Annotated in this window: 98 protein-coding genes (1 of these 98 running past the window's edge); 41 read left to right on the forward strand and 57 right to left on the reverse strand. The window is 70.2% G+C overall.

The genetic code is table 11. The features are described 5' to 3' along the window. Window positions 1-307 precede the first annotated feature (307 nt). Both ACTJI8_RS04905 and metX read left to right on the forward strand, forming a co-directional pair. Complete coding sequence (locus tag ACTJI8_RS04905; RefSeq protein WP_440732269.1) at window positions 308-1,291, forward strand: hypothetical protein; 984 nt, start codon at window positions 308-310, stop codon at window positions 1,289-1,291. 240 nt (window positions 1,292-1,531) lie between these two features. Continuing rightward, window positions 1,532-2,740 (forward strand): homoserine O-acetyltransferase MetX, encoded by a 1,209-nt coding sequence (metX, locus tag ACTJI8_RS04910; RefSeq protein ID WP_440732270.1) that lies wholly within the window; start codon window positions 1,532-1,534, stop codon window positions 2,738-2,740. Window positions 2,741-2,849: 109 nt separating this feature from the next. Here metX and ACTJI8_RS04915 read toward each other — a convergent pair whose 3' ends face one another. From ACTJI8_RS04915 to ACTJI8_RS04935, 5 genes are read right to left on the reverse strand one after another with little or no spacing between them, the layout of a single operon-like run. Continuing rightward, the gene (locus ACTJI8_RS04915) at window positions 2,850-3,512 is read right to left on the reverse strand and encodes an NUDIX hydrolase (RefSeq protein WP_440732271.1); all 663 of its coding nucleotides are present in this window, start codon (window positions 3,510-3,512) and stop codon (window positions 2,850-2,852) included. Between the two features lie 60 nt (window positions 3,513-3,572). After that, window positions 3,573-4,814 (reverse strand): MFS transporter, encoded by a 1,242-nt coding sequence (locus tag ACTJI8_RS04920; RefSeq protein ID WP_440732272.1) that lies wholly within the window; start codon window positions 4,812-4,814, stop codon window positions 3,573-3,575. 9 nt (window positions 4,815-4,823) lie between these two features. Then, window positions 4,824-5,171, reverse strand: coding sequence for a thiamine-binding protein (locus ACTJI8_RS04925; protein WP_440732273.1), 348 nt, complete (start codon window positions 5,169-5,171; stop codon window positions 4,824-4,826). Beyond that, entirely contained in the window at window positions 5,171-6,529 is a 1,359-nt protein-coding gene (locus tag ACTJI8_RS04930) for a hypothetical protein (protein WP_440732274.1), read from the reverse strand. The genes ACTJI8_RS04925 and ACTJI8_RS04930 overlap by 1 nt, the downstream gene beginning before the upstream one ends. Then, window positions 6,526-7,464 carry an ADP-dependent NAD(P)H-hydrate dehydratase gene (locus tag ACTJI8_RS04935; RefSeq protein ID WP_440732275.1) on the reverse strand — a complete coding sequence of 313 codons (939 nt, stop codon included), beginning with the start codon at window positions 7,462-7,464 and terminating at the stop codon, window positions 6,526-6,528. The genes ACTJI8_RS04930 and ACTJI8_RS04935 overlap by 4 nt, the downstream gene beginning before the upstream one ends. Before the next feature lie 106 nt (window positions 7,465-7,570). Between ACTJI8_RS04935 and ACTJI8_RS04940 the strand changes: the two genes are divergently transcribed. Then, entirely contained in the window at window positions 7,571-8,638 is a 1,068-nt protein-coding gene (locus ACTJI8_RS04940; protein WP_440732276.1) for an NADH:flavin oxidoreductase/NADH oxidase, read from the forward strand. Between the two features lie 54 nt (window positions 8,639-8,692). Here ACTJI8_RS04940 and ACTJI8_RS04945 read toward each other — a convergent pair whose 3' ends face one another. From ACTJI8_RS04945 to ACTJI8_RS04955, 3 genes are all read right to left on the reverse strand, one after another. Then, on the reverse strand, window positions 8,693-9,754 hold the full coding sequence (locus ACTJI8_RS04945; protein ID WP_440732277.1) for a hemolysin family protein: 1,062 nt from the start codon (window positions 9,752-9,754) through the stop codon (window positions 8,693-8,695). Then, window positions 9,751-11,064: a hemolysin family protein gene (locus ACTJI8_RS04950; protein ID WP_440732448.1), complete on the reverse strand. Its 1,314-nt coding sequence runs from the start codon at window positions 11,062-11,064 to the stop codon at window positions 9,751-9,753. Before ACTJI8_RS04950 ends, ACTJI8_RS04945 begins: the two co-directional genes overlap by 4 nt. Before the next feature lie 152 nt (window positions 11,065-11,216). After that, window positions 11,217-12,680 (reverse strand): GuaB1 family IMP dehydrogenase-related protein, encoded by a 1,464-nt coding sequence (locus ACTJI8_RS04955; protein ID WP_440732278.1) that lies wholly within the window; start codon window positions 12,678-12,680, stop codon window positions 11,217-11,219. 228 nt (window positions 12,681-12,908) lie between these two features. Between ACTJI8_RS04955 and ACTJI8_RS04960 the strand changes: the two genes are divergently transcribed. After that, window positions 12,909-16,607: a multifunctional oxoglutarate decarboxylase/oxoglutarate dehydrogenase thiamine pyrophosphate-binding subunit/dihydrolipoyllysine-residue succinyltransferase subunit gene (locus ACTJI8_RS04960; protein WP_440732279.1), complete on the forward strand. Its 3,699-nt coding sequence runs from the start codon at window positions 12,909-12,911 to the stop codon at window positions 16,605-16,607. Between the two features lie 9 nt (window positions 16,608-16,616). Here ACTJI8_RS04960 and ACTJI8_RS04965 read toward each other — a convergent pair whose 3' ends face one another. Genes ACTJI8_RS04965 through ACTJI8_RS04980 form a run of 4 tightly spaced genes read right to left on the reverse strand, consistent with a single transcriptional unit; the run spans window position 16,617 to window position 20,269 of the window. Continuing rightward, entirely contained in the window at window positions 16,617-17,957 is a 1,341-nt protein-coding gene (locus tag ACTJI8_RS04965) for an APC family permease (RefSeq protein WP_440732280.1), read from the reverse strand. A 29-nt stretch (window positions 17,958-17,986) separates the two neighbouring features. Further along, window positions 17,987-19,294 carry a GNAT family N-acetyltransferase gene (locus ACTJI8_RS04970; RefSeq protein ID WP_440732281.1) on the reverse strand — a complete coding sequence of 436 codons (1,308 nt, stop codon included), beginning with the start codon at window positions 19,292-19,294 and terminating at the stop codon, window positions 17,987-17,989. Between the two features lie 58 nt (window positions 19,295-19,352). Beyond that, window positions 19,353-19,598 (reverse strand): mycothiol system anti-sigma-R factor, encoded by a 246-nt coding sequence (gene rsrA / locus ACTJI8_RS04975; protein ID WP_440722333.1) that lies wholly within the window; start codon window positions 19,596-19,598, stop codon window positions 19,353-19,355. Then, on the reverse strand, window positions 19,595-20,269 hold the full coding sequence (locus ACTJI8_RS04980; protein ID WP_440732282.1) for a sigma-70 family RNA polymerase sigma factor: 675 nt from the start codon (window positions 20,267-20,269) through the stop codon (window positions 19,595-19,597). Before ACTJI8_RS04980 ends, rsrA begins: the two co-directional genes overlap by 4 nt. Before the next feature lie 62 nt (window positions 20,270-20,331). Between ACTJI8_RS04980 and aroA the strand changes: the two genes are divergently transcribed. The 3 genes from aroA to bcp are packed head-to-tail and all read left to right on the forward strand — an operon-like array spanning window position 20,332 to window position 23,247. Further along, on the forward strand, window positions 20,332-21,669 hold the full coding sequence (gene aroA, locus ACTJI8_RS04985; RefSeq protein WP_440732283.1) for a 3-phosphoshikimate 1-carboxyvinyltransferase: 1,338 nt from the start codon (window positions 20,332-20,334) through the stop codon (window positions 21,667-21,669). After that, window positions 21,666-22,733, forward strand: a complete 1,068-nt coding sequence (rsgA, locus tag ACTJI8_RS04990; protein WP_440732284.1) for a ribosome small subunit-dependent GTPase A — start codon at window positions 21,666-21,668, stop codon at window positions 22,731-22,733. The genes aroA and rsgA overlap by 4 nt, the downstream gene beginning before the upstream one ends. Before the next feature lie 37 nt (window positions 22,734-22,770). Further along, window positions 22,771-23,247 carry a thioredoxin-dependent thiol peroxidase gene (gene bcp, locus ACTJI8_RS04995; protein ID WP_440732285.1) on the forward strand — a complete coding sequence of 159 codons (477 nt, stop codon included), beginning with the start codon at window positions 22,771-22,773 and terminating at the stop codon, window positions 23,245-23,247. Between the two features lie 4 nt (window positions 23,248-23,251). Here the strand turns inward: bcp and ACTJI8_RS05000 are convergent, their stop codons facing one another. Further along, window positions 23,252-23,662, reverse strand: coding sequence for a hypothetical protein (locus ACTJI8_RS05000; RefSeq protein ID WP_440732286.1), 411 nt, complete (start codon window positions 23,660-23,662; stop codon window positions 23,252-23,254). Window positions 23,663-23,912: 250 nt separating this feature from the next. Here ACTJI8_RS05000 and ACTJI8_RS05005 point away from each other — a divergent pair, with 250 nt between their 5' ends. Further along, a complete protein-coding gene (locus ACTJI8_RS05005; protein ID WP_045249333.1) occupies window positions 23,913-24,161 on the forward strand; it encodes a WhiB family transcriptional regulator in 249 nt (82 codons plus the stop codon). Window positions 24,162-24,220: 59 nt separating this feature from the next. Here ACTJI8_RS05005 and ACTJI8_RS05010 read toward each other — a convergent pair whose 3' ends face one another. Beyond that, window positions 24,221-25,711, reverse strand: coding sequence for a sensor histidine kinase (locus tag ACTJI8_RS05010; RefSeq protein WP_440732287.1), 1,491 nt, complete (start codon window positions 25,709-25,711; stop codon window positions 24,221-24,223). Between the two features lie 62 nt (window positions 25,712-25,773). Further along, the gene (locus ACTJI8_RS05015; RefSeq protein ID WP_374107815.1) at window positions 25,774-26,157 is read right to left on the reverse strand and encodes an Rv3235 family protein; all 384 of its coding nucleotides are present in this window, start codon (window positions 26,155-26,157) and stop codon (window positions 25,774-25,776) included. Between the two features lie 136 nt (window positions 26,158-26,293). On the opposite strand from ACTJI8_RS05015, the gene ACTJI8_RS05020 reads away from it, so the two are divergent. Further along, window positions 26,294-26,890 (forward strand): hypothetical protein, encoded by a 597-nt coding sequence (locus tag ACTJI8_RS05020; RefSeq protein WP_440732288.1) that lies wholly within the window; start codon window positions 26,294-26,296, stop codon window positions 26,888-26,890. A 57-nt stretch (window positions 26,891-26,947) separates the two neighbouring features. Here the strand turns inward: ACTJI8_RS05020 and ACTJI8_RS05025 are convergent, their stop codons facing one another. Continuing rightward, a complete protein-coding gene (locus ACTJI8_RS05025; RefSeq protein ID WP_440732289.1) occupies window positions 26,948-27,226 on the reverse strand; it encodes a helix-turn-helix domain-containing protein in 279 nt (92 codons plus the stop codon). Between the two features lie 97 nt (window positions 27,227-27,323). Between ACTJI8_RS05025 and ACTJI8_RS05030 the strand changes: the two genes are divergently transcribed. Continuing rightward, a complete protein-coding gene (locus ACTJI8_RS05030; RefSeq protein ID WP_440732290.1) occupies window positions 27,324-27,941 on the forward strand; it encodes an SAF domain-containing protein in 618 nt (205 codons plus the stop codon). Continuing rightward, window positions 27,938-29,194 (forward strand): AAA family ATPase, encoded by a 1,257-nt coding sequence (locus ACTJI8_RS05035; protein WP_440732291.1) that lies wholly within the window; start codon window positions 27,938-27,940, stop codon window positions 29,192-29,194. The genes ACTJI8_RS05030 and ACTJI8_RS05035 overlap by 4 nt, the downstream gene beginning before the upstream one ends. A 24-nt stretch (window positions 29,195-29,218) precedes the next feature. Here ACTJI8_RS05035 and ACTJI8_RS05040 read toward each other — a convergent pair whose 3' ends face one another. Genes ACTJI8_RS05040 through ACTJI8_RS05050 form a run of 3 tightly spaced genes read right to left on the reverse strand, consistent with a single transcriptional unit; the run spans window position 29,219 to window position 32,162 of the window. Further along, complete coding sequence (locus tag ACTJI8_RS05040; RefSeq protein WP_440732292.1) at window positions 29,219-30,442, reverse strand: pyridoxal phosphate-dependent aminotransferase; 1,224 nt, start codon at window positions 30,440-30,442, stop codon at window positions 29,219-29,221. 35 nt (window positions 30,443-30,477) lie between these two features. After that, window positions 30,478-31,164 (reverse strand): GntR family transcriptional regulator, encoded by a 687-nt coding sequence (locus ACTJI8_RS05045; protein ID WP_440732293.1) that lies wholly within the window; start codon window positions 31,162-31,164, stop codon window positions 30,478-30,480. Between the two features lie 53 nt (window positions 31,165-31,217). After that, a complete protein-coding gene (locus ACTJI8_RS05050) occupies window positions 31,218-32,162 on the reverse strand; it encodes a carbamate kinase (protein ID WP_440732294.1) in 945 nt (314 codons plus the stop codon). 151 nt (window positions 32,163-32,313) lie between these two features. Between ACTJI8_RS05050 and ACTJI8_RS05055 the strand changes: the two genes are divergently transcribed. Genes ACTJI8_RS05055 through ACTJI8_RS05075 form a run of 5 tightly spaced genes read left to right on the forward strand, consistent with a single transcriptional unit; the run spans window position 32,314 to window position 38,267 of the window. Further along, a complete protein-coding gene (locus ACTJI8_RS05055; protein WP_440732295.1) occupies window positions 32,314-33,312 on the forward strand; it encodes a DUF2877 domain-containing protein in 999 nt (332 codons plus the stop codon). Next, window positions 33,312-34,619: a purine-cytosine permease family protein gene (locus ACTJI8_RS05060; protein WP_440732296.1), complete on the forward strand. Its 1,308-nt coding sequence runs from the start codon at window positions 33,312-33,314 to the stop codon at window positions 34,617-34,619. Before ACTJI8_RS05055 ends, ACTJI8_RS05060 begins: the two co-directional genes overlap by 1 nt. Further along, the gene (locus tag ACTJI8_RS05065; protein WP_440732297.1) at window positions 34,616-35,278 is read left to right on the forward strand and encodes an ankyrin repeat domain-containing protein; all 663 of its coding nucleotides are present in this window, start codon (window positions 34,616-34,618) and stop codon (window positions 35,276-35,278) included. Before ACTJI8_RS05060 ends, ACTJI8_RS05065 begins: the two co-directional genes overlap by 4 nt. 20 nt (window positions 35,279-35,298) lie before the next feature. Further along, window positions 35,299-36,846, forward strand: coding sequence for an acyl-CoA synthetase FdrA (fdrA, locus tag ACTJI8_RS05070; RefSeq protein ID WP_440732298.1), 1,548 nt, complete (start codon window positions 35,299-35,301; stop codon window positions 36,844-36,846). Next, complete coding sequence (locus tag ACTJI8_RS05075) at window positions 36,846-38,267, forward strand: DUF1116 domain-containing protein (protein ID WP_440732299.1); 1,422 nt, start codon at window positions 36,846-36,848, stop codon at window positions 38,265-38,267. Before fdrA ends, ACTJI8_RS05075 begins: the two co-directional genes overlap by 1 nt. Window positions 38,268-38,391: 124 nt before the next feature. Here ACTJI8_RS05075 and secA read toward each other — a convergent pair whose 3' ends face one another. After that, entirely contained in the window at window positions 38,392-41,193 is a 2,802-nt protein-coding gene (gene secA / locus ACTJI8_RS05080) for a preprotein translocase subunit SecA (protein ID WP_440732300.1), read from the reverse strand. 464 nt (window positions 41,194-41,657) lie between these two features. On the opposite strand from secA, the gene ACTJI8_RS05085 reads away from it, so the two are divergent. Both ACTJI8_RS05085 and ACTJI8_RS05090 read left to right on the forward strand, forming a co-directional pair. Beyond that, the gene (locus ACTJI8_RS05085) at window positions 41,658-42,254 is read left to right on the forward strand and encodes a PadR family transcriptional regulator (protein WP_440732301.1); all 597 of its coding nucleotides are present in this window, start codon (window positions 41,658-41,660) and stop codon (window positions 42,252-42,254) included. 59 nt (window positions 42,255-42,313) lie between these two features. Next, window positions 42,314-43,636 carry a hypothetical protein gene (locus ACTJI8_RS05090; protein ID WP_440732302.1) on the forward strand — a complete coding sequence of 441 codons (1,323 nt, stop codon included), beginning with the start codon at window positions 42,314-42,316 and terminating at the stop codon, window positions 43,634-43,636. A gap of 134 nt (window positions 43,637-43,770) precedes the next feature. On the opposite strand, the gene hpf is transcribed toward ACTJI8_RS05090, so the two are convergent. The 5 genes from hpf to mtrA all read right to left on the reverse strand — a co-directional run bounded on the left by hpf (window position 43,771) and on the right by mtrA (window position 49,568). Then, the gene (hpf, locus tag ACTJI8_RS05095) at window positions 43,771-44,424 is read right to left on the reverse strand and encodes a ribosome hibernation-promoting factor, HPF/YfiA family (RefSeq protein WP_440732303.1); all 654 of its coding nucleotides are present in this window, start codon (window positions 44,422-44,424) and stop codon (window positions 43,771-43,773) included. Between the two features lie 188 nt (window positions 44,425-44,612). After that, entirely contained in the window at window positions 44,613-45,134 is a 522-nt protein-coding gene (locus ACTJI8_RS05100) for a ComF family protein (protein WP_440732304.1), read from the reverse strand. Window positions 45,135-45,435: 301 nt separating this feature from the next. Then, entirely contained in the window at window positions 45,436-47,148 is a 1,713-nt protein-coding gene (locus ACTJI8_RS05105; RefSeq protein WP_440732305.1) for an LpqB family beta-propeller domain-containing protein, read from the reverse strand. Then, the gene (mtrB, locus tag ACTJI8_RS05110) at window positions 47,145-48,818 is read right to left on the reverse strand and encodes an MtrAB system histidine kinase MtrB (RefSeq protein ID WP_440732306.1); all 1,674 of its coding nucleotides are present in this window, start codon (window positions 48,816-48,818) and stop codon (window positions 47,145-47,147) included. The genes ACTJI8_RS05105 and mtrB overlap by 4 nt, the downstream gene beginning before the upstream one ends. Window positions 48,819-48,887: 69 nt before the next feature. Continuing rightward, the gene (gene mtrA / locus ACTJI8_RS05115) at window positions 48,888-49,568 is read right to left on the reverse strand and encodes an MtrAB system response regulator MtrA (protein ID WP_440732307.1); all 681 of its coding nucleotides are present in this window, start codon (window positions 49,566-49,568) and stop codon (window positions 48,888-48,890) included. 200 nt (window positions 49,569-49,768) lie between these two features. Between mtrA and ACTJI8_RS05120 the strand changes: the two genes are divergently transcribed. The 8 genes from ACTJI8_RS05120 to ACTJI8_RS05155 all read left to right on the forward strand — a co-directional run bounded on the left by ACTJI8_RS05120 (window position 49,769) and on the right by ACTJI8_RS05155 (window position 59,355). Further along, the gene (locus ACTJI8_RS05120; RefSeq protein ID WP_440732308.1) at window positions 49,769-51,259 is read left to right on the forward strand and encodes a glycerophosphoryl diester phosphodiesterase membrane domain-containing protein; all 1,491 of its coding nucleotides are present in this window, start codon (window positions 49,769-49,771) and stop codon (window positions 51,257-51,259) included. After that, window positions 51,256-51,957, forward strand: coding sequence for a DUF4129 domain-containing protein (locus ACTJI8_RS05125; RefSeq protein ID WP_440732309.1), 702 nt, complete (start codon window positions 51,256-51,258; stop codon window positions 51,955-51,957). The genes ACTJI8_RS05120 and ACTJI8_RS05125 overlap by 4 nt, the downstream gene beginning before the upstream one ends. Further along, entirely contained in the window at window positions 51,954-53,222 is a 1,269-nt protein-coding gene (locus tag ACTJI8_RS05130; protein ID WP_440732310.1) for a DUF4350 domain-containing protein, read from the forward strand. Before ACTJI8_RS05125 ends, ACTJI8_RS05130 begins: the two co-directional genes overlap by 4 nt. 161 nt (window positions 53,223-53,383) lie before the next feature. Then, window positions 53,384-54,307 carry an AAA family ATPase gene (locus ACTJI8_RS05135; protein WP_440732449.1) on the forward strand — a complete coding sequence of 308 codons (924 nt, stop codon included), beginning with the start codon at window positions 53,384-53,386 and terminating at the stop codon, window positions 54,305-54,307. Between the two features lie 18 nt (window positions 54,308-54,325). Further along, window positions 54,326-55,636 carry a DUF58 domain-containing protein gene (locus tag ACTJI8_RS05140; protein WP_440732311.1) on the forward strand — a complete coding sequence of 437 codons (1,311 nt, stop codon included), beginning with the start codon at window positions 54,326-54,328 and terminating at the stop codon, window positions 55,634-55,636. Between the two features lie 72 nt (window positions 55,637-55,708). Continuing rightward, window positions 55,709-56,128, forward strand: a complete 420-nt coding sequence (locus tag ACTJI8_RS05145; RefSeq protein ID WP_440732312.1) for a Fur family transcriptional regulator — start codon at window positions 55,709-55,711, stop codon at window positions 56,126-56,128. A gap of 90 nt (window positions 56,129-56,218) precedes the next feature. Then, complete coding sequence (gene katG / locus ACTJI8_RS05150; protein WP_440732313.1) at window positions 56,219-58,435, forward strand: catalase/peroxidase HPI; 2,217 nt, start codon at window positions 56,219-56,221, stop codon at window positions 58,433-58,435. Between the two features lie 146 nt (window positions 58,436-58,581). Continuing rightward, window positions 58,582-59,355, forward strand: a complete 774-nt coding sequence (locus ACTJI8_RS05155; protein ID WP_440732314.1) for an aquaporin — start codon at window positions 58,582-58,584, stop codon at window positions 59,353-59,355. 60 nt (window positions 59,356-59,415) lie between these two features. Here the strand turns inward: ACTJI8_RS05155 and ACTJI8_RS05160 are convergent, their stop codons facing one another. Next, window positions 59,416-60,408 (reverse strand): stage II sporulation protein M, encoded by a 993-nt coding sequence (locus tag ACTJI8_RS05160; RefSeq protein WP_440732315.1) that lies wholly within the window; start codon window positions 60,406-60,408, stop codon window positions 59,416-59,418. A gap of 16 nt (window positions 60,409-60,424) precedes the next feature. Between ACTJI8_RS05160 and ACTJI8_RS05165 the strand changes: the two genes are divergently transcribed. Continuing rightward, window positions 60,425-61,273: an RDD family protein gene (locus ACTJI8_RS05165; RefSeq protein WP_440732316.1), complete on the forward strand. Its 849-nt coding sequence runs from the start codon at window positions 60,425-60,427 to the stop codon at window positions 61,271-61,273. 13 nt (window positions 61,274-61,286) lie between these two features. Here the strand turns inward: ACTJI8_RS05165 and ACTJI8_RS05170 are convergent, their stop codons facing one another. Then, window positions 61,287-61,493 (reverse strand): DUF3499 family protein, encoded by a 207-nt coding sequence (locus ACTJI8_RS05170; RefSeq protein ID WP_159576472.1) that lies wholly within the window; start codon window positions 61,491-61,493, stop codon window positions 61,287-61,289. Between the two features lie 144 nt (window positions 61,494-61,637). Here ACTJI8_RS05170 and ACTJI8_RS05175 point away from each other — a divergent pair, with 144 nt between their 5' ends. Further along, window positions 61,638-62,081, forward strand: coding sequence for a hypothetical protein (locus ACTJI8_RS05175; protein WP_440732317.1), 444 nt, complete (start codon window positions 61,638-61,640; stop codon window positions 62,079-62,081). 39 nt (window positions 62,082-62,120) lie between these two features. On the opposite strand, the gene ACTJI8_RS05180 is transcribed toward ACTJI8_RS05175, so the two are convergent. From ACTJI8_RS05180 to ACTJI8_RS05190, 3 genes are all read right to left on the reverse strand, one after another. Further along, entirely contained in the window at window positions 62,121-63,521 is a 1,401-nt protein-coding gene (locus ACTJI8_RS05180; protein WP_440732318.1) for a DUF5719 family protein, read from the reverse strand. Further along, a complete protein-coding gene (locus ACTJI8_RS05185) occupies window positions 63,518-66,670 on the reverse strand; it encodes a glycosyltransferase (protein ID WP_440732319.1) in 3,153 nt (1,050 codons plus the stop codon). Before ACTJI8_RS05185 ends, ACTJI8_RS05180 begins: the two co-directional genes overlap by 4 nt. Before the next feature lie 136 nt (window positions 66,671-66,806). After that, the gene (locus ACTJI8_RS05190; RefSeq protein ID WP_082076464.1) at window positions 66,807-67,124 is read right to left on the reverse strand and encodes a WhiB family transcriptional regulator; all 318 of its coding nucleotides are present in this window, start codon (window positions 67,122-67,124) and stop codon (window positions 66,807-66,809) included. A gap of 210 nt (window positions 67,125-67,334) precedes the next feature. Between ACTJI8_RS05190 and ACTJI8_RS05195 the strand changes: the two genes are divergently transcribed. The 4 genes from ACTJI8_RS05195 (at window position 67,335) to ACTJI8_RS05210 (ending at window position 71,714) form a co-directional block, all read left to right on the forward strand. Beyond that, window positions 67,335-68,741 (forward strand): O-antigen ligase family protein, encoded by a 1,407-nt coding sequence (locus ACTJI8_RS05195; protein ID WP_440732320.1) that lies wholly within the window; start codon window positions 67,335-67,337, stop codon window positions 68,739-68,741. Further along, window positions 68,738-70,033 carry an O-antigen ligase family protein gene (locus tag ACTJI8_RS05200; protein WP_440732321.1) on the forward strand — a complete coding sequence of 432 codons (1,296 nt, stop codon included), beginning with the start codon at window positions 68,738-68,740 and terminating at the stop codon, window positions 70,031-70,033. Before ACTJI8_RS05195 ends, ACTJI8_RS05200 begins: the two co-directional genes overlap by 4 nt. A 113-nt stretch (window positions 70,034-70,146) precedes the next feature. After that, window positions 70,147-71,121, forward strand: a complete 975-nt coding sequence (locus tag ACTJI8_RS05205; protein ID WP_440732322.1) for a glycosyltransferase family 2 protein — start codon at window positions 70,147-70,149, stop codon at window positions 71,119-71,121. After that, entirely contained in the window at window positions 71,121-71,714 is a 594-nt protein-coding gene (locus ACTJI8_RS05210) for a hypothetical protein (protein ID WP_440732323.1), read from the forward strand. The genes ACTJI8_RS05205 and ACTJI8_RS05210 overlap by 1 nt, the downstream gene beginning before the upstream one ends. Before the next feature lie 70 nt (window positions 71,715-71,784). On the opposite strand, the gene ACTJI8_RS05215 is transcribed toward ACTJI8_RS05210, so the two are convergent. From ACTJI8_RS05215 to glf, 4 genes are read right to left on the reverse strand one after another with little or no spacing between them, the layout of a single operon-like run. Next, window positions 71,785-72,525 carry an ABC transporter ATP-binding protein gene (locus tag ACTJI8_RS05215; protein ID WP_440732324.1) on the reverse strand — a complete coding sequence of 247 codons (741 nt, stop codon included), beginning with the start codon at window positions 72,523-72,525 and terminating at the stop codon, window positions 71,785-71,787. Beyond that, complete coding sequence (locus tag ACTJI8_RS05220; protein WP_440732325.1) at window positions 72,525-73,319, reverse strand: ABC transporter permease; 795 nt, start codon at window positions 73,317-73,319, stop codon at window positions 72,525-72,527. Before ACTJI8_RS05220 ends, ACTJI8_RS05215 begins: the two co-directional genes overlap by 1 nt. Before the next feature lie 38 nt (window positions 73,320-73,357). Then, the gene (locus ACTJI8_RS05225) at window positions 73,358-75,430 is read right to left on the reverse strand and encodes an acyltransferase family protein (RefSeq protein WP_440732326.1); all 2,073 of its coding nucleotides are present in this window, start codon (window positions 75,428-75,430) and stop codon (window positions 73,358-73,360) included. After that, window positions 75,427-76,563, reverse strand: coding sequence for a UDP-galactopyranose mutase (gene glf / locus ACTJI8_RS05230; protein ID WP_440732327.1), 1,137 nt, complete (start codon window positions 76,561-76,563; stop codon window positions 75,427-75,429). Before glf ends, ACTJI8_RS05225 begins: the two co-directional genes overlap by 4 nt. 177 nt (window positions 76,564-76,740) lie before the next feature. Between glf and ACTJI8_RS05235 the strand changes: the two genes are divergently transcribed. Beyond that, entirely contained in the window at window positions 76,741-77,622 is an 882-nt protein-coding gene (locus ACTJI8_RS05235) for a glycosyltransferase family 2 protein (RefSeq protein WP_440732328.1), read from the forward strand. A 9-nt stretch (window positions 77,623-77,631) separates the two neighbouring features. Here the strand turns inward: ACTJI8_RS05235 and ACTJI8_RS05240 are convergent, their stop codons facing one another. Genes ACTJI8_RS05240 through ACTJI8_RS05255 form a run of 4 tightly spaced genes read right to left on the reverse strand, consistent with a single transcriptional unit; the run spans window position 77,632 to window position 81,803 of the window. Continuing rightward, window positions 77,632-79,437 (reverse strand): hypothetical protein, encoded by a 1,806-nt coding sequence (locus ACTJI8_RS05240; protein WP_440732329.1) that lies wholly within the window; start codon window positions 79,435-79,437, stop codon window positions 77,632-77,634. Beyond that, complete coding sequence (locus ACTJI8_RS05245; protein ID WP_440732330.1) at window positions 79,434-80,717, reverse strand: hypothetical protein; 1,284 nt, start codon at window positions 80,715-80,717, stop codon at window positions 79,434-79,436. Before ACTJI8_RS05245 ends, ACTJI8_RS05240 begins: the two co-directional genes overlap by 4 nt. Further along, the gene (locus tag ACTJI8_RS05250; RefSeq protein WP_440732331.1) at window positions 80,701-81,084 is read right to left on the reverse strand and encodes a DUF2304 domain-containing protein; all 384 of its coding nucleotides are present in this window, start codon (window positions 81,082-81,084) and stop codon (window positions 80,701-80,703) included. The genes ACTJI8_RS05245 and ACTJI8_RS05250 overlap by 17 nt, the downstream gene beginning before the upstream one ends. After that, complete coding sequence (locus ACTJI8_RS05255) at window positions 81,081-81,803, reverse strand: glycosyltransferase family 2 protein (protein WP_440732332.1); 723 nt, start codon at window positions 81,801-81,803, stop codon at window positions 81,081-81,083. The genes ACTJI8_RS05250 and ACTJI8_RS05255 overlap by 4 nt, the downstream gene beginning before the upstream one ends. A gap of 114 nt (window positions 81,804-81,917) precedes the next feature. Between ACTJI8_RS05255 and ACTJI8_RS05260 the strand changes: the two genes are divergently transcribed. Beyond that, the gene (locus tag ACTJI8_RS05260; protein WP_440732333.1) at window positions 81,918-83,363 is read left to right on the forward strand and encodes a DUF2142 domain-containing protein; all 1,446 of its coding nucleotides are present in this window, start codon (window positions 81,918-81,920) and stop codon (window positions 83,361-83,363) included. On the opposite strand, the gene ACTJI8_RS05265 is transcribed toward ACTJI8_RS05260, so the two are convergent. Genes ACTJI8_RS05265 through ACTJI8_RS05275 form a run of 3 tightly spaced genes read right to left on the reverse strand, consistent with a single transcriptional unit; the run spans window position 83,352 to window position 87,204 of the window. Continuing rightward, the gene (locus ACTJI8_RS05265; RefSeq protein ID WP_440732334.1) at window positions 83,352-84,467 is read right to left on the reverse strand and encodes an acyltransferase family protein; all 1,116 of its coding nucleotides are present in this window, start codon (window positions 84,465-84,467) and stop codon (window positions 83,352-83,354) included. The genes ACTJI8_RS05260 and ACTJI8_RS05265 overlap by 12 nt on opposite strands. After that, the gene (locus ACTJI8_RS05270; protein ID WP_440732335.1) at window positions 84,464-86,284 is read right to left on the reverse strand and encodes a glycosyltransferase; all 1,821 of its coding nucleotides are present in this window, start codon (window positions 86,282-86,284) and stop codon (window positions 84,464-84,466) included. The genes ACTJI8_RS05265 and ACTJI8_RS05270 overlap by 4 nt, the downstream gene beginning before the upstream one ends. Then, window positions 86,281-87,204, reverse strand: a complete 924-nt coding sequence (locus tag ACTJI8_RS05275) for a glycosyltransferase family 2 protein (protein WP_440732336.1) — start codon at window positions 87,202-87,204, stop codon at window positions 86,281-86,283. Before ACTJI8_RS05275 ends, ACTJI8_RS05270 begins: the two co-directional genes overlap by 4 nt. A gap of 103 nt (window positions 87,205-87,307) precedes the next feature. Here ACTJI8_RS05275 and ACTJI8_RS05280 point away from each other — a divergent pair, with 103 nt between their 5' ends. Next, window positions 87,308-89,446 carry a glycosyltransferase family protein gene (locus tag ACTJI8_RS05280; protein ID WP_440732337.1) on the forward strand — a complete coding sequence of 713 codons (2,139 nt, stop codon included), beginning with the start codon at window positions 87,308-87,310 and terminating at the stop codon, window positions 89,444-89,446. Here the strand turns inward: ACTJI8_RS05280 and ACTJI8_RS05285 are convergent. The 5 genes from ACTJI8_RS05285 to rfbA all read right to left on the reverse strand — a co-directional run bounded on the left by ACTJI8_RS05285 (window position 89,443) and on the right by rfbA (window position 96,409). Further along, window positions 89,443-90,633 (reverse strand): ABC transporter ATP-binding protein, encoded by a 1,191-nt coding sequence (locus tag ACTJI8_RS05285; RefSeq protein WP_440732338.1) that lies wholly within the window; start codon window positions 90,631-90,633, stop codon window positions 89,443-89,445. The two genes, ACTJI8_RS05280 and ACTJI8_RS05285, sit on opposite strands and share 4 nt — an antisense overlap. Next, a complete protein-coding gene (locus tag ACTJI8_RS05290) occupies window positions 90,633-91,538 on the reverse strand; it encodes an ABC transporter permease (RefSeq protein ID WP_440732339.1) in 906 nt (301 codons plus the stop codon). Before ACTJI8_RS05290 ends, ACTJI8_RS05285 begins: the two co-directional genes overlap by 1 nt. A gap of 50 nt (window positions 91,539-91,588) precedes the next feature. Beyond that, window positions 91,589-93,400: a rhamnan synthesis F family protein gene (locus tag ACTJI8_RS05295; protein ID WP_440732340.1), complete on the reverse strand. Its 1,812-nt coding sequence runs from the start codon at window positions 93,398-93,400 to the stop codon at window positions 91,589-91,591. Between the two features lie 109 nt (window positions 93,401-93,509). Then, window positions 93,510-95,336 (reverse strand): rhamnan synthesis F family protein, encoded by a 1,827-nt coding sequence (locus ACTJI8_RS05300; protein WP_440732341.1) that lies wholly within the window; start codon window positions 95,334-95,336, stop codon window positions 93,510-93,512. A gap of 203 nt (window positions 95,337-95,539) precedes the next feature. Further along, window positions 95,540-96,409 carry a glucose-1-phosphate thymidylyltransferase RfbA gene (rfbA, locus tag ACTJI8_RS05305; RefSeq protein WP_440732342.1) on the reverse strand — a complete coding sequence of 290 codons (870 nt, stop codon included), beginning with the start codon at window positions 96,407-96,409 and terminating at the stop codon, window positions 95,540-95,542. A gap of 91 nt (window positions 96,410-96,500) precedes the next feature. Here rfbA and rfbB point away from each other — a divergent pair, with 91 nt between their 5' ends. After that, entirely contained in the window at window positions 96,501-97,499 is a 999-nt protein-coding gene (gene rfbB, locus ACTJI8_RS05310; RefSeq protein ID WP_440732343.1) for a dTDP-glucose 4,6-dehydratase, read from the forward strand. Window positions 97,500-97,516: 17 nt separating this feature from the next. Continuing rightward, the gene (gene rfbD, locus ACTJI8_RS05315; protein ID WP_440732450.1) at window positions 97,517-98,929 is read left to right on the forward strand and encodes a dTDP-4-dehydrorhamnose reductase; all 1,413 of its coding nucleotides are present in this window, start codon (window positions 97,517-97,519) and stop codon (window positions 98,927-98,929) included. Between the two features lie 72 nt (window positions 98,930-99,001). Here rfbD and ACTJI8_RS05320 read toward each other — a convergent pair whose 3' ends face one another. The 10 genes from ACTJI8_RS05320 to ACTJI8_RS05365 all read right to left on the reverse strand — a co-directional run bounded on the left by ACTJI8_RS05320 (window position 99,002) and on the right by ACTJI8_RS05365 (window position 109,932). After that, window positions 99,002-101,527 carry a hypothetical protein gene (locus ACTJI8_RS05320; RefSeq protein WP_440732344.1) on the reverse strand — a complete coding sequence of 842 codons (2,526 nt, stop codon included), beginning with the start codon at window positions 101,525-101,527 and terminating at the stop codon, window positions 99,002-99,004. Between the two features lie 98 nt (window positions 101,528-101,625). Beyond that, a complete protein-coding gene (locus ACTJI8_RS05325) occupies window positions 101,626-102,696 on the reverse strand; it encodes a glycosyltransferase (protein ID WP_440732345.1) in 1,071 nt (356 codons plus the stop codon). A 59-nt stretch (window positions 102,697-102,755) separates the two neighbouring features. Then, the gene (locus ACTJI8_RS05330) at window positions 102,756-104,204 is read right to left on the reverse strand and encodes an LCP family protein (protein WP_440732451.1); all 1,449 of its coding nucleotides are present in this window, start codon (window positions 104,202-104,204) and stop codon (window positions 102,756-102,758) included. Between the two features lie 5 nt (window positions 104,205-104,209). Further along, a complete protein-coding gene (purE, locus tag ACTJI8_RS05335; RefSeq protein WP_440732452.1) occupies window positions 104,210-104,677 on the reverse strand; it encodes a 5-(carboxyamino)imidazole ribonucleotide mutase in 468 nt (155 codons plus the stop codon). Between the two features lie 148 nt (window positions 104,678-104,825). Then, entirely contained in the window at window positions 104,826-105,950 is a 1,125-nt protein-coding gene (locus tag ACTJI8_RS05340; RefSeq protein WP_440732346.1) for a 5-(carboxyamino)imidazole ribonucleotide synthase, read from the reverse strand. Between the two features lie 90 nt (window positions 105,951-106,040). After that, window positions 106,041-106,571, reverse strand: a complete 531-nt coding sequence (locus tag ACTJI8_RS05345; protein ID WP_440732453.1) for a PH domain-containing protein — start codon at window positions 106,569-106,571, stop codon at window positions 106,041-106,043. Between the two features lie 133 nt (window positions 106,572-106,704). Continuing rightward, entirely contained in the window at window positions 106,705-107,373 is a 669-nt protein-coding gene (locus tag ACTJI8_RS05350) for an O-methyltransferase (RefSeq protein ID WP_440732347.1), read from the reverse strand. Between the two features lie 31 nt (window positions 107,374-107,404). Further along, window positions 107,405-108,487 carry a lysostaphin resistance A-like protein gene (locus tag ACTJI8_RS05355; RefSeq protein WP_440732348.1) on the reverse strand — a complete coding sequence of 361 codons (1,083 nt, stop codon included), beginning with the start codon at window positions 108,485-108,487 and terminating at the stop codon, window positions 107,405-107,407. Continuing rightward, on the reverse strand, window positions 108,484-109,572 hold the full coding sequence (locus ACTJI8_RS05360; protein ID WP_440732349.1) for a DUF1648 domain-containing protein: 1,089 nt from the start codon (window positions 109,570-109,572) through the stop codon (window positions 108,484-108,486). The genes ACTJI8_RS05355 and ACTJI8_RS05360 overlap by 4 nt, the downstream gene beginning before the upstream one ends. Before the next feature lie 12 nt (window positions 109,573-109,584). Beyond that, complete coding sequence (locus tag ACTJI8_RS05365; RefSeq protein WP_440732350.1) at window positions 109,585-109,932, reverse strand: GntR family transcriptional regulator; 348 nt, start codon at window positions 109,930-109,932, stop codon at window positions 109,585-109,587. A gap of 101 nt (window positions 109,933-110,033) precedes the next feature. On the opposite strand from ACTJI8_RS05365, the gene ACTJI8_RS05370 reads away from it, so the two are divergent. Then, entirely contained in the window at window positions 110,034-110,504 is a 471-nt protein-coding gene (locus ACTJI8_RS05370; protein WP_440732351.1) for a DUF4442 domain-containing protein, read from the forward strand. Here the strand turns inward: ACTJI8_RS05370 and ACTJI8_RS05375 are convergent. Continuing rightward, window positions 110,485-111,486, reverse strand: a complete 1,002-nt coding sequence (locus ACTJI8_RS05375; RefSeq protein WP_440732352.1) for a LacI family DNA-binding transcriptional regulator — start codon at window positions 111,484-111,486, stop codon at window positions 110,485-110,487. The two genes, ACTJI8_RS05370 and ACTJI8_RS05375, sit on opposite strands and share 20 nt — an antisense overlap. A 73-nt stretch (window positions 111,487-111,559) precedes the next feature. Between ACTJI8_RS05375 and ACTJI8_RS05380 the strand changes: the two genes are divergently transcribed. The 3 genes in view from ACTJI8_RS05380 to ACTJI8_RS05390 are tightly spaced (each overlapping or abutting the next) and all read left to right on the forward strand, a layout consistent with a single transcriptional unit that may run on beyond the window. Continuing rightward, window positions 111,560-112,561, forward strand: coding sequence for an alpha/beta hydrolase (locus ACTJI8_RS05380; RefSeq protein ID WP_440732353.1), 1,002 nt, complete (start codon window positions 111,560-111,562; stop codon window positions 112,559-112,561). Further along, window positions 112,558-113,574, forward strand: a complete 1,017-nt coding sequence (locus ACTJI8_RS05385) for an alpha/beta hydrolase (protein WP_440732354.1) — start codon at window positions 112,558-112,560, stop codon at window positions 113,572-113,574. Before ACTJI8_RS05380 ends, ACTJI8_RS05385 begins: the two co-directional genes overlap by 4 nt. Beyond that, on the forward strand, window positions 113,571-114,621 hold the 5' portion of the coding sequence (locus ACTJI8_RS05390) for an MFS transporter (protein WP_440732355.1). Its footprint extends 251 nt past the window's final position; the window shows 1,051 of its 1,302 coding nt (coding positions 1-1,051); the start codon lies at window positions 113,571-113,573; the stop codon falls past the right edge of the window. The genes ACTJI8_RS05385 and ACTJI8_RS05390 overlap by 4 nt, the downstream gene beginning before the upstream one ends.

Genomic DNA, 114,621 nt, shown 5'->3' on the forward strand with positions numbered 1-114,621 from the left:
CCCCCCAAGAAAGGGAACCTCCCCGACTCTCGGGGTCCGTTCCGCTCCCGTGTTCATTTCGTGCGTGGTTGCTTCCGCCCGTGATCTGCCGCCGACGCCCCCTCTGAGGATCCACGCCCCCACTGAAATACGTCTCTGCGAGGGGGCGCGGGCGCTGAGACGGGGCGCCGATGTCACGGCGCGTCACAGACACCACGGCAGCGGGAGGCGGAGGCATTCGGTCCGCACACGGCGACGTTCGCCCAGACTCTGCACCGATTCGGATCCGGCGCTCCACCACGCGCGTTGCCGTCGTCAGACTACGCAGATGAGAAAGGCCGTCACCCTCGCGCAGGCGCGCGATCTGATGCGGAGCCGGGAGGATCTCCTGAGCTCCGGCAACACCGAACGTCAGATCCGCTCACTGGTCACCGCCCAGCGCGTGATCCGGGTACGTCGTGACCGCTACATCGACGCGTCCGCGCACGATGAGCTGTGGAACGAGGGCCGCCATCTCGTCGCTGTGCTCGCGGCCCACCTCAATGCGGATCCTCCCGGCCCCGTGTTCTGGGGGCCGTCCGCCGCGGTCGTCCACGGTCTGCCCTTGTACCGCCTCGCCCCGACGAAGGTGCACACCGTCATCCTCGGCGAGCGTCACGGTCGCACCCGCGCAGGCATCGCACAGCACAGCGTCGGGCTCGATGATGCCGACATCGTCGAGGTCGACGGGCTCCGGTGCACTTCCATCGAGCGCACGGTGCTCGACCTCGCCTGCACGACGTCGCCCGAAACTGGACTGTCTGCTGCGGATGCCGCCCTACGACGCGTCGCTGTCTCGAGGCACCGGCAGGACCCCGAGCACGCTGCGGCATGGCACCAGGGCATGTCGCAGCGTGCCGCCGTCGTTCGCGCGCGGGGCATTCGTCAGGCGCGACGGATCCTCGATTTCGCGGACGGCAGAGCCCAGTTGCCGGGCGAGAGCGTCAGCCGACTGCAGCTCCACCGCATCGGATTCACCGGCCTCGAGCTTCAGCCGCACGTGCTCGGATCCGAGGGCGATGACTACTGGCTCGACTTCGGATTCCCGCACAATCGGGTCTTCGGTGAGTTCGACGGCCAAGGGAAGTACCTGGATCCGGATCTGCGGAGCGCGGGCACAGCCGAAGAATCGGTGCTCGCCGAAAAGCGTCGAGAAGACGACGTCCGCGGCGTCACCGGATGGCGCTTCGCCCGCTGGGAAGACCGACACATCCGCACAGCCGATACGCTCTCGGCCCGGCTGCAGGCCTTCGGCGTCCGCCCGCCTGCATGACACGATGGCTCGACGCCCCCTCTGAGCGTCCACGCCCCCTCGGATGGACGTTGCTGCGAGGGGGCGCGGATGCTGCAAGGGGGCGCGAACTTGACTCGCCCGGCTGGCGCCCAACACCGCGTCGCCCATCGCCCGGCCACCCGCACCCGACCGCCCGGCCGGCCGCGCCCAGACGCGCTCGCCCGCGCCGCGATCCGTAACCTTCCGCACCCACCCGGCCGCACCCGGGAGAATGGATCCATGGACTGGCAGACGACCTCGGAGGACACGGTGCCCTCGGCACGCGTGTCGGAGGCGGACGCCCGCCTGCTGCGCGCCCGCCCGCCGTCCACCGGCGCCTGGCGCGACGGCGATCCGGCGGGCGATCGCCGGTTCGAGGCCTTCGGGCCGTTCCGCACCGAGGGAGGCGCGGAGCTTCCGCTGATCCGCATCGCGTACGAGTCCTGGGGCACGCTGAACGAGGCGCGCGACAACGCGATCCTCATCCTGCACGCGCTCACCGGAGACAGCCACGTGGTCGGCGAAGCCGGCCGCGGGCACGCCACGAGCGGCTGGTGGGGCGAGATCGTCGGCCCGGGCTGTGCCATCGACACCGACGAGTGGTTCGTGATCGCCCCGAACATGCTCGGTGGGTGCCAGGGATCCACCGGTCCCGCCAGCATCGCCCCTGACGGCTACGAATGGGCCTCGCGCTTCCCGTACCTCACGATCCGCGATCAGGTCGCCGCCCAGGTGCTGCTCGCGGACGCGCTCGGCATCGAGCGCTGGGGCGCGGTGATCGGCGGATCCATGGGCGGCATGCACGCCCTGGAGTGGGCGGTGGGCCAGCCCGAGCGCGTCGAGCGCCTCGCGATCCTGTCCTCTCCCCCGGTGACGACCGCCGACCAGCTCGCGCTGAACTTCGTGCAGCTGGAGACGGTGCGGATGGATCCGCGTTTCGCGGGCGGCGAGTACTACGACGCGCCCGTCGGCGAGGGTCCGCACCGCGGCCTCGCCCTGGCGCGGCGGATGGCGCTGTTGAACTACCGGAGCCCGATCGAGCTGAACCAGCGGTTCCAGCGCTCCTGGCAGTCCGACGTGTCGCCGCTCGGCCAGGGCGGTCGCTACGCCGTGGAGAGCTACCTCGACTTCCACGGCAACAAGTTCACCCGGCGCTTCGACGCGAACAGCTACCTCACGCTCGTGGAGGCGATGAACTCGCACGACATCGGGCGCGACCGCGGGGGCGTCGAGGATGCCCTCAAGCGAGTGACGGCGAGGACGCTCGTGCTCGGCATCGACACCGACCGGCTGTTCCCGGTCGACGGTCAGCACCGCATCGCCCGGGGCATCCCGCACACGCTGGACGGCAACGAGGCCGTCGTGCTCACGAGCGACTTCGGCCATGACGGCTTCCTCATCGAGACCGACGGTGTCGGCCGACACCTGGAGCGGCTGCTCGGCTCCTGACGCCATGGCTCGGTCGGCCCTGCCGTGATGCGACGGTCCGTCCGCAATTCCGGGAGCCCGGGCCCCGCGCCCACGGCGAGGCGCGTCGTCGGCGAGGCGCCGCCATCGATCAGAGGCGCTCGAACCGCCAGACCGGATCCTCTGCGACCAGGCGCTCCCTGGCGCCCGTCGCCGCCCCGGCGAGCTCATCGCCGTCCCAGAAGAAGAGAGTGCCCGCCGCGGTCGCCTGCATCCGAGTGCGGAACACGGCCGGATCCTGAATGCGGGTCAGAGCCTCCTCCACGCCGGTCGCGCCGCACAGCGCGTCCAGGGTGCGCCAGGTCGGCGGCATCAGCGCGATCTCTCCGGCGTCCCGGGCGGCGAGCGCGGCCTCCGGTGTCAGCCACCGCGTCGTCACCACCTCGTGCACAGCCGGACGGATCACGCCGCCCGGATCCGCCGCGAGGAAGAACCAGGTCCGCACACGCTTCGGGATCCCTGCGGGCGGCACCCAGCACGACAGGGGCACCAGTCGTTCGAGCTCCAGCCCCACCTCCTCAGCCGTCTCGCGCACGGCGGCGCGGCAGGCGTCCTCGAGCTCGTCGGCTCCCGGGATCCGATCGCCCGGCTCGATCATGCCGCCGGGGAACACCCACGCGCCCGGGAACGAACCGCGGTCGGGCCGACGCAGCAGCAGCACCTCCATGCCCTCCGCTGCGTCGCGGAGGATCACCGCCGTGCCTGCGACGGGCAGGTCCTCGACGGCAGAATCACGATCGGGGGCGGTGCTCATCCGCCCATGCTAGGACGCGCCGGGGTTCGCTCCCCTGGCGGCTCGGCGATCGGAGCCCGCTCAGGCCAGGTCGCGCACGCGCACCGATCCGGTCTCGGTGTGGAAACGGCGCTGCACGGCGTAGGACGCGATCGCGATCCCGAGGCCGACGACGGCGAGGCCGGCACCCACCCAGGACGGAGCGGCGAAGCCCCAGCCCCACGCGATCACGAGTCCGCCGAGGAACGCGCCGAGGCTGTTGCCGATGTTCAGCGCGGAGTGGTTCAGTGCCGCTGCGATGGACTGGTTGTCGCCCGCGACCTCCATGAGGCGGGTCTGGATCGCCGGGCTCAGGATCGACGAGAGCAGCGCCATCACGAACGAGAGCGGCACGAGCAGCCAGATCGAGAAAGACAGGATCGCGAGCAGCACGAGCACCACGGCCATCGCGCCGAGCCCCACCAGCAGGGTAAGCCTGAGGTTGCGGTCGCCGAAGACGCCGCCGAGCAGGTTGCCGATGGTCATGCCGAGCCCGAACACGACCAGCGTGACCGGCACCATCCATTCCGGCGCGCCCGCCCGCTCCGTGACGACGGGAGCGATGTAGCTGTAGACCGCGAAGAACCCGCCGAAACCGATGGCGCCGGTCGCAAGTGCGAACCAGACCTGGGGGCGGCGGAACACGCGCAGTTCGGCGCGGAAGGTGCGTCCGGGATCACCCTCATGCTCCGGCACGAAGAGGGCGATGCAGACCGTGGCGAGCGCGAACACGATCGTGACGACGAGGAACGCGCTGCGCCATCCGACGTGCTGCCCGAGGTAGGTTCCCGCGGGCACGCCGACCACGTTCGCGATGGTGAGACCGGTCAGGATGAAGGCCACGCCCTTGGCGCGCTTGCCCGGGCCGAGCACATCGGAGGCGACGAGCGCGCCGATCCCGAAGTAGGCGCCATGCGGGAGGCCCGCGATGAAGCGGGCGAGCCCGACCGTCTCGAACGTCGGCAGCACGACGGCGAGGCCGTTGCCGAGAGTCAGCGCGATCGCAAGACCGATCATCACCTTGTGGCGGGGAAAGCGCGCGACGAGGCCGGCGATGGTGGGCGCGCCGAGCACGACGCCCAGCGCGTAGAGCGACACCAGGATGCCGGCGCGGCCGATGGCCTCATCCGGGTTCTGCGCCCAGAGCTCGGGCAGCAGGTCCTGCGCGATGTTGGGCAGCAGGCCCATCGCGACGAACTCGGTCATGCCGATGCCGAAGCTGCCGATGGCGAGGGAGAGGAGCGCCCGCTTCGCCGCACCCCTCGAGAGGCTCGAGGGTTTCATCCGTCCAGCTTAGAGGCTGCCGGACTCCTCGATGGCCTGCTCGAGGCGCGCGATCTTGCCGTCGATCTCGCCGGTGTAGCCGGGGCGGATGTCGGCCTTGAGCACGAGGGAGACACGCGAGCCGAACGGCATGACGGCCTCGGTGGCGCGCTTGACGACATCCATGACCGTGTCCCAGTCGGGGCCCTCGATCTCGGTGAACATGCTCGTGGTGCGGTGCGCGAGTCCGGAGGCGCGGACCACGGCCACGGCGGCGGCGACGGCGTCGTGCACCGAGGCGTCTGCGCTCTCGGGGCGATCAGGTGCGGATCCGCCCTGCGGCGAACCGGACGGGGCGACGGAGAAGGCGACGAGCATCAGGACCTCCGGGTTTCGGGGAGTTCGGCGACGAGGAACGCTCTGCGGCGCACCGGGGTGCGCACGATCGCGCGGATCGCGATCACGCAGATGACGACGACGAGGATGTTGCGGGCGCTCAGCAGCGCGATCGGCAGGGCCTGCGCCGCCAGCAGCTGGTCGTACACGACAGGGTAGACCGCCTGGGTGAGCGCGTAGTCGACGAGCACGAGGATCGCCGGGATCCGCACGCGAGGACCGTCGAGGAGGCACCACAGCACGAGCGGGGCGAGCATCCACACCTGGAACTGCGGCGAGCCGATCTTGTTGCACGCGATCAGGACGGCGACGAGGGCGAGCATGGTCGCGGGGAGCAGACGCCGGGCCGAGGCGCCGGCGCGCAGCTTCCACAGGGCGAGCGCGGCCACGGCGACCACGCCCGCCACCATGAGCGGGGTGAGCAGCGCGGCGACGACGTCCACGCCGGGGCCCGCGAGCTGGAACGTGAGGATCTGGCGGTCGTACTGGATGCGTGTGACCCCGACCTGAGTGAGCCACAACAGCGGCGTCGCACCGACCGCCTCGATCTGCAGCCCGCGACCGCTCATCTGGCTGAGGAAACCGAGGAGGTTCTTGGATCCGCCCAGCAGCACGAGCCCGAGCACGACCACGAACGTGACGATCGCCGCCGAGGCGAGCATGCGAATCCGGCCACGCAGCAGTGCAAGAGCCGCGACGAACAGGGCACCGGGCCAGATCTTGATCCAGGCTCCGATCGTGAACAGCGCGCTCGCAACCGCGGGGCGGGAGAACAGCCACAGACCGCCGATGATCGCGAGCGGCACGGTGATCGCGTCGATCCGGAACATCGCGATGGGGCCGAGCAGGACGAGCGCGACCATCCAGAGCAGGGCGGCGCCGCGACGGATCCGGCTGCGTCGCGCCCTGGTGCCGCGCAGCAGGAATGCGAATCCGACGGCGTCGAGCGCAGTCACCAGGATCGACCAGGCGACGACGTAGCTCGCGGATCCGACGGCGTAGGACCCGGGGAACAGCGGATGGATGAGCTGCGACAGCCCTTGGGCGATGAGCATGGGCACGAGGGCGAGCTGAGGGTAGACCCAGCTCTCCGTGATGCCGACGATCGCGCCGCCGCCGAGAGCGTTGCGCGCCCACGGCTCGTACACGAAGACGGTGTCGCCCATCGGCAGCGCGGGCATCCGCCACCCGATCATCGAGACGTACAGATGCGCGATGACGAATGCCAGCCACAGCACGGTGAGCGGCAGGCCCGCGCGACGCACTGCGGACGCCTTCGGCGAATCGTCGCGACGGCTCGGTTCGGCGCGGATCGCGCCCGTCGGCTCGGCACCGGTCACGAGCGGTCCTCCTGGGTCTCTTCGTCGTGTTCGTCGTCGACGCGCCCCCGCTCGTCGCCGTTGCGGACCAGCGCGATGGCCGCCGGCAGCCCTTCCGCTACCTGGAGTGCGACGATCGGGCGCCCGGGACCGCCCGATGCGGTGCCCGATGCGATCCGCCCGGCAAGCCCGTGCAGCCACGCCGCAGCGGCAGCCAGCTCGGCGAGCGCCGTGGTCCCGCCCGCCGCACGGTCGGCGGCGACGAGCGCGCCGATCACGCCGGCCAGCACGTCGCCGGTGCCGGCTGTGGCCAGCCACGGCGTCCCCGCATCGACGGCGAACACGCCGGTGGCGTCGGCGATCAACGTGGTCGCGCCCTTGAGCAGCACCGCGCCGCCCAGCGCCTCGGCGGTCTCGTTCACCGCGTTCGCGCGCGCTGACGGATCCCGCAGGGCATCAGGGACGAGCTCGCCGAGTCCCAGCTGCGCCCGCAGCCGCACGAACTCCTCCGCGTGCGGCGTGGCGATCACCGGGGCGTTCGCTGCAGGAAGCAGATCCAGCGCTCCCGCGTCGACGACGACGGGGGCCGCACCGTCCAGCAGCGCACGCAGCGCGGTCGTCTCCGACTCCGAGCGGGTCGCGGCATCGGTGCCGGAGCCGATGACCCAGGCCTCGGCCCGGATGGCGGCGGAGCCGGGCTCGGTCGCGACGGTCTCGGGGCGTCGCGCGAGCACGAGGTCCGCCGCCCGCCGCGGGCCGACGTAGCGCACGTAGCCGCAGCCGGCGCGCCACGCGCCCTCCACGCCGAGCACGGCCGCGCCCGGGTACGCGTCGGATCCGGTGCGCAGCGCGACGACGCCGCGGCTGCGCTTGTCGGAGTCGGCGCTCGGCGCGCGCAGCAGTGCGCGGGTGCGGTCGTCCGACCACGGGCGCACCGGACCGGCGAAGAAAGGCATGCGTCAACGGTACTGGGCCGCGGCTGTGCGCGCCGCCGAGGGATCCGGATGATGCGGATCCGCGGATCCGCCCCCCGACCTGTCCGGCGACCGGTAGCGTCGGACCGTGAGCCACCTGTTCTCCCCGCTGACCATCCGATCCGTCACCTTGAGCAACCGCCTGTGGGTCTCGCCCATGTGCATGTACAGCGCCGTCGACGGCGTGCCGCAGGAATGGCACCACGCCCATCTCGCGCAGTTCGCCTCCGGCGGTGCGGGCCTCATCGTGGCCGAAGCCACCGCTGTCGTGCCGGAGGGCCGGATCAGCCCGCGCGACACCGGTCTGTGGAACGACGCGCAGCGCGACGCCTGGGCGTCGATCGTCGACGCGGTGCACGCGCGCGGCGCCCGGATCGGGGTGCAGCTCGCACATGCCGGCCGCAAGGCCTCGACCTGGTGGCCGTGGGCCGAGGAGCGCGGATCCGTCCCCGCTGCCCAGGGCGGCTGGACCACGGTCGCACCCTCGGCGATCGCGTTCGAAGGCTTCGACGCGCCCGAGGCCCTCGACGCGTCGGGCATTGCCGGCGTCGTCGACGCGTTCGCGGTGGCCGCACGCCGCGCCCTCGACGCGGGCTTCGACGTGCTGGAGATCCACGGCGCGCATGGGTACCTGCTGCACCAGTTCCTCTCGCCGCTCAGCAACCACCGCGACGACGCGTATGGCGGCTCGCTCGAGAACCGCACCCGGCTCCTGCTCGAGGTCACCGACGCGGTGCGCCGGGTCGCGGGCGACGAGGTACCGGTGTTCATGCGGATCTCCGCCACCGACCACGCCCCGGGCGGCTTCACGCCGGACGAGGCCGCCGTGGTGGCGGAATGGGCGGTCGAGCACGGCGCGGATCTCATCGACGTCTCCAGCGGCGGGCTCGTCGCCCACCAGCGCATCGAAGTCCACCCGGGTTACCAGGTGCCGCTCGCCGCGGCCGTGCGCCAGGGCGGCAGGATCCCCTCCTCCGCCGTGGGGCTGCTGACGAGCGGCGCCCAAGCCGAGTCCGTGCTCGCCGAGGGTGCGGCGGACGCGATCTTCGCCGGACGGGAGTGGCTGCGCGATCCGCATTTCGGGCTGCGCGCCGCGCACGAACTCGGCGAAGAGGTCGCCTGGCCCGACCAGTATCTGCGCGCCCGCTGGCACTGAGCAGTGAGGGGTCGTCGAGCGCATCGCTCGCTCAACGCCCCCTTGAGGCGAGACTCAGCGCCCGAAGCCGCGACGGGTGATGTCGCGCACCTCGCCGACGAGCTCCTCGATGATGTCCTCCAGGAACAGGATCGCCGTCGTCTCGCCCGCCGCGTTGCGCACCTGCGCGAGGTGTCGCCCCGCGCGCCGCATGATCGCGAGCGCATCCTCGAGATCGGTGTCCTCCTGCATCGGCACCATCTGGTGGACGCGCTTCGCGGGGATCGGCGCAGCCGCGCGCACCGCTGCATCCGGCCCTTCAGCCGAGCGGATCACGTCCTTCAGGTGCACGTAGCCCACCGGTGCCCCTTCGGTGTCGACCATGACGTAGCGCGAGAAGCCGTGCTTGGCGACGGCCCGCTCCACGTCGTCCGGGGTCGCGCCGAGCGGCAGCGTGACGAGGCCGGCGAGCGGCACGGCGACGTCGCGTGCGTCCTTGTCCGTGAACTCGACGACCGCGCTCACGGTGCCCGCGGAGTCGGTCAGCATGCCCTCACGACGGGACTGATCCACGATCGTGGCGACCTCGTCGAGCGTGAACGTCGATGCGGCTTCGTCCTTCGGCTCCACACCGAAAAGCCGCACGACGCCATTGGCGGTGGCGTTCAGCGCGCGGATCACCGGATAGAACACCTTGGAGATCCACACCAGCGGCGCCGCGAGGATCAGCACCGCCCGGTCCGGCACCGAGAACGCGAGGTTCTTCGGCACCATCTCGCCGAACACCACGTGCAGGAACGACACGATGACCAGGGTGATGATGAACGCGATGGCGTCCACCGCCCCCTCGGCCAGCCCGAGTGCGCCCAGGGGCGCGGCGAGCAGGTGGTGCATCGCGGGCTCCGACACGTTCAGGATCAGCAGCGAGCACACGGTGATGCCGAGCTGCGAGGTCGCCAGCATGAGCGTGGCGTGCTCCATCGCGTACAGCGCGGTGCGCGCGGAACGGGATCCGCGTTCGGCGAGCGGCTCGATCTGCGACCGGCGCGCGGAGATCACCGCGAACTCCGCCGCGACGAAGAACGCGTTGAAGGCGAGCAGCACGAACAGCCATGCGATTCCGGCCCAGTCGCTCATCGCTCGCCCCCCTCCTCGGTCGTGGCCTCGGGCATGAAGCGGATCCGATCCACCCTTCGCCCCTGCATGCGCACGACGTGCAGGGTGCCGCCCGGCACGGGCACTTCGTCGCCGGCCTTGGGCAGCCGCTCCAGCACGCTCATCACGTAGCCGCCGACCGTGTCGTACACGTCGCCCTCCGGCACCTCGATGCCGGTGCTCGCACGCAGTTCGTCGGGGCGCAGCTCCGCGGGGAAGGTGATCCCGTCGCGGCTCTTCACGACGCCGGCCCTGCTGCGGTCGTGCTCGTCGGACACCTCGCCGACGATCTCCTCGACGAGGTCCTCGAGGGTCACGATCCCCGCGGTGCCGCCGTACTCGTCCACGACGATTGCGAGCTGGTAGCCACCGCCGCGCAGCTCGGCCACGAGCGCATCCAGGTGCACGGTCTCCGGCACGCGCAGCGGCTCGGAGGAGAGCGCACCCACCGGCACCTCGGTGCGGCGGTCGCGCGGCACCGACACGGCCGCCTTCAGATGCACCACGCCGGTGATGTCGTCGAGGTCCTCGTCGAAAACCGGGAAACGGCTGTGGCCGGTGCGCCGGGCCAGCCCGATCACGCCGTCGGCGGAATCCGCCGCCGAGATCGCGTGCATGCTCGGGCGCGGGGTCATCACGTCGCCCGCCGTGAGCCGCGCGAAGCCGAGGCTGCGATCCAGCAGCGTCGCGGTGTCCTCCTCGAGCACACCGGCGCTCGCGGAACGGCGCACCAGCGAACTGAGCTCTTCCGCCGAGCGCGCACCGCTGAGCTCCTCCTTGGGCTCGATGCCGATGGCACGGAGCACGCCGTTGGCGCTGCCGTTCAGCAGCGCGACGACGGGGCGGAACACCATCGTGAACACGGTCTGGAACGGGATGACGACCTTGGCGGTCGCGACCGGCAGCGCCATCGCGAAGTTCTTCGGCACGAGCTCGCCGAGGATCATCGACAGCATCGTGGCGACCGTCATCGCGACGATCACGGCGATCGTGACGGTGACGGGCTCGGGGATCCCCCACGAGCTGAGCAACGGACGGAGCAGGTTCGACAGCGCCGGCTCCATCGTGAAACCGGTCAGCAGGGTGGTCAGCGTGATGCCGAGCTGCGCCGAGGACAGGTGCGTCGAGGTGATCTTCAGCGCCGCGATGGTCATGCCCAGGCGGCTCTCGCCGCGATCCCGTCGCGCCTCCAGATCGGCGCGGTCGAGGTTGACCAGGGCGAACTCGCTGGCGACGAACAGGCCCGTCCCCACGATGAGCAGAAGCCCCACGCCCAACCAGATGTAATCCATCACGGTGTCACCTCCGACGAAGCGGAGAGCGGGCAGTGGGGCGATGTACTACACGAGGGAGGGTCGTCCATGGTGCGAACGATTCTATCGTCCCGCGGCTCTACTTTCCGTCGGCGCGGGCGATGCGACCGGATGCACGGTCGTCGGCGTGATCACCAGCTGACCGGCAGCGCCTTGCCCTCTTCGTAGCCTGCCGCGGATTGCAGCCCGACAAGCGCCCGCTCGTGGAACTCCGGCACGGAGGATGCGCCTGCGTAGGTGAACGAGGAGCGCACGCCCGAGGTGATCATGTCGAGCAGATCCTCGACACCGGGACGGAGCGGATCCAGGTAGATCCTGGAAGACGAGATGCCTTCGGCGAACAGCTCCTTGCGGGCACGCTCGTACGCATCGAGACGGCCGAAGCGCGCCTGCACCGCCTTGGTCGAGGCCATGCCCCACGACTCCTTGTAGATGCGCCCCTCCGCGTCGCTCTGCAGCTCACCCGGGGCCTCGATCGTGCCGGCGAACCAGGAGCCGACCATCACCGATGCGGCCCCCGCGGCGAGGGCGAGGGCGACGTCGCGCGGGTAGCGCACTCCCCCGTCCGCCCACACGTGCGCGCCGAGCTCGGCGGCGGCCTGCGCCGTCTCCAGCACGGCGGAGAACTGCGGGCGCCCCACCGCCGTCATCATGCGGGTGGTGCACATCGCGCCGGGTCCGACCCCGACCTTCAGGATCGATGCGCCGGCGTCGACGAGGTCCCGCACGCCATCGGCCGTGACGATGTTGCCGGCCACGATCGGAATGCCGAGATCGAGCGCCGCGACCGTGCGCAGCGCCCGCAGCATCCCCTCCTGATGACCGTGCGCGGTGTCGACCACCAGCACGTCCACCCCGGCCGCCGCCAGGGCAGTGGCCTTGGCTGCGACGTCGCCGTTGATCCCGACCGCGGCGGCCACGGCCAGACGCCCTGCGGCGTCGACCGCGGGCCGGTACAGCGTGGAGCGCAGCGCTCCGCGCGCGGTCTGCGTGCCCACCAGGTGACCGTGCTGCAGCACGCACACCATCTCGGCCTCGACAGCGGTGATCGCGTCGAACGCCGCACGCGGGTCGGCGACGTCCTCGGCGTCGAGCGACGGGGAGTCGGCGCGGACCAGGTCGCCGAGCTGAGCGTCCCGCAACGCGGACGCGAGGCGGACGGCGGGCAGTATTCCGTGGATCGCGTCGACGTGGAGGCCGTCCGGGCCGCGCGGCGCGTCCGCGACCACGATGCCGTGACCGTCGGTGGCCGGCAGCAGCCGGAGCGCGTCCTCCACGGTCGCTCGCGGCGAGAGCACGAGCGGGGTGTCCCAGGACACCGGCTGGCGCTTGACCCAGCGGATCGCCTCGTCCAGCTCCTGCAGCGGCATGTCCTGCGGCAGCACGCCGATCCCGCCGCGGCGGGCGAGGGTCGCGGCGAGCCGCGGGCCGGTGACCGAGTTCATGTTCGAGGACACCAGCGGGATGGTCGCCGGGGTGCCGTCCTGCGGCGCAAGATCGACCTGGAGCCTGCTGGTCACGTCCGAGTGACGCGGCACCAGGAACACGTCGGAGTAGGTGAGGTCGACCATGGGTCCTTCGCCGGAGAACTGCATGCACACAGGGTATGCCTCCCCCGCCCGGAACGCCTCGGCGCCGCGTCCTTCCGGACTCGGCGTCGTGACCCCGGGCGACCCGCGTGCCGAACGTCTCGCCGCGCCCTGCGATCCAGGCCCGCACCGGGGCTGTGACACGTTAGGCTTGACACCCGGATGAGTGGCCATACCCGGAGACCACCGGGGACGGATCCCACCAGATTCAGCGATGAAAGAGGGCGATCGAGCGTGTCGAGCCAGGTGACCGGCGTCGGGACTTCTGGAGATGGAGAGTTCGGGGCCAATTCCTGGCTCGTCGACGAGCTGTACGAACAGTTCAAGGTCGACCGCAACTCCGTCGACAAGGAGTGGTGGCCGGTCCTCGAGAACTACCGCCCCTCCGAGCCTGCGACGGCTCCCGCCGCCCCCGCTGCTGCCGCGCCGCCGGCCGCTCCCGCCACCGCCCCGGACACGCACCCCGTGACCGCTCCGGTCCCGGTGATCGGCCAGCAGCCCGTGGCACGCACCACGACGAAGCCCGCCCGCCAGGCCCCGATCCCCGCCCAGGCGCAGGATCGCGCCACCGCGGAACCCGGCGCCGAGCAGCACGAGGACGTCGTCACGCCGCTGCGCGGCATGCCGAAGACCCTCGCCGCGAACATGGACGAGTCGCTCACCGTCCCCACGGCGACGAGCGTGCGCACCGTCCCGGCGAAGCTGATGATCGACAACCGCATCGTCATCAACAACCACATGTCCCGCACCCGCGGCGGCAAGGTCTCCTTCACGCACCTCATCGGCTGGGCGCTGATCCAGGCGCTGAAGGAGTTCCCGAGCCAGAACGTCTTCTACGCCGAGGTCGACGGCAAGCCCAGCGTCGTCGCCCCCGCGCACGTGAACCTCGGCATCGCCATCGACATCCCCAAGCCCGACGGCACCCGCGCCCTGCTCGTGCCGAGCATCAAGCGTGCCGAGTCGCTCACGTTCAGCGAGTACCTCTCCGCGTATGAGGACCTCATCGGCCGCGCGCGCGGGAACAAGCTCACCGCCGCGGACTTCCAGGGCACCACGCTGTCCCTGACGAACCCGGGCGGCATCGGCACCGTGCACTCCGTGCCGCGCCTGATGAAGGGCCAGGGCTGCATCATCGGCGCCGGCGCCCTCGAGTACCCGGCCGAGTTCCAGGGCTCCAGCCAGAAGACGCTGGACGTGCTCGGCATCGGCAAGACGATCACGCTCACCTCGACCTATGACCACCGGGTCATCCAGGGCGCGGGCTCGGGCGAGTTCCTGAAGAAGGTGCACGAGCTGCTGATCGGCGAGCGCGGCTTCTACGAGGGCATCTTCCGTGCTCTGCGGATCCCGTACGCCCCGATCCACTGGAACAAGGACATCGCGGTCGACCTCGCCGAGCGCATCGACAAGACCGCCCGCGTGCAGGAGCTGATCAACTCCTACCGCGTGCGCGGCCACCTCATGGCCGACATCGACCCGCTCGAGTACGTGCAGCGCACACACCCCGACCTCGAGATCGAGACCCACGGACTGACGTTCTGGGATCTGGACCGCGAGTTCGTCACGAACGGCTTCGGTGGTCACCGTCAGCTGAAGCTGCGCGAGATCCTCGGTGTGCTCCGCGACTCCTACTGCCGCACGATCGGCATCGAGTACATGCACATCCAGGATCCGGAGCAGCGCCGCTGGTTCCAGGACAAGGTCGAGGTCAAGTACGTCAAGCCCGGCCACGACGAGCAGCTGCGCGTGCTCAGCAAGCTCAACGAGGCCGAGGCCTTCGAGACCTTCCTGCAGACCAAGTACGTGGGCCAGAAGCGCTTCTCGCTCGAAGGCGCGGAATCGCTCGTGCCGCTGCTGGATGAGATCCTGCAGGGCGCCGCCGGTGCGGGACTCGACGGTGCCGCGATCGGCATGGCGCACCGCGGCCGCCTGAATGTGCTCGCGAACATCGCCGGCAAGACCTACGGGCAGGTGTTCCGCGAGTTCGAGGGATCCACCCTTCCGGGCAACCAGCGCGGATCCGGCGACGTCAAGTACCACCTCGGCAAGGAGGGCACCTTCGTCGCCGACGACGGCGCCGAGCTGCCGATCCTCCTCGCCGCGAACCCCTCGCACCTGGAGACCGTGGACGGCGTGCTCGAGGGCATCGCGCGTGCCAAGCAGGACCGCAAGCCGATCGGCACGTTCACCTGGCTGCCGATCCTGGTGCACGGCGACGCCGCCTTCGCGGGCCAGGGCGTCGTCGTGGAGACCCTGCAGATGTCGCAGCTGCGCGGCTACCGCACCGGTGGCACCGTGCACGTGGTCGTGAACAACCAGGTCGGCTTCACCACGCTGCCCAACGACTCGCGCACCTCGGTGTATGCGACCGACGTCGCGAAGACCATCCAGGCGCCGGTCCTGCACGTGAACGGCGACGACCCCGAAGCCGTCGTGCACGTCGCGCAGCTCGCGTTCGAGTACCGTGAGCGGTTCCACCGCGACATCGTGATCGACCTGGTGTGCTATCGCCGCCGCGGCCACAACGAGGGTGACGACCCGTCGATGACGCAGCCGCTGATGACCGACCTGATCCAGGCGAAGCGCTCGGTGCGCAGCCTCTACACCGACGCTCTCGTCGGTCGTGGCGACATCACCCAGGAGGAGTACGACCAGGCCAAGGCCGACTTCCAGAACCGCCTGGAGATCGCCTTCGCGGAGACGCACGCGGCGGAGACCGGTGCCACGCCGATCGCCCCCGACCTCCCGCCCGTCGACGAGCAGATCGGCACCCCCGAGGTCACCGGCGTTCCGCTCGAGGTCGTGCACCTGATCGGCGACGCGCACGCGAACAAGCCCGAGGGCTTCACCGTGCACCCGAAGCTGCAGCAGGCCATGGACAAGCGCGTCGACATGAGCCGCAACGGCGCGATCGACTGGGGCTTCGGCGAGCTGCTCGCCTTCGGTTCGCTGCTCGTCGAGGGCACACCCGTCCGTCTGGCCGGCCAGGACTCGCGCCGCGGCACGTTCGTGTCGCGTCACGCCGTCCTGCACGACCGGGAGAACGGCCAGGAGTGGCTGCCGCTGGCGAACCTGTCCGATAACCAGGCCCGGTTCTTCGTCTACGACTCGCTGCTCAGCGAATACGCCGCGCTCGGCTTCGAGTACGGCTATTCGGTGGAACGCCCCGAGGCGCTGGTGCTGTGGGAGGCGCAGTTCGGCGACTTCGTGAACGGCGCGCAGTCGGTCATCGACGAGTACATCTCCGCCGCCGAGCAGAAGTGGGGCCAGCAGTCGAGCGTCGTGCTGCTGCTGCCGCACGGCTACGAGGGGCAGGGGCCGGATCACTCCTCCGGGCGCATCGAGCGGTTCCTGCAGCTGTGCGCGCAGGACAACATGACCGTGGCGCGCCCGTCCACGCCGGCGAGCTACTTCCATCTGCTGCGCCGTCAGGCCTACGCGAAGCCGCGCCGGCCGCTCATCGTGTTCACGCCGAAGGCGATGCTGCGACTGCGCGGCGCGACCAGCCCGGTCGAGGACTTCACCCGCGGCAAGTTCGAGGCCGTGATCGATGACACCCGGCAGCTCGACCGCACGGCCGTCAAGCGCGTGATCTTCCACTCCGGCAAGGTGCACTGGGACCTGGTCGCCGAGCTCGAGAAGAACCCGAACCCGGAGATCGCTCTGGTGCGCGTCGAACAGCTCTACCCCGTGCCGCTGCGCGCGCTCAAGGCCGTCGCCGACACCTACCCCAACGCCGAGATCGTCTGGCTGCAGGAGGAGCCGGAGAACCAGGGCGCCTGGCCGTTCCTCGCGCTGCACTTCCAGACCGTGCCCGGTCCGCGTGTCGTGCGCCCGATCACCCGGCCCGCATCGGCCGCGCCGTCGACGGGATCCTCGAAGGTGCACGCCGCGGAGCAGGCCGACCTGCTCTCGCGGGCGCTGACCCTCTGAGTCGACTCCTCAGCGGATCGACGCGGTGTCCCGGTTCTCCGGGGCACCGCGTCGTCGTTCGCGGACGTTCCGGACGGCGGTCACGGCGAGCGCGATGACAGCGACCGCGGCGGGTACGACGAGCGCGACCCCCGCGAGCAGCAGCAGTCCGATCGTGCAGACCGAGGCGATCACCGCCATCCACCAGCCGGGTGTGCGCCGCGGCAGGATCCGGATCGCCGCGATCATGCCGATCGTGTAGACGGCCACCATGCTCGCGGTGTGGATGAGGATGAACGGCGCCAGCGCGAACCCGGTCGCCCACGACACCGCGAAGTAGGCCAGCACGAGCGCCATCGACAGCAGCAGCGCGCGGCGCGGCACCTCGCCCGACTCCGCGCCCTTCGCGAACCAGCGGGGCAGGTCGCCGTTGCCGGCGAGCGATGCCCCGAGCTTGCCGAACGCGGCGAGGTAGACGTTGAGCACGCCGAGCGCGACCACCGCCGAGACCACGCCGATGAGCGTGGGTGCCGCGCGCACGCCACCCGCCTCGGCGAGATCGAGCAGGACGACATCGCCGCGCCCCGCCCGCTCCCCCAGGGCGCCGACGGTCACGACCTGCAGCGCGAGATAGCAGCCGCCCGCGAGCACGAGCGTGATCGCCGTGGCCAGCGGGATGGTGCGCCGCGGCCGGGCGAACTCGCCGGAGATGTGGGTGCCCACCTCCCAGCCGGCGAAGGCCCACACGAACATCACGATCGCCGTACCCACGCCGCCCCATCCATGCGGCAGGAACGGCGTGAAGCTCTCCGGGCGCACGGCGGGCGCCGCCACCGCGACCACCACGACGACGATCGCGAGCAGCAGGCCGGTCAGCACCAGCTGCAGCCAGCCGGTCAGCCGCACCCCGAACAGGTTGGCGACGAACGGCACCACGAGGAACCCGAGAGCGAGCCAGGGCACACCCGCGCTGTCGATCCCGACCGCGGTCGCGATGTAGCGGGCGCCGAGCACCGACACGACGGGCCCTCCCGCCGCGACGCCGAACAGGAACCAGTACCCGGTGGCCCGCGCCGCGGTGGGGCCGAGAGCCCGACGCGCGTAGCTGGCCACGCCGCCCGGATCCGGGTGACGCGCGGCGAGCGCCGCGAACGCGCCCGCGAGCGGCACCGCCAGGAGCGTGATCACCCCGACCGCGATGAGGCTGGCGGGGCCCGCCGTCTTCGCCGCGAGCCCGGGGAGCACCAGCAGGCCGGTGCCGAGCACGGAGGCGAGGTACAGCGCGATGCCCTGGGCCAGCCCGAGCCCGGGCGGCGCGACGATGCCAAGGTCTGCGCCGTCGGCGCCCTCTGCGGGACGGAGTGCGGTCATCCCCTCACGGTAACGAGGGGGGCGGACATTCAGTACCAGATGCTCAGCGCGGGCGCCGCGGCGGTGCCGAAGGCGTCCTGGATCGCGACCGCGGTCTCCGCCGCGGCCGAGATCCGGCCGGCGGCGCGCAGCGTCGTCGCGCTCACGCCACCGAGGTACAGCGATGACAGCATGTCCACGCCGAGCTCGACGTCGGGAGCATCCGCCGTGGCGTCGACGATGCCCCTCCCGTCCTGACCGACCCGCAGACGCCAGGTTCCTTCGGCGAGGCCGAGCGGATCGGACACCCGCAGGACGAGATCCAGGGGCGCACGGTACGTGCGCGCGGCGAGCACGGCGGGGACATCCAGGATCCGCAGCCAGCCGTGGTCGTGCACGGTGACCTGAACGGCGCGCTGGTTCGCGACGAGCCACGGCAGCGGATCGTCGACGGGCCGCAGGTCCGCGCGCACGGTGCGGATCAGATCGTGGTTGACGGCGAACGCCCAGAGCGCGCGCAGCGCTTCCGGCGTCTCCGCGTCGAGGTGACGGATCGCGAGGTCGGCGCCGAACTCCTCGGCGAGCTCGTCGAGCGTGTAGGCGAGCACACCTCGTGTGACGCCGTCGGCACCTGCCGCCCTGACGCCCCGCACGGCGCGGGAGCGCTCGTCGCCCGGCACGAGGCCCGCCATGCGACGCCAGCGCAGCGACCATCCGGGGATGTCGCCGGACCGGTCCAGGCGAGTCCGCTCGTGCACCTCGCCGAGCGCCGTCCGCAACGCTTCCGGCTCGAGGTACTCCACCGTGGTCGCGTCCCCCACGGCAGGCGATGAGATGCCGCCGGCACGTCGGGCATCGACCTGCAGATGGGAGACGGGGACCGCCGGACCGAAGCCGTAGCGTCCGTAGATCGTCGCCTCCGTCGCGGTGAGCCCTGCGATCGGCACTCCGGCCGCGGCCGCAGCGCGCAGCTCGCCCTCCAGCAGGTTGCGCGCGATACCCCGACGGCGGTGCGTCGCCGCGACGGTGACGGCGCTGATCGCCCACATGTCGATGTGCGCACCGGCGTCGCCGGGCACGGTCATCGGAGTCACCCAGGAGTCGACCGTCGCGACCGGAAGCTCGCCGCCCGGCGCGTACACGCCGATGTTGCGCCGCTCGGACATCATCTCACCCATGAGGCGGATGGTCTCGTCGTCGGGCTCCTTGTCGAGGAATCCTCGCGCATCGGCCCGGGCGAATCCGCGCCGCTGCACCGGATCCGACATGTCGACGATGCGGTAGTCGAGACCTGAAGCGCTCAGGCGCTCCTTCGAGCGCGGGTCGACGGGAACGTCACGGGCGTCGAGGGCTGCCATGCCTCCACCCTAGCCAGGGCGGTGGACACCGGGCGCGCGACGAGTGGACCGCGAGTGGTCAGTGCACCGCCGCCTGGACGGCGCGCAGCCGCGCGAGCACCTGGTCGCGCAGCTCCTCGGGAGCCGTCTCCTTGCACGCCCGGGAGACGACCTCGGTCAGCGTGGTCGCGACGAGGGCCTCCTCTGCGCAGGACGGGCAGTTCTCGAGATGCTCGCGGATGTCCGAGTGCTCCGTCTTGCACATCTCATTGCGGAGGTATTCCTCCAGGTCCTGCCGCGCCTTGGCGCATCCGCAGTCCGTCATTTCGTGCTCCTCGTGCCGGCCGTGGCGATGCCTCGCTCCGCGGCGTAATCCGCCAACAGCTCCCGCAGCATGCGACGCCCGCGGTGCAGGCGGCTCATCACGGTGCCGATGGGGGTCTTCATGATGTCGGCGATCTCCTGGTAGGCGAAGCCCTCGACGTCGGCGAGGTACACCGCCAGCCTGAAGTCCTCCGGGACCGCCTGCAGCGCCTCCTTGACGATCGACGCGGGCATCCGGTCGATCGCCTCGGCTTCGGCCGAGCGGCTGTGCGACGCCGTGGTCGACTCGGCGCCGCCGAGCTGCCAGTCCTCGAGCTCGTCGATCGTGCCCTGATAGGGCTCGCGCTGGCGCTTGCGGTAGATGTTGATGTAGGTGTTCGTCAGGATCCGGTACAGCCACGCCTTCAGGTTCGTGCCCTGCGTGAAGCTCGACCACGAGGCGAACGCCTTCACGAACGTCTCCTGGACCAGGTCCGCGGCGTCGGACGGGTTGCGCGTCATGCGCATGGCGGCGGCGTACAGCTGATCCATGAAGGGGATCGCCTGCTCCTCGAATTCCCGGCGCGCGGAGGAGTCCGCGTCCGGCTGCGCGTCCAGCGGTGCGTGATCGTTCATCGCCAGCCAGTTTAGGCCGAGAACGTCGACCTCCACCGGTTCGAGCGTCGCGAGCATGCGCACTGCCTTCCTTGTTTCTCGCCCTCCGCTGCCGGAGGCCTTCAGTAGGGTAGGAACCGATGAGCGCCTCCCTGTATTCCCCTGCCCCGCGCGGACGCTGGTCCGCGCCGGTCGCCGCCGACTCCCTGAGTGCGCGGCTGCGCGTGCCGGGATCCAAATCGCTCACCAACCGCGAACTCGTGCTGGCCGCGATCGCCGACGCCCCGGGAATCGTCTCGGCCCCGCTGCATTCGGACGACTCCGCGCGCATGATCGACGCCCTGCGCGCCCTCGGCGTCGGGGTCGAGGAACAGTTCGGCACCGGGGAGTTCGGCCCCGACCTGCGGATCACCCCCGCCCCGCTCACCGGCGGCACCACCGTCGACTGCGGCCAGGCCGGCACGGTGATGCGGTTCATCGCGCCACTCGCGGGACTCGCTCGCGGCGACGTGCTGCTGACTGCCCATGAGACGGCGCTGCACCGTCCCATGGGCGCCATGATCCACGCTCTGCGCGATCTCGGCGTCGACATCGAGGACAACGGCAGCTGGTCTCTGCCGTTCACGATCCGTGGCCGCGGGCACATCCGCGGCGGCCGCGTGGAGATCGACGCCTCTGCATCGAGCCAGTTCGTGTCGGGCCTGCTGCTCGCGGCGCCGCGCTTCGATGTCGGTCTGCATCTGGTGCACACCGGTGAGCGGCTGCCGAGCATGCCGCACATCGACATGACCGTGGAGACGCTGACGCGCCGCGGGATCAAGGTCACCCGACCCGGCCCCGGCGAATGGATGGTGGAGGGCGGCGTCCCGCGCTCCCGGGAGATCGCCATCGAACCGGACCTGTCCAACGCCGCCCCGTTCCTCGCGGCGGCGCTCGTCGCCGGCGGCGAGGTCTCGATCGAGGGCTGGCCGAACCGCTCCACGCAGCCCGGCGCGCTGCTGCCCGATCTGCTGGAGCGCCTCGGCGCTGACGTGCACCGTGCAGTCGGGGTGCTCATCGTGCGCGGCACCGGTCGCATCCGCGGCGGCGAGTTCGACCTGTCGGCAGCGGGAGAGCTCGCACCGACCTTCGTGGGTCTCGCCGCCCTGGCGGACGAGCCCACCACGATCACCGGCATCGGCCACATCCGCCTGCACGAGACCGACCGGATCGCCGCACTCGCCGGCAATCTGCGAGCCCTCGGCGGTGAGGCCCTGGAGCTCGAGGACGGCATCCGCATCATCCCCGCGACATTGCGGGGAGGCACCTGGCCGGCACACCACGATCACCGCATGGCGACCACGGGTGCTCTCATCGGTCTGCGCGTGCCCGGCGTCGAGATCGACGAAATCGGCACCACGGCGAAGACTCTGCCCGAGTTCACCCAGCTGTGGGAGCGCATGCTGTCCGTCGACGCCCCGGGGAGCGCACCCGCGTGAGCTGGCTGGAGGACGACGGCGACGACGAGCTCGACGGCTTCGACGAGTCCCAGATCCGGATGCGCCCGAATCCGAAGGCGAACCGTCCGCGCACCAAGCGCCGCCCCGCGCACAACGATGCCGAGATCGGGCGCGTCCTGGGCGTGGATCGGGGGCGGTACGCCGTGCTGATCGGCGAGGGCACCGATGACGAGCACACCATCACCACCACGCGCGCCAGAGAGCTGCGCCGCACGCCGATCGTCACGGGCGACGCCGCACGCGTGGTCGGCGACGTCTCCGGCGACGAAGGCACCCTCGGCCGGATCGTCGGCATCCTCGAACGCTCCTCTCTGCTGCGCCGCAGCGCAGACGACACCGACCAGGTCGAGCGCGTCATCGTCGCCAACGCCGACCAGATGCTCATCGTCGTCGCTGCGGCGGACCCCGAGCCCCGCGAGCGCCTGGTCGACCGCTACCTGGTGGCAGCCCTCGACGCCGGGATCCGTCCGCTGCTGGTGGTCACCAAGACGGATCTGGCGGATCCGGCCGAGTTCCTGACGCACTTCGAGGGCCTGGATCTGACGGTCTTCACCAGCGCGCAGGGCGAGATGCCGGTCGACGAGATCGGCCGAGCCCTCATCGGTCACTCCACCGTGTTCGTCGGACACTCCGGCGTCGGCAAGTCCACGCTCGTGAACGCCCTCGTGCCGGGAGCCGGGCGGGCCACCGGGCACGTGAACGAGGTCACCGGGCGCGGCAGGCACACGTCCTCGTCGACGGTGTCACTGCGCTATGTTGCTCCGCCCCTCGCCCCCGGCTCCGACGGCGGGTCCGGCTGGGTGATCGACACGCCGGGCGTGCGCTCCTTCGGGCTGGGGCACGTGGATCCGCAGAACATCCTCGCCGCCTTCACCGAGCTCGCCGTGATCGCGGAGAACTGTCCGCGCGGCTGCACGCACCGCGCCGACGCGGAGGACTGCGCGCTCAACGAGGCCGCTGCGGACGGAGCGCTCGGCGAGGCCGGGCTGGCACGGCTGGAATCGCTGCAGCGGCTGCTCGCGACCTTCGCGGACAAGCTCTGAGCGGATCCGCTCCCCGGGGTGCGGGTAGCCTGGAGGGGTGACCGCACAGCGCCTCGAACCCGGATCCCCCGCCCCCGACTTCACTCTGCAGGACCAGGACGGCGCGTCCGTCTCCCTGCACGACCTGCGCGGCCGGAACGTCATCCTGTACTTCTACCCGGCGGCGATGACCCCGGGCTGCACGACCGAGGCGTGCGACTTCCGCGACAGCCTCGCCTCGCTGCAGGGCGCGGGCTACACGGTGCTGGGAGTCTCCCGCGACGACGTGGCCAAGCTCAAGCAGTTCGCCGAGCGCGACGGGCTCTCCTTCCCGCTGCTCAGCGACGCCGACCTCGCCGTGCATCGCGCGTACGGGGTGTGGGGCGAGAAGAAGAACTACGGCAAGGTGATCCAGGGCGTGATCCGCTCGACCTTCGTCATCGATGAGGACGGCGTGATCGCGCACGCGCTCTACAACGTCAAGGCCACCGGCCACGTCGCTCGCATCCGCAAGCTCGTGGGCCTCGCCGCGTAACGCTTCAGTCGTCCTGCTGTTCGGCATCGGCACGCCGACGGGCTTCCAGCCCCGCGCGCCGTGTCAGCAGGAACAGCAGAACCGCGCCGATCACGCCCGGGGTCAGCAGTGCGAGCACGAACACGACCGGGAACGGCCGTGCCGTGAGCGCGCTCAGGGCGACGGCGATCGCAAGGATCTGCGCCACCATTCCTCCGCTGCGCCCGAACGAGCGTCCGCGCAGCACGGCCAGGGCAAGAGCGGCGAGCCCCACCGCACCGACCGCGCTGAGCCCGATCAGTCCCAGGGCAGAGGGCAGCGAGGTGGCGGCGCCGGAGCTCAGACCGAACACCTCCCCGAGGGTGACCACGAGCAGTGCCACCGCTTCGAGGGCGAGCACGGCCGCCGCCGCGATGGTCAGTCTCGACGGGCGCATAAGGGGCTCCTGGATGGTGTCGGGTCGTCGGCGTTCGCTCACGGTTCGGCTCCCGTTCACACGGAGTGCAGAAAATCCTTGATCGCTCGCCTTTCATGTAAGAGAATAGATGACAGCCATGTGCTCCCACAGCGGCGTGGGGCGAGCATCCGCTCGCATCACCGATGGGCGTCGACCCCCGAACGCCGCCTACGAATTCCGGGCACGCGAGATTCGCGCGCCCATGACATTTCCACACCGAGGAGCCCCCATGGATTGGCGCGACAAGGCCGCCTGTCTCACCGTCGACCCCGAGCTGTTCTTCCCCGTCGGGAACACCGGTCCGGCCGTCGATCAGATCGAGAAGGCGAAGGCCGTGTGCGCCCGGTGCACCGTCACCGAGGTCTGCCTGCAGTACGCCCTCGAGTCCAGCCAGGACTCGGGCGTGTGGGGCGGACTCAGCGAGGATGAGCGCCGCGCTCTCAAGCGCCGCGCCGCTCGCGCCCGCCGCGCCGGCTGACGCGCGCTCTCAGGCGCCGCGCCGCCCGCGCGGGCTGACCCGCGCCCGGCGCATCCGGCTCAGCCGTTCACCCAGCGCATCGGCAGGTCGATCGTGACCACGGTGCCCTCGCCGTCCGAACCCTCCCAGACGATCGTGCCACCGAGTTCGCCCTGGATGAGGGTGCGGATGATCTGCGTACCCAGGCCCTGACCGATCCGCCCCTCGGGCAGACCGTGTCCGGTGTCGCTGACGATCACACGCAGGTTCTCGTCGGTGCGCTGCGCCTCGATGGTGACCAGGCCCTCCTGGCCCGCGAGTCCGTGCTCCACGGCGTTGGTGACGACCTCGGTGAGCGCGAGGGCGAGAGGCGTCGCATACTCGCTCGGCAGCACGCCGAACCGTCCCGTCGACTGGGTGCGCGCCCGGGTGTTGGGCGCCGAGGCGACCTCCGCCACGAGCTTCAGCACGCGCGCGAACACCTCGTCGAAGTCGACTTTCTGCGCCAGTCCCCCGGCGAGCGTGTCGTGCACCACGGCGATCGACTCGACACGTCGCATCGCCTGCGTCAGCGCGTCGCGCGCCTCCTCGGAGTGCGTACGACGGGCCTGGATCCGCAGCAGGGATGCGACCGTCTGCAGGTTGTTCTTCACCCGGTGGTGGATCTCGCGGATCGTCGCGTCCTTGGTGATGAGCTCCTGCTCCTGGTGACGCAGCTCCGACACGTCGCGGCACAGCACGATGGCCCCGATCCGGGTGCCGTGGTCCTTGAGCGGGATGGCTCGCAGGGAGACGGTGACGCCGCGCGCCTCCACGTCCGTGCGCCACGGAGCGCGCCCGGTGACCACGACCGGCAGCGACTCATCGACCTGCCGCGAAGGGGGCACGATCCGCGTCGTGACCTCGACCAGCGACTCCCCCTCGAGCTCCTCGTCGAAGCCCATCCGGTTGAACGCGCTCAGGGCGTTCGGGCTGGCGAACGTGACGACGCCGTCGACATCGATGCGGATGAGACCGTCCGAGGCGCGCGGAGCGCCGCGGCGTGGCGACGTGGGCGCGGAAGGGTCGGGGAACTCCCCGCCGGCGATCATGCCGAACAGGTCGTCTGCGGCCTCGTTGAACGTGATCTGCTGCCGGGAGGGCGTGCGCGCCTCACCGAGGTTCGTGTGCCGGGTGAGCACGCCGATCGGCTGCCGGTGTCCGCCATCGTCGCCGTTCTTGCGGGCGCGCACGATCGGCACCGCCCTGACCCTGGTCGGCGTCTCCTCGAACCAGTCAGGGTTCGCCGAGTCGACGATCCCGGCCGTGTCGAACGCGCCCTGCACCTGGGTGCGCCACTGCGGTCGCACCCGCTCCCCCACGATGTCGCGGTAGAACAGGGTCGCCGCGCCGCTCGGCCGGGTGTGCGCGACCGCGATGAAGGATCCGTCGGCCGTCGCGATCCAGATCACGATGTCCGCGGAAGCCAGATCCGCCAGCAACTGCCCGTCGCCGGCCAGGCGATGCAGCCATTCGATGTCCTCGTCGGCGAGGCAGCCCTGGGCCTGGGCGAGATCACTGAGTGTCGACACCCTGACAGCCTAGGGCGTATCCCCGGCTCGCACGCGCGGGGCGGAGGGCAGCGGAGCCGGGCTCAGAGCACGGCGAGCGAGGTGGCTCTCCAACGCCGGTCCAACCCCTCCATACGCACCGCCACAGCCCTGGTCCGCCCGGGGGTCTGCACGATCAGGGTGGCCTCGACGATGCCGTCCGCCGGCGATGACACGTGGGTGGAGAGGACCCGGAAGACGGGCCTGGCCGGTGCGACACCGCGCGCGCTGCGGGCTCGCGCAGACAGGTTCGCGCGGGCCGTGAGCACGAGGAAGGCATCCTCGCTGAGCCAGCGCGCGAGCTGATCCGCTTCGCGCACCCCGGCCAGCACCTCGAGGACGCCGCGCGTGAGGCTCTGCAGCAGCGGAGCCGGATCCGGCAGTTCTGCGGTCGGCGTGGGCTGCGGTGCGAAATCCTCGAGCGTCATCATCGGTGTTCTCCCCCTCGAGATTCGGATGGCGTGACTGGCATTCGAGCACATTCGCGGGCGCCGTGGGCCGTCTTCGCCGAGGAATGTGGATAACCCGTATATCGCCTCCGCCGCTTCCCGTAGCCTCGACGGCATGGAATGGGATCGGCTGTTCGAAGACCTCGAGGATCAGATCGCCTCGGGCTGGGAGGCGGAGCGCGCCGCCCTGGACGCCGAGACCGAGCGGCTGCGCATCGCGCGGCTCGACCTGCGCACGCGCCTGGGCGTACTCGTCGACGAGGGCGGTGCTGTCGCCGCAGTGCTCACCGATTCGACCCGGGTGCGCGGCCGACTGCGCGCGGTCGGCGCCGACTGGGCGGCCGTGCAGCCGCAGGACGCGCCCGGTCTCGTGCTGCTGCCCGCGCACGCCGTGGAGCTGTGGGCGCTCGATCACGGCGCGCTGCTGAGCAGCGGCGCCACCGCGGAGCCGCTCTCGCCGCTGCGCGAGCGGATGACGTTCGGCTTCGTCGTCCGGGACCTCGCCCGGCGCCGCAGCGGGGTGACCCTGCGCACCCGCTCCGGCACGGTGCTGGCGGGCACGATCGACCGGGCCGGGTCCGATCATCTGGATCTCGCGCTGCATGATGCCGGCTCTCCGCGACGCGCGAGGGCGGTCACGGGATTCCGCATCGTTCCGTTCGCGTCGGTGCTCTCCATCGGCACGGATGCGCCCGCGCCCGGCCTCGGTTGACGGCAGGCTCGCAACCGCCGCCGACGAGGCGGGATCAGGACCCGGACGAGGGCCGGTTCACTCCCCGAGGCGGACCGGAGGGCCCCACAGCTCGGGGAAGCTCGCCGCGTTCGCCTGCCGCCACAGCGCCCTGCGCCGCGCGTCCTCCGCCTGCTCCGCCAGGTACTCGGTGATCGAGCCCTCCTCCACCCGCCAGGCGGCCGGGGCACCGAGCCGCGCGCCGCGCAGCCTGCCCTGCATGATGAGCTCGACGACCTCATCGACGTGCACGCCGAGGAGCTCGGCCACCTGGGCCGGGGCGAGATAGCGCACTGCAGGCGTGGATGCGTCGGGCATGCACCCATTGTGCTCCGCGTCAGGGCGTGCGCGGCGACCGGCGGAGCGCTGTGGATAACTTTCCCGGCACGGATCCGGATTCTGTGACCATGAGCACATGAGCACCGCACGAGCCGCCCGCCGGCCCTGGACCGATCTGCGCTTCTTCATCGGCCTCGCCTTGATCGTCGTCTCCGTCGCCGGAGTCTGGCTGATCGTGGGCGCAGCGAAGCAGACCAGTCCCGCACTGCAGGCCGTGCGCACGATCGTGCCAGGCGAGCCGCTCACCTCCGCCGACGTGCGCGTCGTCGACGTCGTACTCGGCACGGTGGGATCCGGCTACCTCACCCCTGGCACCCTCGAGCCCGGCCTGATCGCGACGCGCACGATCGCGGAGGGCGAGCTGGTGCCCTCGACGGCCGCGGCCGACGCCGACCAGGGGCGCACCACCTCGGTCGTGGTCCGCAGCACGGTGCCGGTTCCCGCCTCGATCGTCAAGGGCTCCGTGGTCGAGTTGTGGGCGGCCGAGCCTCTCGAAGACAGCAAGGGTTTCGGTGAGCCGCGAGTGCTGCTGTCCGAGGCCACCGTGGCCTCCGTCGACCGCGATGACGGCCCGCTGTCCGCCAAGGCCACCACGCTCGAGCTCGTCGTGAGCAGGGCGAAGGTCGGAGAGGTGCTCACGGCGCTGACCGACGGATCCTCGCTGTCGGTGGTGCCGATCGGCGCACGGTCATGACCGCCGTCGTCCTGGCCCTGCCGCCGGAGCGCGCCGAGACGCTCGCCGAGGAGCTGGGGCTCGCGGGCATCACGGTGATCGCGCGGATGACACCGGAGCAGGCGGCCAGACTGGTCGCACACGCCGAGGAGCTCCGTGATGCCGAAGCGCTGCTGATCCCCGCGGAGCGGGCCTGGCTGAGCGCTGCGCTGCGTGGCGCCTGCGACCGCGCCGGCGTGCGGATCCTGACCCTGGGCGACGGTCCGGCCGCCGTTCGACTGGCCCACCGGCACGGACTGGGCACGCCCCTGCCCGCGTCTTCGAGCGGATGGGACGTCGCCGATGCATTGCAGGCCGATGACGCGGGCGCCGGCCGGGACGAGATCGGTGCGGAGGAGCTCGACACGGCGGCCGCGCCGAATCGGCTGATCGCCGTGTGGGGCCCGCACGGCGCTCCGGGGCGCAGCACCCTGGCCGTGCAGCTCGCGGCCCTCCTCGCCGCCCCGGACCGCGGGGTCGCCCTCGTCGACGCCGACACGCACGCGCCGGCGCTCGCCCTCATGCTGGGCCTCACCGACGACGGCCCCGGTATCGCCGCGGCCTGCCGCCGCGCCGAACTCGGGCTGCTCGACGGCGCCGAACTGAGCCGTCTGTCCAGCCCCGTGGAATCGTCCGGCGGCATCGTCGACGTACTGGTCGGGATCAACCGTCCCACGCGCTGGCCCGAGCTGTCCGCGACCCGCCTGCAGGCCGCGCTCGATGCGTGCCGCACCTGGAGCGCGGTGACGCTGGTCGACGTCGCGGCCTCGCTCGAGGCTGACGAGGAGATCATCAGCGACCTGGACGGACCGCGCCGCAATGCCGCGACGCTCACCGCGCTGCGCAGCGCCGATCGCATCGTGGCGGTCGCCGCCGCCGATCCCCTCGGGATCGCCCGGTTCGTGCGGGGCTATGCGGAGCTGCGCGCCGAGATCGGGGACGCCCCCGTGACCGTCGCCGTGAACAAGGTGCGCCCCGGGCCTCTCGGCATCGACGCGCGCGGACAGATCCGGCGTGCCCTGGACCGCTTCTCGGGCATTCGCGACGTGCATTTCCTGCCGTACGACCAGCGTGCGCTGGATGCCGCCGCCCTGCACGCGCGGCCGGTGCCGGACGTGTCGGGGCGCTCGGCGTTCACGACCGCCGCACGAGCCCTCGCCGCGACGCTGCTGCGCGACGAGCAGAGCCCCGCGACGCGGCGCGCGCGGCGGCGCGGGGCTGCGGCGGCGGTCTGATCGACGCTCCGCCGGATGTGGCGCCTACTGCCGGTAGCTCGCCAGGAAATTGCCGAGGCGCTCGATGGCTTCGGTGATCACCCGCGGCTCGGGCAGCGTCACCACGCGCAGGTGGTCCGGTGTCGGCCAGTTGAAGCCCGTGCCTTGCACGAGCAGGATCCGCTCCGCGACCAGCAGGTCGTAGATGAGCTTCGCGTCGTCGTGGATCTCGTGCACGTTCGGATCCAGCTTCGGGAACGCGTACAAGGCCCCCGTGGGCTTCACGCAGCTGACACCCGGGATCGCGGAGAGCCCCTCCCAGGCGGCGTCGCGCTGCAGATGCAGGCGACCGCTCGGGGCGATCAGCGACTCGATCGACTGCACTCCCCCGAGAGCGGCCTGCACCGCGTGCTGCGCCGGCACGTTCGGGCAGAGGCGCGTCGACGCGAGCAGCGTGATCCCCTCGATGAAACCCTTCGCATGCTGCTGCGGGCCGGTGATGACGAGCCACCCCGACCGGTATCCGGCCACGCGGTACGTCTTGGAGAGGCCGTTGAAGGTCAGGCAGAGCAGGTCGGGCGCGAGGGTCGCCGTGGAGATGTGCTGCGCGTCGTCGAAGAGGATCCGGTCGTAGATCTCGTCCGAGAGCAGCAGCAGGTCGTTCTCCCTGGCCACCTGCACGATGCCCTGCAGCACCTCTCGCGAGTACACCGCGCCCGTGGGGTTGTTCGGGTTGATGATGACGATGGCCTTGGTGCGCGGGGTGACCTTGGAGCGGAGATCCTCGAGATCCGGGTTCCAGCCGTTCTCCTCGTCGCACAGGTAGTGCACCGGGGTCCCGCCGGCGAGGCTGGTCATCGCGGTCCACAGGGGGTAGTCCGGGGCGGGGATGAGCACTTCGTCGCCCTCATCGAGCAGCGCCTGCATGGTCATCGTGATGAGCTCGGAGACGCCGTTGCCGAGGTAGACGTCCTCGGGGTCCACGAGAGGGAATCCGTCGACCTGCTCATAGCGGCTGACCACGGCACGGCGGGCGGAGACGATGCCCTTGCTCTCGCTGTAGCCGTGCGCACTGGGCAGGGTCGCGAGCATGTCGCGGACGATCTGCTGCGGCGCCTCGAACCCGAAGACCGCGGGGTTGCCCGTGTTCAGCTTGAGCACCGAGTGACCTGCCGCTTCCAGCCGCGCCGCCTCGACGAGCGCGTTGCCGCGGATCTCGTACAGGACGTTCTTCAGCTTGGACGACTGGTCGAAGGTTCTCGGTGTCATCGGGCAAGATTACCGTCTGCGCGGGGCCGTCCCGTTCACGCGCGGTGCGATGCCTGCTGGGTGCGGATCGCCCCGGTGCGCACCGCTTCGACGTGCGCGATGCGCTCGCGCCGGCTGCTCTCCAGGTGCGTGGCGGCGAGTTCCGCGGCTCGATCGCCGTCCCGGCGCTCGATCGCTTCGAAGAGTTCGACGTGCTCCCCGCTGATGTACTCCAGGTCGTCGTACTGCGAGAGCGCCCAGCGCAGGCGACTCCCGATCCCCCGCATCATCTCGCTGAGCAGACGGTTCTCCGCGAGCTCGGTGACGGTCTCGTGGAAGTCCGCCGCCGCCCGGCGCGAGACGATCTCGTCGCCGATCCGGGCGCTGGACTCCTCGCGATCGAGCGCCTGGCGCAGTCGCGCCAGACCGTCGCGCCGATGGCGCTCGGCCGCAAGCCGGAACGCCAGCGGCTCGAGCACCGCGCGGACCTCGTCGAGGTCCGCGAGATCCGCGTCGGTGAACTCGCGCACCACCGCCCAGGTGTGCGGGCGCAGCTCGACGAGCCCTTCGGCGTCGAGCACCTTGAGCGCGTCGCGCACCGGCACCCGGCTCACCCCGAACTCGGCAGCGAGGTCGCGTTCGATCAGGCGGCTGCCCGGGGCGCGAGCGCCGTCGAGGATCGCATCACGCAACCACGACGCGATCTTCGTGGATTCGAGCTGCCGTTCATCCTTGCTGGTCACGGCATCATTCTTCCATCGAGCGGACCGCAATCCGCGACGGCGGGGCGCTCCGATCAGGACTTCGCGGGCTCGACCCAGCGGATGCCCTCCTTGAGCGTGGGCACGATCTCGGTGCCGACGGTGCGGGCGAGCAGATCGTCCAGCCGGTCGAGCGGACCGATCAGGGCGCGCCCTCCGGCACGGGCGACGCGGATCGCGGCATCGATCTTCGGCTGCATCGAGCCCTCGGCGAAAGCCATCGCGGCGACCGCATCCGCCGAGGCCGTGTGGATGTCGCGCTGCTCCGGGGTGCCCCAGTTCTCGCTGACGTAGTCGCCGTCCGTGAGCATGATCAGGGTGTCGGCGCCGATGTCCGCGGCGAGCGCCGCGCTGGCGAGATCCTTGTCGACGACGGCCTGAACACCGATATGACGGCCCTTCGAGTCCTCGCGGACGGGCACGCCGCCACCGCCCACGCAGACGGCGAGGCTGCCGGCCTCGAGCAGGCGGCGGATGAGCGGCGCCTGCACGATGGAGACCGGAACCGGGGAGGGCACCACGCGACGGAACGCGTTGCCGTCCTTCGCGATGGTCCAGCGGTATTCGGCGGCGGCCTCTGCGGCATCGTGCGCGGAGTACTGCGGGCCGATCAGTTTGGTGGGCCGCACGAAGGCGGGGTCGCTCTCGTCGACGACGGTGGTGGTGATCACACCGGCCACCTCGCGCTCGCCACCAAGAGCGTTGGAGAGCTCCTGCTGCACGACGTAGCCGATCATGCCCTGGGTCTCGGCGCCGAGGATGTCCAGGGGGTACGCCGCGACGTCCTGGTACGCGAGGTTCTGCAGAGCGAGCAGACCGACCTGAGGGCCGTTGCCGTGCGTGATCACGACCTCGTTCTCGCGGGCGAAGGGGGCGAGCGCCTCGCACGCCGCTTTGACGTTCGCCCGAAGATATTCGGCCGTCATCGGCTCGCCCCGGCGGGCGAGGGCGTTGCCCCCGAGTGCGACTACGACACGCATCTGGTTTCTCCTCCTGCTGAGGCCGCGGTCGCGACCGGTGCTGACTCGGGAATGGTACTCCATTTCAATCGATGGTATACATTTCCCTGAAACACTTGACCTTCCTCCGCGGTCGTCGACCAGGCCCCGCGGAGGTGTCGGAGAGAAGACGATGAACCCCGTCGCCACCCCCGTCGCCGTGCGCGCGATCACCTGGGATGCCGCGCTTGAGAAGACGCTCTCGCGCGCCGCCGACTCTGCGCAGCCCCGTTCCGTGCTGTCCCGCGTCCGGCCGGCGATCGCCGATGGGTCCGAGCCGTGCCACCGGGTGCACTCGGTGCATCGTCGCGCCGTGAATCTGCGCATCGCGGACGAGCTCGTCGCCCTCGTCTCCCCCGACCTGGACGACGCCCCGGCCACCGTCCGCGTACCCGTCGACGACTGGACCGCGCTCCAGGTGCAGCCGGGGGATGCCGTGTCAATCGCCCCCGACGGCTTCCGGATCGAGACGCAGAACGGCCCGATCGCGGTGCTGACGGGCCCCGCCGCCCCCTGGATCCCCTCCGACGTCTGCCTCTGCGCGCTGACCCCCGCACACCTGCGGCGCGCCGAGGAGATCATCGGACGCACCCCGGCGCCGGCCGCGCAGACCGCATTCGGCCGCGCCGCCGCCGCACTGCTGACCGCTCGCGGCGAGGCTCTGGAAGCGGCGCTGCTCCGGCGGGATCCGGCCGGAATCGCCGACACGGCGAGGCGGCTGCTCGGGCTCGGCGAAGGCCTCACCCCGTCCGGCGACGACGTCCTGACCGGGCTCGCGTTCGTGAGCGCGCAGCGTGGCATGCGGCTGCACGGCGCGCTCCCCTCCCTGACCGCCGCTCTCGACGAGGACGGCGCGGAGCGGACGACACTGCTCAGCACTGTCACCATCCGTCACGCGCTGCGCGCCCGTGCTCCGCAGAGCCTGCATGCGCTCGTCCGGGCCGTGCGCGACCGCGACGATTCGCGCACCGAGTCCGCGGCCCTGCGCGTCGCGGCCATCGGACACACCTCCGGCACGGACATGCTCAGCGGCGTCCGCCTTGCCCTGCGTACCGAGGCGGCGCTGCGCACCGCCCCCGCACCCGTCCCCGCGACGCCGACGTCCGGGATCGTCCAGAAGGAGCACGTGTGATGACCAAGACCGCACCGGCGGAGAGCAGCACCTCGGAGTTCGAGCACGAACCCGTCCCGCTGAACCATCGCAAGTCGCTCTTCACCGTTTCTGCGGTGTGGTTCGGCTTCCCGATGATCCTCACCAACGCCGTACCCGGCGGCCTCGTGGTCGCGATGCTCGGATTCTGGCCCGGTGTCGGCGCGATCCTCACGGCGAACGCCATCATGTTCGTCTACGTGAGCCTGCTCAGCTGGCGCGCGGGCCGTACCGGCAAGAGCTTCTCGCTGCAGGCGACAGAGACCTTCGGCACCGCCGGATATGCGATCGCCTCGGGCTTCCTCGCCACCGTCGTGGTCGGCTGGTTCGCGTTCAACACCGGCGCGACCGGTGCCAGCCTGGGCGCCGCGTTCGGCTGGAACGAGACTCTTGTCGCGGGCCTCGCCGGACTGGTGTTCATCGCCATCACCTACCTCGGCATCCGTGCGCTCTCGGTGCTCGGATCCATCGCGGCGCCGCTGTTCATCGCGGCGGTGATCATCGCGATCACCATCGCGGCGCAGAACCACGACTTCTCGGCCGTCTTCGGCTACAAGGGCGTCGGCGGCGAGGCGATGTCGTTCGGGGTCGCGGTCACCGCGATCATGGCGACCTTCGCCGACTCCGGCACGATGACCGCCGACTTCACCCGCTGGGCCCGCAACGGCAAGGAAGCGGTGATGGCCACGGTCACCGCGTTCCCGGTCGCGAGCCTGGTCGCCCAGCTCAGCGGCGCCCTGTTCGTCGCCGCCGGCGCGATCGTCGATCCCGCGTCGAACGGCGGCAACTTCGCGCCGATCCTCACCAGCACGCACAATCCGCTGCTCGATGTGTTCCTGCTGGTGTTCGTCGTGATCAACCTCGGTTCGGTCTGTACGCACTGCCTCTACAACGGCGCGCTGGGCTGGTCGCACCTGACCCGCTCGAAGATGCGCGTGCTCACCCTGATCCTCGGCGTCATCGGCACCCTGGTCGCCGTGCTCGGCGCCTGGCACTACTTCGTGAACTGGCTCGTCCTGCTGGGCGTGCTGGTGCCCCCGCTCGGCGCCGTCCTCATCGCCGACCAGATCATCCTCGCCAAGCGCAACGCCGATCGCGCACCGCAGCGGTTCCGCTGGACCGCCCTGGTCGCCTGGGCTATCGGCGCAGGGGCGGCATTGCTCTCGCACTTCTTCGCCCCCGTGCTGAGCGATGCTGTCGTCGGCCTCGTCGTGGGATGCCTCGCCTACCTCGTCCTCGAGCGGTCCCCCCGCTCGCGGACCGCGCCCGCCAAGGAGACGACCCGATGACCGTTTCGGACAGCGCACGCATCTCGAGCAGCACGCGCATCTCGAGCAGCACGCGCATCTCGAACAGCACAGACGAGCGGTATCTCGCCGCGGCGTCCGCCGGCGACCTGGACGGCGTCCGCGCCGCTCTCGCCGACGGCGCGGACAAGGACGCGCAGGACCGCGAGGAGGCGTCGGCGATCCTGCTGGCGGCGCGCGGCGGCCACCTCGACGTCGTGCGCGCGCTCATCGCGGAAGGCGTGGACATCGACGCCCAGGACCAGACCCAGTCCAACCCGTTCCTGTACGGGTGCATCAACGACGACCTCGAGCTCGTGACCGTCATGGTCGAGGCAGGCGCCGACCTCAAGCGGCTCACCCGCATGGGCGGGAATGGTCTCACCCCGTCGGCGGAGAAGGGACACCTGGAGGTCGTCCGCTATCTGCTGGAGAACACCCGCATCAACGTCAACCTCACCAACAACCTGGGCTGGACCGCTCTGATCGAGACCATCATCCTCGGCGACGGCGGCCCGGTGCGCCGGCAGATCGTCGAGCTGCTGCTCGCGCACGGCGCCAAGCCCGGCATGCCCGACCCGTGGGGCACGTCCCCCGCCGACCTGGCCCGCGAGCGCGGATACGACGAGATCGTCGCCATCCTCGAGCGCGCCCAGGCCTGAGACTCCTCGAAAGGATCCCGATGACCAGGCACATCGAAATCAGGAAGAACACGTACCTCGACTCGGTCTCGCTCATGTCGATGAGCACCAAGGCGAACGCCGTCGACGGCGTGACCCAGGCGCTGCTCGGCATGGCCACGCCGATGAACAAGGAGGTGCTGCTCAACGTCGGCGTCCAGGATCCGGCGATCGACGCGGCGAAGCCCAGCGATCTCATGATCGTCGTCGACGCCTCCGACGACACCATCGAGGCGGCGATCGAGGCGGTTGACGACATCCTCGCGCGCAAGAGCAAGGGCGCCGCCGGCGTGGCCGAAGTGCGCTACCGCACCCTGGACGGCGCGTTCACCGAGGTTCCCGACAGCAATCTCGTGCTCATCTCGGTGAACGGCGCGTTCGCGGCCCGCGAGGCGCGCAAGGCGCTGAACGCCGGCAAGCACGTGATGATCTTCTCCGACAACGTGCCGGTCGAAGACGAGCTGGCCCTCAAGACGCTGGCCCATGATAAGGGTCTGCTGGTCATGGGGCCGGACTGCGGCACCGCGATCATCAACGGCACCGGTCTGGCGTTCGCCAACGCCGTCCGTCGCGGATCCATCGGCATCGTCGGCGCGTCCGGGACCGGCAGCCAGGAGCTGAGCGTGCGCATCCATGACTTCGGCGGCGGCGTCTCGCAGCTGATCGGCACCGGCGGACGCGACCTGTCGACCGAGATCGGCGGCATCTCCATGATCGACGGCATCGCGGCTCTCGATGCGGATCCGGAGACCGCGGTGATCGTGGTCGTCTCCAAGCCTCCGGCCGAGGAGGTCGCCGACAGGGTGCTCGCCGCAGCCGGCGCGGCGTCCAAGCCCGTCGTGGTCACCTTCCTGGGCTCGACTCGCACCGAGAGCGGCTACGACAACGTCACGCTCGTCTCCGGCACCAAGCCGACCGCGATCGCGGCGGTCGTCGCGAGCGGGATCGACGAGTCCACGCTCGACACGCACCCGCTGAACCTCCCCCTGATCGAGGAGGTGCGCGCCAAGCTCGCGCCCGAGCAGCAGTACGTGCGCGGCCTGTTCTGCGGCGGCACGCTGTGCGACGAGGCGATGTTCGGGGCCCTCGCGACCTACGACAACGTGTACTCCAACATCCAGAAGGATCCGGCGCGCGTCATCGGCGCGATGGACGCGTCCCGCGAGCACACCTATCTCGACATGGGCGACGACGACTTCACCAACGGCCGTCCGCACCCGATGATCGACCCGACGCTGCGCCTGCAGCGCCTTGTCCAAGAGGCCGACGACCCGACCGTCGGCGTCATCGCGATGGACTTCATCCTCGGATTCGGCTCGCACGAGGATCCGGTGGGCGTGACGACCCCGGCGATCCAGGAGGCCAAGGCCAAGGCCGCCGCGCGCGGACAGCACCTCGAGATCCTCGGCTATGTGCTCGGCACCGACCTGGACACACCGGCCATCGCCGACCAGGTCGCGAAGCTCGAGGCCGCCGGCGTGACGATCGCCTCCTCCTCCACCAACCTCGGGCTGCTGGCCCGCGAATTCGTCGCGAAGGGTGACAACTGATGAGCGTCAACGACCTGTTCGGCTCCGCACTGAAGCCGGTCAACCTCGGCCTCGACATGTTCGCCGAGGACCTCGAAGCGCAGGGCGTCAGCCCCGTGCTCATGGACTGGACCCCGCCGGGCGGCGGCGACCCCGAGGTCATCGCCGCGCTCAGCCGGCTCGAGGACCCCGCGATCGCCGCGCGGATCGATGCGGCGAACCAGGAGGCGCTGAGCCGGATCCTCTCCGCGCAGCCGTTCCTGGAGGGCTTCGGCCAGGCGATCGACGTCGTCCCGGGGATGACGGCGAAGACGATCCTGCACGCCGGTCCGCCGATCGGGTTCACCCGCATGTCCGGCCCCATGAAGGGCGCCGTGACGGGCGCACTGGTCTTCGAGGGACTCGCGAAGGACCTGGACGAGGCGTTCGAACTCGCCGCCTCCGGCGAGATCACGTTCTCGCCCTGCCATGAGCACCAGTCGGTCGGTTCGATGGCCGGTGTCACGAGCGCGAGCATGTGGGTGCACCAGGTGCGCAACCGCACGCACGGCAACCTCGCCTTCACGAACCTCTCGGAGCAGCTCTCCAAGATCCTGCGCTTCGGCGCCAACGATCAGTCGGTCATCGACCGGCTGAACTGGATGCGCGACGTGTTCGGGCCGGTGCTCTCGGGCGCGATGAAGCTGAACAACGACGGCATCGACCTGCGTCTCATGCTCTCCCAGGCGCTGCACATGGGTGACGAGGCGCACAACCGCAATGTGGCGGGGACCACGCTGCTGATCCAGGCCCTCGCGCCGTACATCCTGGAGACGGACTTCACGACCAGCCAGAAGCGCGAGGTCTTCGACTTCGTCGCCTCGTCGGACTACTTCTCGGGCCCGACCTGGATGGTCACCGCGAAGGCGTCGCTGGATGCGGCGAACGGCATCGAGGACTCGACGGTCGTGACGACGATGGCCCGCAACGGCGTCGACTTCGGCATCCGCGTGTCCGGCACCGGCGGCCAGTGGTTCACCGGCCCCGCGCAGCAGGTCGTCGGCCCGATGTTCGCCGGCTACACTCCGGCGGATTCCGGGCTCGATATGGGCGACTCCGCGATCACCGAGACCTTCGGTATCGGCGGATTCGCGATGGCCGCCGCGCCCGCGATCGTCGCCCTCGTCGGCGGCACGGTCGACGAGGCGATGGGCTACTCGCGCACCATGAACGCGATCACGACCGGCAACAACCCGAACGTGACGATCCCGGCGCTCGACTTCATGGGCGTGCCCACCGGCATCGACGTGCGCAAGGTCATGGAGACCGGCATCCTGCCGATCATCAACACCGCGATCGCGCACAAGGATCCAGGCATCGGCATGATCGGCGCCGGCATCACGCACCCGCCGATCGAGGCGTTCCAGCAGGCGCTCGTGGCCCTCGCCGACCGCATCGCCTGACCTCTGTACGGCACATCTCGTCACCGCGCGGATGGGCGACCCAGATCATCCTGGCGCTGACGAAGGAGGCCGGCACCCATACAGGGTGCCGGCCTCCTTCGTGTCTCCGGATGCTTCGCGGGGACTACTTCTTCTTGCCCTGAGCGCGCCGCTCCGCGCGGTTGGCCGGGGCCGCCTGATCGCCATCGACGCGCTGGCCGAAGGCACCGCGCGCGGCGGGTTCGGCAGGTTCCTCGTTCTCGGACTGAGCGCGTGCGGCCGCCTGGCGGAGGCGATCCGTGGCCGCCTGCTGCACCTGGCCCCGGTCGTTGCGGACCTCGACGTCGCCGGCGTCGTTGGGCGCCGAGTACTCCAGGCGCTGGTCGCCCGCGGACTCGGCGAGCCCCTTGGCCTCGACCTCGGTGATGCCCTCGTCGCCGGCCTGGCGCACCTCGACCTCCAGGTTGTAGAGGTAGCCGACCGACTCCTCCTTGATCTGGCCCATCATCGCCTGGAACATCGAGTAGCCCTCGCGCTGGTACTCGACCAGCGGGTCGCGCTGCGCCATCGCGCGCAGGCCGATGCCGTCCTTGAGGTAGTCCATCTCGTAGAGGTGGTCCCGCCAGCGGCGGTCCAGCACCTGCAGAACCACGCGACGCTCGAGCTCGCGCGTCGCGGCCTCGCCGAGCGACGTCTCGCGCTTCTCATAGGCGACCATGGCGTCCGAGACCAGCTCGCGCTTGAGACCCTCGGCGGTGATCCCGCCCTTGCGCCCGCCGGCCTCGGCGACGACCTCGTCGATCGTCACGTCGACCGGGTACAGCGTCTTCAGCTCGGTCCACAGGCTGTCGAAGTCCCAGCTCTCGGTGTGCCCGGTGCTGGTGTGGTCATCCACGATCGCGCCGATCGCGTCCTCCACGAAGTGCTTCACCCGATCGGCGATGTCGTCGCCCTCGAGGATGTGCCGGCGGTCGGTGTAGATCGCCTCGCGCTGACGGTTGAGCACGTCATCGTACTTGAGGACGTTCTTGCGCATCTCGGCGTTGCGCGCCTCGACCTGGCTCTGCGCGCTGCGGATGGCGCGGGTGACCAGGCCCGACTCGATCGGCATGTCCTCGGGGAAGTTCGTGCGGGCGAGGATCGCCTCGGCGGCGCCCTGCTGGAACAGCCGCATGAGGTCGTCGGTCAGGCTCAGGTAGAACCGGCTCTCGCCCGGGTCGCCCTGACGACCGGAGCGGCCGCGCAGCTGGTTGTCGATGCGGCGCGACTCGTGACGCTCGGTGCCCAGCACGTAGAGGCCGCCGGCGTCGACGACCTTGGAGCCCTCGACCTCGACCTTGGCCTTCATCGCCTCGTAGGTCTCGTCCCAGGCCTGCTCGTAATCCTCCGGCGTCTCGACCGGATCCAGACCCCTCGACTTCAACTCCTGCACGGCGAGGAACTCGGCGTTGCCGCCGAGCATGATGTCGGTACCGCGGCCCGCCATGTTGGTGGCGACGGTGACGGCGCCGAGGCGCCCGGCGCGGGCGACGATCTCGGCCTCGCGGGCGTGGTTCTTCGCGTTCAGGACCTCGTGCTTGATGCCCTTCTTGCTCAGCAGCCGGGAGAGGTACTCGCTCTTCTCGACGCTGACGGTGCCGACCAGCACCGGCTGCCCGTTCTCGTGCCGCACCGCGATGTCCTCGACCACCTGCGCGAACTTGGCCGTCTCGTTCTTGTAGACGAGGTCGGCCTTGTCCTGGCGGATCATCGGCCTGTTGGTCGGGATCGGCACGACGCCGAGCTTGTACGTGGACATGAACTCGGCAGCCTCGGTGTCGGCCGTTCCGGTCATGCCGGCGAGCTTGTCGTACAGGCGGAAGTAGTTCTGCAGGGTGACCGTGGCGAGGGTCTGGTTCTCGGCTTTGACCGGCACAGCCTCCTTGGCCTCGATCGCCTGGTGGATGCCCTCGTTGTAGCGGCGTCCGACCAGGATGCGGCCGGTGTGCTCGTCGACGATCATGACCTCGTCGTTCATCACGACGTAGTCGGTGTCGCGCTTGAACAGTGCGAGCGCCTTGATCGAGTTGTTCAGGAACGAGATGAGCGGCGTGTTCGCCGACTCGTAGAGGTTGTCGATGCCGAGGTAGTCCTCGACCTTCTCGATACCGGGCTCGAGCACGCCGACCGTGCGCTTCTTCTCGTCGACCTCGTAGTCGACATCAGGCTCGAGGGTGCGCGCGATCTTCGCGAACTCGGCGAACCAGCGGTTGGCCTCGCCCGATGACGGACCGGAGATGATGAGCGGCGTACGCGCCTCGTCGATGAGGATCGAGTCGACCTCGTCGACGATGGCGAAGAAGTGGCCCCGCTGGACGAGGTCCTCCTTGCGCCAGGCCATGTTGTCGCGCAGGTAGTCGAAACCGAACTCGTTGTTCGTGCCGTAGGTGATGTCGGCGTTGTACTGCTCGCGGCGCACCTCAGGGGTCTGCCCGGAGATGATCACGCCGGTGGTCATGCCGAGCGCGCGGTAGACGCGACCCATGAGCTCCGACTGATAGGAGGCGAGGAAGTCGTTCACCGTGATGACGTGCACGCCCTGGCCGGCGATGGCGTTGAGGTACGACGGGAAGGTCGCGACGAGCGTCTTGCCCTCACCGGTTTTCATCTCGGCGATGTTGCCCTCGTGCAGCGCGGCGCCGCCCATGATCTGGACGTCGTAGGCGCGCATGCCGAGCGTGCGCTTGGCAGCCTCGCGGACGGCGGCGAAGGCCTCGGGCATGAGCTGGTCGAGCGTCTCGCCCTTCTCGAACCGCGCGCGCAGCTCTGCGGTCTCATTGCGGAGGTCCTCGTCGCTGAGCTTCGCGAAGTCGTCTTCGAGCGCGTTCACGGCCTTGACGACGCCGTTCAGGCGGCGCAGGATCCGTCCCTCGCCCGCGCGCAGCAGCTTCTCAAGAGGATTCGCCACGGATTCCATCTCCCTAGGGGTTCTGTGCCCGATCTATTTCGGGGGCCGCGCGCGTCGCGCGCACGGCATACGCACTCATGTTACCGGGCCGTGACTTGTCGATCCCCTGGGCGGAGCCGGGATCGGTCGAGCGGTCCAGATCGGGCACGGGCTCCGATGTCAGACCCGTTCGAGGTCGGAGCGTTCGACGTCAGGGCGTTGATCGTGATGGATCCCGATTCGGTGACCCCGATTCGGGCGGACCCGATTCCGGTGGGCCCGGCTCCGGCGGCCCGATCGGCCGACGGCGGATCGGCGCGACGGCGCCCGCGACGGATGCGACTCCGGCGAGTCGACCGAGCGTCGCGCCACCAGAGAACCCCGACGGCGAGCACGGCCCCTCCGACACGCGACGACACCCGCCTCGCGAGCGCGTTTCCCGGTATGCATATACTCGGAAACAGATTCCGGGAAAGGAAAAATCCATGTCGGTGCGCCAGAGCCTCCTCGCCATCCTCGATCAGGGCCCGTGCTACGGGTACCAGCTGCGCGCCGAGTTCGATCGGCGCACCGGTTCGACCTGGCCGCTCAACGTCGGCCAGATCTACAACACGCTCGAGCGCCTGGAGCGCGACGGTCTCGTCGAGCGCGGCGACGCCGACGAGCAGGGCCACGTCTACTGGGCGATCACCGATGCCGGATCCGCCGAGGTCTCCGGGTGGCTCTCCTCCCCCGTCGAGCGCGCCACCGGCACCCGCGACGAGCTCGCGATCAAGCTCGCCGTCGCCGCGACGCTGCCCGGCGTCGACGTCGCCGCCGTCATCCACACGCAGCGCAAGGCGTCGCTCGCCCAGCTGCAGGAGCTGCAGCGCACGAAGTACGCGGGCGCAAAGCCGGACAGTCCCGAGGAGCTGGCCTGGACGCTCGTGATCGACTCGATGATCTTCGCCGCAGAGGCGGAGGTGCGGTGGCTCGACCACACCGAGCAGCGACTCGCGCAGCACCCGCAGCACGCGCTCGAGCTGGAGCTCTCCAGCGAGCGGCCCAAACGCGGGCGGCCCTCCCGCGCCGTCCCGGTCTGATCGCCGAGGGCGTAGCGGTTCCACAGCCCGCGCACGGTCCGGGACCATAGGATCGGCCCATGGCCGGATTCTGGGGCAGACGCAAACGTGAACAGGAAGAGCTGCAGGCGCAGGACGCGGATCTCGCGCGCCGCGCCGAGCAGGCGATCGTCGCCGCAGACGAGCGGATCCGCACCTCCTCCGACGAACTCGCCTTCGCCACGGCCGAACTCGGCGAGGAGATGACCGCGGACTTCCACGCGGTGCTGGACGCCGTGCGCACGCACATGGGCGAGGCGTTCCAGCTGCACCAGCTGAACCATGACGAGATCCCGGACACCCCCGAGGAGCTGCGCACACGCAACGCCCGCATCGTGCAGCTGTGCCAGTGGGCCGAGGACCTGATCGACGAGAAGTCCGCCGCCATCGCCGATTCCGTGGCCCGCGTGCGCAACGCACCGCAGGTGGTGGCCAAGGTTCGCGCGGACGCTGCTGCCCTCGAGGGCCGCGTGCCGCAGGCGCAGGCGTCCGTGGAGCGGCTGGCCACCCGGTACTCCGACGCCGCCATGCAGCGCATCGCGAAGAGCGCCGAGGAGGCCGCGCAGCTCGTCGTCTTCGCTAACCACGGCGCGGACGTGTTCGAGCGCCGCCGCGACGCCGGCCGCAACCAGGAGGCCGTGCTCGCGCTCGAGACGGCGACCGAGGCCACGCGCCGCGCCTCCGCCCTGCTGGATGCCGTGGATGACTTCGAGATCGAGGCGCTGCGGGCCGAGTCCACGCTCGCCGAGGTCGTGGCCGACTCCCGGGGCGATCTGGCCGCTCTGCCGACGGCGCCGGACGCGCTCGCCGTGACCGCGGCGGCGACCGAACTGCAGCGCGCGCTGAACTCCCTCGCACCGGCGGGAACCCGCACCGACCCGTTCGGCGAGCTCACCCGCCTCCGTGCGGCGAACACCGCACTGGACGCCGCCATCGCTGCCGCTCGTTACCGTGCGGAGCACCCGTTGCCCACGATCGCCACCGTGCAGCATGCGCTGGACGACGCGGACCGGCAACTCGGAGTCGCGCGTGGCCTGATCGAAGGCCACCGCGGCTGGATCGGCGCTGACGCCCGCACCCGCCTCGCCGAGGCCGAGCGGCTGCGCGTGGACGCGCCGTCTCTGCTGCCCGCGGAGGAGACCCGTGAAGAAGCCCTCAGCACCGCGCGTCGCGTCGCGCAACTCGCCGCGGAGGCGCTGCAGCTCGCCCAGCACGACATCGACCGGTCCCGCCCCGACCAGGGCTGGGGCGGAGGCGGCGGCAACGGTTGGGGCGGCGGCCGCGGCTCCGGCGGCGGGGACGTCGTGACGGGCGTGCTCGGCGGCCTCGTCATCGGCGGCCTCCTCGGCGACATCTTCGACTGACAGCCCCGATTTATCCGAGTCATCCCTGTCGCCCGCAGGCCTCAAGGTCCACGGACGGGAACTCGGAGGTAGGCGCCGACACAAAGCGGCCCGGGAACCTCCCGGGCCGCTTCGTCGTCTTCAGAGGGTCGACGTCAGCCCACGAGCGCCTCGGCGGGCGCCGCCTGGGTGGTGAGCGAGATCACGCCGTAGTCCCAGCCCTTACGGCGGTACACGACGCTCGGGTGGTCGCTGCGTGCGTCCACGAAGAGGAAGAAGTCGTGGCCGACCAGTTCCATGCGGTCGACCGCCTCTTCGACGGTCATCCACTCCGCATCGAAGTTCTTCGTGCGGATGACGACCGGTGAGTAGTCCTCCTCGACCTCGATCGTCGGGATCGCACCTGTGGAGACCGCGTGCAGGGTGTCCACGGAGACGGGGTGCACATCGATGCCTGCGAGTTCGCCGGTGCCCTTTTCGAAGTGCGCGCCGCGCGGATGGTGACGACCGTCGATCCGGCGCTCCTTGGCCCGCCGCACCTGCTCGATGAGCTTGTCGACCGCGAGGTCCAGTGCGACGAACTTGTCCGCGTCGCGCGCTTCGGCGCGTACCAGCGGCCCCTTTCCGTTGAGAGTGAGTTCGACGGTCTCGTCCTCCACATGACCGCCGCGATAGGAACGATGGGTGACCTTCACGTCGAGGCTCTGCGCCTTCGTCGCGATAGTCGCGATCCGTGCGGTCTTCTCTTCGACCACCGCTCGGAATCGATCGCTGATGCCGACTCCGACACCGACGATGTTCGTTTCCATCCTGACCTCCTTGTTCCGGTCCGACCGGTAGGGGGCGGACCGTGGTCGCCTTTGTGAGTCCCCACCGTAGTCGTCGGATCCCGGGATGTCATCCACTATTCATCTGTGTGTCGTGTGGATCCGGATCGAGACTCGCCAGGATACGCATCCGGACCGTGCCCGGCACCGCGATGCCGACGTTCGGGACGTCATCCGCGGCGCCGGGTTGCGGCGACCGCCACCGCGCCCACGACCTGGAAGCCCGCCGCGCGGAGCGCTCTGGCGGCCTCCTCGCAGGTCGCCCCCGTCGTGATCACGTCGTCGACGATCAGAGCGGCCATGCCGTCGCCGTCCCTCGTCGCGATGAGACCCCCGCCGAGGTTGCTCCGGCGCTCCCGCACACCGAGCGTGCGCTGATCCCGCACGCGGCGCGTGTACGACAGCCCACGCAGCATCGGGATGCCCGTACCGCGTGCGAGCAGCTCCGGCACGCGGAATCCGCGCCGGCGGACCGCGGCCCGCGTGGTCGGCACCGGCACGACGACGTCGATGCGGCGCGGAGCGGAGGCTCCGGCGCTCAGGTCGTCCACGGCGGCCTCGAGTGCCGGCCGCAACGGCCGGATCAGCGACGTCTGGCCGTCCTCCTTGACCGCGCGCAGCACGGCGGCCGCGACCCCGTCGTAGGCGAGCCCTGCGCGCAGCGCGACGGCGTCCGACCGCGGGCGCACCACGCGAGGCTCCAAACCCGCAGCGCACGAGGCGCACAGCGCCGTCCCGGTCGCACCGCACCCGGCGCACACGGAGGCGAAGGCGAAGTCGGCCACCTCCCGGAGGAGCCGGCGGACGACGCCATCCGCGGGCGACACGGAAGTCGACATCTCGCGAGGCACGTCACCAGCGTGCCCGGCCGGGAATACCGCCCGAGTGCCGCTGCCGCGATCGGTGCGGAACCGGTGGCGTCCGGGGTCTGTGCAGGACGATCCAGCCCGCCCGTGATCCGGGACTCGCGAGGATCCTCCGCAGACCCCGTCCTCAGCTGCCGCCCATTTGCACGGCGAGCACCTTGACGTTCGTGCTCACCTGCGTGGGGGTCGGCCCGCTGCGCACCCACAGCACGCCGTTGCCGAGCAACTGCACGGTCGTGGTCGGCGACGCCGGTGCGATCGATTGGGTGGTATCCGGCACATCGACGGTCTTCGCGGGTCCGCCCACCTGCTGCGCGCGCAGCACCAGGCTGGACCCGTCGGTGGTGAGCACGCCCACTGTGGTGTCGTCCAGCCAGGTGATGTCGGTCGCCCCCGTCGGCCAGGCGATCACGTTCGGGTTCGCCACACCGATCGCCGTGGGCGCACCGCGGTCGTCCCGGGTGATGGCAGCGACCTCGATGCGGATCTGGCCGTTCGCGCTCACGGCCATCGCGAGCCGGGCGCCGTCCCTGCTCACCGCCATCGCCATGATCTGGCTGGCGTCCGGCGGCCCGGCGAAGGCCGGCTGGGACTTGGCCAAGTTCGACCAGGCGAGGATGGACGAGGGCGATGACTGCGGCACGGTCCAGATGTAGCCGAAGGGATCCAGCGTCGGAGCGATGAGGCCGGGGCGCGTGTCGATCTCATCGGTCCTGCCGTCCGTGACGGCGTAGACATGGCCGCTGGCCCCCTGCACCGCCACGCGCTGCGCACCGCTGGCCGCACGGATCGCGGTGATCGCCTCGGGGAAGTTCTGCAACGGCGCTGAGACGCCGGCGACCGGCGCGAGCTCGCCGCCTGTCAGATAGCCGAAACCCTTGTCGGTGAGCACGAGCGGACGCGAGTCGACCGACGTCGACGCCGGCGAGGCGGACCCCGCGTTCAGATCGCGGCCCGACACGGTGAGCTTCACCTGCAGCACGCCCACCCCGCTCAGGCTGCGCTCGAGCTGCGTGCGCATCCGCGCCAGGGTGACCGGATCCACATCCGCGGGCACGTTGGCGAGAGCGACCTCGGCGACCTGCGAGTCCGGAGTCACGGTGTTGCGGCCCAGCGCGATGTCGCCCGTGAAGGAAGTGCGCACCGCGCCGTTCAGCCAGGAGCTGGGCTTGCCGCTGACCAGCGACTGAACGATCCTGCTCGCCGTGTTCTCCCGCTTCGGGAACCAGCGCACATCGGGCACCAGGTAGGTCCAGGTCGGATCGAAGTACTGCAGGTCGTAGGGGGCGAACACGTCGGCCGCCGCGAAGGAGTCCGCGTCCAGCACGATGCCGTCCGGCGCCGCCGAGATGCGCCACTGGCCGTCCTTGTTCTTCGCGAGCTCGAACGGGAGCTCGGCCGCCCGGTTCACGGGCGTCCCGGAGTAGGCGCCCGTCTCGTCCACGATCCCCGTCTGCTGCAGCCCCAGGCGCACCGTCGCCGAGCTGGCGTCCTTCGGCAGGTCGGGGAGATCGAAGCGGCGACCTGCAGATCCGGTGTCGATCGTTACGCCCGCGTCGGGCTTCCACTTCTGTGCCTCACCGGAGGTGAGGAACTGCCGCGCGATGCCCCAGCTGTCCTTGGGACTCGAGGCGGCGTCGATGAAGCCGCGCACGATCTCCTTGGGATCCATCCCGTCCGACGGCCCCTGCGGCACGAAGGCGAGGTCCGATCCGCTGTCGCTCTGATCGGCGGAGAGTCCGGGGCGCACGTCGCCCGTGATCGGCAGTGACGCACAGGCGGTGAGCCCGAGGAGGGCGAGAGCGACGACCGCTCCGCGCAGAATCCGTCCGAACCTCATGACTTCTCCTCCTCGGCGGGCGATGCGACGCGCGCCTGATCGCCGGGCTGGACGATCGGTGCGGTGTTCACGCCGATCTCCGCGATCGCCTCGACCGGTTCCAGGGGCACGGGCGACGAGCCGTCCAGCGGTCGCGCGCCGCGCGGCAGGGTCAGCACGAAGTTGGTGCCCTCTCCGGGCCGCGACCACACGGCGAGGGAGCCGCGATGCAGCCGCGCGTCGCCCAGGGCGATCGACAGCCCCAGTCCGGTGCCGCCGATCGTGCGCGTGCGCGACGGATCCGCCCGCCAGAACCGATCGAACACGCGCTCCGCATCCTCGGCGGTCATGCCCATCCCGCGATCGCGCACGCCGACGGCGACCGCGTTCTGGCTGCTGTCCACCGTGATGACGATGGGCCGCCCCTCGCCGTGCTCGATCGCGTTTCCGATGAGGTTGCGCAGGATGCGGCGCACGCGGCGCGGGTCGAGGTCCACCGGCGTGTGCCCGCCCGGGGCGACGAAACGCAGCTCCGTGTCGTGCGTCGCCGCCAGGGGCCGCATGTCGTCCACCAAGTCCTCCGCGAGGTGGGCGAGGCTGATCGCCTCGGTCTCCAGCTGCACGGATCCCGCGTCGTAGCGGCTGATCTCCAGCAGATCCGCGAGCAGCGTGTCGAATCGGTGCACCTGCGTCTGCAGCAGCTCCGCGGTGCGGGCGGTCGTCGGGTCGAACTCATCCCGACGGTCATTGAGCATCTCGGCCGCCAGCCGGATGGTGGTCAACGGCGTGCGCAGCTCGTGCGACACGTCCGAGACGAATCGCTGCTGCACGAGCGACAGCTCGCCGAGCTCCTTGATCTGGGCCTCGATGCTGTCGGCCATCGCGTTGAAGGATCGGCCCAGGATCGCCAGCTCGTCCTGCCCGCGCACCGGCAGACGCACATCGAAGTCTCCGCCGGCGAAACGCGCGCTGGATTCCGCGGCCTCGGTGATCGGATGCACCACGGTGCGCAGTGAGAACCAGGCGATCACGCCGATCAATGCGACGAGCACGATCCCCGCGATCCACAGGCTCGACTGCACCAGCACGAGTGTCTGCTCGGTGTCGGCGAGATCGTAGGCGATGTACAGCGCATACGCCCCCGCCCCCGGGGCGTTGAGCTGCCGTCCCACCAGCAACCCGGCGTGCGTGGATCCGTCCGCGTCCTGCAGAGCGACCGGCTGCCACCACTGCTTCGTGGCGTCTTTCTCGACCCGCTGCTTGAGCTGATCTGAGACGACGTCTTGGCTGAATCCGCCCAGGGTCGCGCCCGGCGGCGCCTGCGGATCGATCGGGATCACGCCGAACACCCGCGAGGCCGAGACCAGCTGGACCTGCCCGCTGACCTCACGCATCAAGCCGATCTGCGCGGTGCGGTTACCCTGCGTGTCGGCGGAGTACAGCAGGGACTGCGCCGAGTTCGTCGCTCGCTGCGCGTCCTTCAGCGCCTGGTCCTTGCGCGAGTCCCAGAGGTTGTTCTGCACCGCGAGCGCCATCGCCACGCACGTCACCAGCACGGCGACGCTGGTGAGGGCCAGGGCGATCACCAGCGTGCGGAACCGCAGCGACTGCCGCCACAGCTGCGCGGCGCGATGCCCGCTGCCGCGTACGCCGCGCACGGCCGCGTTCGCGAGCGCCACGGTGTTCGTCATCGGCGGACTTTCAGCATCGGCGGGGACCGCTTCTTCTCGGCCGTGGCGTCGGCGTGACCCGCGCGCGGGTCAGACCACGCTCCCTGCGCGATACCCGACGCCACGCACGGTGGTGACGATGCGCGGGTTGTCCGGGTCCAGCTCGACCTTCGCGCGCAGGCGCTGCACGTGCACGTTCACCAGCCGAGTGTCGGCCTTGTAGTGGTAACCCCACACCTGCTCCAGCAGCATCTCGCGGGAGAACACCTGCTGGGGTTTGGAGGCGAGGGCCACGAGCAGCTGGAACTCCAGCGGCGTGAGGGCGATCGGCGCGCTGCCGCGGCGCACCTCGTGCGCGTCGACGTCGATCGTCAGGTCTCCGATGCGCAGCACCTCGCTGGTGGACTGCGGCGTCGGCCGCAGCCGGGTGCGGATGCGCGCCACGAGCTCCTTCGGGTTGAAGGGCTTGACCATGTAGTCGTCGGCGCCGACCTCGAGACCCCGCACGACGTCCGCGGTGTCGCCGCGTGCGGTGAGCATGATCACCGGCACCCCCGACTCCGCCCGGATGCGGGTGCAGATCTCGATGCCGTCCATGCCGGGCAGCATGAGGTCCAGCAGCACGAGGTCCGGACGCTGAGTCCGCCACTCGTCCACGGCCTTCGCGCCGTCCGCGCAGAACACGGGCTCGAAGCCCTCCGTGCGCAGCACGATGCCGATCATCTCGGCCAGGGCCGTGTCGTCATCGACCACGAGGATGCGTGAGGTCATGGGCGGGCAGTCGTCTTTCGGATCTCGCGTTGTTCGGATCTCTTGCGGGACGTGGGCACGGGCGAGCGCCCCCACGTCGGTCCAGCGTACTTCACGACCTGCGGAACTCGGCCGAAGGGCACCGCGGGGCGACGTCGCGTCGCCGGACCGGGCGTCACAGCGGTGTGACACGATGGACCCACACGCGAACCGGAGGACTCGTGAGCCAGCAGAGTGTGAATGCGCAGGGCTGGACCCCCGCGCCCAAGCCCGGCCTCATCCCGTTGCGCCCGCTGGGGTTCGGCACGATCCTCGGGAAGTCCTTCGCAGCCCTGCGGCACAACCCCAAGGTGCTGTTCGGCTTCGCCGTGGTGGTGCAGCTGGTCGTGATGGTCGTGGTCCTGACTGTCGTCGGGGTGGTCTCGTTCGCCACGCTGAGCCGCCTCAGCACCGTGCAGGCGGGCAGCCAGGAGTGGATCACCCTCTACGTCGGCTCGATCGCGTTCATCGGCCTGGCCGGCCTGCTCATGGGGCTGTTCTCCGTCGCGTTCACCGCGATCGTCCAGGGCATCGTCGCCGCGGACGTGCGGGCGGCGGTGCTGCGCGAGAGCGCGACGCTCGGCGCCCTGTGGCGTCGCGTGCGCCCGGCGGCCTGGCGGCTCATCGGATACACCCTGCTCTACGGCGTCGCGGGGGTGGTGGCCGCCGTGCTCATCATCGGCGTGCCGTTCCTCGCGATCGGCCTGCCGACCGGTTTCGACGGCGCGGGCATCGCCTTCGTGATCTTCGCCATGCTGGCCGGGATCGCCGGACTCGTCGTGCTGTCGATCTGGGTCGGCACCAAGCTCATGCTCGTGCCGTCGCTGCTCGTCCTCGAGGGCTCCGGAGTGCGCGCCGCGATCGCACGCTCCTGGCGCCTCACCCGGGGGCGGTTCTGGTTCGCCTTCGGGATCGTGTTCCTCATCGGCGCGATCATGTACGTCGGCACTCAGGCGATCAGCATGGTCGGAAGCCTGGTCACCTCGCTGTTCGGCCCGGTGCTCAACCCCACGGGCAGCACCGACCTCTCCCTCACCGTCAGCACCATCGTGGGTCTCGCGATCACCGAGGTCGTCGTCGTCGTGCTGCAGTCCATCAGCTCCGTCGTGCAGTCCACCGCTGGCGCACTCGTCTACATCGACTGCCGGATGCGCTACGAGGGGCTGGATCAGGATCTGATGGCGACCGTGGAGCGCCGTGCCGCCGGCCACGACGACGGCACGGATCCGTTCCGTGTGGATCCGGCCCGGGCCGTGCGCGCCGGATTCCGCCCCGCGCCCGCGTCGGTGCCCTACCCGCTGCCCCATGGTCCCGTCCCGGGCTACCCGGCCCCGCAGGGGTTTGCCGGACCATCGGCGCCCCAGGGACACGCCGGCGCTCCGATCCCCTCGGGCTACGCCGGACCGGCTGCGCCGCAGGGGTACCCGACCGTGCCGCCTTATGCCGTGCCCGCCGTTCCGCAGGCCGTGCCCGCCGTTCCGCAGGCCGTGCCCGCCGTTCCGCCGGCCGCGCCCGCGGGTTACCGCCCCGGCCCGCCCGCGACGCCGGCGACCCCACCTGCTCCCCCGGCGCCGCCCGCACCCCCCGCCCCGATCCCGCCCGCGCAGCAGAGCCCCTGGGCCGCCCCGACGCGAGATGACGGGTGGACCGCGCCCGGATCCGATCGGCCATGACGGGTCCCGCCGTCTGTGTCGCCGTGATCACGCTCCCCGCGACGCTCTGCGCGAAGCTCGCCTCGATCCCCCTCATCCCCGACGGCGACGGCGCGCGCGAGCTGGCGGAGAAGGAGCTGGCGAAGCCCGAGTACCAGGCCGCGAAGCCCACGCTCATCGATCAATGGGCCCGCGCCGTGATCGACTGGCTCGCCGACCTGTTCACACCGCAGCACGCGGTCGACCTCGGACCGTGGGCCGCGATCGTGATCGGCGCCGTGCTCGTCGCCGCCCTCATCGCGGTGCTGCTGATCTGGGGACGTCCCCGGCGCTCCCGCTCCAGGGTGACCGGATCCGTGCTCCTCGGGGCCGCCGACGATCGCACCGCCGCCCAGCTGCGCGCGGACGCCGAGCGTGCGTCGCGCGAGGAGGACTGGGCCGAGGCGATCGTGCTGCGCTACCGCGCGGTCGCCCGGTCTCTCATCGAGCGCGACCTCATCGCGCCGGCGCCCGGAGCGACCGCCCAGACGATCGCCCGCGAGGCCGTCGTGCCGTTCCCCGGGGAAGGCGAGGCGCTGCACGCCGCCGCGGTGGCGTTCGACGACGTGCGCTACCTCGGCCACTCCGGCACATCGGCCCAGTACCGCGCGCTCGCCGACACCGATGACCGCCTGCGCGCGCTGCGCCCGCAGGTGCTGCCCGAGGCGGTGCCCGCATGAGCACCGCTCCCCCCGTCTCACCCGCCCCGGACCGCATCGACGGCCGATCCGACACCCCGTCCTCCGCCGGCGACACGTCCTCCGCCGACACGCGTCCCGCGGGGACGCTCGTGCGTGCGCCACGCCGCGTGCGACGGATCCTGGGCTGGGTCCTGGTGATCGCGCTCGTCCTCATCGTCGCCGCTGCGGGTCTGCTGCTCACATCTGCCTCACCCGTGCAGCGGGACGCGCTCGACCCGGAGCGCCCCGGTCCGGGTGGCACGCAGGCGCTCGCGCAGATCCTCCGCCAGCAGGGCGTGACCATCGACGTCGTGCGCTCGCGGGCTGACGCGGCGGCCCGGCTGGACGCGGAGACCACACTCGTGATGAGCGATCCGTACCCGCTCACGGACGCGGCGGTCACGGAGCTCACCGACGCCGCGCACGACGTGGTGCTGATCTCGCCGAGCTCGCGGATGCTGCGGATGCTGCAGCTCGGCACCTACGCCTTCCCGTCCGGGCCGCCCCTGACGCGCGCCGACTGCGACGTCCCCGCCTTCGCGCACGTCGGGACGATCGTCCCCGGCCAGCTGTTCCTCCCTGACTCCGGCGTCACCTCCTGCTTCGGCGATGCGGCCGAGGGCGCCGCGGTGCTGATCTCCGAGCAGGATGGCGTCCGTCGCGCGATCGTCGACGGCGACGCGCTGTTCACGAACGAGCACCTCGCCGAGAACGGCAACGCGGCGCTCGGACTCGCATTGCTCGGCGCACGGCCGCACGTGATCTGGTACGTGCCCTCGTACGAGGACTCCGATCGCTCCGAGGTCGACGTACCGAAGAGCCTGGCCGATCTCACCCCCGGATGGGTGACGCCGGTGATCGTCCTGGGCATGATCACCGCCCTCCTCGCCGCCGTCTGGCGCGGGCGCCGGTTCGGGCCGCTCGTCTCCGAGACGCTGCCGGTCACCGTCCGGGCCTCGGAGACCATGCTGGGCCGCGCCAGGCTCACCGCGAAGGCGGCCGACGCCGCGCATGCGGCCGACGCGCTCCGTGCCGGCACGCTCTCCCGCCTCGCCGCACGCCTGGGCCTCGCCGCCCGGGCCGATCCCGCGGCCGTGGCGGATGCCGCAGCGGACCAGATCCGCGTGGACAGGGCCGGTTGCCGTGCCCTGCTCATCGGCCCGCTGCCCGCCGGCGACGCCGACCTCGTCCCTTACGCCCGCCGTCTCGCCGAGCTGGAGACCGCCGTCGAGAACGCCGTCCGCATCGAAAGGAGCACCCCGTGACCGATCGTCCCGGCACCGACCCCGCAGGAACCGCCCCGCTCGGGTATCCGCCGGCGCCGCCCGCCCCGCCGGCAGCGCCGGCCCAGGGGTCGTCCCCGGCGGCGTCCCGACAAGGATCCGCGACGGCGCCAGGCTCCGACGACGCCGCGCTCCGCCAGGCGATGCAGCGCGTCCGCGCCGAGGTGGACAAGGCCGTCGTCGGCCAGGCCGGCACGGTCACCGGCCTGCTCGTGGCGCTGCTGGCGCGGGGCCACGTGCTCCTCGAAGGCGTGCCGGGAGTCGCGAAGACCCTCGTGGTGCGCTCGTTCTCCCGGGCGCTCGGGCTGGACACGAAGCGCGTGCAGTTCACCCCCGACCTGATGCCCGGCGACGTCACCGGATCCCTCGTCTACGACGCCAGGACCGGCGAGTTCGAGTTCCGCCGCGGTCCGGTGTTCACCAACATCCTGCTCGCCGACGAGATCAACCGCACCCCGCCGAAGACCCAGGCGGCGCTGCTGGAAGCCATGGAGGAGCGCCAGGTGTCGTCGGACGGGGCGAGCATGCCGCTGCCGGATCCGTTCCTCGTCGCCGCGACGCAGAACCCGATCGAGCACGAAGGCACCTACTCCCTGCCGGAGGCCCAGCTGGATCGCTTCCTCATGAAGCTCGTGGTCGGCATGCCGGAGCGCGACGCGGAGGTCTCGGTGCTGCGTCGCCATGCGGACGGCTTCTCGCCGCGGGAGCTCACGGATCTGCACCCCGTCGTCAGCGCCCAGGAGATCCTCGCCGCGCAGGAGGCGGCCGGTCGCGTGCAGGTCACGGACGACGTGCTCGGCTACGTGGTCGACCTCGCCCGTGCGAGCCGGCAGTCGCCGTCGGTGCAGCTGGGCGCCTCACCCCGCGCCTCCACCGCGCTGCTCGCCGCGGCGAAGGCCTGGGCCTGGCTGAACGGCTCGAGCGCCGTCACCCCCGACCACGTGCAGACCATGCTGATCCCGGTCTGGCGGCACCGCCTGCAGCTGCGCCCCGACGCCGAGATGGAGGGCGTGTCCGCCGACGCCGTGCTCACCAGCGTGGTGCAGCAGACCCGCGTCCCGATCTAGGCCCCGGAGACACTCCTGATGTTCCTCACCGGTCGCCTCGTGATCGTCGCCGCACTCGGCGTCGTTCCGCTCGTGCTGCTCGACGTCCTCGGGGTGTCGCCGTGGTTCGTCCTGCTCGGCTGGCTGGCGCTGTGCGCGGTGCTGGTCGGCGTCGACGTGGTCGCGGCAGCCCCGCTCGGCGCGCTGCGGATCGTCCGCGAGGTGCCGAACCGCGCGCGGCAGCACGAGCCGGTCACCGCGACCTTGATCGTGCAGAACCTCGGCGAGCGCCGGCTGCGCGGGCAGCTGCGCGATGCGTGGCAGCCGACCGCGGGCGCCGGGAACCGCGGCAGGGCGACGCTGGACCTGCCCGCCGGCGAGCGCCGACGCGTCCCGATCACCCTGCTGCCGCGCCGCCGGGGCGAGCTGGCGAGCGAGTTCGTCGCCGTCCGCTCCACAGGTCCGCTCGGGCTCGCAGGACGCCAGGGCCGGCACCGCGTGCGCGGAACGATCCGGATCCTGCCGCCGTTCACGTCGCGCCGGCACCTGCCGTCGCGTCTGGCACGGCTGCGCGAGCTCGACGGCAACACGAGCGTGCAGGTGCGCGGCCAGGGCACTGAGTTCGATTCGCTGCGCGAGTACGTGCGCGGCGACGACGTGCGCTCGATCGACTGGCGCGCCACCGCCCGCGCCGGCACCACGATGCTGCGCACCTGGCGTCCCGAGCGCGACCGGCACGTCGTGATCCTCATCGACACCGGCCGCACCGCCGCCGCGCGCGTGGGCGACGGCACGCGCCTGGACGCCGCCTTTGAGTCCGCGCTGCTGCTGTCGGCCCTCGCCCAGCGTGCGGGCGACCACGTGCACCTGCTGCTGTTCGACCGTGCGGTGCGCGGCCGGGTGAGCGGCGTCGAGGGTCCGGCGCTGCTGCCGGCGCTCTCGGACACGATGGCTCCCGTGCACGCCCGCCTCGTGGACACGGACTGGGGCGCCGCGTTCGCAGCGATCCGCTCGGTCACCACCCGCCCGTCGCTCATCGTCGTTCTCACCGCGCAGGATGCAGTGGAGAGCGCGCGGTCGTTCCTCGGTGCGTTCCCCCACGCCTCGCGCGCCACGACGATCCTGGTCGGATCCTCCACGGATCTCTCGATCGACGACCTGGCGCGCGCCAGGGACTCGCGCGAGGACGTCTATCTCGCCGCCGCCGCCGAGCGGACCCTCGCCGATGCCGCACGGGTCGCCGACGCGATCCGGCGCGCGGGCGGCGAGCCGCTCGCCGCGGATCCGGAGGACCTGCCGCCGCGCATCGCGGACCGCTATCTGGAGCTCAAGGCGGCCGGCCGGCTCTGATCGGCCCTCTGGCGACACGCCCAGATGACCGTGGCTTTTCCTGAATCATTCAGAAAAAGCTACGGTGGAGGCATGGAGACCTCCGCCATCCTCCGCAACGCAGGACTGCGCGTGACCGTGCAGCGCATCGCGGTGCTGCAGGCCCTCGCCCTCGCCCCGCACAGCTCGGCGGATCGGATCCACACCGCCGTCGAAGGCGCCGATATCGCCCTGCCGACGGTGCACGCGATCCTCGGCGACCTCGCCACGGCCGGCATCATCCGGCGGGTGAGCCTGCCCGATGCCGACCGTGCGCTCTTCGAGGTCGAGCCCGGCGACAACCACCACCACATGCAGTGCGTCCGCTGCGGCCGGCTCGAGGTCGTCTCCTGCGCTGTCGGCGCCTCGCCGTGCCTGCACCCGGCCGAAGACCACGGCATGCGCCTGCTCGAGGCCTCCGTCACCTACCGCGCGGTGTGCCGCACCTGCGACGAGGTGCGGCCGTCCGCTTGACCGAGACTCGCGCCGCCCGCCCCGGGGACCTTCCCTCGGAGCGGCGATCGGCGTGCCTGAAACCCCACGAAAGAACAGGAAGGATCAGCCTTGACTGACGAACTCACCTGCCCGATCGACCACTCCGGCGGCGCCCCCGCGCCGCGCCCCACCGGTAGCCGCACCGGCAACACCGACTGGTGGCCCGAGCGCCTGAACCTGCGCCAGCTCGCGAAGAACCCCGCCGTCGGCGACCCGCACGGCGAGGACTTCGACTATCGCGCCGCGTTCGAGGCGCTGGACCTCGACGCCGTCAAGCGCGACATCGCCGCGCTGCTCACCGAGTCGCAGCCGTGGTGGCCGGCGGACTTCGGCAACTACGGTCCGCTGATGATCCGCATGGCCTGGCACTCCGCCGGCACGTACCGCGTGTTCGACGGCCGCGGCGGCGGCGGCAACGGCCAGCAGCGCTTCGCCCCGCTGAACAGCTGGCCGGACAACGTGGGTCTGGACAAGGCCCGCCGCCTGCTCTGGCCCGTGAAGAAGACCTACGGCAAGGCGCTGAGCTGGGCCGACCTGATGATCCTCGCCGGCAACGTCGCGCACGAGCAGATGGGCATGCCCACCTTCGGCTTCGCCGGCGGCCGCCCCGATGTGTGGGAGCCGGACGACGACGTGTACTGGGGCTCCGAGAAGATCTGGCTCGACTCCAGCGCCCGCATCTCGACCGATGAGCAGGGCGAGCGCTCGCTCGCGAAGCCGCTCGCGGCCACCATGATGGGTCTCATCTACGTCAACCCCGAGGGGCCCGAGGGCAACCCGGATCCGCTTCTCGCCGCGAAGGACATCCGCGAGACGTTCGGTCGCATGGCGATGAACGACGAGGAGACGGTCGCCCTCATCGCCGGCGGCCACACCTTCGGCAAGACCCACGGCGCGGCCCCCGAAGCGGGGAACGTCGGTGAGTCGCCCGAGGGCGCCCCGATGGAGCAGATGGGTCTGGGCTGGAAGAGCAGCCACGGCGCCGGACACGGCAACGACACGATCGGATCCGGCCTCGAGGTCACCTGGACCTACCACCCCACCCGCTGGGACAACGAGTTCTTCCACATCCTGTTCGCCTACGACTGGGAGCTCACCACGGGCCCCGGCGGCGGCAAGCACTGGAAGCCGACCGATGGCGCCGGATCGGACTTGGTCCCGGAGGCACAGGGCGAGGGTCGCCGCGAGCCGCGCATGCTGACCACCGACCTGGCCCTGCGCGAGGACCCGATCTACCGCGAGATCTCGCTGCGCTTCAGCCAGGATCAGGCCGCGTTCACCGATGCGTACAGCCGCGCGTGGTTCAAGCTCACCCACCGCGACCTGGGCCCGAAGACCCGCTATCTCGGCGCCGAGGTGCCCGCCGAGGACCTGCTCTGGCAGGACCCGGTGCCCGCGCACGAGGGTGCGCTCATCGGCGCCGCCGAGATCGCCGACCTCGAGCAGCGCATCGCCGCGACCGGTCTCAGCGTCTCCGACCTGGTGTCGACCGCGTGGGCCGCGAGTTCCTCGTTCCGCGGCAGCGACAAGCGCGGCGGCGCGAACGGAGGCCGGATCCGCCTCGAGCCGCAGCGCAGCTGGGAGGTCAACCGGCCTGTCGAGCTCGCCCGCGTGATCGCGGCGCTGGAGGGCGTGCAGGAGGCGTTCAACGCGACCGGCGGCGCGCAGGTGTCGTTCGCCGACCTCGTGGTGCTCGCGGGCAACGTCGGCGTGAAGCAGGCCGCGGCCGCCGCGGGGCGCGCCGTGGAGATCCCGTTCACGCCGGGACGCACCGACGCCACGCAGGAGCAGACCGACATCGAGTCGTTCCAGTACCTGAACCCGCAGGCCGACGGCTTCCGCAACTACGTCAGCGACGTGGCCCGTGCGATCCCGGCGGAGGTGCTGCTCGTCGACCGTGCCGGCCTGCTGACGCTCTCCGCACCCGAGATGACGGTGCTCGTCGGCGGTCTGCGCGTGCTCGGCACGAACTGGGACGCCTCGCCCTACGGCGTGTTCACCCGGACCCCTGGCGTGCTCACGAACGACTTCTTCGTGAACGCGCTCGACCTGAACACGACCTGGAAGCCGCTCGATCCCGGATCCCACGCGTTCCAGGCCACCGACGACGCGACCGGAGAGACGACGTGGGTGGGCACCCGCGCCGACCTCGTCTTCGGCTCGAACTCCGAGCTGCGGGCGCTGGCCGAGGTGTACGCCAGCGATGACGCGAGCGCGAAGTTCGTCGACGACTTCGTGAAGGCCTGGGTCAAGGTCGCCGAACTCGACCGCTACGACGTGCGCTGAGTTCACGACACGGATCCGTGCGCCGACGGCCCGTCCCGATCCCGGGGCGGGCCGTCGGCGTTGCGGTGCCGGATGCGCCACGGCGGGTAGTGTCGCTGACGGACAGCGGCGCCCGCCTTCCCACGCGCCAGACAGCAAGGAGCCCCATGTCCTCCTCCCCCGTCGACGCACCGGCCGCCCCGCCCTCGTCTCTCGCCCCGCGCCTGGTCGCAGAGGGTCTCGGAACGTTCCTGCTCGTTGCCGCCGCGATGGGCACCGCGCTGTTCGCCTCGAACCACTTCACCGATCCCGGTGCGCAGGGCGCCGTCTACCTCGCGGTGGCACTCGCCGTGGGTCTCTCCGTGCTCGTGGGCGTCTACGCCTTCGGCCCGATCTCCGGGGGGCACTTCAACCCCGCCGTCACACTCGGCGCGGCGGCCGCAGGGCGGATCGCGTGGAAGGACGCCGGTCCCTACGTCGTCGCGCAGTGCGTCGGCGGCGTCGTGGCGTCCACGGTGCTCACCCTGATCGGCACATTCGGTCCGGACGGCTGGCTGCCCCGGGCGCAGGACGCGGGCTTCGCCAGCAACGGCTGGGGCGCGCTGTCCCCCGGCGGCTTCGGCGTGTGGGCCGCGATCATCGCCGAGGTCGTGTTCACGGCCTTGTTCCTCTTCGTGATCCTCGGCGTCACCCACCCCGTGCGCGGCACGCCGTTCGCGGGCATCGCGATCGGCCTGACGCTGACCCTCGGCGTCCTGGCGACCCTGCCCATCGACAACGCCTCGCTGAACCCGGCGCGATCGCTGGCCACCGCGATCTACGGCGGCGTCGCGCCGCTCGCGCAGCTGTGGGTGTTCCTGGTGTTCCCGATCCTGGGCGCCCTGATCGCCGGGTTCACCTACCGAGCGCTGTTCGACGCTCCCGTCCCCGCCGAGCGTTGAACCCACGACTCCGGATCCACGTCACGGAACCGGCCGCGACGGCCCGCGATCGCGGCGCGCTCAGCCGGCAACGAGCGTCGGTGTGCCGGCCTCGAACTCGGTGAGGTCGCCGCTCTCGCCGAGTCGCTGGGCACGACGGCCCGCGATCAGCATGTAGGCGAGGAAGACCGCCAGCGCGAGCGCGCCGATCCCGATCTTCACCGGCCAGGGCAGTCCCCAGCCGGTCACGAATCCCTCGACCAGGCCGGAGAGCCCGAGCGCGAACACGAGCCCGATGGCGACGGTGCCGAGCGAGCGCCCGGCGACCGCGAGGGCCTCGCCGCGGGTGCGCTCGCCCGGCACCAGCCAGGCCCAGAAGATGTGCAGGCCCGCCGCAGCGGCGACGAAGATGCAGGTGAGCTCGAGCATTCCGTGCGGCAGCAGGTAGAGCACCACCACGTCGCCGCGCCCGAATGCGAACATGACCCCGACCGCCAGGCCCACGTTCACGGCGTTCTGCATGAGCACCATGATCGGCCAGATGCCGGTGACCCCGAGCAGCACGCACTGCGCGGCGATCCAGGCGTTGTTCGTCCACACCATGCCGGCGAACTCGGCCGCCGGATTCTCGGTGTAGTAGTCCGTGAAGGAGTGCTCGACGTAGTACTTCAGATCGGCCTTGGATCCGAGTGCCGCGACGAGCGCGGGATCCGAGGTGATCCAGATCGCCACGCCGACGATCACCGCCAGGCTTGCGAGCGCGATGACCAGCGTGGTCCAGCGCAGCCGGTACAGCGCCGCGGGAAGCTGCCGGGTGAAGAAGCGACCGGTCTGCCGGAGCACGTTGTCGCCCTGGCCCGTGAGCCGCAACCGTGCCCTGGCCAGGATCGTGGAGACGTGCGCGCTCTGCGGAGAGGATCCGACCGAACTGCGCAGGTCGGCGAGATCCGCCGAGGCCGCACGATAGCGGGTGATGAGTTCGTCGACACCGGCGCCGTCGAGCGACTGCCGGCTGAGCTCGTCCAGGCGCGCCCACTCGCGGCTCCTGGCATCGGCGAGTGCGTCGGCGTCCACGTGTTTTACTGTACCCATGTCGGATGCCAGCGCCTCGAACGCCGTGGGCGCTGCGCACTCGATCGCTGCACTCGACAGCGACGACGAGGTGCTCTCGGGCGAGGCCGTCGCGATCGAAGTGCAGCCCGTCGGCCTCTTCTTCCGCACGCTGGGCGCCCTGATCGACGCGGCTCTGAGCTGGGCCGTCTTCCTCGGCTACATCGCCGTGCGCTATTGGATGCTGGGCGCGTTCGGGGATCCCGCCCTGGACCGGATACTCGCCGTGCTGGCGCTGGTCACCGCGTTCGTGATCGTGCCGTGCACGATCGAGACCCTCACCCACGGCCGCAGCCTCGGCAAGCTCGCCGTGGGCGGACGGATCGTGCGCGTCGACGGCGGCGCGGCCGGATTCCGGCACGCTCTCATCCGCGCGCTCATCGGCGTCTTCGAGACCTACCTCACGTTCGGGGCCGTCGCCTTCCTGACCGCGGCCTTCACCGCGCGATCGCAGCGTCTGGGCGACCTCGTCGCCGGGACGTACAGCCAGAAGGTGCGCACGCCGCGCCTGGCCGCGCGCGTGCCGGTCATGCCGCCTGGCATGGAGTCGTGGGCGGCGATCGCGGACGTGGCCCGCATGCCCGATCGGCTCGCACGGCGCATCTCGCAGTTCCTGGACAGCGCGCCGCAGCTGCTCCCGCCCGCCAGGGCGCGGATCGCGTATGAGCTGCTGACCGAGGCGTCGGCGTTCATCTCGCCGGTTCCCGCCGCACCCCCCGAGGCCGTGCTCGTGGCCGCGACGGTGCTGCGCCGGGAGCGCGAACGGCGCGCGCTCGCGCTCGCCGATGCGCGTGTGCAGCGCCTCAGCGGCGTGGACGTCGGCGTCTAGACCCGGCGAGCCCTCAGGCCCGCAGCGTCTCGTGGCGGACGACGATCCAGCCCGCCGGCACGGAGAGGCGCTCGGCATGGATCGCGCACAGGTCGTGCGCGTGCGGGTCGTTCTCGACGCCGAGCGGCCCGAGCGCCGCCATCTGGTCGCCGTAGTCGTAGGTGAGGGTCGCCACGGCCTCGCGCGCGCAGCCCACCTTGGAGCAGAGTCGTCCGTACATCCCCTTCAGGCTACGACCGCGCACCGCCCGCGCCGGGATGCCGCGCGCACGTGAGTCGGATCCGCCCATCCGCGGAGGACCAGGCGGGGTCCCGACCGAACTGCCGGTGCCGCCTGGACCGCCGGTGCCGCCTAGACTTGCCGCATGCGCCGTGCTCGTGGATCCCGCCGTGCGGTCGTCCCGCGCCGCGGCGACCGGCACGGCCGGCACGGCCGTCTGGGCCGCAGCTCCGTAGTGCGGCCGCCGCTGCCACCGCTCGACGGGCGCCTCGACACGTTCGACCTGCACGTCGGCTCCGCGGTCGAACTGCTGCGCTCGATGTGGCCGGACCTTCGCCCGGTGCGCATCGAGATCGCGGCGATGCCCACCCATCCGGATCCGGACGGACTGCCGCGCTGGCTCGTGGACACCCAGGCGCAGCGCATCGTGCTGTTCCGCGTACCCATCGAACGACTGCTCGAGCCCGGTCACGACGACAGCGCGCACCGCCGCGTCGCGATCGAGGGTGCGGTGTTCCGCGCGGCGGCGCAGTACATCGGACGCGAGCCGTGGGAGATGGATCCACGCGGCTTCGACACCGACGAGTGACGCGCTCGACGGAGCGCGGGCGCTGACCGCCCGGCCCGCCTAACGCTGGTAGACCGTGATCGGGGCCGCTGCGGCGTCCGTGGCCCAGACCGGATATCCGGCCAGCCGGCCGATGCCGGAGTAGACCACCGCACCGCGCACCGCGGTCGGCGAAGACAGCGAATACGTGGTGGAAGCGCTGACGGTCACTGTGGCAGCGCCATCGGGCTCCAGCGTGACGCGCTGGGTCGCCCCGCCGTCGATCGGGGTGAGCTCGACCGTGGTCGCCTGGTCCGAGGCGTTCTGCAGGTGCAGTTGCGGTGCCGGCCCGTCCGCCACGGCGAAGGCCGTGGTGCCGGTGATGACCGGGGCCGGAGTCATCCAGGCGAAGTCGGATCCTTTGGCGGACCCGGTGGTCTGCCAGGCGGCGGCGACGACCGGATTGCTCGCGGTCACGTCGATGGCATACAGTCCGGGTTTCAGCGCGGAGAAGTTGACGGATCCGACCTGGCCCGCCGTGAGCTTCACCGTCTTCGGCTCGCCGATCTTGCTGCCGTTGGCGGCGTTGCGCGGCTGCAGCGTCACGGTGGCGTCGGCGTCGGGGGCCAGCAGGCGGACCGCCGTCGAGGCGTTGTCGTCGTCGTCCGACCCGACCACCGCGCGTACGCCGAGCAGAGAGAAGTCCTTCTGGGGCTGCGCGATGGCGTCCTGCACGTCGATGCCGACCGGATCCAGGGTGCGGATCAGGCTGGACTGCAGCGCCGCGCGCACCGGTGCACCGCTCGAGGTCACCTCGACGACGGGGCTGCTCTCCCCCGCCGACCCCGCGACGAGCGGGACCGTGGACTGGGTGCCCGCGGGCACGACCAGCTCCGAGGAGTGCGTGCCGCCGGCCGAACCGTACTCGGTGAAGGTCACGGTCGCCGTGACGGCGCCCGGGTTCGCGATCAGCAGGATGTCGCTCGATCCGGTGGTGCCGGCGCCGCCGACGATCCACGACTCCATGCTCGGCGGACGGCACGCGGACGCCGCGAAGCCGGAGAGGTCGTCGGCGGATACCGTGACGGACTGGGCCGCCGCGGCCAGGGCGGACTCGCGATTCTGCGGGGAGGCTGTGAACGCCGGCGCCGAGGTCGCGCCCACCACATCGGACATGCCGAGCTCGCCCGGGGTCAGGTTCTCGCCCGCCGAGGCGCCGCTGACGAGGTTCGGGCTGCCTGCGACGCTGAGCTGGGATGCCTGCGCGGCGTCGCGCCCGAGCGCCAGGAAGGATCCGGTGCAGCTGAGCAGAGTGTCGCCCGCCACGGGCTTGACCGTGGAATGAGCCGGTGTGTGCGCGATCGTGGGCCAGGCGGCCGGGATCGCGATGACCGCGCCGGCCACGCAGGCCGCGGACACGACGACGCCTGCGACCAGGCGAGCCCCGGTGGCGACGAGACGCACGGAGGTCCTGCTGCTCATTCGTCGGCCTCCTTCGCGGGCGCGGATGCCGTATCGGCGGGAGCGGATCCGGGGTCCTGGGGTTCGGGTTCGGTTTCGGGATCTGGATCCGCAGCTGCAGACGGATCCGCAGGCGTCGCGTCGGGATCCGCCGGCCGATCGGCCGAGTCCGCGTCCCTCTCGACCGGAGCTTCCTCGAAGTCCGCCTGGGCAGGCGGTTCCGTCCCGGGAGATGCTTCGTCGTCGATCACGGTGTCGGGCGCGGCGGCGCCTTCTGCCGCCGCCGCTTCGCCCGGGATCACGACCGAACCGGACGAGCCCTTGCGCTTCTTCGGCGCGCGGGCGGGGCGCTCGCGTGCCGGCTTGACCGGTCGGGGAGCGCGCTCCGGCAGCACGCCGACTGCGCGCGGAACGGCTCGCGCGGCCCGGCGCGAGGCACGGGTCGGGATCGACAGCAGCAGCGCGGCGAGCAGCACGATCAGCTCCACCGTCACGACCAGCTGCGCTGTGGCGCGCTGCCCGGCGCTCATCCCCGCGCGCGTGGCCGGCTCGGCATCCATGCGCCACAGCACCCCGCGAGGCGTCTCGCCGACGCGCACGAAGCCCGCGCGCTGATCCAGGGCCGTGGCGGACTGCAGGCGCAGCGAGCGCTCCGCCGAGGTCTCCTTCTCGGAGCCCGCCTGAAGCAGCACGAAACGCACTCCCAGCGCGCCGAGCGCCTTGGGCGCATCGAACCGTCGCGCAGAGACGAGATCCACCGACAGTTCGGTGTAGTCCTTGCCCGGCGCCGAGGTCGCCGTGTTGATGATCGTGGCCTGCGCGCCGAGAGTCGCGCTCGCACCCCACACCACCGTGGTGGCGAGGGCGCCGTCCGGCTGGGCGCTGAGCACGAGCGTTCCGAGCTCGCGGTCGGCGCGGGCCTGGGCGTTCACATACGCGGGCAGCGTGGTGAGGTCGCCGCGCTGGATCGTCGCGGTCCCCGTGACGAACGACACGGCGGTCGGCACCGCGCACACCACGATTCCGGCGGCGGCGATGAGCGCCGCGGCTCCGCGCAGCGCCGGGCGGGTGATCGCGCAGTCCAGGGTCACCAGAGCTCCGCCCAGCACGCCGATCCACGCGAGGCTCAGTCCGGATCCTGGCCAGATCGGCACGGCCTGCGACTGTGCGAACGCGACCGCGACGCCCACCGCGGCGAACGCGGTCGCGAGCCCGGTGGCGGCGACGAGGAGGGATCCGATCCCCACGCTCCACCGACGTGTGATCGTGGAGAACACCGCGAGCACGGCGAGCGGGGCGCCGAACCAGAGCACCCAGGACGCGTCCTTCACACCCAGCAGCGTCGGCCAGCCGGCCTGGTCCATGGTGGGCAGTCCGGCGAGCAGCGACAGACGCCCGGCCGCATCCGCGGCCGCCTGCGGCGCCACGACGATCGCACCGGGATCCGACAGCAGAGCCCACAGCGAGCCGTGCGCGAGGTGCCAGATCACGAGCGGGGCGAACACGACGACGGCCGGAACGAGCACCCAGACCATGCGCACGGCGCCGCGTACCGAGCGTCGAGCGAGCAGCCACACGATCGCGATGAACCAGAGCAGCGCGAAGGCCGGCGCGAGCGACGGCGCGCACGCCAGTGCGGCCGCCGTCAGCAGCGACGCCGCCCCGGCCGCTCCCCAGGAGCGCTGGGCGACGAGGGCGGTGTGCAGCACCCAGGGCAGCAGCAGGTGCAGCAGCACCGCGGCCGGGCGCCCTTCGGCGAGCGCGATCAGGAAGGCGGGCGACAGCGCCCACACGACGCCGGCCAGGATCCGCAGCCCCGGCTTGTCGGTGATGCGGGTGGCGGCGAACCATCCGCCGAGCACGGCGAGCGGCAGGGCCGCGACCCAGAGCAGCAGCAGAGCGTAGGAGGGCGATCCCGGCCAGAGTGAGCCGAGCACGGCCAGCACGCCGGAGAACGGATCCGCTGGTCCCACCACGTCGATCCCGAAGCCGCGCTGCCCGTAGGCGGCGTCTCGCCACAGCGCGCCGACGGTCTGCCGCAGCGGCAGCATCGCCCCGCCACCGAGGGCGGGCCAGGCCAGCAAGGAGGCGAACAGTGCGACGCCGGCCACCAGCGCGCCGAGCACGGCCCAGGCGCCGCCGCCGGAGAAGAACCCGAGTTCCTCGTGCACCCCCGCCTCGGTGCCGTGCCCGTCATCGAGGCGCTGGCGCAGTTGAGCACGGGTGACCCGGAGCGGAGCGATGCTCGCCCAGCTCGCGCTGCGATCGGCGCGGATCGCCCGGCGCGAGCGCGCTACAGCGGATCCTGAGACCATCGCGATGCCGGCGGCGCCCCACTCCGGAAGCACCGCGGCGGGACGCTTCCCGGTCAGGTGCGTGATCGAGCGCCACAGCGCGAGGGGCAGCAGCGAGAGCCAGTGCAGCGGCACGGCCGCAGCGGGGGCGTAGCTCAGCCGACGATGCAGCTGTGCGCGGCGGCGGGCGAAAGCGTCCGCCGCCGTGCCCTCGACGTCGGCGCCGTCGTCCACGGCGATCCTCGCTCCGGCGGCGAGCGCCATGCGGCCGCCGGCGAGGCGGGCACGGATGCCCAGATCGAGCCCCTCGTCGCGGCCGCCCAGACCGGCGTCGGGGCGCAGCCCGCGACCGGCGCGGAGGAGCAGCCCGCGCGCATCCGCGCCGAGCGCGTCGTCCATGCCGTCGTGCTGGCCCTGGTCGAGTTCGCCCCGTGCAGGGTCGACGGCGCGGCCGAGGCGGGTCATGCTCTGCCCGAACGACGCGATGCGGTGCTCGTCGACATCGCTCACGAGCTTGGGAGCGGCGATCGCGGCCGCCGGCGAGCGCTCCAGCGCGCCGGCGAGCTGCTCGAGCGCAGTGGGAGCGGGGGCGCAATCCTCCGTGAGGATCCACAGCGCCGCCCCCTCGGCGACACGCGGCAGCGCGAGCGACACCGCGGCGGCCAGGGTCGTGGAGGCCTTGGTCTCGATCACCGCTTCGGCGGCCTCGGCGACGCGGGCGCTGCCGCGGAGGGCGCTCGAGGAGCCGCACGCGACGATCGTCAGCGCATCCGGCCGGCGGGTCTGCGCGGCGAGCGCATCGAGGGCGCGCAGCAGGCGCGCGAGGGAGGTCGCACCCGAACGGGCGACGAGGACGGCGTGTACTCGGGCAGACATGACGGGGTCAGCCTAAGCGGCCAGTCGCCGGAGGGAGGGCTGGGACGTGGGCGCGTCCCGGTATTCCTGGCAGACGCATTGCGGGGACCGCGACCGCGCAACCGAAGCGGCGGGGCTGCGAGGGCGCCGCGTTTCGTCAGCCGGCGCGGCGCTTGAGCTTGCGGCGCTCGCGCTCCGACAAGCCGCCCCAGATCCCGAAGCGCTCGTCGTTGTTCAGGGCGTATTCGAGGCATTCGCCCCGCACGTCGCAGGTGGTGCAGATGCGCTTGGCGTCGCGGGTCGAGCCGCCCTTCTCCGGGAAGAAGGCCTCGGGGTCGGTCTGCGCGCACAGCGCGTCGCTCTGCCACGCGAGTGCATTGTCGTCGCCCTCGGTCGGGCGGCGGACGCCCGGCACCCCCAATTGGACCGGATCGACGAACCAGTCATCGGGAACGTCTGAACGGTATGCCGTCATGTCGCCCTCTCCCTCGTTTCCCCCCGGGTGCGCCGCGGGCCGCGTTGCATTACTAATTACACCCGTGTCATTCGCCCTGGTCAAGTCGCGGATCGTAAACCCTCAAGCACGCGTTGAACGTTCTTCGACGTCCTCGGCGTGTCGCGACGGCGTGTCGGAGACCGGCGGCGCTCCCGGCGTCCCGAGGTGCGGGCGGTACTCTGAACCACGATGGCGCAGCACTCCAGACTCTCCACGGCCCCTCCGCCGAGCGCTCCGGCACGCGAGTCCACCCGGCATCTGCTGCTGCGCGCGCACATCGTGCTGCTGCTCTTCTCCGTGTTCGCGCACACCGCGGTCTTCAATCTGCTCGGCGTGGACGGCGCGGCCGTCGTGCTGGGCGTACTGCTGCTCGGCACGCTCGGGCTCGCGATCCCCCGCATCGCCCTGGCGCGTCCCGCCCGGTTCCCGTGGCGACGGATGCCGTGGACGGCCCTCGGCTACACGGCACTCGCCCTGCTCTCGGTGTTCTGGTCCGGCTGGCCGTGGGCGACGCTGCTCACCTGGACGCTGCAGGCGGCGATCACCGTCGTCGCGCTGTTCATCGCGTTCACGCTGAGCTGGCATGAGATCGTGCGAGCGCTCTCGAGCGCGCTGAAGTGGATCCTGGGTCTCTCGCTGCTGCTCGAGCTGTGGGTCGCGCTGGTGCTGCGGCATCCGCTGCTCCCGTTCTTCTCGGACCTGCCCGCGGGCAAGCCGGATCCGCACTGGTACTGGGTGCGCGGCGATCTGTTCGACGGCGGCCGGGTGCAGGGCATCGTCGGCAACTCCAACACGCTGGGGATCCTCTGCGCGTTCGCTCTGGTCGTGTTCGCGCTGCTGTACGCGCAGGGTGCGCGGCGCCGGCCGGCGCTGCTGGTCTGGATCGTGCTCGCCGCGTTCTTCTTCCTGCGGGCCGGATCCGCCACCGCGTACGCGTCGTTCGCCGTCGGCGTGCTGGTGCTGGGAGCCGCCCTGCTCATGCGTCGCACACGCGCACCGGGCGCCCGCAGCCGGCTGTACGCCGTGTTCACCGCGGTCGCCGTCGCCGGCGCCGCCGCCGTCTGGTTCGCCCGCGACGCGCTGTCCGGCGCGCTGGGCAAGTCCTCCGACCTGACCGGGCGCCTGGAGATCTGGCGCAAGGTGTGGGAGCGCGCCGTGCACCGTCCGGTCTTCGGCAACGGCTTCTCCTCCCCCTGGGTGCCGTGGGATCCAGCGTTCCACGACTGGATCATCGACCACCGCATCACCGTGTTCATGGCGCACAACATGTGGCTCGACGTGTTCCTCCAGCTCGGCATCGTCGGTGTGCTGCTGATCGCGGTCGCGTTCTTCGCATTCGCGTGGCGCGCCTGGTTCTTCGCCGTCGACCGACCCCGCTGGGATCTCGTGCGGGACCGCCCCTACGCGGCGTTGTCGCTGCTGCCGACCGTGCTGGCCGGGATGCTGCTCGTGCTGGGGCTGGCCGAGTCGACGCCCATCATGCTGTGGGGCTGGCTGCTGCTCGTGATGCTGTCGTTCAAGATGAAGATCTCGCCGTTCGTGGGATCCGGACCCGGCGAGGGCGCACCGCCGCAGTCGCGTCGGCAGACGGCATGACCACTCCACGGCGACGCCTGGCGAGGACCCTCGCCTCGGTCGAGATGGCGCGCGCCTACACGACCTGCGCGCTGCTGAGCGTGTTCGGATCGTTCGCGATCTCCGCGTTCACCTCGCCCGCGACCCTCAACACGATCATCGCCGTGCTCTGCGTGACGGGTGTCGGCATCCTGTGGGTGCGCCGCGAGGAGCTCAGCCCGCTGCGGATCGCGCCGTCGACCCTGCTCGCGTTCCTCGCGTGGACGCTCGCGAGCGCGGTGTGGTCGACCGCGTCCACGGCGACGCTCAAGGCCTGGGCCGCCCTCGCCGGATACGCGGTGATCGCGGTCGTCGTGGGCCACATCCGGGACACCCTGCAGACCGTGCGCGCACTGGGCGATGCCCTGCGGATCCTGCTCGGCGCATCCCTGGTCGCCGAGATCATGAGCGGAGTCCTGCTGGACATGCCGTTCCGCTTCCTGGGAATCCAGGGCGAGATCGCCGCCGGGGGTCCGATCCAGGGGCTCTTCGGCACGCGCAACATGCTCGGACTCATCGCCGTCATCGCCGTCATCACGTTCGTGGTGGAGTGGCGTTCGCAGTCGTTGTCGGCCGGGATCGCCATCCCGTCGGTGGTGCTGGCGGGGTTCCTGGCGCTCTTCTCCGCCTCCCCCACCGTGCTCGTGCTCGCGGCCGTCGTGGGCGCAGCGAGTGTGGCACTGGTGATCGTGCGCCAGGCTCCGGTCGCACGGAGGCGCCCGCTGCAGTGGACGATCGGCGGGGTGGTGCTGGCGGCGCTCATCACGACCGCGATCTTCCGGCACCGCATCGTCGCGCTGCTCGACGCGGGCAGCGACTTCAACACCAGGGTCGAGCTGTGGAGCACCCTCTCCCCATACGTTCAGCAGCGTCCGGCTCAGGGATGGGGCTGGTTCGGCCTGTGGAGCGACGCGCTGTACCCGTTCAACTCGATCAACTACTTCACGAGCGATCACCACGGCAGCGCTCTGAACGCCTTCTTCGATGTCCTCCTGCAGGTGGGGGCGGGCGGTTTCCTGCTGTTCTGCCTGCTCGGCGGGATCGCGCTGGTGCGCTCCTGGCTGGTCGCGAGCGTACGGCGCTCGGTCGTCTACGCGTGGGCGCCGCTGGTGCTCGTCGCGCTCGCCGTCGACTCCGTGTTCGAGAGCTTCACGATCGTCAATGCGGGCTGGTTCCTGCTCGTGCTGTGCGCCCTGCGCGCCGGCCAGTCACGGTCCTGGCGGGAGAACATCGACGCCGTGCAGACGAGTTCGACACCACTGCCGGATCGTTGAGAGGCGGGCTGCGACCTCGGACAAGCACGAGGCGCGCGCACGCGTTCGCAGGGTTGCCCGGGCTTCCGCGGGTAGGCTGGAGGCCTCCCCTCACCTTCTCTGGAGCGACATCCGTGACCCCTGACCCCCAGAACGCCGCCGCCGGCTTCGACCCGGCCACCGCGACGATCGTCGTCGTCACCTACAACCGCTCGCACCTGCTGACGGGGCTGCTGGACAGCATCGTGCAGATGGACCCGAAGCCGGGACGCGTCGTCATCATCGACAACGCCTCCTCCGACGACACCACCGACGTCGTCGACTCCTACCGCTCGCGGATCGGCGCGGAGATCGTGTACCGGCGCCTGGAGACGAACACCGGTGGATCCGGCGGATTCAGCGAGGGCATGCGCACCGCGTACGAGCTGGGATCCGAGTGGATCTGGATGATGGACGACGACGTCGAGGTGCTGCCCGACGGTCTCGCCAGGATGGGCGCATGGGCGCCGCGCTTCAAGAGCATCCAGGGGCGCCGCTACGACTACGACGGCAGCGCGTTCTACTGGCAGTACCGGATCGCGGAGCGCATGGGCATCCCGATCCCGTTCGCTCCTGCCGGCTTCGACGCCACGGGGTTCAAGCCGATGAACAGCGGTTGCTTCGAGGGCATGTTCATCCACCGCTCGATCGTCAAGGAGATCGGGCTTCCGGATCCCCGGTTCTTCATCTACTGGGACGACCAGATGTACGGCTGGCTCGCCTCGCGGCGCACCCAGGCCGTGATCGTGGACGAGTTCGTGCTGCGGCGCACCCGCGAGATCAAGCAGTGGGACATGGGCGTGCGGCACATGAACGCGTCCAGCAACGCCTACCGCTACTACATCATGCGCAACCGCGCGTACCTGAAGCAGTACTACCGCGTGCATGACGTGTACAACCCCGTACTGTTCGCCCTCGGCACCTCGATGACCTTCGCCAAGGAACTCATCCGCCTGGTGTTCGTCGAGCGCACCGTGCGCGGCACCAGCAACCTGTTCCGCGGGCTGCGGGACGGCGGGAAGATCGGCCGCGACCGCAGTTGGCGCCCGATGCCGGCCTTGGAGGACTGATGAGCGAGCAGAAGCCCGAAGCTGTCTGGATCTTCCCCGAGGAGCCGAAGAAGCGCGGCGGCCGCATCGCCCTGATCATCGGACTCATCGTGGCGGTGCTGATCGTGGCGGCCGTCGTGGTGCTGTTCCTGATCCCGCGAGGCGACGGCACTCCCGCGCCGACCCCGAGCCCGACGACGTCGAAGACGGCGACCCCGACGCCCACGGCATCCCCCACTCCCACCACGCCTCCGACCGATCTGCCGACCGCACCGGCCACTTCGCCGCCTCCGGTGCCGGATCCCTCCGTCGACCAGTTCCGCGCGCAGGTGCAGCCGCGACTCGACGACGCATCCACCGGCCTCGACCTCGTGCAGAACCAGAGCGGCGACATGGCGGTGCAGATCGTCGACTCGCTGCAGAACGACGCGCAGAACCTGGCGGGCCAGCCCGCGCCCGCGTCGATCGCGACGCAATGGGGCGAAGCCGTGAACGCCTACGCCGCCCGGCTGCAGTCACTGCGCTCGGCCTACGCCGGTGGATCCGACCCGTCGGGACCCCTGGTCGACGCGCGCGCCGCGCTCGGTCAGCTGCGCTCGCTCGTCGGACTCTGATCGGATCCGGTCCCGGCGAGGGCGTCACCGGCTTCCTTCAGCGCGCCGATCAGGCGCGGTCAGGGTCGCATCAGGCGTTGTCGGCGTTGTAGCGGTCCAGCACTTCGCCGATCGACGCGTCCAGCACGAGCCCGCCCTTGTCCAGGTACAGGCCGCGCGTGCAGAACCGGCGCAGGTCCTTCTCGTTGTGCGACACGAAGAACAGCGTGCGGCCGTCGGCGAGCAACTCGTCGATGCGCTGATAGCACTTCTCGCGGAACGCCTTGTCACCCACGGCGAGAACCTCGTCGACGAGCAGGATCGGCTCCTCCAGCTGGGACACCACGGAGAACGCCAGGCGCACCTTCATGCCGTTGGAGAGGTGCTTGTACGGGGTGTCCTGAAACTTCTCCAGCTCGGCGAAGTCGATGATGTCGTCGTAGCGCGCAGTGATCTCGGCGCGCCCCATCCCGTGCAGCCCGGCCGTGAGCCGCACGTTCTCCCGCACGGTGAGGTCGCCCACGAAGCCGCCGGTGAGCTCGATCAGCGGGGCGACTCCGCCCTGCACGCGCACCTGCCCCTCATCGGACAGCATCACGCCGGCGACGAGCTTCAGCAGCGTCGACTTGCCCTGGCCGTTGCGGCCGACCACGCCGATCGCCTCGCCCTGCCGCACGGTGAAGGAGACGTTCCGCAGCGCCCAGAACTCGCCGGGACGGTTCCGCCGGTTCTTGCCGGCGAAGAGGTCCTTGAAGCTGCGCCGGCCGCGACGGCCCAGGCGGAACCGCACGCCGAGCCCCTCGACCTCGATCGCGGAGTGCTGCTGGGTCATCACAGCTCCTTCAGCACGTCGCGCTCGAGGGAGCGGAACGTGAGCAGACCGAGGGCGAGGAACACCACGGTGACGACGGCGCCGATGATCACGGGCTCGGGCTGCCACTGCCCCGGGAACAACCCCACCCGGTAGAGCATGAAGATGCCGGACAGCGGGTTCAGGGCGCCGAGGAAGTGCAGCTCGTGCGGCAGATCCTTGAACCCGTAGATGATCGGCGAGATGTAGAACAGGGCCCGGAGGATGAGCGCCGTGGTGCGCTCGAGATCGCTCCACAGCACGCAGAGCGGCGCCACCAGCAGCCCGAGGCCGAACAGCAGCACGGTCTGCCAGATCATCGCGACCGGGAACAGCAGCAGAGACCAGTTCGCCTGAGCTCCCGCGAACACGGCGAAGAGAACGAGCACCGGGATCGCGAAGGTGAACTCCAGGCCCTTCGTGAGAATCACGCGTACGACCCAGATCGACCGGGGGATCGCCGTGGAGCGGATCAGGCGTGCGTCCTTCTTGAAGGCGCGGGTGAACTCGCCCACCGCGGTGTTGAACCACACCCAGGGCAGCAGCGCCGTGATGAGGAACACGATGTAGGGCTGCTCCCCCACCTGACCGCGATGGAAGACCTGCGTGAACACGAACCAATAGATCGCGCTCATCACCAGCGGATCCAGCACCGACCACAGGTAGCCGAGCACGCTCGTCGCGTATCGCACCCGCAGGTCCCGCGCCGACAGCAGCCACAGCGAGTGGAAGTAGCGCCGGGGCGTTCCGGGTGCGCCGGCCGTCGTGTGACTCACAGTTCCGAGTCTAGGCGGCGGCGATGACCATCCCTGTGTCACGGCTTCAGGAAGCCCTCGCCGAGCTGCCGTGCGAGCGCGGGGGCGAGTGTCTTGACGTAGGGGCCGCTGAGGTGATTGGTGTCGAGGTAGACCGCGATGTGCCCCAGTTCCGTCCGGCACGTCCCGTGGGGGCACGTCCAGGGAGTGAAGTCGACAAGCAACATCCGATCCGCATAGGCCGACGCCGGATTCACCTCGGCAAGGGCCTGCGACACCGGAAAGTCGCACGGGGTCCCGTTGACCGCGCACTCGTAATAGTTGAACACCGCCGAGCGCGGGTTGTCCCTCACCCCGACGACAGGGATGCCCGCGTTGTCGAAACGATCGAGGACGTCCTCGATCCCGTCGATCACGCGCTCGTCGGGGCTGTCCGGTGCGGCTGCGGTGACGATCGTGAAGACAGCATCGGGCTGCAGCGACACAGCCTTGTCGAGGGCGTTCTGCTTCCAGGCGTCGCAGTGCTCGGCCAGATCGCTACCGGGTTCATGGGTGGTGAGCGAGCACCACGGACGCATGAGCATGACGATGCCCCACCCGCGCTCGGCCGCGACCGGCGCGACGGCACCGGCGAGCTCGTTGGCATGCGAATCTCCCATGACGACGACCAAGTGCTTGGCGGTGGCCGCGTTCTTCGTCTGCGTGCAGCTGTCCTGGAGGTCGGCGTCGTCCGAGGCGAAGTCGCCGGTGCACGCGCCGCCGTCGAGACGAGCCCACCGCTCGTCCTCGGTCGCGCCGGGAACGGGGATCACGGGGATCTCCTTGCCATCCCCCGCAGTGTCGCCGCCCATCGAGCCCGTGTACTCCTTGGCGTAGGAAGCCTGCTTCGCCGCCGCCTCGGTCGTGGTGATGATCTGCCACGGCAACAGCACGCTCGCCACGAGCGCCGCGCACATCGCGATCACGCCGACGTTGCGCATCGCACGGCCCTGATCTCCCGCCGGCAGGCGCAGCGGCCGCTCGACGACCGCGGTCACGACCCGTGCGAGCGCCACGGACAGCAGGATGATGGCCAGACCGTCGAGGAACGACGCCTGGTCGCGCTCGCGCACAGTGAGCCAGAGGATGAGGATCGGCCAGTGCACCAGATACAGCGCATAGGCGTCCCGTCCCAGCGCCAGTACCGGACGGGTGGTCAGCAGTCGGGCCGGACCGAACTCGGTCAGCTCCGGATGCTCGTCTGCCGGGCGGCTGCCCGCGAGGATCACCAGGGCCGCAGACGCGATGGGCCAGAGCGCCAGGTATCCGGGGAACCCTCCGCGCACGTCGATGACCATTCCACAGACCACGAGCCCCGCGAGACCGAGCCAGCCGAGAATCGCGCGCAGCAGACGTGGGAGCCGGACGCGCGGAAGCCAGAGGGCCAGTAGCGATCCAGCCGCGAACTCCCAGAGCCGGGCGCGCGTGTCGAAATAAGCGAAGACCTGCATCGTGTCGGTCTCGTAGACGGAGAAAGCCAGCGAGGCCACGAAGACGACGCCGAACAGCACGCCCATCACGGCCGACGCGGATTTCCTCGTCATCCGCACGACGAGCGCACCGACGAGGAACATCAGGGGCCAGAGCACGAACACCTGGCCCTGGACGGACAGCGACCAGAAGTGCTGGAGAGGCGAGGCGAGCGCTGAGTCGTGCGCGTAGTAGTCGACTCCGTCGTTGGCCAGCACCCAGTTCTGCACGTATCCGAGAGAAGCCCAGCCCTCCCTCCACAGCTGCGGCCATTCGGTCTGCGGAAGCAGCAACCAGCACACCCCGAGCGTGGCGGCAAGGACGACAGCCGCCGCAGGCATGAGGCGCCGGAAGCGGCTCAGCAGGAACGAGCCGACGGCGAGCGGCCTGCCTGCGTCCATCCGACGGACGAAGGAGCCCGTCAGGAAGAAGGCCGAGATCATCAGGAAGACGTCGACGCCGCCCGACACGCGCCCGATCCACACGTGGTACACGACCACCAGGAGGATCGCGACGGCGCGCAGGCCGTCGATGTCGCGACGGTAGCCGGGACCCTGCCGCCCGGCGCGTCGCCGCGCCGCCGTAGCCCTGTGAGCCCGTCGGGATTCTGCGTCGACCGTCATGCCAGCTGGTTGTTCCACATCGACAGGGCGGATCCGATGGCCATGTGCATGTCCAGGTACTGGTAGGTCCCCAGGCGACCGCCGAAGAGCACGTCCTGCTCCCCCTTCGCGAGCTCGCGGTAGGCGAGCACGCCGTCCCGGTCGGCCGCGGTGTTCACCGGGTAGTACGGCTCGTCGCCGCGCTCCGCGAACCGCGAGAACTCCCGCATGATCACGGTCTTGTCGGTCGGGTAGCGATCGGCGCGCTCCGGGTGGAAGTGACGGAACTCGTGGATCCGGGTGTACGGCACGTCCGCGTCGGGGTAGTTCATGACGCTGGTGCCCTGGAAGTCGCCCGTGTCGAGCACCTCCTGCTCCAGGTCGATCGTGCGCCAGCCGAGCTCGCCCTCCGCGTAGTCGAAGTAGCGGTCCACCGGACCCGTGTAGACGATCGGGAGCTGACCGACCGTGGCCTTCTTGCTCAGCGACTGCGCATCGTCGAAGAAGTCGACATTGAGCTTCACGTCGATGTTCGGGTGGTCGGCCATGCGCTCCAGCCACGCCGTGTAGCCGTCGGTGGGCAGGCCCTCCCAGGTGTCGTTGAAGTAACGGTTGTCGTAGCTGTACCGCACCGGGAGCCTGCTGATGATCGACGCGGGGAGCTCACGCGCGTCGGTCTGCCACTGCTTGGCGGTGTAGTCGCGGATGAACGCCTCGAACAGCGGACGGCCGATCAGGGCGATGCCGCGCTCCTCGAGGTTCTTCGCCTGGTGCGCGTCGAACTCGCCCGCCTGGCCGGCGATGAGCGCCCTCGCCTCATCGGGCGTGTATGCGGCGCGGAAGAACTGGTTGATCGTGCCCAGGTTGATCGGGAGCGGGTAGACCTCGCCCTTGTGCGTCGAGTAGACCCGGTGCACGTAGCTCGTGAACGTGGTGAAGCGGTTCACGTACTCCCACACGGTCGCGTTCGACGTGTGGAAGAGGTGGGCACCGTAGCGGTGCACCTCGATGCCGGTCGTCGGCTCGTCCTCGCTGTACGCGTTGCCGCCGATGTGGTGGCGGCGGTCGATGACGGTGACCTTGCGTCCCGCGGCCGCGGCGCGCTCGGCGATGGTGAGGCCGAAGAAGCCCGAGCCGACGATGAGGAGATCCATGTGACGCCCTTCTGCACGTGCGTCTTGCGATCATCGGGAGCGATCGCAAAACACTCCAAGCCTAGGGGGAATCCCTCCGGATTGCCTGGATCCGCCTCGTGCCGCAGGGCAGAACGGCCTCGCTCGCCGGATCGCGCACAATGGAATCACCATGACACAGCCTTGGAACCGGAACCCATGACCCTCGACATCTGCGTCCCCTATTGGGGCGATCCCGCCGTCTTCATCGAGACGATCGACTCCGTGCTCGCGCAGACCGATCCCGACTGGCGCCTGACGATCATCGACGACGGGTATCCGGGCACGGTCATCGCGGATTATGTCGCTCACCTCGAGGACACGCGGATCAGATATCAGCGCAACGAGACCAATGTCGGCATCATCGAGAACTTCCGCCGCGCCGCCGCCGCGGCCGAGGGCTCGCACGTCGTCATCCTCGGCTCGGATGACCTGCTGCTCCCGAACTACGTGGCACACATCCGAAGCATGATCGCACAGCACCCCGACGCCGACGTCATTCAGCCCGGTGTCCAGGTCGTGGGTGCAGACGGCCGCCCCCGCCGGACACTCGTCGACGGCGTCAAGCAACGGCTGCTCACGCCGCGTCGCGCGCGCTCGTTCCGCGGTGAGGAGATGGCTCGGACCCTGCTCGTCGGCAACTGGTTGTACTGGCCGTCACTGGCCCTCCGCGCCGAGAAGGTGAACCGGATCGGATTCCGCGACGGCCTGCCGATCATTCTCGACCTGGCGCTGCTGATCGACATCGCCTTCGAAGACGGCGTGCTGCACTACACCGGCGTCGATGCCTTCGCCTACCGCCGTCATGGCGAGAGCCTCTCGCAGACCGCGCTCGCCGACGGCTCGCGCTTCGCGGACGAGCGTCGCTATTACCAGGAGACAGCAGAGCGCGCCCGACGGCACGGCTGGACGCGCGCCGCGCGAGCGGCGGCGACGCGCCCGATGTCACGTCTGCACGCGCTCAGCTCCCTGCCTGCCGCGATGATGCGCGGAACGAGTGCCGCGCGGACCGCCGCGTGGCGGCTCGCGTTCGGTCGTTGATCCCGAGGCTCAGCGAGACCGGAGCTCGATCGTCAGACTGCCGGTGCCGCAGAGGTTCGCGAGCTCCTCGCCCCGCTGCGGATCCGCGGTGATGACCCGCACGTGGCGTTTCCAGGCGTGAACGGCGTCGCACACCTGCGAAGGCGACTCCGGGTCGAGTAGGTAGGCGAACTGCCTGATCGGCTCCTGCGAGGAGGTCGACTCGAGCTGCAGCAGCCATGTGTTGCCGAAGGCGTCCTGTCCGCGTGTGCCGTACGCCATCAGGATCGTCGGCGTTCCCGGCTCCGCCTCCGCAAAGACATGGCGAACCGCATCGGCGAGCGCCGGCTCCGTGCTTTTCCAGACTGCGGCGACCGGGGTGAACGCGGACGACCATCCGTCGGAGGGAGGGACACGGTTCATGAGCAACGGAGCACTCACCACCCCCGCCGCAGCGATCAGCGTCCGCCAGGGATTCGTCCGGCGTGCCGCGATGCCGAACAGCGCTGCCGCGGTGATGACCAGCAGCAGCAGCGCGCAGAGCCAGGCGAGCTTCGCCGGATAGTAACCCCACAGATCTTTGGCGCCGGCTCTCTGCAGCAGCAGGTATCCGACCGCGACACCGGCGGCGCCACTCACTGCGACGACGCCCAGTCGGCTGCGACGCGGCGCGACGAGCGCGACCACGACAGCCGCCACGACGATGATGCTGAACTTTAGCGGACCGAATGCGATGAAGCCCCCGTCCACGGCGAGTGCGGCGCCCTCGCGACGCAAGTCCGGAAGGGTTACCAGGAGACCGTAGACCCCGACGATGCCGAACGCGACGAGGGCGCCCACCAGCGCTCTCTGAAGCGCACGGCGGTCCTTCCGCAGGCGGATGATCCGTAGACCGCCCGCGAGCGCAGTGAGGGCGAGCGGGATGAGCACGAGAGGCCCCCAGGTCGCGAGCAGACACACAGAGACGACGCCCAGCATGACGACCGCTGAGTTGCTCGCCTCAAGCCAGAGGATCCACGCGGCGAGCAGCAGCAGCAGCGCCAGGGTCGCGTTCCAGAACCCGAAGTCCACCGCCACCCCGAGGGCGAACCACAGCAGAGGCAACGCGCCACAGGTCGCGGCGGCAACGAGGCGGATGGCGATTCCTGCACCACCCGTCGCCCTGACCGCGCAGAGAGCCGCCAGGAGGGACGTGATCAGCGACAGCGCCATCCAGAGCGCGGCGAAGGCGGAGACATCATGCGCGAGCAACTCGCTCGCGGGCACCGACTTCCTGCCCGCGCCGATCACGGCGGCGAAGAGGGCCGGCGTGAGCGGCGCCGGATTCGGGTGTGCTCCGCTTCCGATGCCGCCGTCCGCGATCACGAACCGCGTGCTCACAAGGTTCCACACCGAGTCGTTTCGCATCGCCCAGGCGAACGCCGAAGCGTGCCAGAGCCACGCCGACGTGGCCGCCACCGTGACGGCCCCGAGAACAGCGACCACGCACGCGAGCGCCAGCCCGCGCGGCGACGGCAGCCGGATCTCGCGCGTGCCGATCACCAGCGCCGCGACCGCGCCGAGGACGGTCAGGCCGAGCGTGAGCGCGAGCGGATAGGAGATCCGGACCGCCGGTGCGATCTGCACCGCCAGTGCGACGAACAGCAGTTCGATCACGGCCGCGGAGGCCACGGCCGCACTCGGCCGCATCGCGCTCCGGAGCGCGCACGCAAGACCGATCCCGACGAGGACGGGCGCCGGCCACGGCGAGACGCCCGCAGCGAAGAGGGCGATCCCGAAGGCCATGATCAGCGCGCTGGCGCCCCCACGAGCCACCCGGACCGCGACCGGGCTCACGCCGGATCCTGCGACTCGCGGTCCACCACCGGCGCCGCGGCGACATCGCTCAGGGCGGGTGCGGCGGAACGGACGGCGATGAGGTGCACCATCAAGCCCAGAGCGGGCGCCACGACCAGCGCCACGAGCGCGCGTGGTGACGTGGGCAGCACGGGCAGCCAAAGCAGAGCGATCGACGCGATCGCGACAACCACCCAGCCCGCGGCGTACGCCCGATGTCGGGAGAGGGTGAGGAGGCCCGCCCCCGTGACGCACATCGCCGCGACCATCGCTGCGCTGACAACCACCATCGCCGCCGTCAGCGGATCCGTGCTGTAGCGGCCCGAAGAGATGACGCCGATGAGCCATGGTCCCAGCCAGACCGCGAGCGCGACGCCGACCGCGGCGACGGCGGCCAGCGCGCCGAGCAGGAGCATGATCCGCCGCATGCGATGTGCTCTGAGCTCACGGAGATGGACGACGAGATAGCTCTGCAGCGCCATGAGCGGGATGATCAAGGGCGCTCGCGTCACGGTGACCACGAGCGTGAGGGACGCGATCACGGCGGCATCGCCGCTCGGCAGGAACGTGTCGAACAGCAGAGGGAGCCCGGTGACCACGACTCCGATCGCGGTCGCCGCGAGCACCGTGCTGAGTGCATTGCGCGACAGCTGCGCGGTGCTGATGTCCAGCAGATAGCGGCCCGAGACCCGGCGACGGGCGAGCAGCCAGACCAAGGACGAGGCGAGGCCGAACGGCACCGCGATCGCGAAGCCGATGATGCCCATCGGCGCGCCGAGCACGAGCCCGAGCGCCACTCCGGCGCCGCGCAGTACCGCGTCGAGGGTGATCATCGCGGCGATCGCCGCATGTTCCGCCAGCCCGTACAAGAGACCCGTCAGTACGGCGGTCAGCACGTACCCGAGGAGGCCCAGCACGAACGCGAGGGCCAGCGGCACTGGAGCAGCCCGGAACGCCGTCGGAGCGAGGAGGACGGCAGCGACCATGCCCACGGCCGCGACGACGCCCAGGGCGATGAGCGCGAACCGGCTGATCGACGACCGGGGCGAGTCTGAGGCTCGGGGCGAGGTCGCCCGCGCGACCTCCTGCTGGATCCCACCGACCGCGCCGCCGAACAGGAACATCGTCGACCAGAACACGGCGAAGCCGAGATATGCCCCTTCGCCGGGCAGGAATCGCGGAGCGATCAGCTGGATCGCGTATCCGCTCACTCCCGCGACGGCGGTGGCGGAGAGGATCGCGATGAGCCCGCGGGAACCCCCGTCAGACGTCCGAGCCACGAGGCTCATCCTCGGCGCCGGAGCCGTTCGCGCCGCGAAGGGCCTCGATCTCAGCCCTCAGGATGGCGACTTCCTCCGCGACGCGACGCGTCTCGTCCTCGGTCGCGGACAATTCCCAGGACTGATGCAGCGTCACACCGACGAGCAGTGCGATGGCCAGGATGAAGAGGAGGTTCGACGGAACGGCGATGCCCAGGACGCTCGCGAGACCGATGAGGAGACTCGGGAAGAGCGTGAGCACCAGGATCGCGAGACCGATGATCAGCCACAGCACTGCGTACTTCTCGCGCAGCTTGTGCTTCAGCAGCAGACCGACGATCGCGGCGAGAATGCCGACGCCGAAGATCACACCGAGGACAGTGATCATGCCGTTCTCCTCTTCGTTCCCCGTGCCACGGCGAGCCCGAGGGCGAAGACCGATCGGAACAGATAGATCGTGGAGCCGAGAGGTCCTTGGCTGGGGCGGCCGCTCATGCGCGCCCGCATCGCAACCGGGATCTGCGCGACAGTGAGTCCTGCGTGCACCGCGGCCACCAGCGAGTCGATCGTGTCGCCGAGATACTCGGCAGGGTAGTAGCGCACATACTGATCGATCGCACGACGGTTCGCGGCACGGAAGCCGCTGGTGACGTCGGTGAGACGGGTCTTGGCGATGCGCGACAGGATGGAGGCGAGGAAGACCATCGCCCAACGTCGGGGTCCTCCCGCGGTGTAGTCGCCGACTTCTGCGAAGCGCGCCCCGATCGAGATGTCGGCCCTCTCGAGCCCGGCGAGCACCTTGGCGATGTCGGCGGGATTGTGCTGCCCGTCGGCGTCGACCTGGATCGCGCGCTGATATCCGTGGCGCTGGGCGTAGGTGTAGCCGGTCTTCATCGCACCGCCGACGCCGAGGTTGAAAGGCAGGACGAGGACCGTCGCACCGGCCTCCCTCGCCACGATCGACGTGGCATCCGTGGATCCGTCATCGACGACCACGACGTCGTACGCCGGATCGGAAGCGAGGATCTCGGCCACGGTGATGCCGACGTTGTTCTCCTCGTTCCATGCCGGGACGATCACGAGCACTCGACCCGACTGTTGTTTCACGGTTCCCTATCCTAACCAACCCCGCGAGCGCTGAGTGGTTACGCGGCCGGGGCTGAGTACGATGACCAGGTGACGCGACCGGCTCCGAAGCATCTCCGACTCATCCTGGCCATCGTGACCCCGCTTTTCGCGCTCCTGACGCTCGTTGCCTGGTCGTTCAGCGATGCTGTCGGCTCGAGCCCGGATGATGACTTCCACCTCCCGTCCATCTGGTGCGGCATGGGGGAACGCCCCGGACTCTGCGAGGACTTCGGTGATCCCGTGCAGCGCATGGTGCCCGAGCCGCTCATCACCTCCACCTGCTATGCGTTCGACTCGAACAAGAGCGATGCATGCTGGAACAGCAATACGACGAAGATGACGATCGCGGGGCGCGCGAACATCGACGGGCTCTACCCGCCTGTGTTCTACGCCGTGATGGCCCCGTTCGCCTCGCAGGACGTGCCGACCGCCGTCGTCACGATGCGCATCCTGAACTCGGTGTTCGCAGTCGGGCTTCTCACCGGAGTGTTCTTCGCGCTGCCGCGAAGACTGAGGCCCGCCCTGCTCATCTCCGTGCTCGTAACCTCGGTCCCGCTCGGGCTGTTCCTGTTCGCCTCGACGAACCCGTCCTCCTGGGCGATCCTCTCCGCGGCGACTGTGTGGATCTGCCTCTACGGGTCGATGATCGCCGAGTCGCCCCGGCGTTCCTGGACGCTCGCGGCGCTGACCGTGTTCGGCGCCTTCATCGGTGCCGGTGCGCGTGCTGACGCCGCCATCTTCGCCGTGTTCGGCGTCATCATCGCGCTGATGCTCGGGTTGCGGCGCCGTCCGATCCCGGTCCCCGCGCTCGTCGGTGCTGTCGTCTCGATCGGCCTCAGCGTGGCGTTCTATCTGAGCGCCAGCCAGAGCAGTGCCGTCACCGGCGGCCTGAGCGGCGACGCGCCGCCGCTCACGCTGGCGGAGCACACGACGAACTTCCTCGGAGTGCCGTCTCTGTGGGCTGGCGCCCTCGGCACCAGCGGCCTCGGATGGCTCGACACCCCGATGCCACCGGCCGTGTGGGTGTTCACCCTGCTGGTGCTCGGCGGAGTGTTCTTCCTCGGACTGAAGGCGCTTCCTCCGCGCCATCTCCTCGCGGTGGTGGGCGCGTTCGCCGCACTGTGGGTCGTCCCCTTCGCCATGCTGGCGCTGTCGCACGCCAAGGTAGGCACGCAGGTCCAGCCGCGCTACATCCTTCCGCTGCTGGTGATCGCCGTGGGGATCGTGGCCGCTTCCCCCGCGAAGGGGCTCTGGACAGGAACGCGGATCGCGTTCGGAGGTCTTGCCCTCGCGGGCGCCGCCGCCATCGCCCTTCAATTCAACATCCGTCGCTACACCACCGGCCTCGACGTCACCTCCTTGGATCCGGGGGCGCACGCGGAGTGGTGGTGGACCGCGGTCGCTCCCTCACCGTTGACCGTGTGGTTGATCGGAGCGGTGAGCTTCACCCTGCTCTTCGCCGCACTGTGGTTCGCCGTCGCGTCCCCGACGCTGGCCCGAGAACGGGTCGAGCGGGAGTCCGCCGCGCTAGAGGGTTGACGCCCGACGCCGCATGCGACGCATCATCGGGCGTTCCACCAGGAACCAGCTCGCCACGGCGAAGACCAGAGTCAGGGCGAGAGCCGTCGGCATGAACACGGTGAATCCCCAGCGAGCTCCTCCGAGAAGCACCAGTAGCTGTTGCATCGGCCAGGCGTAGATGTAGAAGCCGTACGACACGTCATTCTTCGCGATCCACCGAGGCTGAGGGACGATCGTCGACAGGAACAGGATGGCGTACGCCAGGAAGGGGGACGCGGCCTGTCCTCCCCAGCCCGGAACGAATCCGATCAGCGCGACGGCGACGATCCCGGAGCCGATCCCGATCCACCGGTTCAGGCCGTATCGATCGATGACGAAGTAGGCGAGCGTGCCCCCGAGGAAGAACGGCGCCAGCTTGGAGAACAGCAGGAACACCGCGTCGAGGCCGTAGTAGGTGACCAGTCCACTGTTGGCCCACAGCGCGACGCTGAGGATGAAGAGCACGGCCGCAGCGACGATGGATCGGCGGAACCACGCCCAGGTGCCCAGGAGCGCGAGCATGAGGTAGCAGAGGAACTCGTGGTACAGCGTCCAGAGAGACCCGTTCCATACGTTCGGGTACGGGACCGCCGAGAGCCCCTTCCCGATGTTGTAGTCGGTCATGGAAAGGCCCAGGTTCGCCCAGATGAACTCGAGCGGCGTCGGTGCGGTCGAGAAGTACCGGTCTGTCGTACCCGTCAGCACCGCGGCGAGAGGCGCGAAGAGGAACGCTGTCGCCACGAGGCACACGAAGAAGCCGGGGTAGATCCGCACGATCCGATGAAGCAGGTACTCCCCCAGCCTCGTGCGCATGCGGCTCCCCATGATGAGGAAACCGCTCACCACGAAGAAGCCGGCGACGGCCCAGGTCCCCAGGTTCTCGCCTTGGATGAGCGGCCCCTCGCCGCGTCCGGTGAGCGGCCAGCTGTGCGCGAAGAGCACGAGTGCAGCCAGGATCAACCGGAACATGTTGAGGGAGTTCCCTCTGGCGGGGAACTCCCGCCCCGAGAGGGCCAGCCCGATACGGCTCAGCGTTCCCGTCGGGACGAAGCTGTCGGGCGAGGTCCTCGATCGCTCACTCACGTCCATTCCTCACGCGACTTCCCGTCCAACACACTGCGCCAGTACTCCATCGATGCGAATCCGGTCGACGCGGCCCGATGCGTCTTCTGCAACCGTGGCCACTGCCACCACAGCCTCGCGTACCTGCGGACGGCGGTCCGGGCGAGGCGACGGGCGGTTCGCCTGTCGCGTTGAAGCAGGAATCCCCCGTTGCCGGTCGCGCTGCGAAGGAAGACCGCGTCGAGGAGGCCGGCACTCCACCATTTCCCCTGCTCACGCGTCACGACGAGGGGTGCGGTACTGCGCACAGGGCGCAACTGATGCAGAACGACCTGGAGCACTCGCGCGGGAATCGCCCTCGCCCGCGGGCGTGCGGGAGGCATCCCGATGCGGAAGCCGGCGCTCTCGGAGCGAAGCTCTTGTCCGGCGTTCCGGAGGATCCGCGCAGGACGCGCCGGCCCCTCTTCCATCGTCTGCACGAGTGTGGACGGCCCGTTCAAGAGATCCTCGAGGGCCGTGAGGCGCACCGCGGTCGATCCATACTGCATGCAGAGGATGTGGTTCAGGTCCTGCGCCAGCGCCGCCGTCAGCAGCCGGGTACGACGGCGTCCACGCGCATGGATCAATGCCGCGATCAGCCGATTGCGAAGCTGGAAGTATGACTGCCAATCGAGGCCGTCGTCCTTCCCTGTCCAGGGCATATGCCAGATGGCCGCGCCGGGGAGTGTGACGGTGGGGAATCCGGCCTCGCCGGCACGAAGCGCGAACTCGGCGTCGTCCCACTTGATGAACAACGGCAGCGCCGCCCCCACGGCCCGGACTGCATCAAGGGGGATCAGGCACATCCACCAGCCGTTGAAGTCCACCTCGTAGGCCCGACTCAGCGCCGGAGTGCGGTCGATGCGGATCGAGCCGAGATCGACGGCGGAGAGCTCCGGCGCCACGGGCCCCCACCAGAACCGCGAACGATCGATGCGCTCGCCGTAGGAGTAGAGCTGGGTCGGCTCGGTCAGACTCAGCATCTGCGCGCCGACCAGGGGCCGCCCATCCGCGTGCGCGGCGAAATCCAGCAGGCGATGGATCGACTCCGGCTCCACTGAGACGTCGTCGTCAAGCAGCAGGACATGTGTCGCATCGGTTCCCGCGGCCTCGATCATTCCGCGAGAGAACCCGCCGGATCCACCGAGATTCCTCTGTTCCCGGACGACGAGACGGTCACCCCATCGGGCCGAGATCTCGGGGAACCCCGGGTCCTGCTGAATCCTCTGCGTGCCCTGGTCGGTGACGAACACCGTTCGGATCCGGTCGGACAGCGCGCGATCCTCGGCGAGCGTCCTCAGCACCTCGAGACAATCGGTCACCCGGTTGTGCGTCGTGATCGCCACGCTCGCGGTCTGAGGCGGACGAGTCGGCGCCGCCGCCTCCCAGACCGCATCGGTGACGACGACTTCTGCCACCGCGTCGAGTTCGAACCACAGCCACCCTGCGCAGCGTTCGTCGAGCGCGACTTCCCAGGTGCCTTCCTGTTCGGCGGCCGATACGGTGCGCGCCTCGCCCGCGCCGTTCGTCGCTCGCAGACGGACCCTCGCCTCGCCAGACAGTCCCATCCGCAGACGCACGCGTCGGACGTCGGTACGCGCGAGCCACACGGCGGTCGGAAGAGCGCCGAAGTACGTCCCGGAGGTGAGCCGCACACCCGGTGCGACCCTCAGACTGCCGCGCGCAACCGCCTCGATCTCACCGTCCGCGTCGAAATACAGCGGCAGCACATCAGCCGGCTGACCGTCCGACGGCAGGACGAGACGATGGATCGGGCTCCAGCCCTGCCCTGACGTCACCGCATGCGCCGTTCGCGGAGCCAGGTTCGCGCCTTCGCGGTGAGGACCTGACCGAGCGTACGCCGCTCGTCAAGCTGCCGCGCGACCTCGTCCTGCACATATCGGGCGAGATACAGCGGAAGGCCCGGCCCGTGCTCCGCGACGTAGCCGCGGAGCGCTTCATCGCGCACCATCATGTCGTAGAGGTCATGGTCGGCGGCGAGCGCGAACATGCTGTTCCCGAGGTCTCCTTCGACTCCGGCTCGCTGGTGCCAGAACGCGAGAGCACGATCAGGGAGATACCCGATCGGGTGGCGCTGCGCCACCCGGAGGTTGAACTCCCAGTCCTCGGCAGCGTGGACATCCTCGCGATACAGGCCGACCTCCGCGTGGAGTGCACTCCGATACAGATAGGCGATCGGTACGAACCGGTTCCGCTGGAGCAGATCGGAATACGCGATGTAGCGTTGGCCCGGCCAGAACGGTGCACGCCCGACCTCGGCGAATCCCCCTTCGCGCTCGGTCTCGTAGACGATCTCCGTGCGCACCGCCACGCCGGCGTGATCCGGATTCGCGTCCAGCCACGCACTCGTGAGTTCCAGGAAATCCGGGTCCCATCGATCGTCGTCGTCGTGCAGCACGAGGTACTCGGCGTCCACGCCGCGGACTCCGACGTTGGCGGCTGCCGAGCGGCCGTGCGGGACTGCGTGGTGCGTGACCGTGCACCGCTCCCGGACGGCTGCCGGAGCCTCGGCGACGACGGCGTCCACGTGCGCAGCGTCGCCCCCGTCGTTGACCACGTGAACGCGCCAGTCTGTGCAGGACTGTGCGGCGATGTCGGCGAGCGCGCGCTTCAGCAGCGTCGGGCGGTTCTTCGTACGAAGGACGATCCCGATCCGGGCGGATCCGCCCGCGGAAGGGACGTCATCGTCGGTCGTCACTCGCGTCTCCTCAGGCCTGGACATCCGATCGACGATATCACCGCAGACCTGAGCACCCGATGCGACCAGCGGACCGCAGACCGATCCGCCTATACTCCGAAGGGTGCTGAGATCCGCCCGCGAACACTGGCGCTCCGCACGAGGGCTCCCGCTCCTGCGCAACGTGGTCGAGTCCGTGGACCGAATGTGGTGGTCCCGCACGATCAGGAAGGCCGATCTGGTCGATCTCGACTACGTCGCGGCTCAGCTTGGAAGACGCGTCTCCGAGCGCGCGGCAGTGCGGTGGTACGTCCGGGGAGGGTTCCGATCCGGCTTCGGCCTGAACCCGCTGTTCCTGGAGCAGATCGTCTCCCAGCAGCTGTCCGACGCCGATCGGGTGCCTGCGCTGTACGCCTACCTCGTGAACGACCAGCGGCGCATCCGGGTGGCCCCCTTCTGGGACGCTCCTCGCTATCTGATGACCAATCCGGAGGCCCTTCATGCGCCTGGTTCGACCGTCGGACACGCCTGGCGGTCGGCGAAGGGCGGGGAGTCGCTCGCGATCGGCCCCGGGGACGACGCCGAAGAGTTCTCCTGGACCACGATCTCGGGAGCTGCGCGCCGGGCGCTGGAAGCGCCCGCACGACCTCCCTCTCACCTGTCGGGAACGGTCTACGTGTTCCTTCTCGGCACCCGGGAGGACATCACGCCCGTCCTCACCGCCGCCGCCGAGCTCCTTGCACGCGGTACGGGCACGGTGTTCGTTGCCGCTGACCCGCAGAACGCTGAGCAGCGTTCCGCGACGGCGATACTCGGCCTCTGGGATGAGCGGATCCGGCTGACGGCTTCGGACGTCGACGCACTGCAGGATCTCCCCGGCGCCGATCGCGTCGTCGTCCGCGGACCCTGCACGGAGATCACGTCCGCGCACCTGAGCGCCCTCGCGGCTGCTGCGCAGCATGCCCCGGTCGAGCCGCTCCGCCTCGCCGACGACGGAACCATAGCGTCAGCGGGCACTGCGCTCCTCGACGGGCGGATCGTGCCCCTCCTCGCCGGGCACCCTGCGGAAGATGCACGCGCCCTCGGCAGCAGGATCGCCAGCGCCGGCCCCGCGGGGGGAACATTCGCCTCGCCCCTGCCTCTTTCGTCCGAAGCCGCCTGGACGACGCTGCTGACCACGGAGGCGGTCGCGCCGGAGCGCGACAAGAGTCCTGTCCCGGCCGTGCCGGCGGGACCTGATGCGCGAGAGCTGCTCCGGCCCCTCGGCTGGAGCACTGAAGGCTATGGCCAGTCCCTGAGGTTCGTGCGGTCCCATCGCTCTGTCACGCTCCCCGACGGATCCGTGGTGCCCTCGTTGCGATGGGCGATCAAGACCTCCGCTCCCAGCGGTCGCCGCGGCGAGTCCTGGGGCGAGACGCATTTTGCACGCGGCCTCGCTGCGGCTTTGCGCAGGCTCGGTCAGGAGGTAGTGATCGACGCCTATGCCGCGCGGGCTCGGCCGAGCCGGTACCTGGACGATGTGTCACTCGCCCTGCGCGGCCCCTTCCGCATCGACGCGGAGCCGGACGCACTGTCCCTGCTCTGGATCATCAGCCACCCGGATGAGATCGCTTCGGAGGAGCTGTTCGGATTCGATGAGGTCTTCGCAGCATCCGAGCCGTGGGCGCGAAAGGCGGCCGTGCAATTCGGCCGGGAAATCCGCCCGCTGCTGCAATGCACCGACATCTCACGGTTTCACCCGACGGGAGCCTCTCGCGGGGACGATCTCGTCTTCGTCGGAACGGCCCGCGGGATCGCGCGACCCTCCGTCGTGGAGCCGATCCGCGCGGGGGTTCCAGTCCATGTGTACGGACCGGACTGGACCGGCTACATCCCTGCCTCCCATGTCGTCGCGCCGGGCATCGCGAACGACGATCTCCCGCTGCTGTACGAGACGGCGGGAGCCGTGCTGAATGACCACTGGCCGGCCATGCGTGTCGAGGGCTTCATCTCGAACCGGTTGTTCGACGTGGTCGCGGCCGGAGGACGAGCGATCAGCGACGACGTGGACGGCATCACCGACCTGTTCGGCGGCGCCGTCCGCACATATGCGGACGTCACCGAGCTGCTCTCGATCGTGACGGGCGATTTGTCCGCGGCGTTCCCCGGCGCGGACGCGTTGAGCGCGGTCGGGAGGCGGATTCGCGCTGAACACTCCTTCGACGCCAGAGCGGCCACGCTGCTGAATGTGGCGCTGGCGGCTTTGGGCCGGGATCGGGCTTAGGACGAGACGGCGACCTTCGCCGCGACACTGCCGACGCTCGAATCGCCGCCGCGCACGGTGAACATGATGCCCTGCGACAGCCCGTGCGAGCTGTGCTCGCTGACACCCGCCGCGTTGGCGTTGACGTAGTACTGCCCGGCACCGAGGTGCACGCTCGCGATCGTGAGGTCGACGGCCCGGGGGCCGTCGATCGGATCCAGCGTGACGCCGAGCATCTCGGTGTTGCTCGCCAGCACCATGTGGCCGAGCGGGGTGTCGATGCTGAATCCGACCTCCCACCGCTCGATCCGGTGAAGGCCGTCCACGTTGATCCGGATCGTCAGCGGGTCGTCGACGTCGATCTCCTTGGTCGGCTCGCCGGTCTTGTCGAGCAGCTCGATGCTCTTGACCTGGATCGGGTGCCGCGTCTCCTCGGGAGCCGCCTCGTCCGCGCGGCGCCCGTCGAGCACGTTGCGCAGCGCGCCGACCGCCTCGTTCGTGTCCCCGTCGAAGACGACCTCGCCGTGGCTGAGCACGATGCCGCGGTCGCAGAGCTCCTGCACCTGGTTCGCGGAGTGGCTGACCAGGATGATCGTGCGCCCCTCTTTGCGGAACTGGGCGATGCGATCCATGCACTTGCGCTGGAACGCCTCGTCGCCGACCGCCAGGACCTCGTCGACGAGGAGGATGTCGGGGTCGGTGTGCACGGCGACCGCGAAGGCGAGTCGCACGTACATGCCCGACGAGTAGAACTTCACGGCGGTCTCGATGAAGTCGCCGATGCCGCTGAACTCGAGGATGTCGTCGAAGCGTTCCTCGATCTGCTGGCGGCTGAGCCCGAGCAGCGACGCGTTCAGATATACGTTCTCGCGCCCGCTGAGGTCGGGATGGAACCCTGCCCCGAGCTCGAGCAGGGCGGCCATGCGACCACGCGTCTGCACCGTCCCCCTCGTCGGCGAGACGATGCCGCCGATGAGCTTCAGCAGCGTGGACTTGCCGGAGCCGTTGGCGCCCAGGAGTCCCACGGTCGTGCCGGCTTCGATGGTCAGGGTGACGTCGTCCACGGCGGTGAACGCGGTGCGATGCTCCTGGCCGAGCTTGCCGAAATGGACGATGCGGTCCTTCAGGCTGTTGTCCTTGCGGACGCGGAACTCCTTCACCACGCCGTTGAGGCGGACGATGTCGGGGCGGTTGTCGACGTCTGTCATCACAGCTCCTGCGCGAAGTTGCCCTGCATCCGGTTGAACACTCGATGAGCGAACCAGAGCAGCACGACGCCGACCACGGCGGCGATGAGCATGCGCATCCCAAGATGCGCCGGATAGTCCGCCGCTGTCCCTGCGCCCCAGAACGCGCGGTGGAAACCCAGCACGCCGATGGTGAGCGGGTTGGCGGCGTAGACCTCGAGGATCCAAGTCGGAAGGTGGTAGCGCTCGAGCGCGCTGCGCACCATGGACCAGGAGTAGACGATCGGTGACGCCCACATCGCGAGCATCATGATGACCTCGGTGAGGTACTGGATGTCTCGCAGATACACGTTGAGCGCGGCCAGCAACAGGCCGATCGCCACGCCGTAGACGACCACGAGGAACAACGACGGGAAGAACCAGAGCATCTGGACCGGCCCGGGAAGCGCCCCGAAGGCGATCGCCGCGATGAGGAGCACGAGCAGCTGCACCAGGAACATGAAGCCCGCCGCGCCGATGCTCGCGAGCGGGAACACCTCGCGCGGCACGTAGATCTTCTTCACCAGACCGGCGTTTCCGACGATCGAGCCGGTCGCGCCGAACACCATGTCGCTGAAGAAGCCGAAGAGCGTGAGCCCCGAGAAGAGGTAGATCGCGAAGTCGGGGACGCCCTGAGCCGCGCGCAGGAACTGCCCGAGCACGAGGTAGTACATCAGGAACTGGATCAGCGGGCGGATCACCGTCCACAGGAAGCCGAGGACGCTGTCGCGGTAGCGCGCCTGCAGATCGCGGCGCACCAGCAGGGACAGCAACTGCCGCCGCGAGATGATCTCCCTGATCTTGCCTCCGCGCACGCGGAGGCCGCGCGAATCGATCGTGGAGAACGGCTCAGCCGCGATGCGCGCGAAACGTTCCGTGGTGTCCAATGTCCTCATACTTCCGTGAATCCCGTTCCGGGCCAGCGGGTCCGCTCCGGTCATCGGCCGAGAAGGCGCCGGAGCGCCGTCCGTGGCTTCCGCGCGGCTCGGGCGACTTTGCCCATCACCGTGTCGGACGCCATGATCGCGCGCAACCGCGCGCCGGTGCCGGGAAAGTTGACGCGCATGTACATTCTGGCAAAGTCTCGCGCGGATCCGGTACCGACGTACCCCGCCCTGCGGAGAAGCTCGATCTGCTCGTACGTGTAGCCGGGCGTCGTGGCGGACATCTCGTCGAGCAGGAAGTCCAGCGTGGTGTGGCTGACCGACATGTACTCCGCGGTGCTGACCGTGCGCACGTGGTAGCCGAGCTCACCGGCCGCGTACACGGGAAGGCGCTCGAGGATATGGGCGAGTCCGCCGTCGCGGTACGCCTCCGCCCCGCCGAAGTCGGCGTAGCTCCACGGGTGCTCGATCAGGACGGCCAGCGCCTCCGGCCGTCCGATGTACATCGACCCGAAGGGCGCCAGCGGCGAGACGTCGTCGAGGGGCACCCGGATCCCGAGCTCCGCGCACAGCCTCTCGGCACCGGGCTTGTTGACGGACCAGCCGCGGCCGAGCGTCGGATACCCGATGTGGATCATGGGCGGGAAGACCATCCCGAGTCCCGGCTCGCGCTGGAAGAGGGCGACCAGGTTCGCCGTGTATCCGGGGCTGTTCAGCAGATTCAGGAACTGCTGCTCCTTGAAGTGCCGCCCGATGTTGAAGCCGTCCTGCGGGGTCTTCTTGGAGTGGATCTTGACGAACAGGTCGTAGCGTCCCGAGAGCAGGATGTCGCGGCAGGCGATGAGGAAGGCGCTCTGGTCGCGGCCGTCGTTGGATCCGACCACCCGCACCTCCGCCGTCCCGCGGTCATGGCCGCGCCGGCTCAGCACCTCGCGGATGCCCTCGGCGCGCGTCTCGTCGGACGTCGTGACCACGAGGTCGTACGCGCCAGGAAGCGTGTCGGCGCGGTCGAGCATCTCGTCCGTCATCTCCACATAGAAGATGTGTGCGAGCACGACGGTCCGCAGCGGCCGCTCGGGGTCGTAGGAGACGTCGATCTCGGGCAGCACCTCCAGCGCGGCGGCGTCCGTGTTCAGGTCCTTCGGCGGTATGGTCCTCGCGGCGTTGCGCCAGAGGAGCTCCATCGGATAGCCGTAGGACTCCGCCTTCTCGAGCGTCCAGCGCCCGACCACGGAATGACGGTCGAGGTACGGAGGCCACTGCAGGAAGGGCCGGCGCTTGAGCGTGGGGCAGCCCGCGTCCAGGAGCGCCTCGGCGCGGTACAGCGAAGGGTTCTTCGTACCGATCTCCGCGGCGGGGAAGGCGACGTCGTGGGTGAAGCCGGCCTGCGCGAACGTCTCCGTGAAGACCGCCTCGTGCTTGAGCACCGCATCGAAATACGACGGCATCTCCGGCAGCTCCGCCCAATACCGCCGCCACGCCTCCGACAGGAACATCTCCCGCCGCACCGCGATCCAGAACGACTGCAGATGATACGGAAGAACACCCTTGCCCGTGAACGGATTCGGCTCCTGACGCACATGATCCGTCATGCCCCAGAAATGAACCGGACGCTCCCCCATCCGCTCGAACACCGGACCATACGGACGCACCGGACCGAACCACGTGTCGTTCGTCAGCAGAACCTCATCGAACTCGCCGATCGCCTCGCCCACATGATCCAACGCGTCCTTATGCGCCCAGATGTCGAACCCGACATTGTCACGCACCAGGATCTCATCCGACACCGGCTCCAGCTTCGCCCGACCCTCCTCCGACAAAGAGCCGTTGACCACCACCAGCACCCGCGCCGCATGCTCACGCAACCCCGCAAGAGCATGAGGAACGAAATCCTCCACACCCCCACGCCGATCCCACACCACATACACCACAAGCCGACGACCACCCACAGGAAAGGACGAAGGCAGGGTTCCGTCAGTCATCACGGCCTCCCTTGATGAGTGCGCGACCATTCCGCAGCGTCGCCTTGGCAGTACGAAGGCCGAAGCGCGCCAGGCGCCCGACCGGGTGGAGGACCGGATGCAGGCGTCGCGCGACGTCCGGATGATTGACCCGCATGTACATGCGGATCATCGCGACAGCGCCACCGGTTCCCATCCACCCTGCCCGATGAAGGAACTGGACCTGCTCGATCGGATAGCCGGGCGTGGTCGACGCGAGCTGATCGACCTTGTACTCCATCGACGTGTGGCTGATCGAAGCGTGCTCGCCGGTCATGATCGTACGTGTGTGGAAGCCGTCTTCGCCGGCGGCGTAGGAGACGAGCCTCTCCATGACCTTCGCCAGGGCCGGCACGCTCTTCGAACGAGGCTTCTCATAGTCCCGGTAGTCCAGGTCCAGGTCGATCAGGCGGCGGAGCACGGCGGGGCGGCAGATCCACATGCCGCCGTACGGCGCGAGCGGCGAGATGCCGTCGAGCGGGACTTGGATGCCCGCATCCTCGCAGATCTGCTTCGCTCGCGGGAGGTAGAACGACCACGCTCGTCCGGGGAGCGAGTATCCGACGTGCATCATCGGTGGATACACGACTCCGAGGCCGGGCTCGCGCTCGAAGAGCGCCAGGACGTTGCGGACATAGCCTGGGGAGTCGAGCAGGTTCTCCAACTGGTAGCGAGTCATGTAGCGTCGGGCGTTCTCGGAACGCTGACCCGGGGTACGCCCGTGGATCTTGATCACGAGATCGTAGCGATCCTCATCCAGGACGTCTCTGCAACCGATCAGCAGGGCACTCATGTCGCGCCCGTGTGCCGGCACGACTCGCACGTCGACCGCATCGAGGCCGGGGAGTGCCAGAACCTCGACGGCGCGGTGCGCCGCATCCGCGGCCGTCGCCTCCGTGACCGTGACGAAGAGATCGAATCGATGCGGAACCGACCTCAGCTTCTCGAGAACGCGCGACGCGTCCGCCGCCTTCGGCAGATGCACGATCGCGGCCAGTCGCGGCGTCCGGATCGGGTCCGCGCTCCGGGCTACACCGGGCAGCACCTCCAGCATCCCGGCGTCCGTGTTCAGCACCTTGGGCTGCACGTTGCGCGCCAGGTTGCTCCACACCAGTTCGGCCGGATACCCGTGCTCCGCCATGGTCTCGACGATGCGGCGTCCGCTCACGGCATGCCGGTTCAGAAAGGGAGGGTAGTGAAACAGCGGTCGCCGCTTGACCAGCGGGCAGCCGTCCTCGACGAGCAGATCCGGGTTGAACAGCGCGGGGTGCTCGGTCGGGTAGTCGCCCTCAGGGAAGGCGACGTCGTGGGTGAAGCCGGCCTGCGCGAACGTCTCCGTGAAGACCGCCTCGTGCTTGAGCACCGCATCGAAATACGACGGCATCTCCGGCAGCTCCGCCCAATACCGCCGCCACGCCTCCGACAGGAACATCTCCCGCCGCACCGCGATCCAGAACGACTGCAGATGATACGGAAGAACACCCTTGCCCGTGAACGGATTCGGCTCCTGACGCACATGATCCGTCATGCCCCAGAAATGAACCGGACGCTCCCCCATCCGCTCGAACACCGGACCATACGGACGCACCGGACCGAACCACGTGTCGTTCGTCAGCAGAACCTCATCGAACTCGCCGATCGCCTCGCCCACATGATCCAACGCGTCCTTATGCGCCCAGATGTCGAACCCGACATTGTCACGCACCAGGATCTCATCCGACACCGGCTCCAGCTTCGCCCGACCCTCCTCCGACAAAGAGCCGTTGACCACCACCAGCACCCGCGCCGCATGCTCACGCAACCCCGCAAGAGCATGAGGAACGAAATCCTCCACACCCCCACGCCGATCCCACACCACATACACCACAAGCCGACGACCACCCACAGGAAAGGACGAAGGCAGGGGAAGGGAAGTCATGAGACGCATCAGCTCCGGATAATCACAGTCACGAGGCCCTCGGCGTCACGCGCGAAGGGCCGCCGATCATCCTAGGGTGCGAAGTTTCAGCGACCCTGGGCGAGGGCCTTGAGCAGGTATGCGCCGTAACCGCTCTTGATCAGCGGTTCCGCACGCTCGCGCAGCTCATCGTCGGTGAGGAAGCCCATGCGCCAGGCGACCTCCTCCGGGCAGCCGATGGACAGGCCCTGACGCTTCTCCACGGTGCGGATGAAGTCGGTCGCCTCGGCCAGCGAGTCGAACGTGCCGGTGTCCAGCCACGCGGTGCCGCGGGTGAGCAGCTGCACCTTCAGCTTCCCGCGGTCCAGGTATTCGCGGTTGACGTCGGTGATCTCCAGCTCCCCGCGAGGCGAGGGCTTGAGGTTCTTGGCGATCTCGATCACGTCGTTGTCGTAGAAGTACAGACCGGGCACCGCGTAGTTGCTCTTCGGCTGGGCCGGCTTCTCCTCGAGGGAGACCACGCGGCCGGCGTCGTCGAACTCCACGACGCCGTAGGCCGTCGCGTCGTCGACCCAGTATCCGAAGACGACGCCGCCGTCGAGCTCGGTGTACTGGCGCAGCTGCGTGCCCATCCCCTGGCCGTAGAAGATGTTGTCGCCGAGCACCAGGGCCGCGGAATCGGATCCGATGTGCTCCTCGCCGAGGACGAACGCCTGGGCGAGTCCGTCCGGAGACGGCTGGGTCTTGTAGGCGATCGAGACACCGAAGCGGGAGCCGTCGCCGAGAAGGCGCTGGAACGCCTCGGCGTCGTGCGGGGTCGTGATCATGAGGATGTCCCGGATGCCCGCCAGGATGAGCGTCGACAGCGGGTAGTAGATCATCGGCTTGTCGTACACCGGGACCAGCTGCTTCGAGGTGCCGAGGGTGATCGGGTGCAGCCGGGAGCCGGTGCCACCGGCCAGGATGATTCCACGCATACGCCCATTCTCTCGCATCGCATGCGGTTTCCTGTGAATTCGCCGCCGCCGCGCGCATGTTCCGCCGATGCGCGCCACTACCCTGGAAGCCATGCAGAGACTGCTCGTCACCGGCGGCGCCGGCTTCATCGGCTCGAACTTCGTGCACCACGTCGTGGAGAACACCGACCATCACGTCACCGTGCTGGACGCCCTGACCTACGCAGGCAACCGCGCGTCCCTCGACGGCCTGCCCGAGGACCGGGTGACGTTCGTGCACGGCGACATCACCGATGCGGAACTCGTCGACAAGCTCTTCGCCGACGCCGACGCCGTGGTGCACTACGCCGCGGAGTCGCACAACGACAACTCGCTGCACAGCCCGCGCCCGTTCCTGGACACGAACATCGTCGGCACCTACACGCTGCTCGAAGCGGCCCGCAAGCACGACCGCCGCTTCCACCACATCTCCACCGACGAGGTCTACGGCGATCTCGAGCTGGATGACCCGGAACGGTTCACGGAGAACACCCCGTACAACCCGTCCTCCCCGTACTCCTCCACGAAGGCCGGATCCGACCTGCTCGTGCGCGCCTGGGTGCGCTCGTTCGGCGTGCAGGCGACCATCTCGAACTGCTCCAACAACTACGGGCCGTATCAGCACGTGGAGAAGTTCATCCCCCGCCAGATCACGAACGTGATCCGCGGGATCCGGCCCAAGCTCTACGGTGCGGGTGAGAACGTGCGGGACTGGATCCACGCGAACGACCACTCCTCCGCGGTGCTGACGATCCTGGACAAGGGCCGCATCGGCGACACGTATCTCATCGGCGCCGACGGGGAACGCAACAACAAGGACGTCGTCGAGCTGATCCTTCAGCAGATGGGGCAGCCCCGCGACGCGTACGACCACGTCACCGACCGCGCCGGTCACGACCTGCGCTACGCGATCGACTCCACCAAGCTCCGCACCGAACTCGGCTGGACGCCGCAGTACGCGGACTTCGAGTCGGGCCTTGCCGCGACGATCGACTGGTACAAGGCCAACGAAGCATGGTGGGCGCCGTCCAAGGACGCCACCGAAGCCTTCTACGCCACCAAGGGCCAGTGACGATGGGCGACGACGCGATGACGGTCGAGTTCGGCAAGCAGCTCCAGGTCGTCGAGACGCCGATCCCGGGGATGATCGTCCTCGAGCTGCCGGTGCACGGCGATGCTCGCGGATGGTTCAAGGAGAACTGGCAGCGCGAGAAGATGACCGCGCTGGGCCTTCCCGACTTCGGCCCGGTGCAGAACAACATCTCGTTCAACGACGCCGTCGGCACCACACGGGGCATCCATGCGGAGCCCTGGGACAAGTGGGTCTCCGTGGCGACGGGACGGATCTTCGGCGCGTGGGTCGACCTGCGCGAGGGCGACAGCTTCGGCACGGTCTTCACGGTCGAGCTGGATCCGTCCCGCGCGATCTTCGTGCCGCGCGGGGTCGGCAACTCGTATCAGACCCTCGAGCCCGACACGGCCTACACCTACCTCGTGAACGACCACTGGTCGCCTGACGCGTCCTACTCGTTCCTGAACCTCGCCGACGAGACGGCGGCGATCGACTGGCCCATCCCGCTCGCGGACGTGGAGATCTCGGAGAAGGACAAGAACCACCCGCGGCTGGCGGACGTCACCCCGATCGCGCCGCGCAAGATCCTCGTCGTCGGCGCGAACGGGCAGCTCGGCCTGGCCCTGCGCGCCGCGCTGGGTGAGGCCGCGCATGTGGAGTACGCGACCCGCGCCGACCTGGACCTGGCCGACGCCGATCTGGCGACCGCCCGTCGCTGGCGCGACTACGGCACGATCATCAACGCCGGCGCCTACACGGCCGTGGATCTCGCCGAGACGCCCGAGGGACGACGCGACGCGTGGATCGCGAACGCGGAGGGGCCCGCACGCCTGGCGCGGATCGCCGCCGAGAACGGCATCACCCTCGTCCACGTGTCGAGCGACTACGTCTTCGACGGCACGGCCGACCGTCCGTACCGCGAGGACGACGCCCTGGCGCCGCTCGGCGTGTACGGGCAGACGAAGGCGGCGGGAGACGTGGCCGTGGCCACGGCGCCGCGGCACTACATCCTGCGCACGTCGTGGGTGATCGGCGCAGGCAAGAACTTCGTGCGCACGATGGCATCGCTGGCCGAGCGCGGCATCGATCCGCGTGTCGTGGACGACCAGATTGGGCACCTCACCTTCACGACCGACATCGCGCGGGCGATCGTCCATCTTCTCGACGCAGACGCCCCGTACGGCGTCTACAATGTCACGAGCTCGGGCGATCCCGCATCCTGGGCGGACATCGCCCGCGCGGTGTTCTCCGCGACCGGACACGACCCGGCACGCATCACCGGTGTCAGCACCGAGGAGTACTTCGCGTCCGCGACCGCGCCGGTCGCACCGCGGCCGGCGTGGAGCGTGCTGGACCTGTCGAAGCTCGAGGCGACCGGGTTCACCGCCGTCGACCACCGCGAAGGTCTCCGGGGCTATCTCGCCGGCTGACGCCGGGACCCAGAAGGGGCGAAGGATCTGATCGATCCTTCGCCTCTTCTCACGTCGTCACCGACGCGTGGATCACGGCACCACGACGGAGCGGCATCCCAGCATCACGTTGCCGCCAGCACCGTTGTTGATGGCGTACACGCAGACGTTGTGCGTGCCGGATGCGGCCGCGATCCGTTCGGCGAACCCGTGATTCGGTCCGGACGCCGGATACGCCGCCCCGACGTCGGTGCGGGTCTTCCCCGCCGAGTAGGCAGCGCTGGCCGAGTCGACGTAGATGTGCACCGAGATCGGATCAGCCGTGTCCGGATCAATCACCCAGCCGCTCACGTCGATGGCTCCGGCCGCTGCGGTCGCGCTTTCGAAGTTGCCGAACGGCACGCGGCCCGGGTCAGCGGTCGGGGGCGCAGGGACGGTCACCGACTTGCATCCCAGGGCGGCATTCCCGCCCATGCCGTTGTTGATCGCATAGACGCAGACCGTGTGGGACCCCGGGGACGCCGGGATCGTCTGTGAGAACCCGTGGTTCGGGCCCGACGCGGGGAACGCCGCACCGACGTCAGGGCGGGACTTGTCAGCGGTGTAAGCGGCACTCGCGGAGTCCACGTAGATGTGGATCGAGATCGGATCGGCTGTGTCCGGGTCGATCGCCCACCCGTCGACCCTCACGGCGCCTTGGGTCCCGGAGACGCTCTCGAAGTTGCCGAAAGGAACGCTTCCAGGATCGCCGACCGGCGTGACGACGACCGTCCGGCAACCCAGCAGGACATTCCCTCCCGCGCCGTCATTGATCGCATAGACGCAGACGTTGTGGTTACCCGCCGTGGCTGTGATCTTCTCGGCGAACCCATGGTTCGCCCCCATCGCCGGATACGCCGCCGCCACATCGGGGCGAGACTTGTCCGCCCGGTACGCCGCGCTGGCGGAATCGACGTAGATGTGCACCGAGATGGGAGCCGTCGTGTCCGGGTCGAACGCCCACCCTCCGACATTGATCGCTCCGGCGACGCCCGAGACGCCCTCGAAGTTGCCGACGGGCACCCGCCCCGGATCGACGGTTCCTGTGCCCGTCACCGTGACGGAGACGCAGCCGAGGAGCACGTTGCCTCCCGGGCCGGAATTGATCCCGTAGGCACAGACGTTGTGCGTCCCCGCAGCGGCAGTGACCGTCGTCGTGAACCCATGCTTGGTCCCGTAGTCACGGTACGTGGCGGGGATGTCCGTCCGCGCCTGGTCCGCGACCAGGGGCTTGCCCGTGCTGTCCACGTAGACGTGCACGGCGATCGCGCCCGTGGTGTCCGGATCGAGAGCCCAGCCGCCGATCTGCAGCGTTCCCTTCGCCGACGACACCGCGTCGAGCTTGCCTACGGGGTCGCCCGAGAGAGCGGTCACCGACTTGCAACCGAGAAGCACGTTCGCACCGGGCCCCTGATTGATCGCGTACACGCACACATTGGTGTCGCCCGGTCCCGTGGCCGGGATCGTCGCGGCAAAGCCGTGCTTGCTCCCGGCACTCGGATAGGCTGCCGCGACGTCCGGACGATCCAGATCTGCGGTGATCGCCTTGCCCACCGAACCGACGTACACGTGGACAGCGAGGGAGGCGGAGGTGTTCGGGTCGAGGGCCCAGCCCGCGACGGAGAAATTGCCCGGCGTGGCCTGGACCAGTTCGACGTTGCCGATCGGGTTGTCGGCGCCTGCGTTGCTCTGTGTCGACCCGAACCAGTCAGTGAAGTAGTTGTAGAAGTTGCGGTTGCCGTACGCCGAGCACGCGTCTCCCTCGCCGTAGCCGGCTCGCAGCGCGGCGGCGTTGGGCTGATACGGGGTGTAGTAGTACAGCGCCGCGGTGGCGGCGTTCGCGATGTACACCGGCGCGGATCCGCAGTTCTGATTCGGGTTGTAGAGGATGTTCCACGTGTTCCCCGGTGCATACCACGTGAAGTAGCGGCCCTCCATGTAGATCTTCATCTGGCGGGCAGCGCCGTAGATCTGGAAGAAGAATCCCACGTAGTCGGGGTTGCACGGCGCGTCATCGGGACACCCCTGTCCCAGCGCGGCGTCGTAGCGCCAGTTGCTGGGCCACGTGTGCGTGACCAGCCCCTGCTCCTTCTGCAGCATCACGACGAGGACCTGAGGATTGATCCCACACGACTGCGCCGCACGGGCGATGATTCGCGACGCCGGTTCGGAAGCGGCCCCGACGTATCCGTTGCAATAGCGGTCCGCGGGTCGATCGACCGTGCTCTGCCGGAAGTCCTTGAGGCAGGTGTATCCGGCCTGGCAGACCGGCACCTTCGCATTGAGGAACGCCTGGATCTGCGATTCGTTCATCGTGGCGCTGTTCGTGAACACGGCGTCGCTGATGATGTTGCCTGCGTTCCAGCCGTCCAACGTCATCGGACGCACCGAGGTCGCGGCGGATGACGCGCTCGATCCGGGTGCGGCCGCCGACGTCGAATGCTGCGACGCCGCGGCCGGTGTCGTGGGGGCAGCCAGCGGAACGAGAGCGGTGAGGAAGACGGCGGCAACGACCAGCATGCCGATCATCCAGCGTCGGGACGTGCGAGAGCGCACAGGACCCGGGGCATGTCCAGTCATGGTGATATTCTGCGCGATCCTCGGAGCAAATGCCCAGGAGACACGCAAGAACCCGCGGAAAATCGCGGATCCGCGCGTTCGGGGATCCGCCGCGGCGCTCAGAGCTCCGCGTGCAGCGTCCAGACCCGCTCGGCCGAACCGGTCCAGGAGTAGGCGCGCGAGCGATCCGCGGCGAGCACCGAAAGGCGCCGCGCGCCCTCCCCCGCCGCGTCCTGAACCGCCTCGGCGAAGCCATCCGGTCCGACCAGCAGGCCCCCCTCGGCCAGCACGTCCCGGTGCACGCCGCTGTCGGCAGCGATCACGGGTACCCCGAGCCCGAGCGCCTCGACCATGCGCCACGGCCACACCGGCGCCGGGTCGGCGGCGGTGAGCGCGAGCGCTCCCGCGAGCAGAGCGGCACGATCCGGCGCGTCGAGGCGCCCGATCACGTGCACCCGCGGCGCGGGCAGCCCAACGGCAGCCGCAACCTCCGCGATCGCCGAGGCCGCGGTGCCGGGAGCATCGAGGACGAAGACATCGGCGTCGACGGCGACCGCGGCGACGAACACCGGCTCGAGCACGGCGGCTCCGCCGGTGGCGACCAGGTACCGCGCCGGGGCGCCGAGACCGACGCGGCGCTCCGCCGCGTCGAGCGGGATCGTGAAGCCCTCGGCCGCGGCTCCCGGGATCACGCGGATCCGGTCGCCGAAGCGGCCCAGGTCCGCGAGCTGCTCGGCCATGGCGTGCGTCGGCGCGACGATCGCATCGGCGTGCTTGACGGCCCGTTTGAGCATGCCGCGGTGCCAGAGCACGCTCGCGCGCGACAGCGGCTCCGGCGCCAGCCAAGGACTCAGGTCCCACACCGTGACCACGGTCTGGTCGTAGTCGTTGGCCCTGTCGTGCTTCACGAGCGGAGCGAGGAGACCGGGGGCATGGATCATACCGCCGCCGACGCCCGCGACCACGCCCAGCTGCCATGCCCCGGCGAGCTCGCGACGGGCGAGCCCGAGACGGTGCACCGTGTCAGCGCCCGCGACCGTGCTCTCGCCGCCGGCCGGCACGATCGCCTCGATCTCGCACTTCGGCGGCGCGGTCGCCGCGAGCGCCCGGACGAGGGAGCGCGCCGCATCGGCCTGATCGGGCTCCACGACGTCGTTCACCTGATCGAGGACCACCCGCAGCACAGCCATGCGACGAGCCTATCCAGCGCCGGGGCCTCCGCCGCTGAGGCGCTCCCGGCCTCCCGCGATCAGCCGGTCGGCGTCGGTGACGGCTCCGGGTGCAGCACCGCCTTGACCATCGCGTGGATCGCGTTCCAGTCCGGTTCGAGCTCGTCGACACCGTTCGCCGGGGTGAGATCGATCGTGGTGAGCTTCTGCTGCTTCGCCTTCACCATGAGGTCGAAGAACTCCGGCAGCTTGTCCTGCGGCAGGTCGGTGTCGACCGCCGACGTGCCCGCCGCGGCGATCTCGTTGAAGTGCGTGAGCACGTTCTGCGGCGTGAACTGCTTCAGCAGCGCATCCTGCAGCTCGCGCTGGCGGCGCATCCGGTCGAAGTCGCTCGTCGTGTAGCGGGAGCGCGCGTACCACTGAGCGGTGTCGCCGTTCATGTGCTGCTGGCCGGCCTCGATCCAGCCCGTCGCCCATTCCTCGGCGTTGTCGGGACCGCCCCACTCCGGGACGTTGCCCTCGGGCAGCCGTTCCTTGACGTTGATGTCGACGCCGCCGAGCGCGTCGATGAGCTTCGCGAAGTCATTCATGTCGAGGAACACGTAGTACGGGATCTTGATGCCGAGCACGCCCTCGGCCGCATCCTTGGTGGCCTCGACCGCGGGGCTGGACCCGTGCTTGGTGGCCTCAGGGTAGAGCGACGGACCGGTGTGGCACGTCTGGGCCGCATTGGTGAGCTGGTTGATGCCGCTCCCCCAGCCGCACTCCTCGTCGTCGTGGGCCTGCAGGCCGTCCGGGTACAGGTCGTGCATCGGTCCCGGCGCGAACGGCACGTGGGGCATGTCGCGCGGGATGCCGAAGATCGTGGTCTTGCCGGTCTCGGCGTTCACCGACACCACGGAGATGCTGTCGTAGCGCATCGAGTCGCGTCCGAGCCCACTGTCGGCGCCCAGCAGAAGCACGTTGTAATAGCCGTCGCTCGGCGGCAGGCTCGGCCCGCCCGAGCCGAACAGCGTGCTGATGGCGTTGCGGCTGGATCCGACGATGTTCGCGGCGGACGCCGTGGCGCTGCCGCACAGGCCCAGCACCAGCACCGCCACCAGCGGGATCGCGATCTTCGCGTAGTTCCTGGTGCGCACCAGGCGCACCAAGCGCAGCGCGTCGAAGGTCAGCACGATCCACAGCACGATGTAGGCGAAGCACAGGACCTGGATGAGGCTCAGCACGATCCAGCTCACCCAGCCGCCGCCGACCGTGAACCAGAGCAGCGCCTGATGCCAGAGCAGCGCGGTCAGCGCTCCCACGATCACCAGGGCCCACATCGCCAGGGTCGCGCCGAGTCCGAATCGACCGAGCCTGCGGTTGCCCGCGAGCACCTGCGCGGATCCGGGGATCAGCACGTTCAGCACCACCAGCCACCATCCGCGGCGGGTCATCACCTCCGGCGAGCCGAAATCGGGATCGCGCATCGGGCGGGTGCGGATCAGCCCCGCACTCTGCGCGGAGACCCCACCGGGCCGGGTGAGCATCTGGGTCACAGGCTGTCCTTCAGCCGCCGGTTCTTCTCCTCGACCTGAGCCTCGAGGTCGCGGGCGTACGACTCGACGCGGTCGGCGAGGGCCGGATCCGCGGTTCCGAGGATGCGCGCGGCGAGGATACCCGCGTTGCGCGCACCGCCGATCGAGACGGTGGCGACCGGGATGCCGGCGGGCATCTGCACGATCGACAGGAGTGAGTCCATGCCGTCGAGGTAGGCGAGCGGGACGGGTACGCCGATCACGGGCAGCGCCGTGACCGAGGCCAGCATGCCCGGCAGGTGGGCGGCTCCCCCGGCTCCCGCGATGATGACCTTGAGCCCGCGCTCACGCGCCTCGGTGCCGTAGCGGTGCAGCTTCTCCGGCGTGCGGTGCGCGGAGACGACCTCGACCTCGTGCGGGATGCCGAACTCGGTCAGCGCCTCGGAGGCGGCGCTCATCACGCGCCAGTCGGAGTCTGATCCCATGACCACGCCGACGAGGGGCGCGGCGGATGCGTGCAGTGTCCCAGTCACCCGTACAGGCTACGGGCGGGGCCTGTGAGAACCCCGCTGCGGCGCGCCCTGGCCGGCGAGAACGCCGGAAGGCGTCCGCTCAGGCCGCTCTCCCGGTTTCTCAGGAGAATGCGGCCGCGGCGCCCCGGGCCTCGGCGAGCACCGCGTCGAGATCGGATCCGCTCGCGTTCACGTGACCGACCTTGCGTCCGGGGCGCGGGGCCTTGCCGTAAGTGTGCACCTTGGCGTGCGGGCTCGCGGCGAGCGCGGCAGGGACGCGGTCGAGCATGCTCCCGTACTCGGGACCGCCGAGGATGTTGATCATGACGGACCAGTCGGCGTGCGGAGTCGTCTCCCCGAGCGGCAGGTCGGCGACGGCGCGCAGGTGCTGCTCGAACTGCCCGGTCACCGCGCCGTCCTGGCTCCAGTGGCCGCTGTTGTGCGGGCGCATGGCCAGCTCGTTCACGAGGATCCGGCCGTCCTCGGTCTGGAACAGCTCGACCGCGAGCATGCCGGTCACGTCCAGCCCTTCGGCGATCTCCCGGCCGATCCGGGCTGCCTCAGCCAAGTGCTCCGCGTCGACTCCCGGTGCAGGGGCGATCACCTCGGCGCAGACCCCGCCCTTCTGCACGGTCTCCACGACGGGGTACGACACGGACTCGCCGTTCGGTCGCCGCGCGACCTGCTGTGCGAGCTCGCGCACGAACGGCACGAGTTCCTCGACGAGCAGGGCGTCACCCTCGGCGAGGGCCGAGAACCAGTCCGCCGCCTCGTCGGCTGCGGACACCACCCGCACGCCCTTGCCGTCATAGCCGCCGCGAGGCGTCTTCACGACGCCGCTACCGCCGTGCGCGTCCAGGAACGCCTGCAGGTCCGCGGCATCGGCGACGCGCGCCCAGTCGGGTTGGGGCGCGCCGAGCTCAGCGAGGCGGGCGCGCATGTCGAGCTTGTCCTGCGCGAAGCGCAGCGCGTCGGGCCCGGGGTGCACGGCGACGCCGTCGGCGACCAGGGCCCGAAGCACCTCCTGCGGCACGTGCTCATGGTCGAAGGTGATCACGTCGACGTCCGCCGCGAACCGGCGCACGGTGTCGAGGTCGCGGTAGTCGCCCACGGCGGTCGCGGCCAACTGCGCCGACATGCCCTCGTCCTCCGCGAGCACCCGGATGTCGATACCCAGTTCGACCGCCGGGGCGATCATCATCCGCGCCAGCTGTCCGCCGCCGATCACACCCACACGCAACGCCATCGGATCTCCGTTCCTCGGGATCCATTCTTCCGTACCGGGCGAGCCATCATCGCCGCCGCCGAGAGCGCAGGGCGTTGCGCCTCGGTCGTGTCAGACGCTGAAGGGGTTCTGAGCGGCCTGGGCGTCGCGGTGCGCGAGGATCTGCCCCACCTCGACCTGGTCCGCCAGGGTCTCCTGCACCAACGCGACATTCGGGACGTCGCGGATCCGCAGCGGTGCATCCACGCCGTTCGAGAGCAGGATCGTGCCGGCTCCGGCGAGACGCTGCAGGGGTCCGCGCCGCACCGTGATCGTGTATCCGCGGGCGTGGGACATCTCCGTGCTGTTGCGGGATCCGATCCCGTCGCGCACGATCACCCGCCGGGTCGTGATCGTCACGCGGCGTGAGAGCCACACGAGGAACGGTGCCACGACGAGCAGCAGCACCAGCGCACCGGCCGCCGCCCACAGCATCCAGTCCTTCGCCCATCCGGCGATCGGCGCCGGGAGATTGCTCGTGAAGTACCCGGTCGCGCCGGCCACCGCGATGAGCAGGAGCGCCGACCAGAGCAGGTGCCGGGCGTGCGGGTGGAAACGCGCGATGAGTCGCTCTTCGGCGGGCACGCCGGGCGGCGGCGTCATCGGCCGCCCGCCCAGACCCATCGGTTGCGTCACGCGTCCATTGTGGCCCGCGACACCGGCATCCGCGCGGCCCGGGGTGGGTGTGTCCCGATGCGGGCCCGATCGATCCCGACCACAGGCGGAAGCGACGTCGTCAGACCACGAGGGCGATCGCCACGCCGTCCCAGCCCTTCACGCCGACCGTCTGCAGCGCCGTCGCGTCGAAGCGCGGATCTCGACCGAGCATCTCGAGCCCCTCGCGCGTACCGACCACCTTGGAGTCGGCGGACGCCGGATCGATGATGTCGCCGTCGCGGCCGATGTTGTCGACCACGATCACCGCTCCAGGGCGCCCCAGGCGTGCAGCCCAGTCCAGGTAGATCGTGTTCGACTCCTTATCCGCGTCGATGAAGATCAGGTCGAACGGCTCGTCGTCCTCGAGCTGCGGCAGCACATCGGCGGCTCGCCCGATGCGGATCTCGACGCGCTCCCCCACGCCCGCTGCGTCGATGCTCGCGCGCGCGACCGCCGCGTTGTCCGGCTCCGCCTCGATGGTGACGACGCGTCCGCCGCCGCCCACCGCCTGCGCCATCCAGATCGTGGAGTAGCCGCCGAGCGTGCCGATCTCGAGGACCCGGCGCGCGCCTGCGATCCGCACCAGCAGGTTCAGCAGCTTCCCGCTGACCGGCGCGACCTCGATCGCCGGCATCCCCGCCGCCTGCTGCGCGGTCAGAGCAGCCTCCAGCGCGGGGTCGTGCCCGACCAGGGTCTCGGACAGATAGTCGTCAGCAGCACGCCAGTTCGCGAGGTTCGGTTCAGCCATGCGCCCAGCTTCGCGCCTGAGCAGACCGCGATCAAGACCGATCCGGATCCGATCCGGTCGTCGCGTCCGCGGTCGTCCCCGCGCCCCGCGGGTCGTCGACGGAAGGCCCCGGGAACGGCGCCGGCATCGTCCGCGGCCGGTCCGCGGCGAGCGCGGGCTGCCGGCGGAACTGCCCGCTGAGGATCAGGACGAGGATGACCACGGCGCCGACGATCCAGCCGGAGACGCCGAGGGGCAGGACGAGCGCCGGATCCGGCGCCGATCCCGCAGCGACGAACCAGAGGTACATCGCGGCCGATGCGTTGAAGGCGCCGTGGGCGAACACCGCAGGCCAGATCGACGCGGAACGCAGCCGCAGCCAGCCGAACAGCACTCCCAGCACGACGCAGCCGCCGGTCATCAGCAGCACGCCGCTGACATCGGTACGGCCGAAGTTGTAGCCGAGCAGGATGATCGGCGCGTGCCACACGCCCCAGATCACGCCGCTGACGAGCAGGGACGCCCACGTCCCGAAACGACGCAGTGCCGGAACGAGGAAACCGCGCCAGCCGAGCTCCTCGCCGAACGCGGCGACCGCGTTGATCGTGGCGGCCGCGACCGGGATGCTCGCCGCCTGCGCGGCGATCAGCACGACGGTCGGGGGCAGCGGGGTGCCGGCGGGCACCGCGGACGCCAGCAGGTGGGTGTATCCGGAGAAGCCGACGAGATCCACGCGGAGCCAGCCGCACAGAGTCGCGACGATGGTCGACGCCAGCACCAGCAGCGGCGGCACCAGCAGGCCGACCACCATCATCCAGATGACGCGCTTCGCAGGGCGCAGCGGCCACATACCGAGGAACCGCAGTCGCTTCCCTTTCGGGACCGGCCGCAACACGAGCAGCACGACCACGACAGCGACCGCGGGCATGTACATCATCACCGACATCAGCGGGAGGGCATAGGGCTCTCGCAGCCCGTCCCCCAGCCACAGAGGCAGAACCACGAGCCACGCCAGCCCGCAGGCGAGCACGATGTAGGCCACGATCGCGCCGAGTCCGATGCGCACCGGGACGTCGGCCGAGAGCTCCGCATCCGCGCCGTTCGCCTGGGCTGTGCCATCGAGGCCGGCGCTCATGATCTGCTTCCGCCGTCGGCCGCTCCGCCGTCGGGTGGGGTGGACTCGGACGACGCGTCGCGCTCCAGGTAGGCCTGCAGCACGGCGGCGCCGACCGCCGCTCCGTCGACGGTGACGACCAGCGGGCGCTTGCCCCGGCGCTCGACCTCGATCGCGGGCCCCCGGCGCAGCACGATCCCGGTGCGCCCGTCGAGGCCGAGCCGCCAGCCGAAGCCGCCGAACTCGCCGAACGGGTTGCACTCCACAGCCCGCACCGACACCACCTCGTCGAGCGGCACGTGCACGCGGGGGAAGCCGATCTGCGACCGCACAGAGAGGCCGTCCGGACCGACGCGCACCCGGAACGACGCGGACGACGCGAAGGCGCCGCCGATGAGGACGAGCGTCAGAATCGGCACCCACATCCGGTCGGTGAACCGGATCGCCATGAACGCGGTGAGACCGACGACGACGACCACGAGCAGTGAAATGAGGATCATCGCCCGGCGAGACAACGACGCGGTGGCGAGCCACACCACCCGCTCGCCCTGGGTGATCGCGGCGACGTGGGCCGGCTGCAGCGGCGCGGCCGGAGCGGGGCGGATGTGCGGCTGCAGCAGCCAGCCGATGCCGATCAGCACGACGAACGCGCCGAATCCGAGCAGCATGAGGCCACCGAGGTCGTCGGCGTGCTTCGCATCGGCGAGACCGCGCTGCGTGCCGACCGCGCCGAGATTGATCACGGCGCTGAGCCCGGAGATGCCCAGAGCCATGCCCACGAGGAGTCTCGCGCCACCGCCCCAGTGGTCGCGCACGCCGATCACGGTCGTGATCGTGAGCGCCGCGGGCAGCGCGAAGCCGAGCAGGATCGTCAGCCAGACGAAGGTCGCCGGCGGTCCGAAGCCGTCGACGCCCGACGGGCCCCAGTGCGTGGCGGCGGGCGACGGCAACTCAGGCAGCCACGCGAGGACCAGGGCGAGCACGACGCCGGAGAGCACGAGCGGCACCACGGCGCCGAGGCAGACCGCGAGCAGGCGCGCCCGGCGCAGGTCGCGCTCCGGGATCGCGGTCACGTCCTGCACGGCAGGAGCGGAACGTGCGTTCATGATGGATCCTCCTCATTCCTGGGCGGCGATCAACGCGGCGAGCGTCGCGGGACTGATCCCGAGGACGGCACCGCGACGGACGAGCGCCCCGATGTCCTCGGCGAGGTCGGCGAGGGGCGCGGCAGAGGCGGAGAGCACGGCGCCGCGCCCTCGGCGCAGGTCGACGAGCCCCTCGTCCCGCAGCTCCTGGTACGCCCGCAACACGGTGTGCACATTCACGTCGACCGCCTCGGACAGCTCACGGGCGGCAGGGAGCCGGTCGCCAGGACGCAGGCGTCCGGCGAGCACCTCGGCGCGCACGGACGCCGCGATCTGCGCGAACAGCGGCTGCGCACTGTCGGCATCGATACGGATCAGCATCCGACTCACCTCCTGTGCAGTTATTCTATTTCAACTAGATCAATTGTGGAAGAGATCCAGTCGATTCCCTTCCTGCGGCGCACCCCGGGAAGACTGGCTGCATGCGCGTCACACCCCGCCGTCTGGCCGTCGGCATGAGCCTGTGGATCCCGAACCTGTTCAGCGGCATCAGGGTGCGCGGCTTCAGCGCGGACTGGACGCGGGCGACGGTGGAGCTGCACGTGAACGTCTTCACCCGCAACTATGTGAAGACCGCGTTCGGCGGATCCATGCAGGCGATGACGGATCCGTACTTCTTCATGCTCGTCATGCACCAGCTGGGCCGCGACTACGTGGTCTGGGACACCCGCGGTGAGATCGAGTTCGTCAAGCCAGGCCGCGGCGTGCTCACCGCACGCTTCCACGTGCCGCCGGAGCGCGTCGCCGAGATCCGGACGCGCGCCGCCGGCGGCGCGAAGGTGCTCGAATGGTTCGAGACCGAGATCACCGACCGCGATGGCGAGGTCGTGGCGCGCGTGCGCCGCGAGGTGTACGTGCGGGAGAAGAAACGGGTCACGGCCGCCCGGGTGTGACCCCGCGCAGGCTCGAGGCCCGCTCGACCAGCGTCGGCGCGAGGCGCACGGTGTCCCGTGCGCCCGAGGTGCCCGCGACCAGGCCGAGCGCGAGCTCCAGCGCCGTGCGGCCGCTCTCCTCGAACGGCTGCCGCACGGTGGTCAGGCCGAGCCCCTCGGCCAGCTCGCCGTCGTCGTAGCCGACCACGGGCAGTCTCTCGCTCTCCGGCCGGGAGCGCTGCAGGTCGAGGACGGCGGCCGCGAACCGGTCGTGATTCGCGACGACGGCGGTGGCCCCGGCATCGCGCGCGGCCTGCAGCACCCGCTCGTCGATCTCGGCCGGCCCGTCCACCGCCGCGGGCACCACAGAGACGTGACGCTGCAGCCCCTCGATGCGCAGCATGCCGGCCGACACGTAGGCCGGCGAGCGCTGCGGCTCGTGCACGAACAGCGCCGTGCGATGCCCGAGCTCGACGAGGTGGCGGCCGATCTGCTCGCCTCCGTCCCGGTCGTCGACGAGGACGACGGGGCCGCCGATCTCGCCCTTCGCCGGCACGACGTCCACGTAGACGACCGGGATCCTCGCCGCTCTGCTCGCACGGCGGGCGGCGCCGCCGAGAGGCACGCCCATGACGATGAGCCCCGACGCGTCGGTGCGCGCCGGCAGCACGTCCAGCAGCGGCTCATCGGCCGCGGCCGCCGATTCCAGGTCGTAGGGGATGATGTCGACCGCGACGTCGCGCGCCCGCCGCAGCATCCCCGAGAGCCGGCGCAGGTAGGAGGGGTAGCTCGTGAAGGGGGCGGCGACCGCGATCCGGGATGCGCCGATACGGCGCCCCTGCGTCATCCGGTAGCCGAGCGCGGTGGCGGCCGCGACGATCCGCTCGCGCGTCTCCGGGCGCACCCGGTGCGGCGCGCTCACCGCCAGCGAGACCGTCGAGATGCTCACCCCGGCACGCGCGGCGACGTCGTAGATCGTGACCCTTCCCGGACGTGCGCGCATCGCTCGGATCCCCTCTTCATCGAAGTTCTTCGATTGCCCAGACTAGTCCGCAGCCCGTCGAAGGAGATGACCGATGCCGAGAGGCTCCCGCTACCGCCGCCCGATGCTCGACCGCGCCGTCGCGGCGCATGAGGCGAAGACCGCCGCCTTTCTCGCGCCCGAGCCGAAGGATCCTGCGGGGCGGCGCCGCGTCGCCGGCGAGAACGACACCGCGGTCAGCGCGGCCCTGGGAATCTCGCCCCTTCACACCGCCACCGCGGAGCACACCGTACCCGTCGCCGGCCATCCCGACGTGCGGGTGCGCGTCTACTGGCCCGGCCCCGAACCGGCCCCGCGGGACGCGGGACTCCCGATCCTCGTGTACTTCTACGGCGGAGGCTTCACGATCGCCGGCATCGACTGGGTCTCGTGGGACGCGCGGTTCCGCGAGCGGGCGCGCGACGCGGGGATCATCATCGTCGCCACAGACTACGCGCACGCGCCGGAACGGCGATTCCCCACCCAGCCGGAGCAGTGCTGGAGCGCCTGGGAATGGACGCATGCCCACGCGGAGGAACTGGGCGGATCCCGCGACCGGCTCGCCGTGGGCGGCGCGTCCTCCGGGGGTGACCTGGCCGCGGCGGTGACGCTCATGAACCGTGACCGCGCCGCGCATCCGATCGCCCTGCAGCTGCTGGAGAACCCGGCGCTCGACCTCACCATCGGGCACGCCGACGCGCGCGGGGTCAGCGCGAGGATGCCCGGCGTCATCGTGCGCAGGGCCGGCCGGATGCTGGTGCGGCAGTACGTCGGCGACGACGCGAAGGCGGCCCGGAACCCGTACGCCTCGCCGCTGCTCGCCGGCTCCCACGCCGGCCTCCCTCCGGCGCTCATCATCACCTCCGAGCTGGATCCCCTCCGCGGCGACGGCGAGGCGTACGCCAGGGCGCTCTCCGACGCCAGGGTCGACGTCACCGCCGTGCGGTTCGTCGGCCAGACCCACGGCTCCCTGGGCGCGACCGGATTCGTCCCGGCCGCCGACGTCGCCCACCGCCTGATCGTGACCGAGCTGCGTCGGCTGCGGGCGGACTCATGAGCACCGCCGACACGCTCGCGCTCGACGCACCGGTGCGGGCCTGGCTCCGCCGGATCGACGAGATCGTCGCCGACCTCCCCGAGCACGGCTCGCCCGACCCCGCCGCGCATCGCCGGGCGGCCAGGATCCTGAGCGATCTGCTGGCCGCCGAGTTCACGGATCCGACTCCCCCGGGGGCGGAGGCGGAGGAGCTGCGGCTCACCGGCGTCGCCGGGCCTCTCCGCGCCCGGCGGTTCCGCCCGGCAGGCGCGTCCGGCCCTCTCCCGACCATGTTGTGGCTGCACGGCGGAGGCTGGATCGCGGGCACGATCGACGAGGTCCTCAACGAGAGCACGACCGCGGACCGCGCCCTGCGCTCCGCGGTGCAGATCGTGTCGCTCGAGTACCGCCTCGCGCCGGAGCACCCCTTCCCCGCCCCCGTCGACGACGCCGTCGCGGCCCTCGCCGACCTGCGCGCGCGGGCGGGCGAGCTGGGCGTCGACGCGGACCGTCTCGGCATCGGAGGCAACTCCGCCGGCGCCACGATCGCGGCCTCCGCCGCCCTCCGGGAGAGGGATGCCGGCCGCCGACTGCACCATCAGGCGCTCGAGGTGCTGCCCGCCACGCTGCGCCCCCTCAGCGGCCTCTCCGCGCGGCGACGACGAGCCTCCGGCATGGACGGCGCCGAACTGCTCGCCGGCATCTACCGCGCGGGCGCCCCGCTCGCGGAGTGCTCGCCGCTCGACGCCGCCGATCATCGAGACCTCGCTCCGGCGCTCATCCTCGCCGCCGAGTTCGATCCGCTGCGCGACGGCGCCGTCGCCTATGCCCGCGCCCTGCAGGACGCGGACGTCCCGGTGACCCTCCGCATCGGCGCGGGCCACGTGCACGGCTCCCCCGGGCTCACCGCCTGGCAGGGCGCCCGCGACTGGCGCGATGTGTTCGTCGCCGAGCTCGCCGCCGCCTACGCGTCCGAACCCCCGCACCCGCACCCGCACCCGCACCCGGCCACCGACCCGAGAGGGAGACGATGATGTCCACCCATGCCGCAGATCCCATGATCCCCCTGCCGTCCACGCCCGCACACGGCGACGACGCCGTGCCCGGCGAGCGTCAGACCCGGTGGTTCTGGATCGCGTTCGTCCTCACCTGGCTCGCGACCGGCATCGCCCAGGGCGTGGCCGGCGTCGCCGTGCCGCAGCTCCTCAAGGAGTGGGATCCCGACCAGGCGACGGGCAACCTCAGCATCGTGCTGACCGCAGGCGGCGCGGCGATCCTCGTCACCACCCCGATCTTCGGGCGTCTCAGCGACCGCTCGCTCTCCCGCCTCGGCATCCGCCGCCCCTGGATCGCGGCGGGCGTGCTCATCGCCGCGATCGGCTACCTCCTGCAGGCGTTCGCCACCTCGCTCCTGCTGCTCGGCGCAGGCGCGGTGCTCGTGCTGGTCGGGTGGGGCGCCGTGTCGATGACGATCCACACGCTCTTCGCAGACCAGATCCGCCGCCGCATCCGTGCGATCATGTCCGCCGTGACGGGCGCCGCCACCACCGTGGGCATCTTCGGCGGCGTCGCGCTGGCCGGCACTGTCGCGGGCACGGGACAGATCGGAATCTTCCTCATTCCGGGCGGCATCGCCGTCGTGCTCGCGAGCACCCTCTTCTTCGCCCTGCGCGACCTGCACCGCACGGTCCCCGCGGCGCCGCTCGACTGGCGCGGGGTGATCGAGACGTTCTGGCTGAGCCCGCGCCGCCACCCCGACTTCGCGTGGGCCTGGATCTGCCGCTTCTTCATGACCGCCTCCATCGTGTCGGTGACGAGCTACCTCTACCTCACGATCTCCAGCCGCTTCGGCATCGACGACCCGGCGCAGATCGCGGCCGTCCAGACGCAGGCCACGGCGGCGTTCACGATCATGAACCTCGTGCTGGCGTTCGTCTTCGGCGTCATCTCGGACCGTACCGGACGGCGCAAGCCGACCGTCGTGATCGGAGCGCTCACGAGCGCAGTCGGACTCGTCGTCGCCGTCGCGGTGGGCGACGTCGCCTTCTTCCTGATCGGGATCGCGATCGTCGGCGCCGGGC

The organism is Microbacterium sp. 22303, assembly GCF_052045265.1.
GTDB lineage: Bacteria > Actinomycetota > Actinomycetes > Actinomycetales > Microbacteriaceae > Microbacterium.

What these genes read in the sequence shown, in the direction of transcription:
- ACTJI8_RS05105 (WP_440732305.1), bottom strand. Translation starts at nt 47,148, where the DNA reads ATGAGGTTCGGACGGATTCTGCGCGGAGCGGTCGTCGCTCTCGCCCTC.
- glf (WP_440732327.1), bottom strand. Translation starts at nt 76,563, where the DNA reads ATGGATCTCCTCATCGTCGGCTCGGGCTTCTTCGGCCTCACCATCGCC.
- ACTJI8_RS05180 (WP_440732318.1), bottom strand. Translation starts at nt 63,521, where the DNA reads ATGAGCAGCAGGACCTCCGTGCGTCTCGTCGCCACCGGGGCTCGCCTG.
- ACTJI8_RS05360 (WP_440732349.1), bottom strand. Translation starts at nt 109,572, where the DNA reads ATGAACGCACGTTCCGCTCCTGCCGTGCAGGACGTGACCGCGATCCCG.
- ACTJI8_RS05135 (WP_440732449.1), top strand. Translation starts at nt 53,384, where the DNA reads ATGCAGCGCGTCCGCGCCGAGGTGGACAAGGCCGTCGTCGGCCAGGCC.
- ACTJI8_RS05130 (WP_440732310.1), top strand. Translation starts at nt 51,954, where the DNA reads ATGAGCACCGCTCCCCCCGTCTCACCCGCCCCGGACCGCATCGACGGC.
- ACTJI8_RS05235 (WP_440732328.1), top strand. Translation starts at nt 76,741, where the DNA reads ATGACCCTCGACATCTGCGTCCCCTATTGGGGCGATCCCGCCGTCTTC.
- rfbB (WP_440732343.1), top strand. Translation starts at nt 96,501, where the DNA reads ATGCAGAGACTGCTCGTCACCGGCGGCGCCGGCTTCATCGGCTCGAAC.
- ACTJI8_RS04925 (WP_440732273.1), bottom strand. Translation starts at nt 5,171, where the DNA reads ATGCTCGTCGCCTTCTCCGTCGCCCCGTCCGGTTCGCCGCAGGGCGGA.
- ACTJI8_RS04955 (WP_440732278.1), bottom strand. Translation starts at nt 12,680, where the DNA reads ATGCAGTTCTCCGGCGAAGGACCCATGGTCGACCTCACCTACTCCGAC.
- ACTJI8_RS05020 (WP_440732288.1), top strand. Translation starts at nt 26,294, where the DNA reads ATGGAATGGGATCGGCTGTTCGAAGACCTCGAGGATCAGATCGCCTCG.
- ACTJI8_RS05340 (WP_440732346.1), bottom strand. Translation starts at nt 105,950, where the DNA reads ATGGCGTTGCGTGTGGGTGTGATCGGCGGCGGACAGCTGGCGCGGATG.
- ACTJI8_RS05325 (WP_440732345.1), bottom strand. Translation starts at nt 102,696, where the DNA reads ATGGCTGTGCTGCGGGTGGTCCTCGATCAGGTGAACGACGTCGTGGAG.
- fdrA (WP_440732298.1), top strand. Translation starts at nt 35,299, where the DNA reads ATGACCAGGCACATCGAAATCAGGAAGAACACGTACCTCGACTCGGTC.
- ACTJI8_RS05215 (WP_440732324.1), bottom strand. Translation starts at nt 72,525, where the DNA reads ATGACCCAGCAGCACTCCGCGATCGAGGTCGAGGGGCTCGGCGTGCGG.
- ACTJI8_RS05350 (WP_440732347.1), bottom strand. Translation starts at nt 107,373, where the DNA reads ATGGCTGAACCGAACCTCGCGAACTGGCGTGCTGCTGACGACTATCTG.
- ACTJI8_RS05225 (WP_440732326.1), bottom strand. Translation starts at nt 75,430, where the DNA reads ATGACGGTCGACGCAGAATCCCGACGGGCTCACAGGGCTACGGCGGCG.
- ACTJI8_RS05075 (WP_440732299.1), top strand. Translation starts at nt 36,846, where the DNA reads ATGAGCGTCAACGACCTGTTCGGCTCCGCACTGAAGCCGGTCAACCTC.
- ACTJI8_RS05145 (WP_440732312.1), top strand. Translation starts at nt 55,709, where the DNA reads ATGGAGACCTCCGCCATCCTCCGCAACGCAGGACTGCGCGTGACCGTG.
- ACTJI8_RS05330 (WP_440732451.1), bottom strand. Translation starts at nt 104,204, where the DNA reads ATGCTCACCCGGCCCGGTGGGGTCTCCGCGCAGAGTGCGGGGCTGATC.
- ACTJI8_RS05210 (WP_440732323.1), top strand. Translation starts at nt 71,121, where the DNA reads ATGAGCGAGCAGAAGCCCGAAGCTGTCTGGATCTTCCCCGAGGAGCCG.
- purE (WP_440732452.1), bottom strand. Translation starts at nt 104,677, where the DNA reads ATGGGATCAGACTCCGACTGGCGCGTGATGAGCGCCGCCTCCGAGGCG.
- ACTJI8_RS04935 (WP_440732275.1), bottom strand. Translation starts at nt 7,464, where the DNA reads ATGCCTTTCTTCGCCGGTCCGGTGCGCCCGTGGTCGGACGACCGCACC.
- ACTJI8_RS05055 (WP_440732295.1), top strand. Translation starts at nt 32,314, where the DNA reads ATGAACCCCGTCGCCACCCCCGTCGCCGTGCGCGCGATCACCTGGGAT.
- ACTJI8_RS04920 (WP_440732272.1), bottom strand. Translation starts at nt 4,814, where the DNA reads ATGAAACCCTCGAGCCTCTCGAGGGGTGCGGCGAAGCGGGCGCTCCTC.
- rsrA (WP_440722333.1), bottom strand. Translation starts at nt 19,598, where the DNA reads ATGACGGACTGCGGATGCGCCAAGGCGCGGCAGGACCTGGAGGAATAC.
- ACTJI8_RS05140 (WP_440732311.1), top strand. Translation starts at nt 54,326, where the DNA reads ATGTTCCTCACCGGTCGCCTCGTGATCGTCGCCGCACTCGGCGTCGTT.
- ACTJI8_RS05090 (WP_440732302.1), top strand. Translation starts at nt 42,314, where the DNA reads ATGGCCGGATTCTGGGGCAGACGCAAACGTGAACAGGAAGAGCTGCAG.
- ACTJI8_RS05060 (WP_440732296.1), top strand. Translation starts at nt 33,312, where the DNA reads ATGACCAAGACCGCACCGGCGGAGAGCAGCACCTCGGAGTTCGAGCAC.
- ACTJI8_RS05285 (WP_440732338.1), bottom strand. Translation starts at nt 90,633, where the DNA reads ATGACAGACGTCGACAACCGCCCCGACATCGTCCGCCTCAACGGCGTG.
- ACTJI8_RS05200 (WP_440732321.1), top strand. Translation starts at nt 68,738, where the DNA reads ATGACCACTCCACGGCGACGCCTGGCGAGGACCCTCGCCTCGGTCGAG.
- ACTJI8_RS05250 (WP_440732331.1), bottom strand. Translation starts at nt 81,084, where the DNA reads ATGATCACTGTCCTCGGTGTGATCTTCGGCGTCGGCATTCTCGCCGCG.
- ACTJI8_RS05125 (WP_440732309.1), top strand. Translation starts at nt 51,256, where the DNA reads ATGACGGGTCCCGCCGTCTGTGTCGCCGTGATCACGCTCCCCGCGACG.
- ACTJI8_RS05375 (WP_440732352.1), bottom strand. Translation starts at nt 111,486, where the DNA reads ATGCGCGCACGTCCGGGAAGGGTCACGATCTACGACGTCGCCGCGCGT.
- mtrB (WP_440732306.1), bottom strand. Translation starts at nt 48,818, where the DNA reads ATGACGAACACCGTGGCGCTCGCGAACGCGGCCGTGCGCGGCGTACGC.
- ACTJI8_RS05345 (WP_440732453.1), bottom strand. Translation starts at nt 106,571, where the DNA reads ATGACGCCGCCGCCCGGCGTGCCCGCCGAAGAGCGACTCATCGCGCGT.
- ACTJI8_RS04905 (WP_440732269.1), top strand. Translation starts at nt 308, where the DNA reads ATGAGAAAGGCCGTCACCCTCGCGCAGGCGCGCGATCTGATGCGGAGC.
- ACTJI8_RS05320 (WP_440732344.1), bottom strand. Translation starts at nt 101,527, where the DNA reads ATGACTGGACATGCCCCGGGTCCTGTGCGCTCTCGCACGTCCCGACGC.
- ACTJI8_RS05015 (WP_374107815.1), bottom strand. Translation starts at nt 26,157, where the DNA reads ATGACGCTCGAGGATTTCGCACCGCAGCCCACGCCGACCGCAGAACTG.
- ACTJI8_RS05175 (WP_440732317.1), top strand. Translation starts at nt 61,638, where the DNA reads ATGCGCCGTGCTCGTGGATCCCGCCGTGCGGTCGTCCCGCGCCGCGGC.
- ACTJI8_RS04980 (WP_440732282.1), bottom strand. Translation starts at nt 20,269, where the DNA reads ATGCTCGCGACGCTCGAACCGGTGGAGGTCGACGTTCTCGGCCTAAAC.
- ACTJI8_RS05385 (WP_440732354.1), top strand. Translation starts at nt 112,558, where the DNA reads ATGAGCACCGCCGACACGCTCGCGCTCGACGCACCGGTGCGGGCCTGG.
- rfbD (WP_440732450.1), top strand. Translation starts at nt 97,517, where the DNA reads ATGACGGTCGAGTTCGGCAAGCAGCTCCAGGTCGTCGAGACGCCGATC.
- ACTJI8_RS05085 (WP_440732301.1), top strand. Translation starts at nt 41,658, where the DNA reads ATGTCGGTGCGCCAGAGCCTCCTCGCCATCCTCGATCAGGGCCCGTGC.
- ACTJI8_RS04945 (WP_440732277.1), bottom strand. Translation starts at nt 9,754, where the DNA reads ATGAGCGACTGGGCCGGAATCGCATGGCTGTTCGTGCTGCTCGCCTTC.
- ACTJI8_RS04915 (WP_440732271.1), bottom strand. Translation starts at nt 3,512, where the DNA reads ATGAGCACCGCCCCCGATCGTGATTCTGCCGTCGAGGACCTGCCCGTC.
- ACTJI8_RS05165 (WP_440732316.1), top strand. Translation starts at nt 60,425, where the DNA reads ATGTCGGATGCCAGCGCCTCGAACGCCGTGGGCGCTGCGCACTCGATC.
- ACTJI8_RS05195 (WP_440732320.1), top strand. Translation starts at nt 67,335, where the DNA reads ATGGCGCAGCACTCCAGACTCTCCACGGCCCCTCCGCCGAGCGCTCCG.
- ACTJI8_RS05190 (WP_082076464.1), bottom strand. Translation starts at nt 67,124, where the DNA reads ATGACGGCATACCGTTCAGACGTTCCCGATGACTGGTTCGTCGATCCG.
- ACTJI8_RS05065 (WP_440732297.1), top strand. Translation starts at nt 34,616, where the DNA reads ATGACCGTTTCGGACAGCGCACGCATCTCGAGCAGCACGCGCATCTCG.
- metX (WP_440732270.1), top strand. Translation starts at nt 1,532, where the DNA reads ATGGACTGGCAGACGACCTCGGAGGACACGGTGCCCTCGGCACGCGTG.
- ACTJI8_RS05040 (WP_440732292.1), bottom strand. Translation starts at nt 30,442, where the DNA reads ATGACACCGAGAACCTTCGACCAGTCGTCCAAGCTGAAGAACGTCCTG.
- ACTJI8_RS05030 (WP_440732290.1), top strand. Translation starts at nt 27,324, where the DNA reads ATGAGCACCGCACGAGCCGCCCGCCGGCCCTGGACCGATCTGCGCTTC.
- ACTJI8_RS05000 (WP_440732286.1), bottom strand. Translation starts at nt 23,662, where the DNA reads ATGCGCCCGTCGAGACTGACCATCGCGGCGGCGGCCGTGCTCGCCCTC.
- mtrA (WP_440732307.1), bottom strand. Translation starts at nt 49,568, where the DNA reads ATGACCTCACGCATCCTCGTGGTCGATGACGACACGGCCCTGGCCGAG.
- aroA (WP_440732283.1), top strand. Translation starts at nt 20,332, where the DNA reads ATGAGCGCCTCCCTGTATTCCCCTGCCCCGCGCGGACGCTGGTCCGCG.
- ACTJI8_RS05005 (WP_045249333.1), top strand. Translation starts at nt 23,913, where the DNA reads ATGGATTGGCGCGACAAGGCCGCCTGTCTCACCGTCGACCCCGAGCTG.
- ACTJI8_RS04970 (WP_440732281.1), bottom strand. Translation starts at nt 19,294, where the DNA reads ATGGCAGCCCTCGACGCCCGTGACGTTCCCGTCGACCCGCGCTCGAAG.
- rfbA (WP_440732342.1), bottom strand. Translation starts at nt 96,409, where the DNA reads ATGCGTGGAATCATCCTGGCCGGTGGCACCGGCTCCCGGCTGCACCCG.
- ACTJI8_RS05025 (WP_440732289.1), bottom strand. Translation starts at nt 27,226, where the DNA reads ATGCCCGACGCATCCACGCCTGCAGTGCGCTATCTCGCCCCGGCCCAG.
- ACTJI8_RS05185 (WP_440732319.1), bottom strand. Translation starts at nt 66,670, where the DNA reads ATGTCTGCCCGAGTACACGCCGTCCTCGTCGCCCGTTCGGGTGCGACC.
- ACTJI8_RS05050 (WP_440732294.1), bottom strand. Translation starts at nt 32,162, where the DNA reads ATGCGTGTCGTAGTCGCACTCGGGGGCAACGCCCTCGCCCGCCGGGGC.
- ACTJI8_RS05380 (WP_440732353.1), top strand. Translation starts at nt 111,560, where the DNA reads ATGCCGAGAGGCTCCCGCTACCGCCGCCCGATGCTCGACCGCGCCGTC.
- ACTJI8_RS05355 (WP_440732348.1), bottom strand. Translation starts at nt 108,487, where the DNA reads ATGAGCGCCGGCCTCGATGGCACAGCCCAGGCGAACGGCGCGGATGCG.
- ACTJI8_RS05035 (WP_440732291.1), top strand. Translation starts at nt 27,938, where the DNA reads ATGACCGCCGTCGTCCTGGCCCTGCCGCCGGAGCGCGCCGAGACGCTC.
- ACTJI8_RS04965 (WP_440732280.1), bottom strand. Translation starts at nt 17,957, where the DNA reads ATGACCGCACTCCGTCCCGCAGAGGGCGCCGACGGCGCAGACCTTGGC.
- hpf (WP_440732303.1), bottom strand. Translation starts at nt 44,424, where the DNA reads ATGGAAACGAACATCGTCGGTGTCGGAGTCGGCATCAGCGATCGATTC.
- ACTJI8_RS05170 (WP_159576472.1), bottom strand. Translation starts at nt 61,493, where the DNA reads ATGTACGGACGACTCTGCTCCAAGGTGGGCTGCGCGCGCGAGGCCGTG.
- ACTJI8_RS04950 (WP_440732448.1), bottom strand. Translation starts at nt 11,064, where the DNA reads ATGGATTACATCTGGTTGGGCGTGGGGCTTCTGCTCATCGTGGGGACG.
- ACTJI8_RS05370 (WP_440732351.1), top strand. Translation starts at nt 110,034, where the DNA reads ATGCGCGTCACACCCCGCCGTCTGGCCGTCGGCATGAGCCTGTGGATC.
- ACTJI8_RS05365 (WP_440732350.1), bottom strand. Translation starts at nt 109,932, where the DNA reads ATGCTGATCCGTATCGATGCCGACAGTGCGCAGCCGCTGTTCGCGCAG.
- ACTJI8_RS05155 (WP_440732314.1), top strand. Translation starts at nt 58,582, where the DNA reads ATGTCCTCCTCCCCCGTCGACGCACCGGCCGCCCCGCCCTCGTCTCTC.